This window comes from Nocardioides sp. Z38_18, assembly GCF_058215695.1.
Map to the genome: position 1 here is coordinate 1 of NZ_JBZAJE010000002.1, position 112,361 is coordinate 112,361.

At 71.1% G+C, this 112,361-nt stretch carries 107 protein-coding genes (1 of these 107 running past the window's edge); 40 read left to right on the plus strand and 67 right to left on the minus strand.

The features are described from left to right. Positions 1-374: 374 nt before the first annotated feature. The 10 genes from AC4BGC_RS11085 to AC4BGC_RS11130 all read right to left on the minus strand — a co-directional run bounded on the left by AC4BGC_RS11085 (position 375) and on the right by AC4BGC_RS11130 (position 8,380). Positions 375-827, minus strand: coding sequence for a pilus assembly protein TadG-related protein (locus AC4BGC_RS11085; protein ID WP_490555761.1), 453 nt, complete (start codon positions 825-827; stop codon positions 375-377). Then, positions 824-1,267, minus strand: coding sequence for a hypothetical protein (locus AC4BGC_RS11090; RefSeq protein ID WP_490555763.1), 444 nt, complete (start codon positions 1,265-1,267; stop codon positions 824-826). The genes AC4BGC_RS11085 and AC4BGC_RS11090 overlap by 4 nt, the downstream gene beginning before the upstream one ends. After that, the gene (locus AC4BGC_RS11095) at positions 1,264-1,677 is read right to left on the minus strand and encodes a TadE/TadG family type IV pilus assembly protein (RefSeq protein ID WP_490548427.1); all 414 of its coding nucleotides are present in this window, start codon (positions 1,675-1,677) and stop codon (positions 1,264-1,266) included. Before AC4BGC_RS11095 ends, AC4BGC_RS11090 begins: the two co-directional genes overlap by 4 nt. Further along, on the minus strand, positions 1,649-1,813 hold the full coding sequence (locus AC4BGC_RS11100) for a hypothetical protein (RefSeq protein WP_490548426.1): 165 nt from the start codon (positions 1,811-1,813) through the stop codon (positions 1,649-1,651). Before AC4BGC_RS11100 ends, AC4BGC_RS11095 begins: the two co-directional genes overlap by 29 nt. Positions 1,814-1,838: 25 nt before the next feature. Further along, positions 1,839-2,765, minus strand: a complete 927-nt coding sequence (locus AC4BGC_RS11105; protein ID WP_490555764.1) for a type II secretion system F family protein — start codon at positions 2,763-2,765, stop codon at positions 1,839-1,841. Beyond that, entirely contained in the window at positions 2,762-3,616 is an 855-nt protein-coding gene (locus tag AC4BGC_RS11110) for a type II secretion system F family protein (RefSeq protein ID WP_490555765.1), read from the minus strand. Before AC4BGC_RS11110 ends, AC4BGC_RS11105 begins: the two co-directional genes overlap by 4 nt. Then, positions 3,616-4,872: a TadA family conjugal transfer-associated ATPase gene (locus AC4BGC_RS11115; protein WP_490555767.1), complete on the minus strand. Its 1,257-nt coding sequence runs from the start codon at positions 4,870-4,872 to the stop codon at positions 3,616-3,618. Before AC4BGC_RS11115 ends, AC4BGC_RS11110 begins: the two co-directional genes overlap by 1 nt. A 167-nt stretch (positions 4,873-5,039) precedes the next feature. Continuing rightward, the gene (locus AC4BGC_RS11120) at positions 5,040-5,714 is read right to left on the minus strand and encodes a GAP family protein (protein WP_490548422.1); all 675 of its coding nucleotides are present in this window, start codon (positions 5,712-5,714) and stop codon (positions 5,040-5,042) included. A 114-nt stretch (positions 5,715-5,828) separates the two neighbouring features. Continuing rightward, entirely contained in the window at positions 5,829-6,800 is a 972-nt protein-coding gene (locus AC4BGC_RS11125; protein ID WP_490555768.1) for an FKBP-type peptidyl-prolyl cis-trans isomerase, read from the minus strand. A gap of 113 nt (positions 6,801-6,913) precedes the next feature. After that, entirely contained in the window at positions 6,914-8,380 is a 1,467-nt protein-coding gene (locus tag AC4BGC_RS11130; protein ID WP_490555770.1) for an FAD-dependent monooxygenase, read from the minus strand. An 81-nt stretch (positions 8,381-8,461) separates the two neighbouring features. Between AC4BGC_RS11130 and AC4BGC_RS11135 the strand changes: the two genes are divergently transcribed. Next, positions 8,462-9,091, plus strand: a complete 630-nt coding sequence (locus AC4BGC_RS11135) for a TetR/AcrR family transcriptional regulator (RefSeq protein WP_490555771.1) — start codon at positions 8,462-8,464, stop codon at positions 9,089-9,091. A 66-nt stretch (positions 9,092-9,157) separates the two neighbouring features. Here the strand turns inward: AC4BGC_RS11135 and AC4BGC_RS11140 are convergent, their stop codons facing one another. The 6 genes from AC4BGC_RS11140 to ligD (AC4BGC_RS11165) form a co-directional block, all read right to left on the minus strand. Further along, positions 9,158-12,025: a DUF2804 family protein gene (locus AC4BGC_RS11140; protein ID WP_490555773.1), complete on the minus strand. Its 2,868-nt coding sequence runs from the start codon at positions 12,023-12,025 to the stop codon at positions 9,158-9,160. Further along, complete coding sequence (locus AC4BGC_RS11145; RefSeq protein WP_490555776.1) at positions 12,022-13,317, minus strand: MFS transporter; 1,296 nt, start codon at positions 13,315-13,317, stop codon at positions 12,022-12,024. Before AC4BGC_RS11145 ends, AC4BGC_RS11140 begins: the two co-directional genes overlap by 4 nt. Positions 13,318-13,391: 74 nt before the next feature. Further along, complete coding sequence (locus tag AC4BGC_RS11150) at positions 13,392-13,658, minus strand: hypothetical protein (RefSeq protein WP_490555777.1); 267 nt, start codon at positions 13,656-13,658, stop codon at positions 13,392-13,394. A gap of 176 nt (positions 13,659-13,834) precedes the next feature. Beyond that, positions 13,835-15,349 (minus strand): flavin monoamine oxidase family protein, encoded by a 1,515-nt coding sequence (locus AC4BGC_RS11155; protein WP_490555778.1) that lies wholly within the window; start codon positions 15,347-15,349, stop codon positions 13,835-13,837. Positions 15,350-15,571: 222 nt separating this feature from the next. After that, the gene (gene ligD / locus AC4BGC_RS11160) at positions 15,572-16,489 is read right to left on the minus strand and encodes a non-homologous end-joining DNA ligase (protein ID WP_490548414.1); all 918 of its coding nucleotides are present in this window, start codon (positions 16,487-16,489) and stop codon (positions 15,572-15,574) included. After that, positions 16,489-17,466: a non-homologous end-joining DNA ligase gene (gene ligD / locus AC4BGC_RS11165; protein WP_490557176.1), complete on the minus strand. Its 978-nt coding sequence runs from the start codon at positions 17,464-17,466 to the stop codon at positions 16,489-16,491. Before ligD (AC4BGC_RS11165) ends, ligD (AC4BGC_RS11160) begins: the two co-directional genes overlap by 1 nt. Before the next feature lie 68 nt (positions 17,467-17,534). Here ligD (AC4BGC_RS11165) and AC4BGC_RS11170 point away from each other — a divergent pair, with 68 nt between their 5' ends. From AC4BGC_RS11170 to AC4BGC_RS11195, 6 genes are all read left to right on the plus strand, one after another. Then, the gene (locus tag AC4BGC_RS11170) at positions 17,535-18,875 is read left to right on the plus strand and encodes a flavin-containing monooxygenase (RefSeq protein WP_490555780.1); all 1,341 of its coding nucleotides are present in this window, start codon (positions 17,535-17,537) and stop codon (positions 18,873-18,875) included. Then, on the plus strand, positions 18,872-19,825 hold the full coding sequence (locus tag AC4BGC_RS11175; RefSeq protein WP_490555782.1) for a bile acid:sodium symporter family protein: 954 nt from the start codon (positions 18,872-18,874) through the stop codon (positions 19,823-19,825). The genes AC4BGC_RS11170 and AC4BGC_RS11175 overlap by 4 nt, the downstream gene beginning before the upstream one ends. After that, entirely contained in the window at positions 19,822-20,790 is a 969-nt protein-coding gene (locus AC4BGC_RS11180; protein ID WP_490555783.1) for an SDR family oxidoreductase, read from the plus strand. Before AC4BGC_RS11175 ends, AC4BGC_RS11180 begins: the two co-directional genes overlap by 4 nt. 84 nt (positions 20,791-20,874) lie before the next feature. Continuing rightward, positions 20,875-21,873, plus strand: a complete 999-nt coding sequence (gene ku, locus AC4BGC_RS11185; protein WP_490555784.1) for a non-homologous end joining protein Ku — start codon at positions 20,875-20,877, stop codon at positions 21,871-21,873. 150 nt (positions 21,874-22,023) lie between these two features. Then, complete coding sequence (locus AC4BGC_RS11190; protein WP_490555785.1) at positions 22,024-23,295, plus strand: hypothetical protein; 1,272 nt, start codon at positions 22,024-22,026, stop codon at positions 23,293-23,295. A 34-nt stretch (positions 23,296-23,329) separates the two neighbouring features. Beyond that, positions 23,330-23,941 (plus strand): class F sortase, encoded by a 612-nt coding sequence (locus tag AC4BGC_RS11195; RefSeq protein ID WP_490555786.1) that lies wholly within the window; start codon positions 23,330-23,332, stop codon positions 23,939-23,941. Here AC4BGC_RS11195 and AC4BGC_RS11200 read toward each other — a convergent pair. From AC4BGC_RS11200 to AC4BGC_RS11210, 3 genes are all read right to left on the minus strand, one after another. Next, positions 23,938-25,200 carry a DUF222 domain-containing protein gene (locus AC4BGC_RS11200; RefSeq protein WP_490555787.1) on the minus strand — a complete coding sequence of 421 codons (1,263 nt, stop codon included), beginning with the start codon at positions 25,198-25,200 and terminating at the stop codon, positions 23,938-23,940. The two genes, AC4BGC_RS11195 and AC4BGC_RS11200, sit on opposite strands and share 4 nt — an antisense overlap. Before the next feature lie 246 nt (positions 25,201-25,446). Next, positions 25,447-26,373, minus strand: a complete 927-nt coding sequence (locus AC4BGC_RS11205) for an esterase/lipase family protein (RefSeq protein WP_490555789.1) — start codon at positions 26,371-26,373, stop codon at positions 25,447-25,449. Positions 26,374-26,441: 68 nt separating this feature from the next. After that, positions 26,442-27,371 (minus strand): SDR family NAD(P)-dependent oxidoreductase, encoded by a 930-nt coding sequence (locus AC4BGC_RS11210; RefSeq protein WP_490555790.1) that lies wholly within the window; start codon positions 27,369-27,371, stop codon positions 26,442-26,444. Positions 27,372-27,413: 42 nt separating this feature from the next. Here AC4BGC_RS11210 and AC4BGC_RS11215 point away from each other — a divergent pair, with 42 nt between their 5' ends. Then, positions 27,414-27,566: a hypothetical protein gene (locus AC4BGC_RS11215; protein ID WP_490555792.1), complete on the plus strand. Its 153-nt coding sequence runs from the start codon at positions 27,414-27,416 to the stop codon at positions 27,564-27,566. Between the two features lie 9 nt (positions 27,567-27,575). On the opposite strand, the gene AC4BGC_RS11220 is transcribed toward AC4BGC_RS11215, so the two are convergent. Together AC4BGC_RS11220 and AC4BGC_RS11225 are read right to left on the minus strand one after the other, a co-directional pair. Beyond that, positions 27,576-32,441: an NAD-glutamate dehydrogenase gene (locus tag AC4BGC_RS11220; RefSeq protein WP_490555793.1), complete on the minus strand. Its 4,866-nt coding sequence runs from the start codon at positions 32,439-32,441 to the stop codon at positions 27,576-27,578. Positions 32,442-32,524: 83 nt separating this feature from the next. Next, complete coding sequence (locus AC4BGC_RS11225) at positions 32,525-33,352, minus strand: tryptophan 2,3-dioxygenase family protein (protein ID WP_490555795.1); 828 nt, start codon at positions 33,350-33,352, stop codon at positions 32,525-32,527. A gap of 59 nt (positions 33,353-33,411) precedes the next feature. On the opposite strand from AC4BGC_RS11225, the gene AC4BGC_RS11230 reads away from it, so the two are divergent. Further along, positions 33,412-33,897, plus strand: coding sequence for a DUF2505 domain-containing protein (locus AC4BGC_RS11230; RefSeq protein ID WP_490548401.1), 486 nt, complete (start codon positions 33,412-33,414; stop codon positions 33,895-33,897). Further along, entirely contained in the window at positions 33,894-34,379 is a 486-nt protein-coding gene (locus tag AC4BGC_RS11235; RefSeq protein ID WP_490555796.1) for a DUF2505 domain-containing protein, read from the plus strand. The genes AC4BGC_RS11230 and AC4BGC_RS11235 overlap by 4 nt, the downstream gene beginning before the upstream one ends. Positions 34,380-34,458: 79 nt before the next feature. Here the strand turns inward: AC4BGC_RS11235 and AC4BGC_RS11240 are convergent, their stop codons facing one another. From AC4BGC_RS11240 to AC4BGC_RS11260, 5 genes are all read right to left on the minus strand, one after another. Beyond that, complete coding sequence (locus AC4BGC_RS11240; protein WP_490555797.1) at positions 34,459-34,998, minus strand: DinB family protein; 540 nt, start codon at positions 34,996-34,998, stop codon at positions 34,459-34,461. A gap of 79 nt (positions 34,999-35,077) precedes the next feature. After that, positions 35,078-35,329, minus strand: coding sequence for a hypothetical protein (locus AC4BGC_RS11245; protein ID WP_490555798.1), 252 nt, complete (start codon positions 35,327-35,329; stop codon positions 35,078-35,080). A gap of 3 nt (positions 35,330-35,332) precedes the next feature. Continuing rightward, positions 35,333-36,961 (minus strand): L-glutamate gamma-semialdehyde dehydrogenase, encoded by a 1,629-nt coding sequence (gene pruA, locus AC4BGC_RS11250; RefSeq protein ID WP_490548397.1) that lies wholly within the window; start codon positions 36,959-36,961, stop codon positions 35,333-35,335. Positions 36,962-37,051: 90 nt separating this feature from the next. After that, complete coding sequence (locus tag AC4BGC_RS11255) at positions 37,052-37,480, minus strand: DUF6912 family protein (protein WP_490555800.1); 429 nt, start codon at positions 37,478-37,480, stop codon at positions 37,052-37,054. After that, complete coding sequence (locus AC4BGC_RS11260; protein WP_490548395.1) at positions 37,477-38,916, minus strand: WS/DGAT/MGAT family O-acyltransferase; 1,440 nt, start codon at positions 38,914-38,916, stop codon at positions 37,477-37,479. The genes AC4BGC_RS11255 and AC4BGC_RS11260 overlap by 4 nt, the downstream gene beginning before the upstream one ends. Positions 38,917-39,053: 137 nt before the next feature. Between AC4BGC_RS11260 and AC4BGC_RS11265 the strand changes: the two genes are divergently transcribed. Both AC4BGC_RS11265 and AC4BGC_RS11270 read left to right on the plus strand, forming a co-directional pair. After that, positions 39,054-39,497 carry a hypothetical protein gene (locus AC4BGC_RS11265; protein WP_490555801.1) on the plus strand — a complete coding sequence of 148 codons (444 nt, stop codon included), beginning with the start codon at positions 39,054-39,056 and terminating at the stop codon, positions 39,495-39,497. Positions 39,498-39,502: 5 nt separating this feature from the next. Further along, a complete protein-coding gene (locus tag AC4BGC_RS11270; RefSeq protein ID WP_490555803.1) occupies positions 39,503-40,864 on the plus strand; it encodes a hypothetical protein in 1,362 nt (453 codons plus the stop codon). Here the strand turns inward: AC4BGC_RS11270 and AC4BGC_RS11275 are convergent. Continuing rightward, a complete protein-coding gene (locus AC4BGC_RS11275; protein ID WP_490555804.1) occupies positions 40,840-42,033 on the minus strand; it encodes a CpaE/TadZ family protein in 1,194 nt (397 codons plus the stop codon). The two genes, AC4BGC_RS11270 and AC4BGC_RS11275, sit on opposite strands and share 25 nt — an antisense overlap. Positions 42,034-42,037: 4 nt before the next feature. Continuing rightward, positions 42,038-42,703, minus strand: coding sequence for a hypothetical protein (locus AC4BGC_RS11280; RefSeq protein WP_490555806.1), 666 nt, complete (start codon positions 42,701-42,703; stop codon positions 42,038-42,040). A gap of 89 nt (positions 42,704-42,792) precedes the next feature. Here AC4BGC_RS11280 and AC4BGC_RS11285 point away from each other — a divergent pair, with 89 nt between their 5' ends. Then, on the plus strand, positions 42,793-43,035 hold the full coding sequence (locus AC4BGC_RS11285; RefSeq protein ID WP_490555807.1) for a helix-turn-helix domain-containing protein: 243 nt from the start codon (positions 42,793-42,795) through the stop codon (positions 43,033-43,035). A gap of 7 nt (positions 43,036-43,042) precedes the next feature. Here the strand turns inward: AC4BGC_RS11285 and AC4BGC_RS11290 are convergent, their stop codons facing one another. Continuing rightward, positions 43,043-43,588 carry a hypothetical protein gene (locus tag AC4BGC_RS11290; RefSeq protein ID WP_490548389.1) on the minus strand — a complete coding sequence of 182 codons (546 nt, stop codon included), beginning with the start codon at positions 43,586-43,588 and terminating at the stop codon, positions 43,043-43,045. 113 nt (positions 43,589-43,701) lie between these two features. On the opposite strand from AC4BGC_RS11290, the gene AC4BGC_RS11295 reads away from it, so the two are divergent. Both AC4BGC_RS11295 and AC4BGC_RS11300 read left to right on the plus strand, forming a co-directional pair. After that, a complete protein-coding gene (locus AC4BGC_RS11295; protein ID WP_490555808.1) occupies positions 43,702-44,298 on the plus strand; it encodes a LysM peptidoglycan-binding domain-containing protein in 597 nt (198 codons plus the stop codon). A gap of 2 nt (positions 44,299-44,300) precedes the next feature. After that, positions 44,301-44,771 (plus strand): Rv3235 family protein, encoded by a 471-nt coding sequence (locus tag AC4BGC_RS11300; protein WP_490548387.1) that lies wholly within the window; start codon positions 44,301-44,303, stop codon positions 44,769-44,771. Positions 44,772-44,801: 30 nt separating this feature from the next. On the opposite strand, the gene AC4BGC_RS11305 is transcribed toward AC4BGC_RS11300, so the two are convergent. The 12 genes from AC4BGC_RS11305 to ahcY all read right to left on the minus strand — a co-directional run bounded on the left by AC4BGC_RS11305 (position 44,802) and on the right by ahcY (position 58,473). Then, entirely contained in the window at positions 44,802-45,152 is a 351-nt protein-coding gene (locus AC4BGC_RS11305) for a hypothetical protein (protein ID WP_490555810.1), read from the minus strand. A gap of 40 nt (positions 45,153-45,192) precedes the next feature. Continuing rightward, positions 45,193-45,648: an NUDIX domain-containing protein gene (locus AC4BGC_RS11310; RefSeq protein WP_490555812.1), complete on the minus strand. Its 456-nt coding sequence runs from the start codon at positions 45,646-45,648 to the stop codon at positions 45,193-45,195. 25 nt (positions 45,649-45,673) lie between these two features. Then, the gene (gene secA / locus AC4BGC_RS11315; protein ID WP_490555813.1) at positions 45,674-48,517 is read right to left on the minus strand and encodes a preprotein translocase subunit SecA; all 2,844 of its coding nucleotides are present in this window, start codon (positions 48,515-48,517) and stop codon (positions 45,674-45,676) included. A gap of 127 nt (positions 48,518-48,644) precedes the next feature. Beyond that, a complete protein-coding gene (locus tag AC4BGC_RS11320; RefSeq protein WP_490555815.1) occupies positions 48,645-49,271 on the minus strand; it encodes a class I SAM-dependent methyltransferase in 627 nt (208 codons plus the stop codon). 37 nt (positions 49,272-49,308) lie between these two features. After that, positions 49,309-50,559: a winged helix-turn-helix domain-containing protein gene (locus AC4BGC_RS11325; protein ID WP_490555818.1), complete on the minus strand. Its 1,251-nt coding sequence runs from the start codon at positions 50,557-50,559 to the stop codon at positions 49,309-49,311. Positions 50,560-50,605: 46 nt separating this feature from the next. After that, on the minus strand, positions 50,606-51,289 hold the full coding sequence (locus AC4BGC_RS11330; protein WP_490548381.1) for a response regulator: 684 nt from the start codon (positions 51,287-51,289) through the stop codon (positions 50,606-50,608). A gap of 115 nt (positions 51,290-51,404) precedes the next feature. After that, positions 51,405-52,016 (minus strand): ribosome hibernation-promoting factor, HPF/YfiA family, encoded by a 612-nt coding sequence (hpf, locus tag AC4BGC_RS11335; RefSeq protein ID WP_490555819.1) that lies wholly within the window; start codon positions 52,014-52,016, stop codon positions 51,405-51,407. A 133-nt stretch (positions 52,017-52,149) separates the two neighbouring features. Further along, positions 52,150-52,842, minus strand: coding sequence for a ComF family protein (locus AC4BGC_RS11340; protein WP_490555821.1), 693 nt, complete (start codon positions 52,840-52,842; stop codon positions 52,150-52,152). A gap of 94 nt (positions 52,843-52,936) precedes the next feature. Then, positions 52,937-54,697, minus strand: coding sequence for an LpqB family beta-propeller domain-containing protein (locus AC4BGC_RS11345; RefSeq protein WP_490548378.1), 1,761 nt, complete (start codon positions 54,695-54,697; stop codon positions 52,937-52,939). Beyond that, a complete protein-coding gene (gene mtrB, locus AC4BGC_RS11350) occupies positions 54,694-56,334 on the minus strand; it encodes an MtrAB system histidine kinase MtrB (protein ID WP_490555822.1) in 1,641 nt (546 codons plus the stop codon). The genes AC4BGC_RS11345 and mtrB overlap by 4 nt, the downstream gene beginning before the upstream one ends. Then, on the minus strand, positions 56,315-57,031 hold the full coding sequence (gene mtrA / locus AC4BGC_RS11355) for an MtrAB system response regulator MtrA (protein WP_490548376.1): 717 nt from the start codon (positions 57,029-57,031) through the stop codon (positions 56,315-56,317). The genes mtrB and mtrA overlap by 20 nt, the downstream gene beginning before the upstream one ends. Positions 57,032-57,042: 11 nt before the next feature. Then, positions 57,043-58,473: an adenosylhomocysteinase gene (gene ahcY, locus AC4BGC_RS11360; protein ID WP_490555825.1), complete on the minus strand. Its 1,431-nt coding sequence runs from the start codon at positions 58,471-58,473 to the stop codon at positions 57,043-57,045. A 162-nt stretch (positions 58,474-58,635) separates the two neighbouring features. Between ahcY and AC4BGC_RS11365 the strand changes: the two genes are divergently transcribed. Further along, entirely contained in the window at positions 58,636-59,580 is a 945-nt protein-coding gene (locus AC4BGC_RS11365) for a DUF808 domain-containing protein (protein WP_490555826.1), read from the plus strand. Between the two features lie 4 nt (positions 59,581-59,584). Here the strand turns inward: AC4BGC_RS11365 and AC4BGC_RS11370 are convergent, their stop codons facing one another. The 4 genes from AC4BGC_RS11370 to AC4BGC_RS11385 are packed head-to-tail and all read right to left on the minus strand — an operon-like array spanning position 59,585 to position 62,538. Then, complete coding sequence (locus AC4BGC_RS11370; RefSeq protein ID WP_490548373.1) at positions 59,585-60,604, minus strand: SIS domain-containing protein; 1,020 nt, start codon at positions 60,602-60,604, stop codon at positions 59,585-59,587. Further along, positions 60,601-60,771 carry a Trm112 family protein gene (locus tag AC4BGC_RS11375; RefSeq protein WP_490548372.1) on the minus strand — a complete coding sequence of 57 codons (171 nt, stop codon included), beginning with the start codon at positions 60,769-60,771 and terminating at the stop codon, positions 60,601-60,603. The genes AC4BGC_RS11370 and AC4BGC_RS11375 overlap by 4 nt, the downstream gene beginning before the upstream one ends. After that, complete coding sequence (locus AC4BGC_RS11380; protein ID WP_490555828.1) at positions 60,771-62,138, minus strand: phosphomannomutase/phosphoglucomutase; 1,368 nt, start codon at positions 62,136-62,138, stop codon at positions 60,771-60,773. The genes AC4BGC_RS11375 and AC4BGC_RS11380 overlap by 1 nt, the downstream gene beginning before the upstream one ends. Positions 62,139-62,181: 43 nt before the next feature. Beyond that, the gene (locus AC4BGC_RS11385) at positions 62,182-62,538 is read right to left on the minus strand and encodes a DUF3499 domain-containing protein (protein WP_490548370.1); all 357 of its coding nucleotides are present in this window, start codon (positions 62,536-62,538) and stop codon (positions 62,182-62,184) included. Positions 62,539-62,587: 49 nt separating this feature from the next. Between AC4BGC_RS11385 and AC4BGC_RS11390 the strand changes: the two genes are divergently transcribed. After that, positions 62,588-63,070 (plus strand): metallopeptidase family protein, encoded by a 483-nt coding sequence (locus AC4BGC_RS11390; protein WP_490548369.1) that lies wholly within the window; start codon positions 62,588-62,590, stop codon positions 63,068-63,070. Positions 63,071-63,127: 57 nt separating this feature from the next. On the opposite strand, the gene AC4BGC_RS11395 is transcribed toward AC4BGC_RS11390, so the two are convergent. Further along, positions 63,128-63,382: a WhiB family transcriptional regulator gene (locus tag AC4BGC_RS11395; protein ID WP_490548368.1), complete on the minus strand. Its 255-nt coding sequence runs from the start codon at positions 63,380-63,382 to the stop codon at positions 63,128-63,130. Between the two features lie 134 nt (positions 63,383-63,516). On the opposite strand from AC4BGC_RS11395, the gene cofD reads away from it, so the two are divergent. The 3 genes from cofD to AC4BGC_RS11410 are packed head-to-tail and all read left to right on the plus strand — an operon-like array spanning position 63,517 to position 66,366. Next, positions 63,517-64,623: a 2-phospho-L-lactate transferase gene (cofD, locus tag AC4BGC_RS11400; protein WP_490555829.1), complete on the plus strand. Its 1,107-nt coding sequence runs from the start codon at positions 63,517-63,519 to the stop codon at positions 64,621-64,623. Next, positions 64,624-65,604 (plus strand): coenzyme F420-0:L-glutamate ligase, encoded by a 981-nt coding sequence (gene cofE, locus AC4BGC_RS11405; RefSeq protein WP_490555830.1) that lies wholly within the window; start codon positions 64,624-64,626, stop codon positions 65,602-65,604. A 39-nt stretch (positions 65,605-65,643) separates the two neighbouring features. After that, positions 65,644-66,366: a DUF3105 domain-containing protein gene (locus AC4BGC_RS11410; protein WP_490548365.1), complete on the plus strand. Its 723-nt coding sequence runs from the start codon at positions 65,644-65,646 to the stop codon at positions 66,364-66,366. Positions 66,367-66,406: 40 nt separating this feature from the next. Here AC4BGC_RS11410 and AC4BGC_RS11415 read toward each other — a convergent pair whose 3' ends face one another. After that, a complete protein-coding gene (locus AC4BGC_RS11415) occupies positions 66,407-67,486 on the minus strand; it encodes a mannose-1-phosphate guanylyltransferase (protein ID WP_490555831.1) in 1,080 nt (359 codons plus the stop codon). A gap of 67 nt (positions 67,487-67,553) precedes the next feature. Between AC4BGC_RS11415 and AC4BGC_RS11420 the strand changes: the two genes are divergently transcribed. Next, positions 67,554-68,285, plus strand: coding sequence for a TIGR03089 family protein (locus AC4BGC_RS11420; protein WP_490548363.1), 732 nt, complete (start codon positions 67,554-67,556; stop codon positions 68,283-68,285). 19 nt (positions 68,286-68,304) lie between these two features. On the opposite strand, the gene AC4BGC_RS11425 is transcribed toward AC4BGC_RS11420, so the two are convergent. From AC4BGC_RS11425 to AC4BGC_RS11460, 8 genes are all read right to left on the minus strand, one after another. Continuing rightward, positions 68,305-70,371, minus strand: a complete 2,067-nt coding sequence (locus AC4BGC_RS11425; RefSeq protein WP_490555833.1) for an N-acetylmuramoyl-L-alanine amidase — start codon at positions 70,369-70,371, stop codon at positions 68,305-68,307. Between the two features lie 169 nt (positions 70,372-70,540). Continuing rightward, positions 70,541-71,323 (minus strand): ABC transporter ATP-binding protein, encoded by a 783-nt coding sequence (locus tag AC4BGC_RS11430; protein WP_490548361.1) that lies wholly within the window; start codon positions 71,321-71,323, stop codon positions 70,541-70,543. Then, the gene (locus tag AC4BGC_RS11435) at positions 71,323-72,351 is read right to left on the minus strand and encodes an ABC transporter permease (protein WP_490555834.1); all 1,029 of its coding nucleotides are present in this window, start codon (positions 72,349-72,351) and stop codon (positions 71,323-71,325) included. Before AC4BGC_RS11435 ends, AC4BGC_RS11430 begins: the two co-directional genes overlap by 1 nt. Then, positions 72,348-74,384, minus strand: coding sequence for a glycosyltransferase (locus AC4BGC_RS11440; protein ID WP_490555835.1), 2,037 nt, complete (start codon positions 74,382-74,384; stop codon positions 72,348-72,350). The genes AC4BGC_RS11435 and AC4BGC_RS11440 overlap by 4 nt, the downstream gene beginning before the upstream one ends. Beyond that, positions 74,381-75,577, minus strand: a complete 1,197-nt coding sequence (gene glf, locus AC4BGC_RS11445) for a UDP-galactopyranose mutase (protein WP_490555836.1) — start codon at positions 75,575-75,577, stop codon at positions 74,381-74,383. The genes AC4BGC_RS11440 and glf overlap by 4 nt, the downstream gene beginning before the upstream one ends. A 77-nt stretch (positions 75,578-75,654) precedes the next feature. Then, positions 75,655-77,463 carry a glycosyltransferase gene (locus AC4BGC_RS11450; protein WP_490555839.1) on the minus strand — a complete coding sequence of 603 codons (1,809 nt, stop codon included), beginning with the start codon at positions 77,461-77,463 and terminating at the stop codon, positions 75,655-75,657. Between the two features lie 30 nt (positions 77,464-77,493). Next, positions 77,494-78,951, minus strand: coding sequence for an LCP family protein (locus AC4BGC_RS11455; protein WP_490548354.1), 1,458 nt, complete (start codon positions 78,949-78,951; stop codon positions 77,494-77,496). A 97-nt stretch (positions 78,952-79,048) separates the two neighbouring features. Then, positions 79,049-79,540, minus strand: coding sequence for an acyl-CoA thioesterase (locus AC4BGC_RS11460; RefSeq protein ID WP_490555840.1), 492 nt, complete (start codon positions 79,538-79,540; stop codon positions 79,049-79,051). A 24-nt stretch (positions 79,541-79,564) separates the two neighbouring features. On the opposite strand from AC4BGC_RS11460, the gene AC4BGC_RS11465 reads away from it, so the two are divergent. Beyond that, complete coding sequence (locus AC4BGC_RS11465) at positions 79,565-80,785, plus strand: LCP family protein (RefSeq protein WP_490555842.1); 1,221 nt, start codon at positions 79,565-79,567, stop codon at positions 80,783-80,785. Beyond that, complete coding sequence (locus AC4BGC_RS11470) at positions 80,782-81,660, plus strand: crotonase/enoyl-CoA hydratase family protein (protein WP_490555843.1); 879 nt, start codon at positions 80,782-80,784, stop codon at positions 81,658-81,660. The genes AC4BGC_RS11465 and AC4BGC_RS11470 overlap by 4 nt, the downstream gene beginning before the upstream one ends. Before the next feature lie 14 nt (positions 81,661-81,674). Here AC4BGC_RS11470 and AC4BGC_RS11475 read toward each other — a convergent pair whose 3' ends face one another. From AC4BGC_RS11475 to AC4BGC_RS11485, 3 genes are read right to left on the minus strand one after another with little or no spacing between them, the layout of a single operon-like run. Next, complete coding sequence (locus AC4BGC_RS11475; RefSeq protein ID WP_490555845.1) at positions 81,675-82,262, minus strand: class III extradiol ring-cleavage dioxygenase family protein; 588 nt, start codon at positions 82,260-82,262, stop codon at positions 81,675-81,677. 10 nt (positions 82,263-82,272) lie between these two features. Continuing rightward, on the minus strand, positions 82,273-83,136 hold the full coding sequence (gene folP / locus AC4BGC_RS11480; protein WP_490555847.1) for a dihydropteroate synthase: 864 nt from the start codon (positions 83,134-83,136) through the stop codon (positions 82,273-82,275). Between the two features lie 26 nt (positions 83,137-83,162). Next, a complete protein-coding gene (locus AC4BGC_RS11485; RefSeq protein WP_490555848.1) occupies positions 83,163-84,098 on the minus strand; it encodes a glucosyl-3-phosphoglycerate synthase in 936 nt (311 codons plus the stop codon). A gap of 69 nt (positions 84,099-84,167) precedes the next feature. On the opposite strand from AC4BGC_RS11485, the gene AC4BGC_RS11490 reads away from it, so the two are divergent. Next, the gene (locus tag AC4BGC_RS11490; RefSeq protein ID WP_490555849.1) at positions 84,168-84,761 is read left to right on the plus strand and encodes a rhomboid family intramembrane serine protease; all 594 of its coding nucleotides are present in this window, start codon (positions 84,168-84,170) and stop codon (positions 84,759-84,761) included. Here AC4BGC_RS11490 and npdG read toward each other — a convergent pair. Then, positions 84,758-85,438 (minus strand): NADPH-dependent F420 reductase, encoded by a 681-nt coding sequence (gene npdG, locus AC4BGC_RS11495; RefSeq protein WP_490555851.1) that lies wholly within the window; start codon positions 85,436-85,438, stop codon positions 84,758-84,760. The two genes, AC4BGC_RS11490 and npdG, sit on opposite strands and share 4 nt — an antisense overlap. Positions 85,439-85,563: 125 nt before the next feature. Here npdG and AC4BGC_RS11500 point away from each other — a divergent pair, with 125 nt between their 5' ends. From AC4BGC_RS11500 to AC4BGC_RS11525, 6 genes are all read left to right on the plus strand, one after another. Next, the gene (locus AC4BGC_RS11500; protein ID WP_490555853.1) at positions 85,564-86,430 is read left to right on the plus strand and encodes an SDR family oxidoreductase; all 867 of its coding nucleotides are present in this window, start codon (positions 85,564-85,566) and stop codon (positions 86,428-86,430) included. A 123-nt stretch (positions 86,431-86,553) separates the two neighbouring features. Beyond that, positions 86,554-87,843: an O-acetylhomoserine aminocarboxypropyltransferase/cysteine synthase family protein gene (locus tag AC4BGC_RS11505; RefSeq protein ID WP_490548341.1), complete on the plus strand. Its 1,290-nt coding sequence runs from the start codon at positions 86,554-86,556 to the stop codon at positions 87,841-87,843. Positions 87,844-87,859: 16 nt separating this feature from the next. Continuing rightward, complete coding sequence (metX, locus tag AC4BGC_RS11510) at positions 87,860-88,960, plus strand: homoserine O-acetyltransferase MetX (protein ID WP_490555855.1); 1,101 nt, start codon at positions 87,860-87,862, stop codon at positions 88,958-88,960. Between the two features lie 68 nt (positions 88,961-89,028). Beyond that, positions 89,029-91,293, plus strand: coding sequence for a glycoside hydrolase family 3 C-terminal domain-containing protein (locus AC4BGC_RS11515; protein ID WP_490555857.1), 2,265 nt, complete (start codon positions 89,029-89,031; stop codon positions 91,291-91,293). A 126-nt stretch (positions 91,294-91,419) separates the two neighbouring features. Next, positions 91,420-92,877: a DUF222 domain-containing protein gene (locus tag AC4BGC_RS11520; RefSeq protein ID WP_490555859.1), complete on the plus strand. Its 1,458-nt coding sequence runs from the start codon at positions 91,420-91,422 to the stop codon at positions 92,875-92,877. A 108-nt stretch (positions 92,878-92,985) separates the two neighbouring features. Then, positions 92,986-93,792, plus strand: a complete 807-nt coding sequence (locus tag AC4BGC_RS11525; RefSeq protein ID WP_490555860.1) for a hypothetical protein — start codon at positions 92,986-92,988, stop codon at positions 93,790-93,792. Positions 93,793-93,817: 25 nt separating this feature from the next. Here AC4BGC_RS11525 and AC4BGC_RS11530 read toward each other — a convergent pair whose 3' ends face one another. After that, positions 93,818-94,711 (minus strand): MerR family transcriptional regulator, encoded by an 894-nt coding sequence (locus AC4BGC_RS11530; RefSeq protein ID WP_490555861.1) that lies wholly within the window; start codon positions 94,709-94,711, stop codon positions 93,818-93,820. Positions 94,712-94,769: 58 nt separating this feature from the next. Here AC4BGC_RS11530 and AC4BGC_RS11535 point away from each other — a divergent pair, with 58 nt between their 5' ends. The 4 genes from AC4BGC_RS11535 to ppsA all read left to right on the plus strand — a co-directional run bounded on the left by AC4BGC_RS11535 (position 94,770) and on the right by ppsA (position 99,599). Beyond that, positions 94,770-95,237, plus strand: a complete 468-nt coding sequence (locus tag AC4BGC_RS11535; RefSeq protein WP_490555862.1) for an FHA domain-containing protein — start codon at positions 94,770-94,772, stop codon at positions 95,235-95,237. A 44-nt stretch (positions 95,238-95,281) separates the two neighbouring features. After that, entirely contained in the window at positions 95,282-96,235 is a 954-nt protein-coding gene (locus AC4BGC_RS11540; RefSeq protein WP_490555864.1) for an NAD(P)H-binding protein, read from the plus strand. A 74-nt stretch (positions 96,236-96,309) separates the two neighbouring features. Continuing rightward, on the plus strand, positions 96,310-97,191 hold the full coding sequence (locus AC4BGC_RS11545; protein ID WP_490548329.1) for a pyruvate, water dikinase regulatory protein: 882 nt from the start codon (positions 96,310-96,312) through the stop codon (positions 97,189-97,191). Beyond that, positions 97,188-99,599, plus strand: a complete 2,412-nt coding sequence (gene ppsA, locus AC4BGC_RS11550; protein ID WP_490555865.1) for a phosphoenolpyruvate synthase — start codon at positions 97,188-97,190, stop codon at positions 99,597-99,599. The genes AC4BGC_RS11545 and ppsA overlap by 4 nt, the downstream gene beginning before the upstream one ends. On the opposite strand, the gene AC4BGC_RS11555 is transcribed toward ppsA, so the two are convergent. Then, entirely contained in the window at positions 99,596-100,825 is a 1,230-nt protein-coding gene (locus tag AC4BGC_RS11555; RefSeq protein WP_490555867.1) for an MFS transporter, read from the minus strand. The genes ppsA and AC4BGC_RS11555 overlap by 4 nt on opposite strands. A gap of 44 nt (positions 100,826-100,869) precedes the next feature. After that, positions 100,870-102,414: a hypothetical protein gene (locus AC4BGC_RS11560; RefSeq protein WP_490548325.1), complete on the minus strand. Its 1,545-nt coding sequence runs from the start codon at positions 102,412-102,414 to the stop codon at positions 100,870-100,872. A gap of 259 nt (positions 102,415-102,673) precedes the next feature. On the opposite strand from AC4BGC_RS11560, the gene AC4BGC_RS11565 reads away from it, so the two are divergent. From AC4BGC_RS11565 to AC4BGC_RS11585, 5 genes are all read left to right on the plus strand, one after another. Continuing rightward, complete coding sequence (locus tag AC4BGC_RS11565) at positions 102,674-104,119, plus strand: aldehyde dehydrogenase family protein (RefSeq protein WP_490548324.1); 1,446 nt, start codon at positions 102,674-102,676, stop codon at positions 104,117-104,119. 4 nt (positions 104,120-104,123) lie between these two features. After that, a complete protein-coding gene (locus AC4BGC_RS11570) occupies positions 104,124-105,485 on the plus strand; it encodes an alpha-hydroxy-acid oxidizing protein (protein WP_490555868.1) in 1,362 nt (453 codons plus the stop codon). Between the two features lie 39 nt (positions 105,486-105,524). Continuing rightward, a complete protein-coding gene (locus AC4BGC_RS11575) occupies positions 105,525-106,439 on the plus strand; it encodes an MBL fold metallo-hydrolase (RefSeq protein WP_490555869.1) in 915 nt (304 codons plus the stop codon). Next, positions 106,436-107,239 (plus strand): tyrosine-protein phosphatase, encoded by an 804-nt coding sequence (locus tag AC4BGC_RS11580; RefSeq protein WP_490555870.1) that lies wholly within the window; start codon positions 106,436-106,438, stop codon positions 107,237-107,239. Before AC4BGC_RS11575 ends, AC4BGC_RS11580 begins: the two co-directional genes overlap by 4 nt. A gap of 96 nt (positions 107,240-107,335) precedes the next feature. Continuing rightward, positions 107,336-108,148 (plus strand): TetR/AcrR family transcriptional regulator C-terminal domain-containing protein, encoded by an 813-nt coding sequence (locus AC4BGC_RS11585; RefSeq protein WP_490555871.1) that lies wholly within the window; start codon positions 107,336-107,338, stop codon positions 108,146-108,148. 15 nt (positions 108,149-108,163) lie between these two features. Here the strand turns inward: AC4BGC_RS11585 and AC4BGC_RS11590 are convergent, their stop codons facing one another. Both AC4BGC_RS11590 and AC4BGC_RS11595 read right to left on the minus strand, forming a co-directional pair. Continuing rightward, a complete protein-coding gene (locus AC4BGC_RS11590) occupies positions 108,164-108,805 on the minus strand; it encodes a hypothetical protein (protein WP_490548318.1) in 642 nt (213 codons plus the stop codon). Positions 108,806-108,909: 104 nt separating this feature from the next. Next, a complete protein-coding gene (locus AC4BGC_RS11595) occupies positions 108,910-109,779 on the minus strand; it encodes a DUF2382 domain-containing protein (RefSeq protein WP_490555872.1) in 870 nt (289 codons plus the stop codon). A gap of 246 nt (positions 109,780-110,025) precedes the next feature. Between AC4BGC_RS11595 and AC4BGC_RS11600 the strand changes: the two genes are divergently transcribed. Next, on the plus strand, positions 110,026-110,364 hold the full coding sequence (locus AC4BGC_RS11600; RefSeq protein WP_490555873.1) for a TraR/DksA family transcriptional regulator: 339 nt from the start codon (positions 110,026-110,028) through the stop codon (positions 110,362-110,364). Positions 110,365-110,385: 21 nt separating this feature from the next. Here AC4BGC_RS11600 and AC4BGC_RS11605 read toward each other — a convergent pair whose 3' ends face one another. The 3 genes in view from AC4BGC_RS11605 to AC4BGC_RS11615 are tightly spaced (at most 48 nt apart) and all read right to left on the minus strand, a layout consistent with a single transcriptional unit that may run on beyond the window. Then, a complete protein-coding gene (locus AC4BGC_RS11605; protein WP_490555874.1) occupies positions 110,386-111,105 on the minus strand; it encodes a B3/B4 domain-containing protein in 720 nt (239 codons plus the stop codon). Positions 111,106-111,153: 48 nt separating this feature from the next. After that, positions 111,154-112,323, minus strand: coding sequence for an acyl-CoA dehydrogenase family protein (locus AC4BGC_RS11610; RefSeq protein ID WP_490555876.1), 1,170 nt, complete (start codon positions 112,321-112,323; stop codon positions 111,154-111,156). A 9-nt stretch (positions 112,324-112,332) separates the two neighbouring features. Then, a protein-coding gene (locus AC4BGC_RS11615) for a GNAT family N-acetyltransferase (protein ID WP_490555877.1) crosses the window boundary here: on the minus strand, positions 112,333-112,361 show its final stretch. 367 nt of this gene lie beyond the right edge of the window; only the last 29 of its 396 coding nucleotides appear in the window; its start codon lies off the right edge, out of view — the gene reads right to left on this strand; it ends in the stop codon at positions 112,333-112,335.

Consider the following 112,361-nt stretch of genomic DNA (forward strand, 5'->3'; position numbering starts at 1 on the left):
TTTGGCACACTGTTGAGTTCTCAAGGATCAAGCGCGCACCGCAGTCAGGCCTCTCGGCCGTTCTGGGGGGCAACCTGTTAAAACTTACCGGGTGAAGCAGCCTCAGTCAAATCGACTCCGACTCACTCACCCCCCGCACACACAACACCGACCTCAGTGTCCCGAGGCCGCAGTTGCGCGCACTCGAACCACCTCAGCTGAGGTGAACCATGTGGGGTTTTGGTCCGGATCCGGCCGCTGACCTGACGGTCTTGCGTCCTGCGTCTTGCTCACTCCGGCCCAACAAGAAGAACATTAATGCCCCTCGGGCCAACGTGCAAATCGGGGCGATGTGACGCGCACCTCGTCCCTCAAGTAGCTCCCAGCCCCTCCAGTCACTCGGAAACCACCACCACCGACGCAGCGGCTCCGGTGACCGTCACGTCCGACCCCACCCCGGGGACGCGCAGCGGCAGGTCCATGGGGGCGACCACCCTGACCAGGACGGTGTTGCCCCTCGTCTCCACGGAGTAGCCCAGTCCGGGGAACCTGCGCCGGATCCCGCTGCTCGCGAAGTACTCCGCGACGTAGCGGTGGGCGGTCGCCGGGTCGATCTGCGCAGTGCGGCCCAACCCGCGGGTGTAGACCTCCTCCCCCTGTATCCCGTCTGTTGCAGCCAGCGCCGCCGCGTCAGCGGCGGAGTTGAGCCCCTGGCGGCGCAGGTAGGCGGCCGAGGCGTCGACCACCACCGCGACCAGCAGTGCCACCACGACGGTGAACCCGATGATCAGCGGGGTGACCGAGCCCCGTTCGCTCCTGGGCGCGTGTCCCCTGGCACGGACCTTCACGGCCTGGCCTCCCGGAAGGTGCCGTAGGGCGCCTCGTGCTCGGAGTCGACCCGGATGTGCGGGGTGTTGGACCCCAGGGCCGCCGGCATCAGTGGCAGGTCGACGGCGGAGCGGATCTCGGCGCGCACCACCGAGCCCGGGCTGAGGCAGTTGCCCGGGTCTGGGCGGCAGCTGATCCGGACCTCGGGCACGACGTCGAGCCCCTGGTCGCCGTACGCGAGCCTGACCGCCGCCCGGGCACGGGCATAGCCGGTGGCCTGGTCCGGCGCGGTCACGAACGCCCTTCCCGCCGACCGGGCTGCAGCGGAGGCGGCGTATGCCGAGCGCTGAGTGTCGAACGCCGCCAGGACGATGTAGAGCAGCGGCACCAGCAGCAGGATGGCCAGCCAGACGAACTCGATCAGCGCCGTACCGGACTCGTCGCGCGCCCGCCGGCTCACGGCACTGTCTCCTCGACGCCGTGACCGGTCACCGACAGATGCACTCCCGGCCCCCACAGCCCCAGGGGCGGCACCTCGGCACGCACGGTGACCGCCACGGTCGGTACGCCGCCCGCGGACTCACGGCGAGCACTGATGTCGTGCGCGAAGCGGTCCGCGATGGCGCCACGTACCTGCTCCCGGGTGCGAGCGGCACCGTCGGCAGGCGTGCGGTCGACGTTCGCGCCGTAGCGAGCGCCCTCGGTCGCCGCGGCTGCCAGGGTGTTGCGCACGTGCATCACCAGCCCGACCTGCAGGAGCCCCAGCACCAGCGGCACCAGCACCATGGCGACGAGCACGAAGTCGACCACCGCCGCGCCCCGCTCGTCGCGGACGTGCCGGTCAGCCGGTGACCGACGAGAGCGCTTCACGCAGCATCGCGCCCAGCTGGGATCCGGCGATCGCCCAGAGCCCGGCCACCAGCCCGGCGGTCATCACCGTGATCAGCACCCACCCCGGGACGTCCCCTTGCTCGTCTCGGCGACGATGTCGCCTCAGGTGTCTCATCTCGATCTCCTCTCGGTCGAACACTTCACGGGACGACGAGACGCAGCCCCACCAGTCCCGGCCAGAACGCGAACACCACGACCGTCGGCAGCACCAGGAACACGACCGGGACCATCATCAGGACCTCGCGGCGCGCCCCGGACTCGATCAGTGCGCGGCGTCCGGCCTCACGGACGTCACCGGCCTGCGCGTGCAACACGTCCGAGAGCGGGGTCCCCCGCTCGACCGCGATCGCGATGCCCTCGGCGAAACGGGAGACCACCGCCAGCCCCGACCTGCTCGCCAGGTCGTCGAACGCGCGGGTGATCGGCGTACCGGTGCGCACCTGCGCGAGGACGCGCCCCAGCTCCGCGGACAGCTCGCCCTGACTGCGGCGTACGACGCGGTCCAACGCCGCGACCGGCCCCTCCCCCGCGGCCACCGCGAGAGCCAGCAGCTCGGCCACGGTGGGGAACTCCTGGAGGATCAGCCGCTCGCGCTGCTCGACCTGCGCGGTCAGCCTGTTCTCCCGGAGCAGCACGCCGAGGACGAACGCGATCGCGCAGAAGACCAGCAACGGCACGGAGCGCTCCGGGGACGCAGCGGCGATGAAGGCCGACGGCACCGCCACGGCGGTGAAGGCGACGAGCCCCCAGATCACCTGCTCGACGCGGAACTGGGCGACGTCGGTCTCCAGTCCCGCACGCTCGAGCCGACGACGCACCGAGGCGGCACCACCGAGTACCCGCTCCACCACGCGTCCGGCACCGAAGAGCGCCGGCCCGAAGACACCGACGAAGGCGTTGCCCGGAGCCACGGGGACCGGCAGCGAGGCGGGACGGGGCAGGTCCCGCACGTACGGCAGCACCCGCACCGCCAGCTGGGTACGCCGCGCATCGAGCACCGCCGCGACGACGAGCCAGAGACCGAGGCCGAATGCGGCGCCGAGCGCTCCCCCGGCCAGCGCGGTCATGCCAGGATCCGTCGCTCGGTCGGCAGCCGTCCGATCCGGACCATCGCCCGGTAGGCGACCGCGCACAACACCGCCCCGCCGACCAGGACCGCCACGCCCGCTCCGGTGGAGTAGCGCTGGATCACCTCGGGCTGGAAGCACATCAGCAACAGCACCAGCCACGGAGCGGCGACGGCGAGGCGAGCGCCGTTCACGGTCCAGGCCTGCCGGGCCTGCAGCTCCGAACGGGTGCGCGCGTCGTCGCGCAGGAACCCCGAGAGACTGCGCAGCAACCGGCCGAGGTCACCTCCGCCGACCTCCCGCGCCACCCGCAGGCTCTCCACCACCCGGTCGCCCACCGGGTCGGACAGGCGCTCCTTGAGCCGGTCCAGCGCGTCGGCAAAGCGGCCGCTGACCTGGTAGTCGAGGGCGAAGCCGGCGAAGGCCGCGCGGAGCGGTTCGGGACCGCGCTCGGACAAGGCCCCCAGCGCCTCAGGCAGCGACATGCCGGCCCGGACGGCGGAGGCGAGGTTGTCGACGGCCTCGGGCCACACCTCGGCGAACTCCTGCTGCCGACGCCGGGCGCGCCCGTTGACGACGGCCACCGGCAGATAGCCACCGATCACGCCGAACACCAGCGCCACCGGCACGGTCCTGGACGCCACCAGGACGACGGCGGCGGCCACCGCGGCGCACACGCCACACACCACCACGAAGCCAGCGACACTGACGTCGCCGAGGCCGGCGCTGCTCAGCAGCGGCCGTAGCCGCGATGCCCGTGGCGCTCGTGGCGCGACCGGCACCGGGGTCAGGAAGGCCGACCAGATCAGCAGCAGGCCGACCCCGAAGCCCAGCCCCAGGACCGCACCCATCAGTCGCCTCCCCGCAGGATCCGGTGCACGTCCACCCCGGCCCGCTCGAACGTGTCCACCCGCGTCGGCATCCCGCCGGTGTGCACGAGCTCGCTGTCCTGCCGCACGAAGATTGGCTCGGTCTCGACGATGTCGTGCTCGACCCTTCCGGGCACGGCGACGATCTCGTTGACCCGTCGTACGCCGGCGCCGTCGAGGCCGAGGTGCACGACGAGGTCGACGGAGCTGGCCACGGTGGGCACCACGAACCGGGCGGAGATGTTCTCCCCGGCCAGCAGTGGCAGCGTGCACAGCTTGACCAGTGCCTCGCGGGCACTGTTGGCGTGGATGGTCGCCATCCCGGGCAGCCCGGCGTTGAGCGCGAGCAGCAGGTCGAGGCACTCCGCCGAGCGGACCTCCCCCACGATGATGCGGGTCGGGCGCATCCGCAGGGTCTCCCGGACCAGGTCGCGCAGCGTGACCTCGCCGGTGCCCTCGAGCCCCGCCTGCCGCGTCTGCATCGGGACCCAGTCGGGATGGCTGAACCTGAGCTCGAAAACCTCCTCGGCCGACACGATCCGGTCCCCGCCCGGGATGGCTGCGGCGAGGCAGTTGAGCAGGGTGGTCTTCCCGGCCTGGGTCCCTCCGGCCACCACGATGTTCTGGCCCGCCAGCACCGCTGCCTCGAGGAAGCGCGCGGCAGTCGTAGGCAGGGAGCCAAGCTGGACGAGGTCGCCGAGCCGGGCCGCCTTGAGGACGAACTTGCGGATGTTCACGGCCGCGAACTCGCGGCTGATCCCCTCCAGCACCACGTGCAGTCGGTGCCCGGCCGGCAGCATCGCGTCCACGAACGGCTGGGAGAGATCGATGCGCCGCCCGCTCGACTTCAGCATCCGCTCGACCAGGTCCTGCACCTCCTGCCGGGTCAGGATCACATTGGTCAGCTCATGACGACCGTTGCGCGCGATGAACACCCGGCTCGGCTCGTTGATCCACACCTCCTCGACCTGTGGATCGTCGAGGAACCGCTGCAGCGGACCGAAGCCGGACACCCTGGCCACCAGCTCTCCGACCACACCCGCCGGATCGGGCACCGGAGCCACGACCCCGGTCAGGCTCCGCTCGTCGTGAGCCCGCACCAGGTCCTCGGCCAGCCGGCGCACCCGCCCCGCGTCCAGCTGCGGATCGACCCCCTCACGGCGTACGACGGCACGCAGCTGCTGGTCGAGGTCAGCGACCAGGTCGACCGTCGAGATGCGCGAGAGCCCCACCGGCATGACCCCTTGCTTACTCCCGAAATACGAGACTCGGCCACACAAGTTCTCTGCCTGTGGACAACCCTTGCCCGCGGCCACGCCGGAGCGTCGATGACCACCAAGCCGCTTCGGGTGCTGGGCTACGTGCGCCGCTCGACCGACAAGCAGGCCGTGTCCCCCGAGCCCGACTAGCCGGCGAACGGCACCTCGACGCCGATGATGTGCACGACGCCGCGGCCCACCAGAAAGAGTCCTCCCGCGGCCAGCAGCAGCACCGTCATCAGGCGACCGCGCTTGTCGATGAAGTGGGCCAGAGCCTGCAGGGCGCGTTGCGAGGGGTCGGGCGCCACCAGCGTCATCGCAATCGGGAGCCATGCCGGCAGCGCTGTCACGAGGACCACGACACAGACCACGATCAGGCGGGCGGGTACGTCGAGATCACCGGCGGCGATCTCCTTGGCCACGGGGACCATCACCGCCAACGTGGTGAAGTTCGTCGCCATCGAGAACACGCCGAAGCCCAGCGCCTGGCCCGGGTCGAGCCCGCGATCGCGCGACTTCCTGGGCTTCGGGTCACGCGGCCGGCGGTATCGCAGCACGGCAGCGATGAGTACGAGAAGGACGCCGAGGACGACGTCGAGCGAGTCGCTGAGCCGGGGCTCCTTGGGGAGGGCGATCGAACGGCCGAAGAGCACCAGGACCGACAGGAGCACCAGCAAGGTTCCGCCGACCCCGATGGCGTAGCACCCCGCGACGCGGCGGCCGTCGCGCCCAGCCAGGAGAACGGTCTGCTCCGTGAGCATGACCGGGCTGACAGCTCCCGCGAGAGCCAGCGGGATCACGAGCGCGAGGACACTGACCATTTACCGGAAGCGTAACGATGGCCCGTCTGACGCGCCTCGTGTCGAGGGACCGAAGCCCGAGGCCCTGGCCACCAGCTCCCCGGTCACCCCCGCCCGGGGGCACCGCCGGGCGGGCTACTTCGCCGTCTTGACCACGTCGATCACGAACCACAGGGTCGCGTTGCCGGGAATGGCCGGGGCGCTGCCCTCGGCGCCGTACCCGAAGGCGGGCGGCATCTGCAGCAGCACGCGGCTGCCGACCTTCACACCGGGCAGACCGATGCTCCAGCCGCGGACCAGCTCGCTCAGCGGCTTGGTGTAAGGCTCCTTGGTGAAGCTCTCGTCGAAGGGGCTCTCCCCCTTGTAGGTCATGCCGAAGTAGTTCACCGTGACCGTGTCGGTGGCCTTCACCACCGCGCCCTTGCCCTTCTTCAGCACCACGCGCTGGACCGGGGTGGTCAGGGCCGGCTCCTCGATCCCGGCCCAGTCGAAGCTCACGGGCTTCCCCTTCTCGACCACGACCTTCGGCAGCTCGCTGGCGGGCGCGTCGTGCACCTTGTCGTCCTTGGGGGTCGGCGCGACCGGGGCCTTCTTCACCAGGTCGGCGACGAGCACGATGCCGTCCTTCTCACCGATCCCCAGCTGCGCGCCGGCCGTCGGGGACCCGAACAGGTCGGTCGAGTTGGTCACGGCGACCACCCGGGAGCCGTACGTCGCGTCCTCGAAGATCTGGTCGAACACGGTGCCGAGCTGCCCGGTGTTGGGCAGCGACTCGGGGGCGCCGTTGTCGTAGTAGCTGAAGACTTCCTTCTTGGTGGTGCCGTTGCCGACCCACAGGTAGGTGCTGACGGCATCGCCCTTGGCGATCTTGTCGCCGTCGCCCTTCTCCAGGGTGGTGACCTTGGTCGAGTCCGGAAGGGCGACCTTGGTGTCCCACTTCGCCTTCACGCTCTTCCCCACGTCGCCGGTGAAGGAGACCTCGTCCAGCCCTTGGCTCTTTGCCGAGGACGACTTCTCCTCGGTCGAGGAGCTGCCGCACGCCGCGAGGGGAACGAGCAGGGCGAACGGGATCAGGGAGGCTGCAATGCGGGAGGCGCGACGAGTCAAGAGTTCGACCTTCTGGATGGGGGGCAAGGCCTGCGACGTTAACGGGCGAACCTGAGCGGAGCCTGTGCGGCCCGCCGAACCATCCCGCCCCGACACCCCGCTGGGGCCGTTGGTCAGCCGACCGGCTCGACCTCGTGGACCGGCACCTCGCCGCACAGCGGCGCCAGACCGTCGGCGACGACCGTGGCGAAGATCGCTTCAGCCTCTGCGCTGGTGCTGACCGTCCCGCGCCACACCGGCTTGCCGTCGGGTCGCGTGACCAGGGCCTCCCCCTCGGCCAGGCCGAGCTCGGGGCCGACGTGACCAACGTCGTGCACGGTCGTCGGCCAGGCCTGCGCCGGCGCCGCCTCCCAGGGCGCCGGGTCACCGGCGACCAGCACGGTCAGCCCCGGACCCACCAGGTCCACCGTGGAGGTGTCCGGCGTGAGCCAGCTGTGCGGCAGCCGGCCGTTGAGGTCGCGGGAGAGCCCGATGGCCGGGTCGAGCCGGCTGCCGGTCAGGCTCGCGGAGCGGGTCACGTTCCACTCGCCGACCGGGCGGCGCTCGCGCTCGTACCCGTCCAGGAGGTCCTCCCCCGCCCAGCCGCGCAGGAACCAGCCAAGCCGCCAGCCCAGGTCGTGGCCGTCGTGGATCGCGGTGTTGAGACCCATGCCGCCGCGTGGCGTCATCCGGTGCGCGGCGTCGCCGGCGACGAAGACCCGGTCGGCGCGGTAGCGGTCGGCCAGCAGGGCGGCGAAGGTGAAGTTGCCGATCATCTCGATCCGGGGCTCGAGGTCGGGGTCCCCGGTGTTGCGCCGCAGCGTCGCGATCGCGTCCTCGGGCCGGTCCCTGAGCAGCGGCTTGTCCTTGGCGGCGATGCTGCCGCTGAACCAGCGGTCGCCCACGCCCGAGGGGATCAGCCACCCCTGGACCTCCGGGTCGGTGATGACGTTCAGCCCGTACAGCGGCTCGTCCGGCAACCGCCGCACCGGGGCCCGGAAGTGGACCAGGTCGTAGGTGCCGAGCCCGTCGTCGCCGACCATCGAGATCCCGGCCCGCTGGCGGACCACGCTGTGCGCGCCGTCGGCCGCGACGACGTACTGCGCGACGATCTCGTCCTCGACCCCGGTGCGGGGGTCCCGCAGCACGACGCGGACACCGTCGGCGCCGGGGTGCAGGTCGACCACCTCGCAGTGGTAGCGGACGTCGACGTACGGCGAGCCCATCAGGTGGTCGCGCAGCACCGGCTCCACGTGGTCCTGGGGGATCCACCGGATCTGGCAGGGGCTGGCCACCGCCGAGTCGGCGTCAGCGGGGAAGCCGACCGGCACGATCTCCTCCGGGTCGGTGAGCAGCGAGGCCGCCTTGCGGCCGAACGGCACCACCGGGACCGAGCCGGCCACCATCTTCTCCTCGAGCCCGTAGCCCCGGAAGATCTCCATCGACCGGACGGTGACCGCCGTGGCGCGCGGCAGGGTCGACTCGCCGCTGCGCCGGTCCACCAGGGTGACCTCGACACCGGTGGCCGCGATCTGCGCCGCCGTGAGGAGTCCGGCCGGCCCGGACCCGACGACCAGGACGGGAGTGTGCTGCTCGGGCATGGGGCTCCTCGGATCTGAATGGATTTGGCTAGACAGTATGTCCATTGAAGTTCGATCCTGGCAAGTGCGAGGATCGGTGCGATGTCCACGCGCCCCTACCACCAGACCCGGCGCGCCGAGTCGGCCGACGTGACCCGCACGAACGTCCTCGCCGCGCTGCACCGCACCATGCGCGAGGCGCCGTCGAAGGCGGCCAGTATCGACCAGATCGCCACCGAGGCCGGTGTCTCCCGGTCCTCGATCTACCTGATCTTCGGGTCCCGGGCCGGGCTGCTCGAGGAGTTCGGCAACCACCTGTTCGAGCAGGCCGGCTGGGCTCAGCTCGTCGAGGCCGTCCGCAACCCCGACGCCCTGGTCCACCTGCGCGGCGCGATCGCCGCCTGGACCGACGTCTTCGCGGCCGAGCGCGACATCTTCGCGGTGATGTTCGCGCCGGTCGGCGCGGACCCGGGCGCGCTGGAGGCGACCCGCTCACGCATCGATGAGGCTCGCACGCGCGGCCTGCACCGCCTGGTCGCCGACCTGCGCAGCCAGGGCCACCTGCGCGCCGACGTCACGGATGAGGAAGCAGTGAACACGCTGTGGATGCTCACCTCGTTCGGCACCTTCGACGCGCTCTACTCCGGCCGCGGTCTCGACGCTGCCGCGATCGCGGCCGTGCTGCTCACCAGCGCCGAGCGCACCCTGCTCCGGTCCGAGCCGGTGGCCTGAGCGCAGCCAGCTCGCCCGCACGGCAGGAGGGGTCACCAGCGAGACCGGGTCACCAGCGAAACCGGGTCACCAACGGTTGTGCACGTCCTCGGCCCAGCCGACGACGTCCTCGACGCGGACCCACTCCCCCGTGTCGTCGCGCACCCGGCCGGCCCAGTGCCCGAAGCACTGGTGGGTCTTGGAGGCGAACACCTTGAAGTCGGTGACCGAGTCCTTGAGGTGGAACGGCGTGAAGGTGAGGTCGACGCCCTCGCCGGTGATCCGCCACGGTGCCATCCAGTCGCCCGGGTCGTAGTCCCAGACGAGCTCCTCGCTGATCTTGGACAGGTGCCCGTCGACGAGCAGCGAGTTCTCCACCGAGCCGGTGCCGTCGGTCCACTTGCCGCCGACCTGGATGCCGATGACGTGGCCGTCGGTGCGCCCGGAGCCCGCGCCCCAGTTCCAGCGCACGTCGTAGGGCCACCGGCCGCGCCCGTGGTCCAGGGTTGCCCACGACTCGCCCTCGGGTACGTCGGCCGCGACCCCGTCGACCCACACGGTGCCGGTGGCCGGCCGGGCGACGTCCTTGACGGTGTACTGGAACAGCCGGTCGGTCCACGGCACCACCACGCCGAGGCACTCGTGGCCCTCCGGACGGTGCGCGACCACGTCGATCCGCACCCGCTCGCCGTGCGCGCGCAGCCGGGTGCCGCCGTCGACCTCCTCGATGTCGATGTGCACCTGCTTGGTGCGTGACCTCGCCGGGCCGGCGCCGAGCGTGCCGGGCAGGGTCGCACTGCGGCCGAGGACGCCGATCGCGTCGTGGGCGATCGCCTCGCCGGTGGTCCGGTCGAGCAGCCAGATTCCGTGCACGGCCGCGTAGTCGATGTCGGAGAGCACCAGCGCGACGACGTGCGTCGGGGTGGTCACCGCCCAGTACTCCCAGCGCTTGTTGCGCCCGCGCCCGAACCAGCCCCGGCCGATGCCGTCGGTGGTGATCAGCGGCGTCCTGGTCCAGCCGACCGCGTCGGGGTTGAGCCGTCCGTCGGGCAGTGTCAGCGAGACCGGCTCGGTGAGCTCCCGCTCCCGGACCGGCACCGGGAGCGCTGGTGCGGCTGAGTCTGCTGCCCCGGCTGCCCCGGCCGCGTGGTCGTGGCGCTGGCGCAGCCGCCGGTTGGAGGTGCGCACCGCCTCGGCGTCCACCTTGAGCTCTCGTCGGTCGTAGGTCATCAGTCCGTTGGTCTCCTCTTCGACGTCGGCGAGCTGGGTGTAGACGAAACCGGCGAGCCCTTCGTCGACGGCCGGCCCGACCTGGGTGTGCTGCAGCCGCAGGAACGCGCGCTCGAAGGACCCGCGGTCGGCGTACTTGCGGTAGCCGAACTCCTTCTCGCTCCACGCGTGCCCGGGCACCCGGTGGGAGTAGCCGCCGTACTCCGAGAGCACCGCCGCGCGGGCGTCCGCGGCGTCCCGGCGCGAGAGCCGGTAGCGCCGGAAGTAGAGGTGACGACTGACCAGGTCCCCGCCACCCTGGTCGTGCCAGCCGCTGGCGTGGTCCACGACCCGGGTCGGGTCCAGGTCCTTGACGCGCTCGGCGACCGCGCGGGCGTCGAACTGTCCCCAGCCCTCGTTGAACGGCACCCACACGGCGATGCTCGGCACCGAGCCCAGCAGCTCGATCGTGTCCTCGAGCTCGCCGAGGAACTCGGCCCTGCCCTCCGCGTCCTGGCGGCCGAACAGCCGGTACCGCGAGTCCGGCAGCCGCACCGGCGTGAGCACCGGCGCGGTGACCACGGCATGGTGATAGCTGCGGCCGCCGTTGACCAGGTCCTGCCACACGAGCATGCCGAGCCGGTCGCAGTGGTGGTACCAGCGCAGCGGCTCGACCTTGATGTGCTTGCGCAGCATCGTGAAGCCGAGCTCCTTGGCGACCCGGATGTCGTGGACCAGCGCCTCGTCGGACGGCGCCGTGTAGAGACCATCGGGCCAGTACCCCTGGTCGAGCAGTCCCGCGTGCAGGTAGGGCCGGCCGTTGAGCAGCAGCCGGGTGCGCCCGCGCTCGTCGGGGCCGATTCCGAAGGAGCGCATCGCCACGTAGCTGGTGACCCGGTCCTCGGCCAACCCTTCCCCCGGCCCTCCACCCAGGCGCACCTCGACGTCGTGGAGGAACGGGTCCTCCGGTGACCACAGCCGGACGTCCTCACCGAGAGCGAGTCGCGTCGGTACGCCGGCCGCGACCCGGGCGGAGACGAGCTCGCGCTCCCCCGCCCGCACCGTGACCAGCGCATCCCCGGCCGGGCCGGCCGCACCACCGGTCACAGGACCGGCCACCACGGTCACCTCGACCTCGCCGGTCGCCAGGTCCGGGGTGAGCACCAGCCGGTCCACCCACTGCTGCGGCACCGACTCCAGCCACACGGTCTGCCAGATCCCCGACTGCGGGGTGTACCAGATGCCGCCGGGCTCGAGCTTCTGCTTGCCCCGACTGCGCCACGAGGTGTCGGTGACGTCGCGGACCCGCACGACCAGCTCGTGCTCGTCGACGTGCTCATCACCGGCGAGCGCGTCGGTGACGTCGAGGGTGAACGGGAGATAGCCGCCGCGGTGCCCACCGACGCTGGTGTCGTCGACCCAGACCTCGCAGTCCTGGTCCACCGCGCCGAAGTGCAGCAGCACCCGCGCACGCGCGAACCCGTCGGGGATCGTGAAGCTGCGCCGGTACCACAACGCCTCGTCGGGCTGCAGCGTCCGGCCCACGCCCGACAGCGGGGCCTCCGGGGAGAACGGCACCACGATCTCGCCGTCCCACCGGCCCGGCCGCTCGGTCCTCTCCGCGCTCGTGAATGCGTGCTCCCACCGCCCGTTGAGGTTCAGGTGGGACTCACGCACCAGCTGCGGGCGCGGGTACTCCCCCAGCACGTCGTCGGGGTCGAGGGCCTCGCCCCACGTGGTGATCACGAGGAGACCCCGACAGCTTCGCGCTCGCGGGCACGCAGCAGCCGCACGGGTACGACGATCAGCGCCACCACGAGCGCGGCCGCCAGGAAGATCCACGGGGTCGGCACCTGCTTGGTCACGCCCAGCTCGACGAACGTCTCGTCGGCACCGGTGATCACCGCGGCGCCGATGAACGGCCCGACCACCATCGGAATGAGGATCGCGAACACCATCCGCAGGCCCTGCACCTGGCCGGCACGGTCGGGCGGGGTGAGGTTGCGGACGGTCGCGGAGATCGCGGCGACACCGAGCATGAAGCCCGACATCATCACGATGCCCGCGCCGATGACCGGCACCATCCCGCGAGCGAGGAACATCAGCACCAGCCCGGCGGCGTACACCCCGGCGACGGGCAGGATCGCCCGCGACGGACCCACCCGGTCCAGCACCCGCCCACCGAGGATGCTCACCACGGCCGCGCCCAGCAGCACCGAGGCGAGCACGATCGCGTAGCCGTCGATGTCGAGGTAGCGCTGCACGTAGGTGATCAGGAACGGCAGGAACACCTGCGTGCTGGTGCCGAGCACCGCCCAGGCCGCCAGGGTCAGGTAGAGCCGCGGGTTGGCTCGCGCGGTGCTCGGTCGAAGGCCGTGGACCACCGAGGCCAGGTAGCCACCGCCCGGCCGCGGTTGCCGAGACTCCCGCAGCCCGAACCACGCGACCAGCCCGACCAGGGCGGTGCTGCCACCGACGACGGAGAAGAACAGCTGCCAGTGCCCGCCCTTGGTCAGCGGGTCCAGGGCGCCGAAGACCACCAGCATGGCCAGCAGCGGCATCGTCGCGAGCACGCCGTCGACGCGGCCGCGGTTGCCCTCGTGGGTGGAGTCGGTGACCCAGGCGTTGAAGGCGGCGTCGTTCGCGGTGGCACCCAGGACGCTCATCACGCAGTCGAGCGCGATCACAGCGACCAGGGCGAGCATCACGGCGTCCGCCGCGGGGACCAGTGCGGCCGCGGTCTCGACGTCGACCAGCCCGAACGCGGCGGTGCACGCACCCCACAGCACGTAGCCGACCGCGATGAACTCGCGCCGCCGCCCACGGCGGTCCGAGGCGGCACCGGCGAGCAGCGTGGCGACGGTCGCCGCGAGAGCGCTGCTCGCGACCAGCACCGCCAGGGCCGTCGGGGAGTCGGTGATCGTGTCGTAGACGAACACGTTGAGGTACATGTTCTCGACCGTCCACGCCAGCTGGCCGGCGAAGCCCAGCAGGACCACCCAGCCCCACAGGCTCCGGTCCACTCGGCTCTCACGCATGGCCGCACCCTAGAGGAGCCACGGCAGGGCTGTTCTGTCCGCGACCGGGCGGCGGCATTCTGCCCGCGAGAGGGTCAGCGCGTCCGTGGCTCGGTGAGCAACGACTCCAGCTCGCGCAGGTTGCCCGAGGAGGCGGCGTACACGTTCTTCCACCACCCGGCGTCACGCGGCACGGCGGTGCGGAACCACGCCAGGTCTGCCTGCACGTGGTCCACCATCGAGCTCAGCGAGGGCCTCGGCGGGGTCGGTGTCGCCGGCACCGCAGCCACCTGCACGTAGCCGAACCCGACCGCGCCGGCCGCAGCCAGCGCGAGGATCCGACGTGCCCAGGTGTGTGGCAACCGAGTCCCCCGATGGTGCTTTCGATGGTGCCTGAAATGGTGCCCGAAAATGGTGCTTGGACGAGTGCCGCGGCGCCGACCGGGCGGTCGTTCCGAGCCTCTGGTGAGCTGTCCGGCGAGCCTAGGGTCGTGCGCCGCATACGTCACGAACAGGACGGTTCGCGGCAGGTAGCGCTCTAGACCAGCAGGCGCAGCACTTCCCCGGCTGCGCGTTCACCTGCGCGAACGGCTCCGTCCATGTAGCCGTTCCAGTAGGTCGCGGTCTCCGTGCCGGCCCAGTGGGTGCGCAGGTGCGGGGTGCGCAGCTGCGCGCCGTACGCCGTCATCGTGCCGGGCTTCATGATCGCGACGGGCCCTCCCCTGGTCCAGCGCTCCTTGGTCCAGTCGTGCTCGACGTACTCGATCGGGTGCAGCGCCTTCTCGCCGAACATCTCCGCGAACCCCGCGAGCACCGCCGAGCGCCGGGCGGCGAGCGAGCTGAGGCCGTGCTGCTTCCAGGTGGACCCGCCGACGAACGCCAGCAGCACGCCCGGGCTCCCGTCCGGCGGGGAGTTGTCGAAGGCCACCCGGACGGCGCCGTGGTCGCTGATCCCGAACCCGTTGAGCCCGGCCTTGCGCCAGAACGGCTCTGAGTAGACCGCGTCGCACTTCATCAGGTCGCCCATGTCCATCCGCTCCAGCAGGCCGGCCTTCGAGGCGGGCAGCGCCGGACCCCACTGGATCGTGCGGGCGAGCTCCGGCGGCACGGCGAGGATGACGCGCTTGCAGGAGACGGACCCGCGCGTTGTCCGTACGACGGCACGGCTGCTGGTCTGGTCGATCCTCGTGACGGCCGCCCCCAGGGCCACCCGGTCGCCGAGCTGGGCGGCCAGGCGCAGCGGGATCAGCTGCGAGCCGCCGACGAAGCGCTGCTCCTGCGCGCCGTTGAGGGTGTCGGAGTTGCGCTCGAAGGTGCCCGTGGTGGTCTCGTTGCCCGAGCAGGCGATGTAGTGCAGCACGAACAGCAGCGAGATCTGGTCCGGGTCGGCGCCGAACCCGGGCTGGGTCCAGCACCGCATCAGGTTGGAGACGCCCTCGACGTTCAGCGAGCGCTGCCGGATGTGGTCACCGAGGGTGATCGAGTCCCACTCCCGGGCACGCGGGTGCGTCCACGGCTGGGCCACGTCCACCTGGGCAGCCCACCGGTTCAGCCGGGTCTGCAGCAGCGCGGCGTCGGGGAGCACGAACGGGTCCGGCGGCACGGTGCCCTGGTAGGTGAGCCGGCCGAGCAGGCCCGAGGAGTTGTAGACGCTCTTGCCCTCGGCGTACTCGTCGAACCGGGCGACCTTCAGCTCGTCGGCCAGCGCGATGATCCGGTCCTGGGTGGGTCCCACGAACGCGCCACCGGACTCGATCACCTCACCGGAGCTCAGTCGGTGGTTCAGCACCCGGCCGCCGACCCGGTCCCTGGCCTCGACCACGAGCACGGACCGTCCGGAGCGGGCGACCTGACGCGCCGCCACGAGCCCGGAGATGCCGGCGCCCACCACGACCACGTCCACGCTCGCCGGCAGGCTGCCCTGGAGCGTGGCCGCCTCCGCGGCGCCGTCCAGCATCCCGGTCGTGAGGGTGCCGGTCGTGAGCGCGCCGGTCGTGACTGCGCCGACTCCGGCGGCACCGCGTACGAGGGTGCGCCTGGTGATCTGGGCCATGGTGTCCGTCCTCACCGAGCCGTTCGGCTCGTCCGGCCTCTCAACGAGCGAGAGGCCGATCGGCGACGGGTGAGGTCAGCCAGTTGGGATTCGGGCGGTTTAGCGTTCTGAAATCGGGGCAAAGGTACCGTGTCTCGCGGCACTGCCACGGGACACCACAGGGGAGACATCGGGTTCTGCACCCCGTCCGCCGAATCTCGGGGTCGGCGGACGTGTCAGGGGCTACGCCTCCGCGATCGAGAACAGGTCACCGTCCTCCTGGACGCGCTCGAGCACCTCCTCGAACCGGAGGTGCTCGAGCGCGAGTGGGTCGTCCGCACCGGCCTCGACCTCCGCCCACGTGCGCGGGGCAGCCACCGTCGGCAGGTCGCGTCCGCGCAGTGAGTACGGCGAGATGGTGGTCTTCGCGCCGGTGTTCTGCGACCAGTCGAGGAAGACCTTGCCGCCCCGCCGGGCCTTGGTCATCTGCGAGACCACCAGCGAGGAGTGGCTCTTCTCGAGCTCCTCGGCGATCTCCTTGGCCCAGTCCCGGACCTCCGCGTGGGTGCGCTTGCGGTCCAGCCCGGCGTACAGGTGCAGGCCCTTGGAGCCGCTGGTGACCGGCACGCAGTCCAGGCCCTCGGCGGCGAGCCGCTCCCGGACGAGCAGCGCCACCTGGGCGCACTCCCCCAGCCCGGCCGGCTCGCCGGGGTCGAGGTCGATCACGAGGCGGTTGGGGTTCTGCACCCGACCGCGCTTGGTCACGGTCCACTGGTGGACGTGCAGCTCCAGCGAGGCCAGGTTGACCAGCCAGGTGAGGGTGGCCAGCGAGTCGATCACCGGGAACTGCAGCTCCCCCTCCTCCTGGCTCTGCGTGCGCGAGCCCGACGTCGGGACCGTCACGGTGCGCACCCAGGAGGGAGCGCCGCTGGGCACGTTCTTCTCGAAGAACGACTTGTCGCCGGTCCCGTGGGGCCACCTGATCCGGGTCACGGCCCGGTCGGCGAGGTGCGGGAGCATCACCGGCGCGACCTGGGCGTAGTAGTTGAGCACCTCGGCCTTGGTGGTCCCGGTCCGCGGGTACATCACCTTCTCGAGGTTGACCAGCGTGAGGCGGTGCCCGTCGACCTCGACGGGCGTCTCGGTGCGCTTGGCGGCCATCAGGCCCCTTCCTCGTCAGGGTCGGTCAGGTCTGCGGGGGTCAGGTCCTCGGGCGTGAGGTCGGTGCGCACGCCGCGGTAGGCCGGCTGGCGCAGGCGCCCGTCGGTGGTCAGCCGGAGGTACTGCACGTCGACCACCAGGCTCGGCTGCACCCACACGGTCCCGACCCGGTCCAGCCGGGGCAGCGTCTCGGTGAAGGGCGAGTCCTCGACCACCAGCGGGGTGAGCAGCTCGGTGAGCAGGACACCGGCCTTGCCGGCGATGCCGCTGCCGACGCGGCCGCGGAACTGCAGCCCGGCCGGCGTGGGCACCCCCACCAGCACGGCCCCCATCCGGTGGGTGCTGTCGGTCTCGTGGCGGAAGCCGCCGACGACGAAGGAGCCGGTCGGGCGGATCGGGAACTTCAGCCAGTCCTTGCTGCGCACGCCGGGCCGGTACGGCGAGGAGAGCCGCTTGCTCACCACTCCCTCGAGGCCCTGCTCGGTCGCCGCGTCGAGCAGCATCTGCCCGTCGTCGTACGCCGCGGGGACGTGCCAGGCGCCCATCCGCCCGGGGACCGTGTCGAGGCCGAGCTCCTCGAGGTGCTCGCGACGCTCGGAGAGCGGCAGGCCGGTGAGGTCGCGACCGTCGAGCCGCAGGACGTCGAAGACGACCAGCGTGACCGGGTTCGTCTCGGCGAGGCGGCGCGCCCGGTTGGCGTCCTTGACGTGCATCCGGTCCGCCAGCGCACCGAACGACGGCACCCCGTCCCCCAGGGCGACGACCTCTCCGTCGAGGAGGAGGTCGTCGGTGACCTCGCCGACGGCCTCACCGATGGCGACCAGCTCGGGAAAGGAGACGGTGACGTCGTTCTCGTTGCGCGACCAGATCCGGGTGCGGCCGGCGGAGACGTCCACCAGGACACGCATGCCGTCCCACTTGACCTCGTGGGACCAGCCGGCACCCGTCGGGACCCGGTCGCCCTTGGTCGCGAGCATCGGCAGCACGCGGTCATTGTGGCAGGAACACTCGCACGCAGCTTCACAACGTGGTGCAGACTGCGCACGTGGAAAGTGCACTGAGCTACGCCATTATCGGGGCCGGACCCTCCGGACTGGCTGCTGCGCGCAACCTGCAGCGCTTCGGGATCCCCTGGGTCGGCTACGAGCTTGCGGACGATGTCGGCGGGCTGTGGGACATCAACGGGCCGCGCAGCACCGTCTACGAGTCGGCGCACCTGATCTCGTCGCGGACCACGACCCAGTTCGCGGAGTTCCCGATGAAGGAGTCGGTGGCCGACTACCCCAGCCACCGGGAGCTGCTGGAGTACTTCCACGACTTCGCCGACCACTTCGGCCTGCGCGAGGGGTTCTGCTTCGGCACCGAGGTCGAGCGGGTCGAGCCCGTCGCCGGCGAGGCCGGGGGCAGGTGGGCGGTCACCGTGAACGGTCCCGAGGGCCGACGTACGACGCAGCACGCGGGCGTCCTGGTCGCCAACGGCACCCTCAGCGAGCCGAACGTGCCGGAATTCGAGGGGAAGTTCGACGGCGAGGTGCTGCACACCAGCGCCTACAAGAGCGCACAGGTCTTCGCCGGGAAGCGCGTCCTGGTGGTCGGGGCCGGCAACTCCGGCTGCGACATCGCCGTGGACGCCGTGCACCACGCGGCCTCGGTCGACCTGAGCGTGCGCCGCGGCTACCACTTCGTGCCGAAGTACCTGTTCGGCAAGCCCTCCGACACCCTCAACCAGGGCAAGCCGCTGCCGGCGCGGGTCAAGCAGGCGATCGACAGCCGGGTGCTGAAGCTGTTCACCGGCGACCCCACCCGGTTCGGCTTCCCGGCGCCCGACCACAAGATCTATGAGTCGCATCCGATCGTGAACACGCTGGTGCTGCACCACGCCGGGCACGGCGACCTGCAGGTCCGCAAGGACATCGACCGGCTCGACGGGAGCGGGGTCGTGTTCGTCGACGGGTCACGCAGCGACTACGACCTGATCGTGCTGGCCACCGGCTACCGGCTGCACTACCCCTTTGTGGACCACGCGCTGCTCGACTGGACCGGCCCGAACACCGGGAGGGCACCCGACCTCTACCTCAACGTGTTCAGCCGCCGGGACCCGAACCTGTTCGTGCTCGGCATGATCGAGGCCTCCGGCATCGGTTGGCAGGGCCGCTACGAGCAGGCCGAGCTGGTCGCCAGCGTGATCAGCGCGCGGCAGGCAGGCGGGTCGGGGGCGAGGTCGGACAGCCTCGCCGGGTTCGAGGAGCGGCTGCACGGCCCCGCGCCGGACCTCTCCGGTGGCTACTCCTACCTCGGCCTGGAGCGGATGGCCTACTACGTCAACAAGGACGCCTACCGGGGCGCCGTACGCCGAGAGATCGAGCGCCTGGAGGTGCACCCATGAGTCCGCTGCTGACCATGCTCGCGACCGATGTCGACGACATCAAGATCATCTTCAACGAGTCCTCGCTGACCACCCTGAAGATCGTGATCGGCCTGATCCTGTTCGGGATCGCGCTGGACACCGACGTGGAGGACTTCAAGGCCGCCGCCCGCAGGCCCGGGACGATCACGATCGGCGTGCTCGCACAGTTCCTGCTCCTGCCCGCGATCACCTTCCTGCTCACCCTGGCCCTCGACCTGCGCGGCTCGGTCGCACTCGGCCTGATCCTGGTCGCGTGCTGCCCGCCCGGGAACGTCTCCAACATCCTCACCCACCGTGCCGGGGGCGACGTGGCGCTGTCGGTGTCGATGACCGCGGTCAGCAACGTGCTGGCGATCTTCCTGATGCCGTTGAACATGGCGTTCTGGGGCGGTCTGCACCCGACCGGCAGCAAGCTGCTCGAGCGGATCGAGCTCAGTCCCGTCGACATGCTCGCCGAGATCGCGCTCGTGATCGGGATCCCGTTCGTCCTGGGCGTCGCCCTGGCCAAGCTGGTCCCCAACTTCGCTGCGGCAGCGCACAAGGTCGTGGGTCCGATCTCCTTCATCGGGCTCGGGGCGATCATCGTGATCGGTGTCGCCAAGAACTGGGGCATCTTCGTCGACTACATCGGCGTCGTGCTGATCGCGGTCTTCCTGCACGACGCGCTCGCGCTGCTGCTCGGCTACACCATCGGACGCGGCACCCGGCTGCCCGCGACGAGCACCAAGGCGATGACCTTCGAGGTCGGCATCCGCAACGCGGGCCTGGGGCTGCTGCTGGTGTTCACCTACTACGACGGCCTCGGCGGGATGGCGCTCGTCGCCGCCTGGTGGGGCATCTGGGACATCATCGCCGGCCTGGCCGTGGCCATCGTCTGGCGCCGACGCTCGGCGAACCGGTCCCTGCCACGTGAGGCGGCGCCAGCATGACGGATGTTGGCATGAGGGTGCTGGTCACCGGTGGCAGCGGCTTCCTGGGCACCTCGGTGGTGCGCGGGCTGGCCGACGCCGGGCACGAGGTCACCAGCGCGGACCTGCGGGTGCCGCAGATCCCCACCGCGGGCGTGCGCCACGTCGTGATGGACGTCCGTGACCCTGCGGTGGTCGACGAGGTCATCGGTGAGAGCCGCCCCGAGGTGGTGGTGCACCTCGCCTCGATCGTCACCCCCGGCAAGGACTCCTCCCGCGAGCTGGAGCGCGCGGTCGACGTCGACGGCACCCGGCACGTCCTGGACGCCTGCCTGGCCCACGGCGTACGCCGGATCGTGGTGTCCTCCAGCGGCGCGGCGTACGGCTATCACCCGGACAGCCCGGAGTGGATCACCGAGGACCAGCCCGTGCGCGGCAACCCGGAGTTCGCCTACTCCGACCACAAGCGCCTCGTGGAGGAGATGCTCGCCGGGCTGCGAGCAACGCACCCCGAGCTGGAGCAGGTCGTGCTGCGGATCGGGACGATCCTCGGGGAGCGCGTGGACAACCAGATCACCGCGCTGTTCATGCGCCCGCGGCTGCTGAAGATCCGCGGGTCGAAGTCGCCGTTCGTGTTCATCTGGGACACCGACGTGGCCGCGATCATCCAGCGAGCCGTGACCGGCCCGGTGACCGGCATCTTCAACGTCGCCGGCGACGGTGCGCTCACCGTGGACGAGATCGCCGCCGCCCTCGGCAAGCGCACGCTGACGCTCCCGGAGCCGCTGCTGCGCGCCGCGCTCGCGATCGGCAAGCGGCTCGGGTTGACGGCGTACGGGCCCGAGCAGACGAAGTTCCTCCAGTTCCGACCGGTGCTCGACAACACCCGCCTGCGTGAGGTGCTCGGCCACGTGCCGACCCGCACCAGCCGGGAGGCGTTCGAGGCCTGGCGGGCCACGCACCCCGAGGCGATGGCTCCCCACTGATCGCTGCGCTCAGGCGGCACTGATTGTTAGGTGCCGCCGGCTGTGCTGATTGTCCCGCTCCGCGGATCAGGGCATCCTGATCACATGCGTGCAATCTGGAAGGGCGCCGTCTCGTTCGGCCTGGTCAGTGTCCCGGTGAAGCTGTACTCCGCGACCGAGAGCAAGGACATCTCGTTCCGGCAGGTCCACGCCAAGGACGGTGGCCGGATCAAGTACCAGCGCACCTGCAGCCTCGACGGCGAGGAGGTCGAGTACGCCGACATCGCCAAGGGCTACGAGACCGAGGACGGCGAGATGGTCATCCTCACCGACGAGGACATGGCCGCCCTGCCCGCGAACAGCAGCCGCGAGATCAGCGTGGAGAAGTTCGTGCCCAGCGAGCAGATCGACCCGATGCTGTTCGAGAAGTCCTACTACCTCGAGCCGGAGAAGTCCGGCGCCAAGCCCTACGCGCTGCTGCGTGAGGCGCTGGAGGCCGCGGACCGGATGGCACTGGTGACGGTGTCACTGCGCAACCGCACCTCGCTGGCGGTGCTGCGCGTGCGCGACGACGTGATCGTGATGCAGACGATGATGTGGCCCGACGAGATCCGCGAGGCCGACTTCGGCTCGGTCGACACCAGCGAGGCCAAGCCCGCCGAGGTGAAGATGGCCAAGATGCTCGTCGAGACCCTGGCCGGCGACTTCGATCCTTCGGAGTTCGAGGACGACTACCGCGAGGCGGTCGAGGAGATGGTCAAGAACAAGATCGAGGGCGGCGAGGTCAAGAGCACCCCCGCGACGAAGAAGTCCTCCGGCGAGGTCGTCGACCTGCTGGCGGCACTGCAGCGCAGCGTGGACGCCGCCAAGTCCGCCCGCGGCGAGAAGCCCGCGCAGGCCGAGGCCGCGGAAGAGGACGAGTCCGAAGAGGACGAGGAGACCGGGGACGAGACCGGGTCGTCGGCCAAGGGCGGGGCGAAGAAGACCGCCGCCAAGAAGACCAGCAAGACCAGCACCAGCAAGAGCACTGCGAAGAAGGCTGCCAAGAAGACCCCGGCGAAGAAGACCACGGCGAAGAAGGCCACGGCGAAGAAGGCGAGCTGACCCTCACTCCCTGAGACGCGCACCAGACGAGATGCGCGAATTCTCCTACCCTGTGCGCGTAACCAACGGGCTCGCGGACCGTTAACCGGGTCATCGAACATCGCTCGAGCCTGCACCGTGCCGGCCCGAGCCTTCCTGGGGAGGAACCAAGTGCGCTCACACCTGCGCCTCGCATCCATCGTCGGAGCCCTCGCGCTCGGCACGGTCGCCGCCACGCCCGCAGTCGCGGCAGCTCCGGTCTCGCAGGCAGGTGCGAACGCGGTCACGATCTCGATCGCCGGCAACGGTCAGGGCACGGGCAACACCGAAGCGACCCATGACGGCACGAGCGAGAAGAAGACCGGCGACGCCTCCCCTCCGCTCTCCGTGCTGAAGAACCAGCAGCTGCTCAACGCCGGTGTCCTCGCCCAGGAGGCCACGGCCACCGTCAAGGACGGCAAGGGGCAGTCGGCCGCCTGTGCCGGTGTCACCGGCAACGGTGGCTCGGTGGTCGCGATCGGCGACTCCAGCTGCATCCAGCCCGGTGACCCGATCGGGTTGTCGCTGAGCAACCTCGACCTCAGCAAGCTGATCGCGATCGACCCGGCCGGCCCGCTCGGCCCGCTGGCAGAGGTCAACGCCCCGCTCCAGCTGATCCTCAGCGAGATCACCGGCCCGCTGCGCGAGGCCATCGCCCAGACACCTCTCGGCACCACCGGCATCACCGGCTCGCTCGGTGTGATCGAGGCCAGCTGCAAGGCAGGCGTCGGCACTGCTTCGGGTGACGCGACGATCGCGAACAGCAAGCTGGTCCTGGACATCGCTGGAACCAAGCTCACCCTGGTGGACCTGCCCGCCAACCCCGCCCCGAACACCGAGGTCGTCGTCGATCTCGACAAGGCCACCAAGGTCATCACCGACGCTGTTGCGACCCAGCTGCGGAGCATGCTGGCTGCCCCGGGCACCACCGGTCCGCTCGCCCCGCTGGCGGCCCTGCTCCCCACGCTCCAGAGGCAGGTCATCGACACCCTGGTCGCTGCGATCCGGACCGCGGTGCTCCAGCCGCTCAGCGACAACCTGATCAAGCTGACCCTGAACAAGCAGACCCGCAGCGGGAACGACTCGATCAAGGTCCGCGCCCTCGAGCTCGAGGTGCTGCCCATCGCCAAGGAGGCGGTTGGCGCCTCGCTCCTGAACCTCCAGATCGGCAACGTCGCCTGTGGTCCCAACGGTCGCGTCGCCCCGGCTGCCCAGGTCGCCGCCCCCGAGGTCGCCGGCCCGCCGGCCGCGATCCCCACGGCCGTCTCCGCCGGCACCGCCACCACGGCCGGTGCCCACGCCGGCCAGGGTGACGGGTCCACGAACGCCATCGTGCTGGGCGCCTTCGCGGTGCTCATGGCCAGCGCGGCCGGGTTCGTCACCTTCCGCCGCCTGCGGGCGTGACGCCGAACGACGCGAACCCGACGGACGTGGCCTCGTGAACGCCTCGGCCTGGGACGCCCGCATCGCCACCTGGCAGACCGTGATGCTGGTGGTCTCCGGAGTGCTCGTTGTCTCCGGCCTCGTGCTCCCCTCACCGAAGGTGGAGGCGAAGGCCGCACCCGGCTACACAGCGATGGCGGCCCCCGCGAAGCCGGTGCGGCTGGTGGTGCCGTCGCTGAAGATCCGGGCGCCGATCCTGCCGATCGAGGTCTCCCCCGACGCGGTCCTCGACCCTCCCCGGAACCCGCGCGACATCGGCTGGTGGCAGCGCAGCGCCCAGCCGGGCGCACCCCAGGGACAGACCGTGCTGACCGGGCACACCGTGCACACCGGCGGTGGCGTGATGGACAACATCGGCCGGATGCGCAAGGGACAGGTGGTCAAGGTGGTCACCCCCAAGGGGACGATGGAGTACAGCGCCACCCGGGTGGTCACCTGGTCGAAGGCCAAGCTCGCCGAGCGAGCCGTGAGCATCTTCTCCCAGGACCGCGGCGGCCGGCGGCTGGTGCTGATCACCTGCACCGACTGGAACGGCAAGTCCTACGACAGCAACATCGTCGTCTTCGCCAAGCCCCTCGGCGTCCGCGAGAAGGTCGACAAGACCTAGCACCGTCTGCTGAACCGCACGTCCCCGTTGGGTAGTCGGCTGGCGTCGTAGCCGTCGTCGTGGGCGCGGTGGTGGTGCCAGGAGCAGAGCAGCACGCCGTCCTTGAGGTCGGTGCGGCCGCCCTTGGCCCAGGCTCTGCCCCAGTGATGGGCCTCGCACCACGCGGCGGGGATGGTGCAGCCCTCCGCCCGGCACTCCTTGTCCCGGATGATCATCGCCTTGCGCTGTGCGGGCTTGAACAGCCGCGAGGACCGGCCGAGGTCGAGCACCTCGGACTTGGTGCCGAGCACTGCCGGGACGACCTTCGCGGTGCACGCCAGCCGCCGGACCGCCCCAGCGGTGAGCCGGTCGGTCGGCCCGAGCTCGCCGACGCCGAGGTCACGGCGCAGGTCCGCGAGCGGGATCGTGACGATCACCGTGGTGGCATCCCCACCGTGGACCGGCAGCCGCTTCGGGTCGACGGCCTCCAGGAGCGAGCAGAACGCCTGGCCGCGGCGTACGTCGACCGGCGCCCGCTCACCAACGCCCGCACTGACTCCTTCGCTCGTGTCCTGGTGCCGCGGCGAGGTGAACGCCTCCAGGTAGGTGTGCAACCGGAGGGCAACCCCGTCGGGGACGTGGATGGTGATCCTCGTGGACCCGTCCCCGAGGCGCTTGCTGACCAGGCTGGTGCGTCGACGTGCGCGGCGTTCCTCGCCGGCCAGCTCCTTGGCCTCCTGCTCCTCGGCGACCTCGGGCGCGACGTGGTCCAGGATCCGCCGACCCAGCACCCGCAGCTCACGGGGACCGAAGTGCGCCGCCTCCGCGACCATGTGCGTCTCCGCGGCCGCCATGATCTCCGCACCGAGCTCGGCGGCCGGCAGGACGTCGAGCGCGCGGGAGATCACCAGCGCCTGGGCCACGTTGACCTCACCGGCACCGAGCGCGGAGCCCAGGTGCTGCCAGCGCCGGTCCAGCGCCACCCCCAACGCCAGGTCGCGTCGGTTGGTCCCGGCATCCGACCGCGTGTGATGGGTGACCAGCGCCGCTGCGTCTCGAGCCCCCTCCTCAACCGCGACGTCGTCGGAGGCGGCGAGCACCCGCAGCTTCAGCGAGGCCAGCTGCGCCTCCACCCGGACCAGCTGCACCAACGCAGCCTTCTTCTGGCCCGGCGTCATGAACTCCACCGCCACATCGGCCGCGGACTTCAGCGCCTCTTCGAGGGTGTCCGCGCACGCCAGCACCGGGTGCAGCGAAGGGCGGTCGAACGTCGAGCTCACCTGACACCTCCTGCACCGACTCGTGACCATGACTGACTGGTCTCACACGTCGATGCAGCACGCCCGTGAGCAGGCGGACCCCCGACTCACGGCGGTCCGGGCCGATCCCTCAGCATCACTATTGGATCGAACCTGTGTTCGATTCTACAGGCGAAGGAATGGATCCGCAAGAGGGCGGATCCAACTGGCTGTGGCAGGCGAACCCATGTGAGGGACCTGGGCCGAACTCCCCCGGAGGCGAGCGGGTCAGGTCCCGGGAAGCGTTCCGAGGCCGGTCACCGCGCGACACCTGACAGGCCGAGCGCCGGCCGGATCGAGAGTGTTCAACACGATGCGTGCGGCATTGGGCGACGCCGCCAGCTGACCGTGCTCGGAGCCGTCCTGCGGACAGACGTCCTGCAGCACGATGTTTCTCATTCCCGGCTCGAGGCCTGACGAGTACGGCACCACCAGTTCGTCGTAGACGGTGACGATGTTGGTGTAGCGGACCCCACTGGCCTTGACGCCGCCCGCACGCATCTTCGTGATGAAGTCGGTTCCGGGCGGGAACTGGCCGCACGCTTGGCACAACGGCGTCGCGTCCTCACGACCGTAGAGCGCCGCGAAGACCTTCGCGGGCTGCGCCACGTTCGTGCCGTGCCACAGCGGTGCAAGCGAGATGTAGTGGTGCACCGAAGACGCCCCACCGAGGAACTTCACGTAGTAGTTCGGCATCAACGTGCCTTGCGAGTGGCCGATCAGATCGACCTTCTCGGCACCAGTCGCCCGCTTGACGCGACCGACGAAGTCTTTCAGCTGCGCTGCGCCGTCCTCCATCGGCCGCAAGCCACCTATGTAGTCGCCGCCGGGGTAGGCAGCGTTGGAGCCGTAGTCCAACGCGAAGACGCAATAGCCCTCGTTCGCAAGAAGCGGCGCGTAGGTCTGCCAGTTCTCGTTGCTGTTCGCGAAGGTGCCGTGGACCAGCACCACCGGCCGTGGATGCCGCTTCGTCGGCGAGCAGGACCAGTCGTTGGCCCCCGGCAGATCACGGGTGATGCCACCCTGGAGGGCGGAGACCAGGAAGTCGTACGGCACGGGGTGGTCGTCCTGCGCCGCCTGGGCCGGGGACGTGAACGGGATGAGGACACTGATCGCGGCCACCAGCGCGAGCCCAAGGGTCGCAACACGTCGCATGGGTGATCTCCTAGGTCGCAGGACCTGACCAACGAGGTGGTCCGCTGCGGGTTACGGCCGCACCCCCTCTACAACGCCACGCTCCCCTGCTCCACGTGCGCCCGGGCCGCGGCCGAGTCCGGCATCCGCGCGGCCATCGTGGCCATCACGGCGTCCATCGCGCGCGGCGCCAGCAGGTTGAGCACCTCGCCGATGCGGCCGACCGCGGTGGAGACGGTGAGCGGCCGGTCCTCCAGCGCGCGTACGACGAGCAGCGCGGCCTCCTCCGGGGTCTTCGCCGGAGCCTTCCGGTAGGCATCGGTCGCCTCGATCATGTCGGTGCGCACCAGGTCAAGCCGCAGGTTGGTGAACGTGACGTTGTCGAAGAAGGTCTCCCGGCCCGCGATCCGGGCGAAGGTGTCCAGCGCCGACTTCGAGGCGATGTAGGCCGAGAACTTCGGTGCCTTCAGCTGGACGCCCCAGGTCACGATGTTGACGACGTGTCCGAACCGACGCTCCCGCATCGTCGGCAGCAGCCCCAGGGTCAGGCGGACCGGTCCGAAGTAGTTGATTGCCATCGTGCGCTCGAAGTCGTGCATCCGGTCGTAGGAGAACTCCAGCGACCGCCGGATCGAGCGGCCGGCGTTGTTCACCAGCATGTCCACGTGCCCGTGCCGGTCGAGCACGTCACGCACCAGGGCGTCGGTGGCCTCGGCGTCGGTGAGGTCGCAGACGTGGCCGTACGCCGCCCCGCCGGCCTCCTCGATCTCCCGGACCACCCGGTCCAGCTCGCCCTGCCGACGGGCCACGCACAGCACCACCGCCCCACGAGCCGCGACCGCCTTCGCCGTGGCCTCCCCGATCCCCGAGGAGGCACCGGTGACCAGCACGACGCGACCGGTCATTGGACTCGGCAGCGGCGCACCGGCCAGCCGCGCGGCGGGTGCCACCAGGTGCCGGCGCACGAGCGCCACCGGCGTGGTGAGCAGGGTGATCGCGGCGTCCACGGGGCCAGTCATGGGCGCAGGCTATCTGCGTGTGCCCGGCGCACCCGGCGCCAGGTGCTGCTCCCGCGCTCACGATCCGGACACCTCGGCGAGGACGTGCGGCAGTCGATCGCCCGGATCAAGGCCTCGCCGTTCATCCCGAAGAAGGACTCCGTGCGCGGGTTCGTCTTCGACGTGGGCACCGGGCTGCTCGACGAGGTCGACTGACCCGGCGCACTACAGCAGTCCCCGCACCACCCGCAGCGCCACGGAGAGCCGCGCGAGGTCGGTGTCCTCCTCCGAGCAGATCTCCTGCAGCGTCCGCACGGCCCGCTCGGTGTCCTTCTCCGGCGGGACGTGGCCGGCGAGCTCCTGGGCGACGAGCTGGGCGTGCACGGCGTGCAAGTCGTCGCGCAGCGCCGCGCGGGCCATCGTCTGCCAGCGGTCCTGGCGCGGAAGGGCGAGGATGCGCGAGACCAGCAGCGGCAGGCCGAGCCGCTCGCCGACCTCGAAGTGCACCCGCGCGACCTCCATCGGGTCGAGGTCGTCGCGCGTGGCGGTCTCCACCACGCTCAGCAGCATGTACGCCGGCTGGCACACCGCCACGTGCACGGCCAGCTCCAACGGCACTCCACGCGCCACGAGGTCGTCGCGCCTGGACTCGAACGCCTCGAGCTCGCGCCCTGTCATCAGCAGCGGCAGCTCGGCCATCACCTTCTCCACCACGACCTCGAACGCGTCCACCAGCGACTCGGCGTCGCCGGAGGCGCGGCGGCTGTTCAGCAGCCAGCGCGAGGCCCGCTCGACCAGCGTGCGGATCTCCAGCCGCATCCGCGTCTGCACCGACGCGTCGAGCCGGTTGTCGAAGGAGGCCACCTGGCGCTGCAGGCGCGCGGCCCCGAAGATCTCCCGCGCCGCGAAGAACGCCCGGGTCAGCTCGGCAGTCGTCGAGGACGTCTCCCCGGAGAGCCGGTGGAAGTAGGTGATCCCGGCGTTGTTGACCAGCTGGTTGACCACCTGCGTGGCCACGACCTCGCGGCGCAGCGGGTGCTTCTCCATCGGGCCGCGGTAGCCCTGCCGCATCTTCGCCGGGAAGTAGGAGAACAGCTCCCCCCGGAAGAACGGGTCGTCGGGGAGGTCGCTGTCGATCAGGTCCTCGGCGAGCACGATCTTGGTGTAGGCGAGCAGCACGGCGAGCTCGGGTGCGGTCAGTCCCTCCTTGGCCTCGAGCCGGCGGGCCACCTCGCTGCGGGTCGGCAGCGCCTCGAGCTCGCGGTTGAGCAGGTTGGCGCGCTCGAGCGTGCGCATCCAGTCCTCGTGCACGTGCAGCAGGGCCGGCGCCTGCGAGGACGCGTTGGCCAGTGCCAGGTTCTGCTGGTAGTTGTCGGCCAGCACGAGGTCGGCCACCTCGTGGGTCATCGAGGCCAGCAGCTCGTTGCGCTGCTTGCGGGTCAGGTCACCGTCGGTGACCACCCGGTCGAGCAGGATCTTGATGTTGACCTCGTGGTCGGAGGTGTCCACACCGGCCGAGTTGTCGATGAAGTCGGTGTTGATCCGGCCACCGCGGGCGGCGTACTCGATCCGGCCGCGCTGGGTGAACCCGAGGTTGCCGCCCTCCCCCACGCACCGGGCGCGCAGGTCGCCGCCGTCGACGCGGATCGCGTCGTTTGACTTGTCGCCGGCCTCCGCATGGCTCTCGCGGGCGCTCTTCACGTAGGTCCCGATGCCGCCGTTCCACAGCAGGTCCACCGGTGCCACCAGGATCGCGCGCATCAGCTCCGCCGGGGTGAGCTTGCGGGCCTCGACCCCCAGCGCTGCCTGCACCTCGGCGCTGAGCGGGATCGACTTGGCGCTGCGCGACCACACGCCGCCTCCCTCGGAGATCAGCGAGCGGTCGTAGTCCTGCCACGAGGAGCGCGGCAGGTCGAAGAGCCGCTTGCGTTCGGCGTACGACGTGGCCGCGTCCGGGTTCGGGTCCAGGAAGATGTCGCGGTGGTCGAAGGCTGCCACCAGGCGAGTCCGCTCGGAGCACAGCATCCCGTTGCCGAACACGTCACCGCTCATGTCACCGATGCCCGCGGCGGTGAAGTCCTCGTTCTGGCAGTCGATGCCCATCTCGCGGAAGTGCCGTCGCACCGAGACCCAGGCGCCCCGGGCGGTGATCCCCATCGCCTTGTGGTCGTAGCCGACCGAGCCCCCGGAGGCGAACGCGTCCCCGAGCCAGAACCCGTAGTCGGTCGCGATCTGGTTGGCGATGTCGCTGAAGGTCGCGGTGCCCTTGTCGGCCGCGACCACCAGGTAGGGGTCGTCGCCGTCGTGGCGGACCACGCGCGCCGGCGGGACGACCACGCTGCCCTGCGGCCCGTCGACACGGTTGTCGGTGAGGTCGAGCAGGCCGGAGATGAACGAGGTGTAGCAAGCGACCCCCTCGCGCATCCAGGCGTCGCGGTCGGACGGGTCGGGCAGCTGCTTGCAGAAGAAGCCGCCCTTGGCCCCCACCGGCACGATCACGGTGTTCTTCACCATCTGCGCCTTGACCAGCCCGAGCACCTCGGTCCGGAAGTCGTCGCGTCGGTCCGACCAGCGCAGCCCACCACGGGCCACCGCCCCGAAGCGCAGGTGCACCCCCTCCACCCGGGGCGAACAGACGAAGATCTCGAACCGGGGACGCGGCTCGGGGAGCTCGGGCATGGCGGCCGGGTCGAACTTCAGCGCGAGCCGGTCCAGGGGCCGGCCGTCCGCGTCGGTCTGGAAGAAGTTGGTGCGCAGCGTGGCCTTGATGCTGGTCAGGTAGGACCGCAGGATCCGGTCCTGGTCCAGGCTGGTCACGTCGTCGAGCGCGCGCAGCACCCGCGACTCGAGGTCCGCGCACATCGCCGTACGGCTCTCGCTGTCGGCCCTCAGCTGGCCGTTGGCGTCCCCGTTCGCGTCCCCGGTCCCGCCCCGGCCCCGGTCCGCAGCCGGCGACCCGGGGTCGAAGCGCGCCTCGAAGAGCCGGACCAGGTAGCGGGTGATCGCGACGTTGTTGCGCAGGGCGTCCTCGATGTAGTCCTGCGCGAACGGGGTGCCGCCCTGGCGCATGTACTTCGCGTAGGCCCGCAGCACGCTCGCCTGCCGCCAGGTGAGCCCGGCAGCCAGGACCAGGGCGTTGAACCCGTCGCTCTCGTTCGCGCCGTCCCACACCGCGGTCACGGTGTCCTGGAACAGCTCGCGCGCGTGGTCGGGCAACGCCTCCGGGTAGCGCAGCCCGAAGTCGTAGATGTAGGACTCCCGGTCCAGGCCCTCGAGCTGGTAGGGCCGTTCGTCGACCACCTCGACGCCGGTGGTGGACAGGATCGGCAGCACCTCGGAGAGCGAGAGCGCGGGACCGATCCGGTAGACCTTCAACCGCGCCTGTCCGGGCGCGGCGCTGACGTCCTCGTAGAGCGAGAGCGCGAACCCCACCTCGCCCTCGATCTCCTCGAGGCGGCCGAGGTCGACGGCACCGCTCTGCGGCGGGTAGTCCTCCTTGTAGGCCTCCGGGAACGAGGTGGCGTAGTTCCGGGCGAGCCGGCTGCCCTGCTCCTCGCCGTACTCCGTGACCACGGCGCTGGTGAAGTCGTCGCGCCAGGACCGGGCCGCCTCCGCGAGCCGCCGCTCGAGGTCGGGCACGTCGGCGTCACCGATCTGCTCACCGACCGGTGGGCGTACGACGAAGTGCAGCCGCGCGGCGAAGGACTCCCCGACGTGCGCGGTGTACTCGACGTTCTCCCCGCCGAGCTGCTGCTTGAGGATCGCAGCGATGCGCTCGCGGACGCTGGTGTTGTAGCGGTCCTTGGGCAGGTAGACCAGGCAGGACAGGAAGCGGTCGTAGATGTCGCGGCGCACGAACAGCTTCAGCTGGCGGCGCTCGCGGGTGTACATCACCTGCGACGCGATCGGCACCAGGTCCTCGACCGGGGTCTGGAAGAGCTCGTCGCGGGGGTAGGTCTCCAGCACGTCCATCAAGGACTTGCCTGCGTGGGACATCGGGTCGAGGCCGAGGGTCTCGATGACCGCCTCGGCCTTCTCGCGCAGCACCGGGATCCGGGACACGGACTCGGTGTAGGCCGCCGAGGAGAACAGCCCCAGGAACCGGCGCTCCCCGATCACCTCGCCGTCGCTGTCGAACTTCTTCACCCCGACGTAGTCGAGGTAGGCGGGCCGGTGCACGGTCGCCTTGGAGTTGGCCTTGGCCAGGACCAGCAGCTGCTTGTCCCGTGCGCGCGCGGCCACCGCCTCGGGCAGCAGCCTCGGCGCCGAGGGGTCGGCACGCAGGATGCCGAAGCCGGTGCCCGGGACCGCGACCAGCCGCTCCCCCGCCCCGTCGCCGGGCTCCGCGGTCGCCTCCAGCGCGTACTCGCGGTAGCCCAGGAAGGTGAAGTGGTCGTCACCGAGCCAGCGCAGCAGCTCGATGCCCAGTTCGATCTCCTCGGCCGGGAGCGGGGGCGGGTCCTGCTCGAGCTGGTCGACGATCTTGTCCACCTGGGCGTGCATCCGCTGCCAGTCCTCGACGGCATCGCGCACGTCGCCCAGCACCTTGGTCAGCTTCTCGGTGATCGGGCCGGTCTGCTCGTCGGGGATGCGGTCGATCTCCAGGTGCATCCACGACTCGCGGCCCACGTCGTGCGCATCGGTCGCGGCGTGCTCGTCGAGCACCTCGTGGAGCCGGCCGGTCACGTCTCGGCGTACGACGAACTGGGGGTGGATGACCAGGTGGATCGCGAGCTGCTCGGCGTTCAGCGCCATCGAGACCGAGTCGACCAGGAACGGCATGTCGTCGGTGACCACCTGCACGACGGTGTGCCCGCGGGCCGACCAGCCGTTGACCGCGGGGCTGGGGGTGAACACCCGCACGCTCGCCGTGCCCTGCGGCCGATCCTCGGCCAGGCGCAGCTGCGCCATCACCGCGCCGTAGAGGTCACCCGGTGCGCGTTCCACCAGGTCCTCGGGGGCCACGTGGCGGTAGAACGCACGGAGCACGCCGGGCAGGTCGTCAGCCACCTCGGGGGTGGCCGGCCTCGAGTCCGCGTAGGCACACAGGCTCGAGAGCAGCTCGGACTTGCCTTCTTCAAGCGCCGTCACCTCCTCGACGTTATGCCCGCGGAGGTCGCGCGACAACGTGGCTCGCTCGGGCGAGCCCTGAGAATCGCTCGCGAGCCCGTCGTTCACAGCACCGAGCGCAGCTCCCACAGCAGGGGGTAGTACTTCAGGTCCAGCCGGCTGCGCAGGTACGTCGAGCCGCTCGACCCGCCCGTGCCGGTCTTGGAGCCGATCATCCGCTCCACCATCACCACGTGCCGGGCGCGCCACGCGGCCGCCAGCTCGTCGTGCTGGAGCAGCGCCTCGGCCAGTCCCCAGATGTCGGAGTACGCCGACCGCTGCCGCGCGACCTCGCGCAGGGACGAGGTGATCGCCTCGTCGCTGGAGATGTCGAGCCCGGCCTCCCCGAGCACGTGCACCAGGCCGTCCCACAGGGTCGGCTCCTCGAGTCTCCGGGCGAGCCGGTCCTGCTCTGCCTCGGTGAGACCGCGGAACCGGTCGACGTACCCCTCGTCCTTGGCGCCGGAGAGGAACTCCAGCTCGCGGAACTGCACCGACTGGAACCCGCTCGCCGGGGCCAGCTGCTGGCGGAACGCGAGGAAGTCCTGCGGTGTCATCGTCTCCAGCACGTCGACCTGCTGCACCAGCACCCGCTCGATCACGTGCATGCGGCCCAGGAGGTGCCGGGCGAACCACAGGTCGCGGCCCTCGCTCACGGCATCGGTGGAGACGAGCGCGTCCCGCACGGTCTCCGCCTCGTGCAGGAGCTGCTTGAACCACAGCTCGTAGACCTGGTGGATCGTGATGAACAGCAGCTCGTCGTGCGCCGGCGGATCCGACTCGAGGTGCTGCGCGTCCAGCAGCTGCGGCAGCCGGAGGTAGCTGCCGTAGGTCAGCTGGCGTGACTCCCGGGCCGCCTCCTCGCCGAAGGACACGAAGTTCTCTTCTTCCATGGGGCCAACCTATGCGCGCCCCCGACGCCTCGGCCCGCCGGATGCACCATGATGCGGGCATGCACCTTCGACACGAGATCGCCTACGACGCGCCCCTGGCCGACGTCTTCGCGATGCTCTCCGACCCTGCCTTCCGCCAGGCCTCCGCGGACGCCATGGGCGTGCTCTCCGCCGACGTCACGATCACGCCCAGCGGCGAGGGGATGCTGGTGGTCGTCGACCAGGTGCAGCCCACCGAGGGCGTGCCCGGGTTCGCGAAGAAGTTCGCCGGCGCCACCACCCGCGCCGTACAGACCGAGCAGTGGGACTCCCCCGCCGGTGGCACGATCACGATCGAGACCCCCGGCAAGCCGACCTCGATCTCCGGCACGCTCAGCCTCACCGAGTCCGGTGGCCGCACCACCGAGGTCCTCGACGTCGAGGTCAAGGTGAAGGTGCCGCTGCTCGGCGGCAAGCTCGAGGCGTTGATGGGCGACCTGGTCGCGAACGGCATGGACAAGGAGCACGCGGCCGGAGTCGCGTGGCTTGAGAGGACACAGGCATGAAGAAGGTCTCCGAGGAGCTCAGGTACGACGGCGCCAGCCTCGAGCAGGTGCACCGGATGCTCGCCGACCCCGCCTTCCGCGAGGAGGTCTGCGACCGCCAGCACGTGCTGCGGCACACGGTCCAGATCGAGAGCGACGGCAAGGGCATGACCGTCAAGATCGACCAGGTCCAGGCCGCCGACGGGATTCCGAGCTTCGCCAGGAAGTTCGTCGGCGACGAGATCAACATCGTCCAGACCGAGGACTGGACCGCCCCGGCCAAGGGCAACATCCACGTCTCCATCCCCGGCAAGCCCGGCGAGATGAGCGGCACCGCGATGCTCACCGAGGACCCCGCCGGCACCACCGAGACGGTCAATCTCACCGTGAAGGTGAACATCCCCCTGATCGGCGGCAAGATCGAGGGTCTGGTCGCGGGCCTCCTGAGCCGCGCGCTCCGCGCCGAGCACGAGGTCGGCGTCGACTGGCTGTCCCGCCCCTAGCCCGCCGACCGGGCAAGAACGTCACGCTGTAGTTCGCTGACCGGGCACAAACGTCACGCTCAATCGCGCCGAGCGGGCACTAAGCGCCCACCTTGCCGTCGACGGACTCCCGCAGGAGGTCGGCGTGGCCGTTGTGCCGCGCGTACTCCTCGATCATGTGCACCAGGACCCAGCGCAGGCTGTACCGCTGGTTTCGCCGGCTGCGGCTGGTCCGCACCGAGAGTGCGTCGAGCCCATCGGGCCCGGCCAGCGCCTCTCCCAGGATCGTCTCTGAGACAACGATCGACTCGTCCAGCAGCGCACGCAGCTCGTCCGGGGTGTGGTCGGTCGCCGTGTGCCAGTCCCAATCCGGGTCGGCCTTCCAGTCCGCCGACGCCCAGGGCTCCGGCTCGGGGTTCCCGGCGAAGACCTGGTTGAGCCACCAGTCCTCGACGTAGGCCATGTGCTTGAGCAGACCGCCGAGGGTCATCGCCGACGGGGCCAGGCGCTGGTCGAGCTGGTCCGCGTCGAGACCGTCGGTCTTCCATCGCAGGGTGTCCCGGTGGTGGTCGAGGAAGCCCCTGAGTACCTCGGCCTCGCCGCCCGCCAGTGGCGCCTGGGCGCGTCGCATCTGGGTCATGGGCCGACCCTAGTCAGAAGGCGCGACACATCTGCCCGCTCGGCGAGCTACAGCGCGACGTTTGTGCCCGCTCGGCGAGCTACAGCGTGCCGTTTGTGCCCGGTCGGCGGGTCTGGTCGTCGCCAGCCTCCGACGTGCCAGCCTCCGACGTGCCAGTCCCCTCCGCCTCGGCCGCGCGTTCGCGGGCGTCGCGGCGGCGACTGAGCCAGATGGTCAGGCCGAGGAGCAGGAAGGGGCCGAAGGCGAGGGCCAGGGTCAGGGCCTGCTCGACAGGGTGCAGCGGACCCAGGTGCTGCGGTAGGGAGTACAGGGCCGTCTCGAGTGGTGTCACGGATCAGCCCATGTGTGGGTAACGGTGGTCCTTGGGCGGCGCGAACGTCTCCTTGATCGAGCGCGCCGAGACCCACCTCGTCAGGTTGCCGGGAGCCCCGGCCTTGTCGTTGGTCCCCGAGGCGCGGGCACCACCGAAGGGCTGCTGGCCGACCACGGCCCCGGTGGGCTTGTCGTTGATGTAGAAGTTGCCGGCCGCGAACCGCAGCCGGTTCATCGTCCACGCGATCGCCTCGCGGTCCTGGGCGATGACCGCACCGGTCAGTGCGTACGGCGCGAACGACTCCATCTGGTCGACCACCGTCTCGAAGCGGTCGTCGTCGTAGACGTGCACGGCGAGGATCGGGCCGAAGTACTCCTCGCTGAAGACCGCGTCCGTCGGGTCGCTCGACTCCACGATCGTGGGCCGCACGAAGTAGCCCACCGAGTCGTCGACCTGCCCGCCGGCGAGGATGTCCAGCTTCTGGGAGCGCTTGGCTCGCGCAATCGCCTTCTTGTGCTTGGCGAACGCCCGGTCGTCGATCACCGCGCCCATGAAGTTGGACAGGTCGGTGACGTTGCCCATCGTGAGGTTCTCGGTCTCCGCGACCAGCTGGTCCTTGAGCTTCTTCCACACCGACCGCGGCACGTAGGCACGCGAGGCGGCCGAGCACTTCTGCCCCTGGTACTCGAACGCGCCGCGGATCATCGCCACCCGGAGCACGTCCACGTCGGCCGAGGGGTGCGCGACGATGAAGTCCTTGCCGCCGGTCTCGCCCACGATCCGCGGGTAGGCGCGGTAGCCGGTCAGGTTCTCCCCCACCGTCGCCCACAGCTTCTGGAACGTGGGCGTGGACCCGGTGAAGTGGATGCCGGCGAGGTCACGGTGGTTGAGCACCACCTCGGAGACCTCGAGACCGTCCCCGGGGAGCATGTTGATCACGCCCGGCGGCAGCCCGGCCTCCTCGAGCAGCTCCATGGTCAGGTGCGCGGCGAGCTGCTGGGTCGGTGAGGGCTTCCAGATGACCGTGTTGCCCATCAGCGCCGGGGCCGTGGGCAGGTTGCCGGCGATCGCGGTGAAGTTGAACGGCGTGATCGCGTAGACGAACCCCTCCAGCGGCCGGTGGTCGGTGCGGTTCCACACCCCGGGGCTGTTCGCGATCGGCTGCTCGGCCAGGATTCCGCGGGCGTAGTGGACGTTGAACCGCCAGAAGTCGATCAGCTCGCAGGCCGCGTCGATCTCGGCCTGCCACACCGTCTTGGACTGCCCGAGCATGGTGGCGGCGTTGAGCCGCGCCCGCCACGGGCCGGCCAGCAGGTCGGCGGCCTTGAGGATGATCGCGGCCCGGTCGTCGAAGGACATCGCCTGCCAGGCGGGGGCTGCCTCGCTGGCGGCCCTCACCGCGGCCTGGGCGTCACGCTTCGTGGAGTTCTTCAGTACGCCGAGCACGCTCGCGTGGTCGTGCGGCTGGACGACCTGGATCTCCGCGCCGCCGCCCAGCTGCTTGCGACCGCCGATGGTCGCGGTGAGGTCGACCGGGCTGGCGGCCAGGTGCGCGAGCTCCGCCTCGACGGCGACCCGCTCGGGGCTCCCGGGGGCGTAGTTCAGGTTCGCCTCGTTGACCGGAGCGGGGGGCGTGGTGATCGCATCCATGCTCGCGATGTTCTCAGACACCGCCGAGCGCGACCAACCCGAGCGCCGGGACCGTCCACACCGTGGCAGGCCGGCCCGTGGCACCCGGGCCTACTCGATCAGCTCGGGGATCTCCTGAACGCCGAACCAGCCGAGGTCGCCGAGCTCGTCGCCGGCGGTGGGGTCGATGTCCTCGGTGTCGGCGTGCACGGCCGCCACCACCCGCAGGGAGATGGCCGAGTCGGCCGTGACCGCCGTGGACTCGGGGTCCTCCACGACGCCGGGGACCTCGGCGACGAGCACGACCCGGCGCGGCCGCTCCTCCTCGTCCTCACCGGCGGCAGCAAGCGCGGCGGCCGCGTCGTCGGCGGCGGCCATCAGGGCGGCGTACGCCAGCTCCTCCTCGTCCGCCTCGGGCCACTCGGCGCGCAGCCACTGCGTCACGGCGTGGGCGTGCACCGGCGAGGGTCCGATCCCGCCGTGCTCACTGATCCGCTCGAGGGTGCGCAGGGTCGCGGGCACGTAGATGCGAACACTCACGGCTTGCCGGGATTCTTGCGCCCGCGCGGGGCGCGGACGCGGCTCTCGCTGGCGCTGTCGACCAGCTCGTCGAGGGCCTCGCGCACGCACAGCCCCAGCACGTCGACGTCCGGGAGGGCGTCGCGGTCGGCGCTGATCCCGTAGTAGACGGCGCCGTCGTAGGAGGTCACTCCCACCGAGAGCGAGAACCCCGGGAACAGCGGCGGCACCGGGTAGGTCTCCACCATCTCGGCACCGGCGAGGAACATCGGGAACTGGGGGCCGGGGACGTTGGTGATCACCAGGTTCACGCTCCCGCGGGCCTCCTTGAAGGCCACCCGCGAACCCAGCGAGTGGAACGTGGTGGGCGCGAACCCGGCGACGCCGGCGATCCGGTCGGCCGCGACGGCCCGACCGGTCTCGCTGTGGGCGCGCAGCGCGTAGGAGACCTGGTGCAGGCGTACGACGGGCGAGCCCTCGCCGATCGGCAGGTCGACGAGGTGCCCGACGACCTGGGACCCCAGCGACGTCGGCTCGAGCTCCTCGTCGATCACGCTCATCGGCACCAGCGCCCGGAGCCTGCGCCCCGCAGGGACCGACTCGGACCTGGTCATCAGCCACGCCCGGACGGCCCCGGACAGTGTTGCCAGGATCACGTCGTTGACGGTGCCGCCGTGGACCCGGCGGATCTTGCGGTAGTCCTTGAGCGAGGTGCGCACGCACACCAGCCGGCGCTGGGCGGACGGCTCGATGTTGAACAGCGAGTCGATCGCGGGCCGCCGACGTGACAGCGACCCCGCCACCGAGCCGGCCCTGGCGGCGACACCAGAGAACGTGCGGCCCACTGCCTCGGCGTTGCTGCGCATCGTGGCCACGGCGACGAGCGGGTCGCGCGCCGACTCGACCAGGGCGCTGAGCGCCAGGCTGGTGGGAGTGGGCTCGTCCTCGGGCCGCCAGTCGTCGAGGACCAGCTGTCGTGGCCCCGGGTCGACGTCGAGCAGCACCTGGCCGAGGTCGACGGTCGAGATGCCGTCGACGAGGATCTGGTGGGACTTGGAGAGCAGCGCGACCCGGCCGCCCTCGAGCCCCTCGATGAAGTACATCTCCCACAGCGGGCGGTCCGGGTCCAGGCGACGCGACATGATCCGCGCGGTGAGCTCGCGCAGCTGGTCCAGCGTGCCCGGGCGCGGCAGCGCGGAGCGCCGTACGTGGTAGGCGAGGTCGAAGTCCTCGTCGTCGACCCAGACGGGGTTGGCGAGGCGCCCGGGGACCCGGCGGATGCGCTGGCGGTAGCGCGGGACGAACGCGATCCGGTCGTCGATGTGGGTCAGCAGGGCCGAGTAGTCGAAGCCCGAGTCACCCGGGTCGAAGATCTCCAGGGTGGCGTTGTGCATCGGCGTGTGCGGAGTCTCCTCCGCCAGCAGGGCGAGATCGCTCGCGCGGAGCCGCTCGCGCATTCACCCACCTCCATCCGGAGAACCTGTGACAGTGCTCATGATCACGCGACCCCGTACCCCGGAACCGTTGGGCCACATGGGATTCTGGCAGAGCGCAGGACCGGACCGAACGCCCGTACCACCAGATGGAGGAATATATGCCACTCCCATTTCGCACCGGCGCGGTCGCGGTGACCGCAGTCCTCGGGCTCCTGGTAGCCGGATGCGGGAGCGACGATTCGGGTTCGGCCGAGCAGCCGAAGTCCTCCGAGGCGCCGACCAGCGCGCCGAGCGAGACCCCCACCGCCACGGAGCCCACCCAGGAGCCCGCGAAGCCGAAGGGCACCACGATCGACATCACCTTCAAGGGTGGGAAGGTCACCCCTGACGGAGTCGTGAAGAAGGTGGAGGCAGGCAAGCCGTTCACCCTGCACGTGGTGGCTGACGAGGCCGGCGAGCTGCACGTGCACAGCTCCCCGGAGCAGGAGATCGCCTACCCCGCGGGCACCTCCGACCACGAGCTCACCATCGACAAGCCCGGAGTGGTCGAGGTGGAGTCCCACGACCTCCACCAGCTGGTCGTGCAGCTCCAGGTGCGCTGAGCCCCGTGACCGGCGAGGTGGTCGGCCTGGTGCCGGCCGTTATCCCGATGCACGGGCTGGGGGGCGCCAAGGACCTGCCCCTCCCCCTCGACCTGGCCGTCGCCGCAGCGATCGCCGCGCTGGTCGTCTCCTTCTGCGTCCTCGCCCTGGCCTGGCGCAAGCCCCGCTACGAGGACACCCGCCGCGGCCGCCCCACCCCGGCGGCGCTCGCCGGCGTGGTCGACAGCGCCTGGTTCGCCTGGACGCTCCGGGTCCTCGGCCTGGCGTTCTTCGGCTACGTCGCCTGGGCCTTGGTCTGGGGTCCCGACCTGGTCAACAACCCCGCGCTGGGCACCTTCTACGTGCTGGTGTGGGTGGGGCTGGTCCCCGCCTCGCTCCTCCTGGGCCCGGTGGTCCGCGCGTTCAGCCCGGTGCGCACCCTCAACCTGCTGCTCGCCAAGGTCACCGGAGGCGACCCCCGCGTCGGCCTGGTGACCTATCCGGCGAAGCTGGGCTACTGGCCCGCCGCGGCCGGCCTGTTCGCGTTCGTGTGGCAGGAGCTGGTCAACCCGCAGAGCGCCTACCTGGGCACGGTCCGGGTCTGGCTGGCCGGCTACCTCGCCCTGATGCTCATCGGTGCGGCCGTGTTCGGCGAGGAGTGGTTCGAGCGCGCCGATCCCTTCGAGGTCTACTCCAACCTGGTCGCGAAGCTCTCGGTGTGGGGCCGCGAGGACGGCCGGCTCGTCGTGCGCAGCCCCCTGGCCAACCTCGCGACGGTCGTCCCCCGCCCCGGCCTCGTCGCCGTGGTCGCGGTGCTGTTCGGCTCCACCGCCTTCGACAGCTACAAGGACACGATCCAGTGGCAGCGGTTCGTCCGCGACGTCGGGCTCGACTCGACGCTGGTCAACTCGGTCGCGATGCTGGTGTTCTGCCTGGTGGTCGCGCTCACGTTCTGCGTGGCGGCGATGTCCACCGGCGTCGACCGCACCGGCCCGCGCGCCGTAGGCCGCCGCGAGCTGCCCGGCCGGCTGGCGCACTCGGTGATCCCGATCATCGTGGGCTACATGACCGCGCACTACCTGACCTACCTGCTCGAGCAGGGCCAGGTCACCCTGATCCAGCTCAGCGACCCGCTCGTGCGCGGCGACAACCTGCTCGGCACGGCGGACCTGTCGGTGAACTACTGGCTCTCGTTCCACCCCACGTTGCTCGCCGTGATCAAGGTGCTCGCGGTGATCACGGGCCACGTGGTCGGCGTGATCGCCGCCCACGACAGGGCGATCGCGCTGCTCCCCGCGCGGCACCAGGTCACCGGGCAGATCGGCATGCTGATGGTGATGGTCTTCTACACCGCCACCGGGCTCTACCTGCTGATGGGCGGCTTGTGACCCGCCAGCACCGAGTCGTGCACCTTGGTCACGGCGCGACGCAGCGCTGAGTCACCCAGCTCGGTGAGGGCGCGACCGGCCACCAGCGCCCGGTCGGTCGTGGCGCGGTCCTCGGGCAGGAAGTGCACCCCCGCCGGGCGCACGTAGCCCTCGACCATGCCGGTGATGTCGCGCCGGCTCCACCCCAGCGAGTCCCGCATCCGGTTGACCACCACCGTGACCGGCGCATCGGTGCTGTCGCGCAGCTCCACCAGGGTGCGCGCCAGTCGGGCCAGCCCGGTGGGCTCGGCGGTGCCGACCGCCACCACGTGGTCCGCGGCGCCGACGGCGTCCAGGGTGAGCTGGTTGCGCGACACGTGACGCCCCAGGTCGGCCTCGTCCTCGAGGCTGAACCCGGTGTCGACCACCACGTCGCCGACCTCGCGCGCACTCTCCAGGACGGCGTCGAGCACCCCCGGTCGTGCCTCCACCCAGCGGTCGGGACGGGGCAGGCCGGTGAGCACCTCGAAGTGGTCACCCACCCGGCGCCGGCAGCGCGCGAAGGCAACGGCGTCCAGGGACCCGGCGTTGACCAGTCGGGCCGCCGCGAGCAGGCCCGAGACCTCGTCGAGGACCCCGAGGTGCTGCGCCACCGCCCCGCCGTGCGGATCCGCGTCCACCAGCACGGTGGGGTCGCCGCGGTGGGCGTGCTCAGCAGCCAGGCCGATCGCGAGCGTGGTGCGCCCCGGGGCGCCTGCAGGACCGTGTACGGCGACCAGCCGGCCGGACGCCTCGATGGGTTCCAGCCGGCCGTCGGCGGCCGGCTCGGGGTCGATCACCAGCTCGCGGGAGCCTGCCGTGGCCACCGCGTCGGGCAGCTGATCGAGGTCGGCCCGGGGAACCACTGCCACCACCCCGATCCGGCCGAGCCCGTCCGCGTCCCCACCGACGGCGACGCAGCGCACGTCGTCGCGCAGCAGGCGCATCACCGCGTCCGCGTCGAGACCGCCCAGGTCCCCGGAGACCACCGCGACGTCGGCCTCCCCCGTCGCGGCGCTGGCGAGGAGGTCGGTCAGGTCCACGCACCGCTTGAGCACCACGCTCGCGTCGTCGTCGCCGAGCAGGCCCAGCGCCGAGGCCTCCCAGGGCTCGCCCGCGGCGGCGAGGAGGACGGTGACCCGCTCGGCCACCGGTTCAGCCCTTCCGGGCGATGACGACGCGTCCTTCGGACATGCTTCCCAGCGCGGACCCGAGGGCCGAGCTGCGGGAGTCGGGAACACCGACGATCACCTGGCGCGTCGTCTGGGGCGCCAGGGACTCGGAGCTGCGGGGCACCGCCACCACGACCACGTCGGTGAGCACCGGGGTGGCCCGGGGCCGCTCCTCCCCGGCGGCCGGAGCCTTGGGCGCGACCCAGACGTCGATCACCGAGCCCTGCCTGACCGTCGCTGGGAGGTCGTCGGCGACGACGCTGATCGGCACCTCGACCAGGCCCGCGTCATCGGTCGCGGCGTACGCCGAGCGCGGCAGCAGCTCCCCGGCGGAGACCGGACGGTTCAGGGTCGTGCCCACGGGGACGTCGTCGTCACTGGAGAGGTAGCCGTCCGCGGTGGCCTCGTCCGGGAAGCGCACCTCGCGCCGCTCCAGGTCGCCCGCCTCCACGGCGGCTCCCGCGGGGAGGCTGCGGCTCAGCGCCCACACCCCGACGGTGTCGTCGGCTGCCGCGAGCAGCCGCGCACCCAGCACGACCGAGCCGGTGACGAGCACGATCCCGAGGACGAGCCGGGGGCTTCGCCAGCCCGGTGGACGGGGCCGCACCGCGCGTGGTGCCCCGGTCTCCTGCTGCGCCACCGTCGTCATCGCGTGTGCCCCTTCCTCGGTGGAGCCATCCACAGGCAACGTGTGTCGTCCGCTCGCAACCGCACGTGAACACTGGCACAGTGGGACACATGAGCGCGACCCCGAGGTTCTTGCAGCTTGCCGACGTGGCGGAGATCCTAAACACCTCGAGCGCACAGGTCTACGCACTCGTCCGCCGCAAGGAGCTGCGCGCCCTCAAGATCGGGGGGCGGGGTCAGTGGCGGGTCGAGGCCAGCGAGCTCGAGGCCTACATCGAGCGGGCGTACGCCGACGCCGACCGGTTCGTGGACGAGCACCCGTTCGTCGAGGGGTCAGCGCCCGCCAAGGACTGAGGTCCGCTCATTCGGTGCGCCCCTGGAGCGCAGCGACGGCCATCACCGGCACGACCTGCACGCTACGGCTCTCCCCCTCGCCCACGTGCAGCTCGAAGAAGTCCCTGCCCACGCGCCCGACCCGGCCCTGGGAGTGATGGGCGTCGGCGAAGTGCACCTGGCAGCTCTCGTTCACGCTCGACATCCGTCGGAGCACCGCGCGCAGGCTGAGCCGGTCCATCACGGTCCAGGTCTCCTCGCTGTCGGCTCGTGAGGACAGGCCGGAGAGGGTGGCGACCCCGTCGCGGCGCACGATCCACTCGGCGCTGTGGTCGACCAGGAGCAGCCAGTCCTCGCCGACCCTGGCCAGCCGCCCGGCCACCTGGGCACCGCCCACCAGGCGCATCCGCAGGTGCATCCCGACGGAGGCGTGCAGCCGGGCAGCCAGGGTGATCCGTGAGTACTCCGCGACGCTGAGGTCCGCGACCTCCGCGTCACGCTCCGCGAGCTGCAGGCCCGTGGCCTGCTGTTCGAGGTCCTCGAACACCGCGAACATCGACTCTTCCCAACCCATGCCACCTGTGGTGCCCCTTCCCCGTCGGAGCAAACCGGCTGTGGACAAGCGATTGACACTGGTCTACCGCAGGCCTTGACTGATGCAAACGCAAGCAAACGGAAGCATCGAGCATGAAACAGATCCTCTTGCCGCGAACCAGGGCTGCCGGGCTGCTCCTGCTGAGCCTCGTCGCGGTGCGGGGTGTGGCGGCGCTGACCGAGTCGCTGCGCCACGCCGCCCCCGACGGGTTCGACCACCTGCTGGCCGCTGGCGCCGCCTGGATGCTGTTCGGGGCAGCTGCGTGGGGTGCGCTGCTGTGCGCGGCCGCCACAGTCGAGGCTGCCTCCGCGGGCCGGTTGCGCGCCACCGCATGGGTGGCCTGTCCGCCGTCGTTGCGCCGGGCGCTGCTGGCCGGAGTAGGGATTGCGCTGGTCGCCGCCCCCGGGTCACCGGCTGCCGGCGCCGACCTGCGGCCCCCCGCCCGGCCCACGGGTGGCATCACGGAAGTCCGCGAGTGGGTGCTGGTCCGGCCGGGCGACGCGCTGTGGCGGATCGCGGAGCGTCGCCTCCCGGCTGACGCCCGTACGGCGGAGGTCGCCGCCCTCGTGGAGCGGGTCCACCACCGCAGCCGACACGTCATCGGACCCGACCCGGACCTGATCCGGCCAGGACAGCGACTGGTCGTCCCCGCAACCGCCCACGAGTCCAGCCGTCACCACCAGGAGTAGCCATGACCATGCCCGCCCACCGCTCCTCAGGCCCCCACCCCGTCCCGCTCGCCAGCGTGCAGGGCACCCTCGCGCTCGCCTACGACACCCCGGTTCGGCCCACCCGCGCCGCCGGCCTGCGGGTGCTCCCGGGGCAGCGTGCCGAGCTCGAGGCCTTCGCGCACCGGTTCGCGAGCGCGGTCGTGGAGGTCGTCGGCGGCGACCGGGGTCCGAGCCAACTGCTGCGGTGGACCACCGAGAGCGTCTACGCCGACCTGCAGCGGCGGGCGGCGCTGCTCGCCCGGACCACGCCCGGGGACCGGCGGATGCGCCGGCTGCGCAGCCAGGTGCGCAGCGTGCGCGTGTTCTGCCCGTCCGCCGGTGCCGCGGAGATCAGCATCCACGTCCGGCACGGCGAGCGCTCACGTGCCATCGCTGCCCGCATCGAGCACCTCGGCGGTCGCTGGTGCTGCACCGCGCTGGAGTTCGGGTGACTCGGGCTGACGATCCCGCAGCCGGGGACGTCAGCTGCGCTCGATCTCCCCGGCGGCGACCCACCGCTCCACGGTCGCCCAGCCGCCTGCCTCGCCCAGCCAGTTCACGCTGATCACGCGGCCCTCCCACTGCGTCGCGCCGCGTCGCCACTCCACCAGCAGGCTCGGTTCACCGTGCACGTGGCAGTGCCGGGCGGGACTCGGGGGACGCCCCGGGGAACGCTCAGCGGGACGCTCAGGCTCCGGCGGCACCGCCGCCGGAGCGGGGCGCAGGGTCCGGTTGCGGTCCGCGAGCGTGCCGTGGTCACTGGTGCCGTAGCCGCCGCGCATGGTCTTCCTGCCTCCATCGGTCGCGACCCCGGCTCCGAGCATACGGCGCACCGCGACGTGACCGTGACTCAGCCGCCGGTGCCGAGCAGGCTCAGTCGCCGGTGCGCAGCAGCGCGTGCAGCCAGGGCCAGTCCTCGGCCAGCACGGGGTGCAGCCGCAGGCCGGAGACCGCGTCCAGGTCGACCCAGGTGGTCCGGTCGGCCTCCCAGCTCGAGCCACCCGGCAGCTCCGGGTCCTCGGGCCGCGGCGTCTGCGCCAGGACGTAGGTGTAGCGCCACTCCGGGTGCTGGAGACCGGGCACGTCTCGCAGCACCGTGACGCCGCTCGCGTCGAGGCGGCTCTCCTCGTGGGCCTCGCGGAGGGCAGCCGTCGCCGGGTCCTCGCCGCGCTCGATCGCGCCGCCCATGAACGCCCAGGTGTTGCCCTGGTGGACCCGCGCCGAGCGGTGCTGCAGCACCACCCCGGTGCGACCGGGGTCGGTCAGCAGCAGCCCCGCCGCCCCGTAGCGTCCCCAGTGCTGACGACCGCAGGAACAACTGACGTACACCGCAGCGCCGTGCCTCTCCCCCGGCTCAGCCGGCCGGACGCGCGGTCAGGCCGGTCGGCCCGCCCGGAGCGCCGTGGCACTTCTTGTACTTCTTGCCCGACCCGCAGGGGCACTCCGCGTTGCGGCTGACCCCGGCGTAGGGGTTGTCCGCGTTCGTGACCGTGCCGGGCTCGGTGAAGACCTCGGCGTCGCCGTCCTCGCTCGGTGCCGTGTAGGTCAGGTTCTGCGGCGCCTTGGGCGTCTGCAGCCCCTTGGCCCTGATGCTCGGCACGTGGGCGTGGTCGTCGTGGACGTGGACGTGCTGCGCGGCCTCGAGGGTGTCGGTGACGGCGTTGGCCGCCACCAGCTCCTCCTCGTCCTCGTCGTCGTCCTCGTCGTCGTCGACCTGGACCTCGAGGTTGAACAGGAAGCCGACGGTCTCCTCGCGGATGCCTTCCTTCATGGCGTTGAACATGTCGAAGCCCTCGCGCTGGTACTCCACGAGCGGGTCCCGCTGGGAGTACGCCCGCAGGCCGATGCCCTCGCGCAGGTAGTCCATCTCGTAGAGGTGCTCGCGCCACTTGCGGTCCAGCACGGAGAGCATCACCTGGCGCTCGAGCTCGCGCATCACCTCCGAGCCCACCTCGGCCTCGCGGGCCTGGTAGGCCTTCTGCGCGTCGGCCTGCAGGTCGGCGACCAGGGTCTCGCGGTCCATGCCGTCGCGACCGCCGGCCTCACGCTCGAGGTCCTGGTAGCGCAGCGAGATCGGGTAGATGGACTTCATCGCCTCCCACAGCGCGTCGAGGTCCCACTCCTCGGGGAAGCTCTCGGTGGCCGCGGTGACGTAGGTGGCGATGGTGTCGTCGATCATCGTGACGACCTGGTCGTGCAGGTCGGCACCCTCGAGCACGGCCCGGCGCTCGCCGTAGATGACCTCGCGCTGACGGCTCATCACGTCGTCGTACTTGAGGACGTTCTTGCGGGAGTCGAAGTTCATCGCCTCGACCTGCGACTGCGCGGACTGGATCGACTTGGTCACCGACTTGTTCTCGATCGGGACGTCGTCGGGGACCTTGAGAGCGAGCAGCACGCGCTCGACCCAGTCGGACTTGAACAGCCGCATCAGGTCGTCGCCCAGCGAGAGGTAGAACCGGGACTCACCCGGGTCACCCTGACGCCCGGACCGTCCACGCAGCTGGTTGTCGATGCGGCGCGACTCGTGCCGCTCGGTGCCCAGCACGTAGAGCCCACCGGCCTCGGTGACCGCGTCGTGCTCGGCCTTCACCTGCGCGGTGATGCGCTCGAGGGTCTCGGGCCACGCCGCGTTGTACTCCTCGGCGTTCTCGACCGGGTCGAGCCCGCGGTCGCGCAGCTCCTGGTCGGCGAGGAACTCCGTCGAGCCACCCAGCATGATGTCGGTGCCTCGACCGGCCATGTTGGTGGCGACCGTGACGGCGCCCCGGTGACCGGCCATCGCGACGACCTTCGCCTCGTCGGCGTGCATCTTGGCGTTCAGCACCGAGTGCGGGACGCCCTTGCGCTTGAGCAGGCCGGAGAGGCGCTCGGACTTCTCCACCGAGGTGGTGCCCACCAGGACCGGCTGGCCCTTCTTGTGACGCTCGGCGATGTCCTCGACGACCGCGTCGAACTTCGCCTCCTCGGTCCGGTAGATCAGGTCCTTCTGGTCGATCCGGGCCATCGGCCTGTTGGTCGGGATCGGGACCACGCCGAGCTTGTAGATCTTGTCGAACTCCGAGGCCTCGGTCATCGCCGTACCGGTCATGCCGGAGAGCTTCTCGTAGAGGCGGAAGTAGTTCTGCAGGGTGATCGTGGCGAGGGTCTGGTACTCCTCGCGGACGGTCACGCCCTCCTTGGCCTCGATCGCCTGGTGGAGGCCGTCGTTGTAGCGGCGACCCGACAGGATGCGGCCGGTGTGCTCGTCGACGATGAGGACCTCGTCGTCGATGACGACGTACTCCTTGTCGTTTCGGAACAGCTCCTTGGCCTTGATCGAGTTGTTCAGGAACGAGATCAGCATGGTGTTCGCGGACTCGTAGAGGTTCTCGATGCCGAGGTAGTCCTCGACCTTGGTGATGCCCGGCTCGAGGATGGAGACGGTCCGCTTCTTCTCGTCGACCTCGTAGTCGACGTCCTTGGTCAGCTTGGTCGCGACCTTCGCGAACTCGGCGTACCACTCCACCTCGTCCTGGGTCGGGCCCGAGATGATCAGCGGCGTGCGCGCCTCGTCGATCAGGATCGAGTCGACCTCGTCGACGATGGCGAAGAACGGCGCGCGCTGGACACAGTCCTCCAGCGAGTTGGCCATGTTGTCGCGCAGGTAGTCGAACCCGAGCTCGTTGTTGGTGGCGTAGGTGATGTCGGCGTTGTAGGCGACGCGACGCTCAGCCGGACGCATGTCGGGCAGGATCACGTCGACGGTCAGGCCGAGGAACTGGTGCACCCGGCCCATCCACTCCGCGTGGTACTTGGCGAGGTAGTCGTTGACCGTGACCACGTGGACGCCCTTGCCGGCGAGCGCGTTCAGGTACGCCGGAAGGGTCGAGACCAGGGTCTTGCCCTCACCGGTCTTCATCTCGGCGATGTTGCCGAGGTGGAGCGCCGCGCCACCCATGATCTGCACGTCGAAGTGCCGCTGGCCGAGCACGCGCTTGGCGGCCTCGCGGACGGTGGCGAACGCCTCGGGCATGATGTCGTCGAGGGTCTCCCCCTTGGCGAGCCGGTCCTTGAACTCGTCGGTCATCGCGCGGAGCTCTTCGTCGGACATGGCCACGAAGTCGTCCTCGATGGCGTTGACCGCCTTGGCGATGGCCTCGAGCTGGCGCAGGATCTTGCCCTCGCCGATGCGCAGGACCTTGTCGATCAGCGACACGCGGATAACTCCTGGGGAACTTGGGGGTGGGACCTTCACTGGGGTCGTGGCCGGGCGCGACTGAGCGTCACGGCTGGGCCCTTCAAGTATCGTAACGCTCCGGGGTGGAGCATTGTTTCAATCCGACTCACCCAGCGGGTACGGCGCTTCCGGCGATCACCCACGACGAGGGACCGCGCACCCCGTCGGGGAAGTGGAACCGGTCGATCTCCGTGATCGCGAATCCCGCCCGGCTGATCGCCGACTCGGTGTCCCGGGACAGGCGGCACCCGCCACCGAGCAGCGGCCACACCGTCGAGTCCAGGACCCGCTGCAGCCGGCGGATGCGCGGCTCCTCGGCACGGACGTGCTCGAGGAACTGCAGCTGGCCACCGGGCCGCAGCACCCGCCGGGCCTCGGCGAGGGCCGCCGGCTGGTCCACCGAGCAGAGCACGAGGCTGAACACGACCGCGTCCGCGGTGCCGTCACCCAGGGGCAGGTCGCTGGCCACCGCGTCGTGGAGCTCGACGCGCTCCTCCGTGCGGGCCGCCGCCTTCGCCCGCAGGTAGGGCTCGGGCTCGACGGCCACGATCCGCTGGACCTCCGCGGGATAGAACCCGAAGTTCGCCCCGTCGCCGGCTCCGACCTCCACCACCGTCCCGCTCAGGCCCGCCAGCACCCGCCGGCGGAGGGCGTCACCGCCCTGCTTGGCGATGCCGGGCGCGATCACCCGGCTGTAGAGACGGGCGAAGAAGGGGTGCCGGACCACGCTCATCACCCCACCCTGCACCATCCGCGCACCGGCGCGCTGCTCACGCAGGCCCGGTGGACGGCCCGGTGGACGACCCGGTGGAAAGCTCGGCGGCCAGCGCGGGAGCGAGGTCGCCCCGGGGGTCGACGCAGACGTCCTCGAGCCCGAGCCAGCGCTGCAGCTCGCGCAGCTCCTCGGCCAGCTCGGCCGCGGTCTCGGCCGGCGCACCGGGCTCGGCGTACGCCGCTTTGACCAGCAGCCGGCCGGTGCGGCGGTCGGCCTTGAGGTCGACCCGGCCCACGATCCGGTCGCCGAGCAGGAACGGCAGCACGTAGTAGCCGTAGCGGCGCTGGGCCTCGGGCACGTAGATCTCGATGCGGTAGTGGAAGTCGAAGAGCCGCTCGGTGCGCTCGCGCTCCCACACCACCGGGTCGAAGGGGCTCAGCACCGCGCGCGCGTCCACCCGCCGGGGCAGGGCCGCGTCGCGGTGGAGGTACGCCGGTCGCTGCCAGCCCTCGACCTGCACCGGCAGCAGCTCGCCGTCCTCGACGAGCTCGTCGACCGCGAGCCTGGCCGCCTTCTGGCCGGCCCCAGGCTGCATCTGGAGCCGGTAGTAGTCGGTCAGGCACCGCAGCGTGCCCACGCCGTGGCTGCGGGCAGCGCGGCGCACCAGCTCCTTGGTGGCGGCGAAGGCGTCCAGTGCCGGGGCCTCGAGGTGCTCGCGAGGGATCACCCGCTCGGCCAGGTCGTAGACGGGCTCGAAGGACGGGGTGCGCCGGGCGATCGCCAGGTCGCCGGTGAGGTAGAGGAAGTCCAGGGCCTTGCGGGCCTCCGACCAGTTCCATCCCCAGTGCAGCTTGGGCCCCCGCGGCTCGTCGTCGAGGTCGCGGGCGGTGGTGGCCCCCCGGTCGCGGACCTGCTCCAGCACGCCCTCGGCGAGTCCGGGGTTGGTCTGCAGCCAGCCGCCCCAGCGCGGGCTGTCGCGGAAGCTGTCCATCCGGTGACGCATCACCGGCCACAGGTCGACGGGCATGAACGCCTGCACGTGCGCCCAGTACTCCACCATCCGGCGAGGGTGCTTCTCCGAGGCGCGGGTGAGCAGCGCGGGGTCGTAGACGCCCATCCGGGAGAACAGCGGCATGTAGTGGGCCCGCTGGAGCACGTTGACCGAGTCGACCTGGAGCACCCCGGTGCGGGTCAGGGTGCGCGCGAAGGTGCGCATCGTCGGCACGGTGTGCCGGGGGTCCCGGAACCCCTGCGCGACCAGGGCGATCCGCCGCGCCTGCGCGAGGGAGAGCTGGTCGGTCGCCACGGGGCCGAGTATGCCCGGCAGCGCCGACAACGTGACGGCTGCCGGATCAGGGGATGTCGAGGAGCTTCTCGCGCACGGCGTACATGACCGCCTCCATGCGCGAGTGCAGCTGGAGCTTCTCCAAGATGTTGCGCACGTGGTTCTTCACGGTGTTCTCGCTGATGAACAGCTCGCGGGCGGCATCGCGGTTGTTCATCCCGGTCGCGACGAGTCGCAGCACCTCGAGCTCGCGATCGGTCAGCTTCGGGATGATCACCTGCTCGCGGTCGGTGCGGGCCATCTCCTTGAACTCGTCGATCAGCTTGACCGCCATCGACGGGCTGATCAGCGACTGCCCCTCGGCGACGACGCGGACCGCCTGCGCGACCTCGTCGATGGAGGAGTCCTTGAGCAGGTAGCCCGACGCGCCGTTCTTCACCGACTCGTAGAGGTCACCCTCCTCGTCGCTGACCGTGAGCATGATGATCTTGACGCTCGGCACGAGCTCCTTGATCTGGATGCAGGCCTGCAGCCCGGAGCGCTTGGGCATGCGTACGTCGAGCAGCACCACGTCGGGCACCGTGGCCACGATCAGGTCGGTGGCGCTGATGCCGTCGCCCGCCTCACCGACCACCTCGATGTCGGGTTCGACGCCGAGCAGCATCGTCAGTCCACGGCGGAAGAGCTCCTGGTCGTCGACGACGACCACACGCACTGGCTCGTCATGGGCAGGGGTGGCATCGGCGACCATTCGGTCACTATGGCAGAGGTTGGCCCGAATGGGTACGGGATGGACTATCCCGGCGTGGTCCTTTCGGACCACGCCGGGAGTAGTCACCGAGGTTCAGGTGGGGCTGGTGGGGCGGTCAGCTGACGTCGAGGGTGATCACGCCGTAGTCATAACCGCGTCGGCGGTAGACCACCGAGGGACGCTCGCTCTCCTTGTCCACGAACAGGAAGAAGTCGTGACCGACGAGCTCCATCTCGTAGAGCGCCTGCTCGAGGTTCATCGGGGTCGCGGCGTGGGTCTTCTCCCTGACCACCAGCGGGCCGTCGCCGGTGACCGTCACCGGACCGACCTTGTGCTCGATGGCCGTGTCCTCCTCGGTCTCCTCGGCCGGCACGGCGGTGCGCGCCATCGCCTCACCCAGTGACTCGGGCTTGCGCTGTCCGCGGTGCACCTTGCGCCGGTCCGCGGCCTTGCGCATCTGGGAGGCCATCTTGTCCAGCGCCAGGTCCAGTGCAGCCATCTTGTCCTCGGCACAGGCCTCGGCACGGACGATGGGCCCGCGGGACTTCGCGGTCAGCTCGATCCGTACGGCGCGCTCGGGCTCGCGAGCCCTGGCTTCCTTCTCGACGAGTACATCGACGCGGATGATCCGGTGGTCGTGCTTCTCCAGCCGACTGAGCTTCTCCTCGACGTGCTGGCGGAACCGATCGGACACCTCGCAGTTACGAGTGCTGACCACAACATCCATCGCTGACCTCCTGTAGTTCACACGGCTTGAAACGCTCGATGCCGAACGTCCCGGAACGTCCTGGGGGGTTGACCTGACGGTAGTCGGCGCCTCCTGAAAGCGGTAGGGCGCCCCCCTCCGACGAGACTGGTGCTCACGGTGGGTGCGGGAGCCGCTTGCGTGTCGCGGCCACCGTGGCCACTGCTCGGACCGTGAGGCCCGAGTCCTCCAGGGCGCGCTGCGCCTCCCGCACCGTCGCCCCGGTGGTGAGCACGTCGTCGCAGACCACCAGCGAGACCGGCTCGGGCCGGCGGGCCAGCGCGGACCGGGCGGCCGTCCGGACCCGCATCGAGCCGGCCAGGTTGACCGACCGCTGCCCCGCGCTCAGGCCGGCCTGGTCGCGCACCGGGCCGCACTGCTCCAGGACCAACGCGGTCCGGACGCGCGCCCCGCCAGCCCGCAGGAACCGCGCCGCAGCACGGGTGAGGCGCAGCACCGGGTCGTGGCCGCGTTCACGAACCACGGCGCTGCGGGAGGGCACCGGGACCAGCAGCGTGGCGACGGCCGGCTCCACCGCCAGGGCGGCCGCGCTCGCGAGCACCGTGCCGAGGGGTTCGGCCAGGGAGAACACCGCGTGCTCCTTGTGGGCGAGGACCATGGCGCGCAGCAGGTCGTCGTACTCCCCCGCGGCGAAGCACGCCGCCAGGCCCGGCGGACACGGCGTGGGCCGTACCGGGCGCCCGCCCTGCGGCAGCCGGGAGCGGCAGCGGGCACACAGCGACCGGCCCGGGGCGGCACAGCCCACGCACGCAGCGCCGTGCACCAGGTCGAGCCAGGCGTCGAGCACCCGCCGATCCTGGTCCTCGCCACGTCGCCGCCGCGCTGGGCCGCGGACCCTGTGGAGCCAGGCGTCCCCGGTGAGGGGTGTGGACGCCCTCCGGTCAGGGGGCGTACGCCGCGGCAGCGACCTTCGAGCTGGTCCGGGGCCAGCTGCCGTTCTCGCTGAGCGTGTAGAGCCGCTGGGCGGGCGTGACCAGGCGCAGCGGCACGTTCTCGTCCGGGGAGACCACCATCGCCTGGGCCGCGCCGCGGAAGACGTTGGGCTCGATCAGGTCGCGGTGCGTGGGTGACCCGTCCGTGGACAGGAAGCTCACCTGGCTGGTCTCCGCGCTGGGGCGGCTGAGCACCGCGAGGGTGCCGGGGTCGCGCCAGCCGAGGTCGAGGATGCGGGCGTTCTCGGGGACCTTCGCCGTCAGGGACCGGGTGTCCCCTGCTCCCGAGACGATCCCCTCGTCGGTGCGCAGGATGTCGATCACCCGCACCTGCGGGGCGGGGAGGCCGGCGTACGCCACCGCCATCCGGCTGCCGTCCCGGGCGACGGAGAACGCGGCCACGTCGGCACCCGTGACGCCGGGGACCCTCAGCGGACGGACCCGGCCCTCGCTGACCAGGTACACGCGGGCACCACGGGGGGTCCGGTCGACCAGCCACAGGTCCCCGAACATGTCGAAGGAAGGTCGCAGCACGTCGGTGCCCCGCACCAGCGGGCTCGACACGGCCGACCCCTTCGTCCCGCCCTCGGTGCCCGCCACATAGACGCTGCTGCCGCTGCCGGAGACCGCGGCGATGCGCTGGGGCGGCTCGCTCACCGCGAAGCTGCGCATCGAGAAGCCGGGCCGCCCGAACGGCCCTCCCACGCCGGCACTGCCCTTCGAGTCCGGGGAGAGGTCGACCACTCGGTTGCCCCGCAGCGCCCACAGCTGGGCGCGCGAGGGGCCGGCGGCGTCGTACTCGGGGCCCGAGGTCACCGAGGCGTCGACCCGTCCGCCGGGCAACGGCACGGGAGCACCGTCGACGGTGATCCGGACCCGCTCGATGCCGGGCACCTGGCGCAGCGTCCAGGCGAGCTGGTCCACGGCCCGGGAGAGCTCGGCCGGCGAGGCGCGGAGCAGCTCGCGGGACAGCGGCACCTCCGCGACGCCGCTCTCGGTCACCACGACGGACAGGTCCAGGCCCGTCCGCGACGGCAGCGCGGACCGGCTGATGTCGTCCAGCGCCTCCCCCGGCCCAGCGAGCAGGCCGCGGACGAGGTTGGTGGCCGTCTGCTCCCCCCGTGGGATGAACACCGGGTCCGGCAGCAGCGTCTTCCCGGTCTGGTCGAAGAAGTAGAGGTTGAACCGCGCGAAGCTCCGGTCGAAGAACGAGGTCGGGACGACCAGTGCGTTCACGGGGTTGTCGATCCGCCACTGCCCGTTCTCGGAGACCAGCGAGAGGTCGAGGCTCTCCGATCCCGCCGGCGGACCCGCTCGCCAGGCGCCGCGCGCGTCGAGTCGCTGGGTGTCGGCCAGCCGGACGGTGACGCCGCTGGGCACCGGCTCCACGGAGTAGGCGTCGTAGACGATCGTGCCGCGCTGCGGCTGCCAGGTGGCCTTGGCGCGCTCGGAGAGGAACCCCCGGGCGATGGAGGTGCTCAGCGGGTTGGCCTGCATCGCGACCAGGAAGCCCGAGACGATCGACTCCGGGCTGCCGTCCGCCGAGGGACCCGGCGGGCTGAAGTAGGGCGCGTCCTGGGGTCGGTCCGGGAGGTCGGCGGGGCTGCGGCGCACCTCGCCGGACTCGGGCAGGCTGGCGCAGCCCGCGAGGCTGCCGGCCAGCACCAGCAGGACCACGAGAAGCGTGCGCAGACGTGCGACCGAGCTCATCCGACCCCCTGCCGGATGTCCTTGGGAACGAGCGGGAGCGGGCTGTGCGTCAGCGGGGCGCCGGCCTGCCGGGGCAGCGTCAGCCGGAACTGCGCACCGCCGCCAGGTGTGCCCCAGGCCTGCAGCCAGCCGCCGTGCAGGCGGGCGTCCTCCAGGGCGATCGCGAGCCCGAGGCCGGTGCCTCCGGTGGTGCGGGCGCGTGCCGGGTCGCCACGCCAGAAGCGGTTGAACACCATCGAAGACTGTCCCGGCTGCAGGCCGACGCCGTGGTCGCGGACGGTCAGCGCCGTGGCCTCGTCGTCGCTCGCCAGCCGGATCGTCACGCCGGTCGAGTCGGCATGGTCGATCGCGTTGGTGACCAGGTTGCGCACGATCCGCTCGACCCGGCGTACGTCGGCCTGCGCCATGAACATGCCTTCGTCCGCGATGCTCACCGTCACCCCGCGCTGCAGCGCCATCGGGGCGGTGGCCGCGACGACCCGCTGCGCGACGTCGTAGAGGTTGGTGTCCTCGAGCTCCAGCACGGCGGCACCGGCGTCGAAGCGGCTGATCTCGAGCAGGTCGGCGAGCAGGCTCTCGAAGCGGTCGAGCTCGGTCTGCAGCAGCTCCGCGGCCCGCCTGGTGACGGGGTCGAAGCTGTCCCGCGCGTCGTAGAGGACGTCGCCGGCCATCCGCACCGTGGTCAGCGGGGTGCGCAGCTCGTGCGAGACGTCGGAGACGAAGGTGCGCTGGACGCGGGAGAGCTCCACCAGCTGGCGGATCTGGGACTGCAGGGCCCCGGCCATCTGGTTGAACGACATCGCGAGCCGGGCGATGTCGTCCTCGCCGCGCACGTGCATCCGCTCCTCGAGCTGCCCCGAGGCGATCCGCTCCGCGACCCGCCTGGCCAGCCGCACGGGGGTGATCACCTGCCGGGTGACCAGCAGTGCCACGCCGGCGACGAGCACCAGCAGGAGCAGCCCGGCGGTGAGCAGCACACCACGCAGCAGCACCAGCGTGCGCTGCTCCTGGTCCATCGGGAACAGGTAGTACAGGGCGTAGCTGCCCCCGTTCGAGGGCAGCACCACGGTCGAGCCGACCGCCACCCCCGGCTGCGACCGGCGGGGCACGGCTCCGGAGTCGGCCGGGGTCGTGTAGCCGATGCGCGTGTAGGTCCAGGCCAGCCCGTCCTCGCTGCCCTCGACCCAGCGGCGCAGTGATTCCGGGACGCTGTCGGAGTCCACCGTGGGGGTGGTGCGGACGCCCGCCGCGTCGCTTCCCTCCCCCACCGGGCCCCGCACGACCACATCGAAGCCCTTCACCTCGCCGCGGGCCACCAGGCTCTCCACCAGCAGCCGCAGCTGGGTGTCGGGGTCGAAGTCGTTCCCGCCGGCCGACCCCAGGCGCTCGCGGGCGGTGGCGGTCTCGGTCCTGGCCTCGGCCACGGACGCATCGACGCGGCCCTTGACCAGCCCGTCGGTGATCTGCCGGAGCACCAGCCACCCGACCGAGCCGACCACCACCGCGCAGAGCACGACGATCGCGGTCACCACGCGGGTGCGCAGGGAACGGCGCCAGAAGGAGGCGACGGCGCCGGGGAGGCCTCGTAGTCGCGTCAGCAGCTCGGTCGCGCGTCGGCTAGCGGAGGGACGGCTCATCCGCCGCGCCCGCCTTGTAGCCCACGCCCCGGACCGTCAGCACGATCGTCGGGTTCTCCGGGTCGACCTCGATCTTGGCCCGCAGCCGCTGCACGTGGACGTTGACCAGCCGGGTGTCGGCGGCGTGGCGGTAGCCCCACACCTGCTCGAGCAGGACCTCGCGGGTGAACACCTTGCGTGGGTTCTGCGCCAGGCAGGCCAGCAGGTCGAACTCGAGGGGGGTCAGGGCGATCGGCATGCCGTTGCGGGTCACCGAGTGCCCGGCCACGTCGACCGTGAGGTCCCCGATGTGGAGGTCGTCGGGCGTGGGCACCTCGAAGCGGCGTACCCGCGCGCGGATGCGGGCGATCAGCTCCTTGGGCTTGAACGGCTTGGCCACGTAGTCGTCGGCCCCGGACTCGAGGCCGACGACCACGTCGATGGTGTCGCTGCGCGCGGTGAGCATCACGATGGGTACGCCGGACTCGGCCCGGATCTCACGGCACACGTCGATGCCGTCCTTGCCGGGCAGCATCAGGTCCAGCAGCACCACGTCGGGGCGGAAGGACCGGAAGGCGGCCATGGCCTCGTCGCCACGCGTGACGATCCGGCTCACGAAGCCCTCGTTGCGCAGCACGAGGGTGAGCATCTCGGCCAGGGCCGCGTCGTCGTCGACGACGAGGACCCGTGCCCGATCCACCACCTCCGGCTGCGCCACCCGACTACCCGTCAGTACCGGTAGTGCTCGGACTTGTACGGGCCCTCCTGCGGGATGCCGAGGTAGGCGGCCTGCTCCTCGGTGAGCGTGGTCAGCTTGACCCCCAGCGCGCCGAGGTGGAGCCGGGCGACCTCCTCGTCGAGGTGCTTGGGCAGCACGTAGACGCCGACCGGGTACTCCTCGGTCTTGGTGAAGATCTCGATCTGGGCCAGGACCTGGTTGGTGAACGAGTTCGACATCACGAACGAGGGGTGACCCGTCGCGTTGCCGAGGTTCATCAGCCGGCCCTCGGAGAGGATGATGATCGCCTTGCCGTTGGGGAAGGTCCACAGGTCGACCTGCGGCTTCACGTTCTTGCGCTCGGCGACGCCCGGCGCCTCGAGGCCGGCCATGTCGATCTCGTTGTCGAAGTGACCGATGTTGGCGACGATCGCGTTGTGCTTCATCGACTGCATGTGGTCGATGGTCACGACGTCCTTGTTGCCGGTCGAGGTGATGATGATGTCGGCCTGGGGCAGCACGTTCTCCAGGGTGTCGACCTGGTAGCCGTCCATGGCGGCCTGCAGCGCGCAGATCGGGTCGATCTCGGTGACGATGACCCGGGCGCCCTGGCCGCGCAGCGACTCAGCGCACCCCTTGCCGACGTCGCCGTAGCCGCAGACCACGGCGACCTTGCCGCCGATGAGTACGTCGGTGGCGCGGTTGAGGCCGTCGATGAGCGAGTGGCGGCAGCCGTACTTGTTGTCGAACTTGGACTTCGTGACCGAGTCGTTCACGTTGATCGCCGGGAAGAGCAGCGAGTCCTCGCGCATCATCTCGTAGAGGCGGTGCACCCCGGTGGTGGTCTCCTCGGTGACTCCCTTGACCGAGTTGGCGATCGGGGTCCAGTGGTCCGTGCTCTTCTCGAGCTGGGCGTTGAGCAGCTCGAAGACGATGCGCTGCTCGGTGCTGTGCGCGGTCGCCGGGTCGGGTGCGACCCCGGACTTCTCAGCCTGGACGCCGAGGTGGAGCAGCATCGTGGCGTCGCCGCCGTCGTCGAGGATCATGTTGGGGTGCTCGTCCCCGGGCCAGTCCAGGATCTCCTGGGCGCACTGCCAGTACTCCTCCAGCGTCTCGCCCTTCCAGGCGAAGACCGGGACGCCCTGGGGGTCCTCCGGGGTCCCGTTCGGGCCCACGACCACCGCGGCCGCAGCGTGGTCCTGGGTGGAGAAGATGTTGCAGGAGGCCCAACGGACCTCGGCGCCGAGCGCCACGAGGGTCTCGATCAGCACCGCGGTCTGGGTGGTCATGTGCAGCGAGCCCGCGATCTTGGCGCCGGCGAGCGGCTTGTCCGCACCGTAGCGCTCGCGCATCGCCATCAGGCCGGGCATCTCGTGCTCGGCGAGCTCGATCTCGATGCGGCCGTAGTCGGCCAGCGTGAGGTCGGCAACCTTGTAGTCCATCAGTGAAGTCCTTGTGTGCTGGGGGTCGAGTGGTCAGCGCACCTGGGGGTGCGGCGGCGTCTGGCCACGATCTCGTGCGAAAGGCGCTCGGGGCAGTCTACTCAAGGCGGCGCGCGGCGCCCAGCAGCCGCGAGCAAGGTCCGCGGCGCTAGGCTCGCGGGCGTGAGCGGTGGACTGTTCGGCCTTCTCGACGACGTGGCAGCACTGGCCCGGCTGGCGGCCGCCTCCGTCGACGACGTGGGAGCCGCGGCGGGCCGCGCGAGCGCCAAGGCAGCCGGAGTGGTCGTCGACGACACCGCGGTGACCCCTCAGTACGTCCACGGCGTCGCCGCCGAGCGCGAGCTGCCGCTCATCTGGCGCATCGCCAAGGGGTCCCTGCGCAACAAGCTGCTGTTCATCCTGCCCGCCGCTCTCCTGCTCAGCCAGTTCCTGCCGTGGCTGCTGACCCCGATCCTGATGGTGGGTGGCACCTACCTCTGCTACGAGGGCGCGGAGAAGATCTGGGAGCGGATCGCGCACCGCGGCGCCGTGGCGAAGACCGGCGCGGAGGAGCGGCCCGACGAGGACACCGTGGTGTCCGGTGCGATCCGCACCGACTTCATCCTCTCCGCCGAGATCATGGTGATCTCGCTGAACGAGGTCGCCGACGAGCCGTTCGTGTCCCGGGCCGCCATCCTCGTGGTGGTCGCGATCGCGATCACGATCCTGGTCTACGGCGTGGTCGCGGGCATCGTGAAGATGGACGACCTCGGCCTCTCCCTGGCCGGGCGGAGCTCCGCGGCGGTCCGCAGGATCGGCCTCGGCCTGGTGGCGGGGATGCCCAAGCTGCTGGCGGTCATCTCCGCCGTGGGGATCGTGGCGATGCTGTGGGTCGGCGGGCACATCCTGCTCGTGGGCGTCGACGAGCTCGGCTGGCATGCGCCGTACTCCCTGGTCCACGACCTCGAGCACGCCGCCCACGACTCCTGGCACGCGATGGGCGCGGTCCTGGGCTGGCTGACCAACACCGCCTGCTCGGCAGTGGTCGGCGTCCTGGTGGGCGCCGTGGTCGTCGCGGTGATGCACGTGCTCCCGTTCGGGCCGGGCAAGAAGGCCGGCGCTCACTGACGCCTCAGGCGTCGAGACCGAGCTGCAGGTACGTCGCGGTGTAGGTCCCCGTGGCGAGCATCGCGGCGTAGCGGGCGACGTCTCCCTCGGCCTGCGAGGAGATGGTCTCCACCCTGACGCCGTGGGCCTGGGCGGTCTCCTCGAGGAGGCGCCGCGTCTCGAGGACCGCCGGGTCGACGGCCCCGTCGTCGAGCACCACCAGCGCCGGGCGGCGCTCGAGGCCGCCGTCGGCGAACGGGTCGGCGAAGACGTCGGAGGGAGCGGTCGCCGCGAGGACGGGCAGCAGGTGCTCGGCGTCGGCCGCCAGCGCGGTGCGGCCGGTGGCCCGGCGTACGGACTCCGCGATCCGGCGACCGGCGCGGGCGGCCAGCACGGTCCCGCCCCAGAAGATCGGGTTCGAGTCCGCGATCCCGATCGCGAGGATCTTGGCGGGGTTCACCGCGATGTCGCGGTGCGGGCCGCAGGCGATCGCGATGTCGTCGAGCGCGTTCGCGACCACCTCGGGGTCGGTGCCCGGCCCGAGGTGGACCTGGTCGAGCAGCTCCAGGACCACCACCGCGACGGCCAGCTGGTCCCCCGTCTGGGTCGGCAGCAGCATCACGTCACGCCCCTGGGCATGCTCGCCGACCAGGGATCTCGCCGGCGCTGCCACCACCAGCTGGCAGCCGCGGCGCACGGCCTCGGCCACGGCAGCGGCCGTCGCGGCGTCGGCTCCCTCGGGAGCCAGTACGACGACCAGGTCGAGGCTGCCGGCCCAGCCCGGGAGCCCGGGGCCCGGCCACGCCACGAAGGGGACGGGGCACACCGGTTCCAGCACCGCGCGCAGCAGCCGGGAGTCCGGACCTGCGGCCACCACGGCCCGGGGACGCTCCTCGGCGAGGCGGGCGACGGCCGGGGCGACCGCCTCCTGGGCGGCCAGCGCCTCGCGGCGGACCCGCGCACCTCCCTCGGCCAGGTGGCGCAGCCGCGCGTCCACGCGGGCCAGGGCCCGCTCGTCGTCCAGGAGGCCGTCGTCGAAGCTCATCCCGGCTTGCGGGCCTCGTCGACCAGCAGCACCGGGATGTTGTCGCGCACGGGGTAGGCCAGGCCGCAGCCGACGCAGACCAGCTCCTCGGCGGCCTCGTCGACCGCGAGCGCCTGCCGGCAGGCCGGGCAGACGATCACGTCGAGGAGATGGCTGTCCAGATTCATCACTTGCTCCTTCTGATGATGGCGAGCGCAGCATCGCGAACCTGCGTCATCGTGTCAGCGTCCGTACCCTCCGCGTTGAGTCGCAGCAGGGGTTCGGTATTGGACGCGCGAACATTGAACCACCAGTCCTCATGGGTGACGCTGAGCCCGTCGAGGTGGTCGACCTCCACGTCGTCTCGCCCGCTCCAGGTCTGCTCGAGCTCGTCGAGGACGGCCTGCTGGTCGAGCACCTCGGAGTTGATCTCGCCGCTCGCGACGTGGCGGGCGTAGGGACGCATCACCTCGGACAGGGGGGCGCTGCTCTCGGCCAGCGCGGCCAGGGCGTGCAGGGCCGCGAGCATCCCGGAGTCGGCGCGCCAGAAGTCGCGGAAGTAGAAGTGCCCCGAGTGCTCCCCGCCGAACACGGCACCGGTCTCGGCCATCTGCGCCTTGATGTAGGAGTGGCCGACGCGGGTGCGCACCGGGACCCCGCCGAGCTCGCGCACGATCTCGGGGACCCCACGCGAGGTGATCAGGTTGTGGATGATCGTGGCGCCGGGGTCCTTGAGCAGCTCGCGGGCCGCGATCAGGGCGGTCAGCACGCTGGGGCTGACCAGCTCGCCGCGCTCGTCGACCAGGAAGCACCGGTCGGCGTCCCCGTCGAAGGCCAGACCGATGTCGGCGCCGGTCTCGCGGACCTTGGCCTGCAGGTCGACCAGGTTGGCCGGCTCGATCGGGTTCGCCTCGTGGTTGGGGAAGGTGCCGTCGAGCTCGTAGTACAGCTCCTCGACCTCGAGGTCGACCTCGCCGAGCACGGCAGGGGCGGTGAGACCGGCCATCCCGTTGCCGGCGTCGACGACCACCTTGAGCCGGCGGCCCTTCACCGGCGCCAGGCCGAGGAGGTAGGCCGCGTAGTCGCCCAGCACGTCCTGCTCCACGACGGCGCCCGGCCGCTCGGCCGTGAGCGTCTCGCCCCCCGCAACCCGGTCCCGGATCTCCATCAGCCCGGTCTCCTGGCCGATCGGTGCGGCGAACGCGCGGCACATCTTGATGCCGTTGTACTGCGCGGGGTTGTGGCTCGCTGTGAACATCACGCCGGGCTGCTCCAGCCGTCCGGAGGCGAAGTAGAGCTGGTCGGTCGAGGCGAGGCCGATCAGCGTCACCTCGGCACCGGCCACCGCGGCACCCTCGGCGAAAGCCCGGGACATGCCGGGCGAGGAGGGGCGCATGTCGTGGCCGACCACCACGCTATCGGCGCCGGTCACCGCGACGAAGGCGTTGCCCACCCGACGGGCGAGGTCGTCGTCGATCTGGTCCGGCACCGTGCCGCGAACGTCGTAGGCCTTGAAGATCGCGGCGAGATTGGCGGGGTCGCTGGTCTTCGGCATGCGCAGACCCTACCCAGCGCGCCGCCCGGTGGCAGGTGCCGCCTCAGTCCTCGGAACGCAGCGCGCGCAGGTGTCCGCGGCGGGTGCCCTCAGGCTGCTGGGGCGGGTTGAGCGGGACCTCGACCGGCTTGGGCTGGGCGGCCTCGCGGACCGCGTCGGCCAGCGCGAGCAGGTCGTCGGAGGTGGGCCCCTGGTGGTCGTCGTTGGCCAGCCGGAGCACCTCCCACCCGCGAGGGGCGGAGAGCCGTTCGCTGTGCCGGTCGCACAGGTCGTAGGCGTGTGGCTCCGCGTAGGTGGCCAGCGGGCCCACGACCGCCGTCTGGTCGGCGTAGACGTAGGTCAACGTCGTGATGGCAGGGCGCCCGCAGGCAGTACGCGAACAACGACGAAGGAGACCCACGGCGTGAGGTTACAACTCCCCGGACGGTTGGCCCATTAGGCTCGCGGTCGTGGAGAATCCCTCACCCAGAATCGGGGCGGTCCCCGACGGGGAGCTCGCCGGAGCCCGGCGCGCAGGCTTCCTGCACGACCGGCGTGGTCGTGGGATGCGTGGCCCGGCCTTCGGACCCGGCGCCCCCGGCGGCCCGGTCCCCGCCCAGCGGTCGGCGCGGGAGCGCTTCGACCAGATCGCGGTCGAGGTGATGAACGACGTCGAGTCACGGTGGACCGAGGAGCTCGCCCTGGTCGAGCTCGCGGTCGAGGACATCCCCGTGCTGCCGAGCACCTGGGTGGCCCCGCGGGTCCCGTTGGCCTCGCTGGTGCCGGCGACACCGACGACGCCGGCCAGGCTGGTGCTGTTCAGGCGGCCCCTGGAGCACCGGGCCGAGACCCGCACGGACCTCGAGGCACTGGTGCTGACCGTCGTGGTGGAGCAGCTCGCGGACTACCTCGGGGTACCGGCCGAGGACGTGCACCCCGACTACGAGCCCTGAGCCCCCGAGCCTGGGTCCACGAGCTTGGGCGGGAAGGCCGGAGCCCGCCCGCCGGCCTCAGACGGCTTGCTTCTTCAGCTTGCGGCGCTCCCGCTCCGAGAGCCCGCCCCAGATGCCGAAGCGCTCGTCGTTCTCCAGCGCGTACTCCAGGCAGTCCTGGCGCACCTCGCAGGTCAGGCAGACCTTCTTGGCCTCCCTGGTGGAGCCGCCCTTCTCCGGGAAGAACGCCTCTGGATCGGTCTGAGCGCACAGCCCGCGCTCCTGCCATCCAGCGTCTTCGGAATCGCCCTCGAGCAGATACAGTTCGCGCACGGTGTTTGCCCCTATTCGACCCTTCGATCCTGACGGACCGAGTTACTAATCACACTGGTGTGATTACATGCCTGTCGTACCCCTGAAGTCAAGCGAAAGTCTGGTATTGGACCAACTGGTCCACACTTGAGAACATGTCCGAATCCCCCCTGAGCACCCCCGGCGGCGGCCCTGACCGCCCCTCCTCGCGCCCTGACCAGGGCTCCCGTCCACTGCCCAGCAGTATCACCGTTTTGTCCGGTGGTGTCGGCGGTGCCCGTTTTCTCCAGGGCCTGCTGCGACTGGTGGAGCGCACCGGTTCGGACACCTCGGTGACCGTGATCGCCAACACCGCCGACGACATCTGGGTGCACGGCCTCAAGGTCTGCCCGGACCTGGACACGGTGATGTACACCCTGGGCGACGGTATCGACACCGATCGCGGCTGGGGGCGGCGGGAGGAGACCTGGAACGCCAAGGACGAGCTCGCGGCGTACGGCGTGGAGCCGACCTGGTTCGGTCTCGGCGACCGTGACATCGCCACCCACCTTGTCCGGACCCAGATGCTCGAGGCCGGCTTCCCGCTCAGCGCGGTCACCGCGGCACTGTGCCGCCGCTGGCTGCCCGCCACCGAGGCCGGTGCCCTCACGCTGCTGCCGATGACCGACGACCGTGTCGAGACCCACGTGGTGATCGACGACCCGGACACCGACGAGCGACGCGCGGTGCACTTCCAGGAGTACTGGGTCCGTCACCACGCCGAGGTGCCCGCGTACGGCGTCGTGCCGATCGGGCTCGCCGAGACCCGGCCGGCTCCCGGCGTGGTCGAGGCGATCACGGGCGCGGACCTCGTCCTGGTGCCTCCGTCGAACCCGGTCGTCTCGATCGGCACGATCGTGGGAGTGCCCGGGATCAGGGAGGCCCTCGTGGCGACCTCGGCACCCGTGGTGGGCGTCTCCGGCATCATCGGCTCGGACCACGTCCACGGGATGGCCCGCCAGCTGCTCGGCGTGATCGGCGTCGAGGTCTCCGCGGCCGGCGTCGCGGAGCACTACGGCGCCCGTTCCGGCGGCGGCCTGCTCGACGGCTGGCTGGTGGACACCGTCGACGAGGCGAGCGTGGACCGGGTGCAGGCCAGTGGGATCCGCTGCCGCGCGGTCCCCCTGTGGATGACCGACCACGACGCCACCGCCGACCTGGTCGCGACCGCGATCGAGCTGGCCGCGATCGAACCGGCCGAGACAGAAACAGGCGGTGCCTGATTGGAGGCCTGGGCCGTCAAGGGCATCGGCGAGATCACCGAGGGGACCGATCTCGGGGACCTGCTGCGTGGGCTCTCCGGGCGTGACGCCCTCCAGGACGGCGACATCGTCCTGGTCACGAGCAAGGTCGTCAGCAAGGCCGAGGGCCGGGTCCGCCAGGGTGACCGCGAGGCCGCGATCCGGGACGAGACCGTCCGGGTGGTGGCTCGCCGAGGACCCACCTCCATCGTGGAGAACCACCTGGGCCTGGTGATGGCGGCCGCCGGGGTGGATGCCTCCAACGTCGCCCCGGGGTACGTCGTGCTCCTGCCGGTGAGCCCGGACGACTCTGCCCGCACGCTGCGTGAGCGGGTCCGCGAGGAGGACGGCCCGAACGTGGCCGTGGTGCTCACCGACACCGCGGGCCGTGCGTGGCGACAGGGACAGACCGACATCGCGATCGGCGTCGCGGGCCTCGAGCCCCTCGACGACCACGCCGGGCGCACCGACTCCTACGGCAACCCCCTGGCGGTCACGGCACCTGCGGTCGCCGACGAGCTGGCCTCCGTGGCCGAGCTGGTCACCGGCAAGCTGGGCGCGCGACCCGTCTCGGTGGTGCGCGGCCTCGGCGAGCGGGTGCTCCCCGCCGGCGAGCACGGCCCGGGCGCCGGACCGCTGCTCCGCCCCCGCCAGCAGGACATGTTCGCGCTCGGTGCCCGCGAGGCGGTGGTCGCCGCCGTACGCGGGGTCTCCCCCGACTGCTTCGGCAGCGCGGCCACGTCCGAGGAGGTGCTGGAGGCGCTCGAGTCGTGCGGGCTGCAGGCCTCCACGCGAGGAGTCTCCATCCGGGTCCAGCTGCCGTCCGGGCAGCTGCGGGACGAGGTCGTGGCCGCCGAGCGGGTGCGCCTGGTGGCCCACGCGCACGGATGGCGGCCGCACAGCGACGTCGCCACGCCGGACCTCCACGGGGAGCACGTCATGATCTCACCCGCCGCTCCGTAGACTCTCCGCGCACACCCCCCGATCAAAGGCTGGCCTCGAGTGGCAAAGAAGAACGAACGCGACAATCGGCGAGCGATCGCCGAGCAGCTCCGCAAGGAACAGCAACGCAAGGAACGCAGGCGGAGCCTGCTGATCCTCGGTGCCTGCATCGTGGTCGTGCTCGGCCTGCTGGCCGCCGCTCTGATCCCCTACCTCCAGAACGAGCGCGAGGCGAAGAAGAACGCGGGCACTCCCCTGGCCGAGGTCGGCGCCACGACGTCCGCCGCCCAGTGCGACCCGGTGGTCAAGGAGGAGGCGACGGGGAACAACGACCACGTGAACCCCGGCACCAAGATCTCCTACCCGAAGGCGCCGCCCGCCTCCGGACCGCACTGGGGCAACTTCCTCCAGGGCTCGGAGATCCGCAGCTTCTACACCGTCGGGGACCGGCCCGAGGTCGAGCGCCTCGTGCACAGCCTCGAGCACGGCCACACGGTCCTGTGGTACGACGACAGCGTCAAGCCGGGCACGAAGATCTACCGCGAGGTCAAGGCGATCGCGGCGAAGTTCGACGGTGAGACCGACAAGTTCATCGCCGCCCCGTGGACGTCGAAGGACGGTGGCGCCTTCCCCGAGGGCAAGCACGTCGCGCTGACCCACTGGACCGGCCCGGAGAAGCAGCAGGGCATCAGGCAGTACTGCGCCGAGCCCTCCGGTGCGGTCGTGGAGAAGTTCATGGACGCCTACCCCGCCTCCGACGCACCCGAGCCCAACGCCCCCTGAGGCCGGGAGGAGCGGGCACCCGCTGACACGTCCTCTCGGATCAGGTCAGCTCCTGGTGCCCGCTCCGCTTCAGCTCGTCGACGACCGCCTTCACGTCCTGCGCGTGGGCGTAGGTGGTGACGAGCAGGGCGTCGCCGGTGTCCACCACCACGACGTCCTCGAGCCCGACGACAGCCACCGTGCGGCCCGTGGTGCTCACCACGAGGCCGCTGGCGTCGCGTGAGACGACGTGCGCCTGCTCGCCGACGACCTTGATCCCCCCGGCAGCCTCGGGCGTCATCTCGGCCAGTGCCGCGAAGTCGCCCACGTCCTCCCAGCCGAAGGGACCCGGCACCATCGCGACCCGGCCGGCCGCCGCGGCGGGCTCGGCGACCGCGTGGTCGATCGCGATCCTGGTCAGGCTCGGCCACTGCGTCTCGAGCAGCGACGGGTCCGCCGCGATCGCCCGCAGCCCCGCGGCGAGCTCGGGGTGGTTCTCGGCCAGCAGGTCGAGCAGGGTCGCCGCCCGGACCAGGAACATGCCGCCGTTCCAGCGGTAGTCCCCGCTGCGCACGTAGGCCTCCGCACGCTCGGCGTCCGGCTTCTCCACGAACTCGGTGACCCTGCGCGCCGTGGGGAACCCGGGCAGCGGGTCGCTGCCGCGGATGTAGCCGAACCCGGTGGCGGCGTGGGTGGGCTCGATGCCGATGGTCACCAGCAGCCCCTGCGCGGCGACCTCGGCGGCCTCGCGCACACAGGCGAGGAACGCCTCCTCCCCCGTGATCACGTGGTCGGCGGCGAACGAGCCGATCAGCGCATCGGGGTCCTCGCGCTCGAGCTGGGCGGCGGCGAGGCCGATCGCGGCCATCGAGTCGCGCGGGGACGGCTCTGCGATGACGCGGTCCACCTCCGGCAGCTGGGCGCGTACGGCGTCCTGGTGCACCGCCCCGGTCACGACCACCACCCGCTCCCCCACCAGCGGGGTCAGCCGGTCGACCGTGCCCTGGATCAGGGTGCGCCCGCTCCCGGTGAGGTCGAGCAGGAACTTGGGGCGGTTCGCCCGGGAGACCGGCCACAGCCGGGTGCCGGCACCACCGGCCGGCACCACGGCCCAGAGCCGGTCGAGCACTGAGGAAGTCATGGCGGGCATCTTGTCATCACCGCTGCAGGTGCGACCGCTCCTGCCCACCGGCGACTACGGTTGCGCTGTGATCACCCCTCGTACCTTCCCCGAACTGGTCGTCCAGCGCCTGCGCACCGACCCCGGGCAGCCCCTCGTGACGGCCTACGACGACGCCACGGGCGAGCGCACCGAGCTGTCGGTGACCACCTACGTCAACTGGGTCAGCAAGACCGCCAACCTGCTCACCGACGAGCTCGGCCTGGACTCCGGTGAGACCGTGCTGCTGGACCTGCCCGCCCACTGGCTGGTGCCGGTCTTCCTCGGCGCGGCCTGGAGCGCCGGCCTTGCGGTGACCGACGACCCCCGGGCCCCGCACAGCGTCGTCGTGTGCGGTCCGGACTCGCTGGACCGGCACCGCGACGCCGACGAGGTCGTCGCCTGCTCGCTGCGTCCGTTCGCGGTCCGCTTCCCCGAGCCGCTGCCCGCCGGGGTGCTCGACTACGGGGTCCTGTGGCCGGGCCAGAGCGACGTGTTCATCGGCAGCACCCCGCCCAGCCCGGACACGGTCGCCTGGCTGGACGTGGACAGCGCGCACACCCACGCCGAGCTGCTCGAGACGGCCGCCGTCACCCCCTGCGAGCCGGGGGTCCGGCTGCTCACCGACGAGCACCCCGCGGCCGGCCGGGGTGTCCCGGCCTTCCTCGCACCCCTTCTCGCCGACGGGTCGCTGGTGCTGCTGCGCAACGTCGCCGCGACCCGGTGGCCGACCCTGCGCCAGGACGAGCGCGCGACGTCCGAACTGCGCGCCACGTCCTGACGACGGTGCCGGTGCCTGGCTAGATCCGGCCTGCCCGCAGGGCTGCCCAGGTCTGGTTCGCGACCGTTCCGGTCGACTTGATGCCCACCCTCTTCTGGTAGATCCGGACGACCCGCTTGGTGCGCTTGTTGTAGTTGCCGGTCACGGGCAGCTTGCGGTGCAGCGCCGCGTTCATGGCACGCTGCACCCGCATCACGTCAGTCCCCTTGGACCCGGTCCCCAGCACGCGCCCGCTGCTCCCGGTCGCGTGCAGGCTCACCCAGTCGTTGCGGCTGAACCCGGCTGCCACCGGATGCTTGACGCGCTTCTGGAAGGCCTGGATCGCGGCGAGGGTCTGAGCGTTCCAGCGGCCGGTCACGGCGTAGGGGTAGTGGCCCTGGCCCTTGAGCAGGCACTGCAGCGGCACCAGCAGGCTGGTGTTCTTGGCCGAGCCGACGTAGCCGTAGGCGCGCTTGCTCACCGTGGCGTGCGTGCAGCGGGCGTCGCTGCGCACGGCCCCCGTGTACGCCGGGCCAGCCGGGGTCACCGGCTTGGCGGGCGTGGGGGCCGGGGCCCCTCCCTGGGCTGCGTTCTGCAGCTTCTGGGTCGCCTGCCGGATGGCCGGGAGCTTCGCGTAGAGGTAGCGCCCCGGACACGCGGTCGAGCCCGCGTCCCGGTGCCCGCTGATCGCCTGGAAGTAGCGGTTCTTCACGTAGACCCGGGTGGCGTCGGCACGGATCCCGTAGGCCGACAGCTTCCAGGCGAACAGCCGGGCGTAGGCGTCGGAGACTGCCTGCGGCGAGTTGGCGATGTCGAAGTTGCCGATGGCCGACATCGCGAACGAGACCTCGTTGTAGCCCGACGTGTGGGCGCCGACGACCGCGCTGTTCACGCCGCCCCAACGGCCCTCCCAGATGCGGCCGAACCGGTCGACGAGGAAGTTGTAGCCGATGTCGCGCCAGCCCCGCGACTGCGTGTGGTAGGCGTAGATGCCGCGCAGCAGGGCGGGCACCTGCTCGGCCGTGTAGTTGTTGGCGTTCACCGTGTGGTGGATGAAGCCGGCCTTGATGGTGCCGTAGCCCGGGCTGGTCTGCTCGCGCAGCCGCTCGTTGGCCCCCCACTGTGCGCGGGAGTAGATGTAGGGCTTGGGGGCGACCTTCATGGCGCTGAGCACCGCGTCGCCGGATCCACCCGCGGCGGGAGCGTCCGTCGCCGGGGCAGGTGCCGAGGTCGGGGCCGTTGCCGGGGGGGTCGGTGACGTCGAGGTCGGTGCCAGCGCCGCGGTGTCGATGGCCGGCGCCTGGCGCACCTGCGCGCCCGTTCCGGGGTCCACCACCGCGAGCTTGAGGTCGGGCGGGGTGACGCCGTCGGTGGTGAACGCGCGCATCTGCACCTGGTCCACGTCACCGACCACGAGTGCGTCGGTGCCGGGGCGCTCCCCTGCCACGGCGGCCTCGGCCGCGTCCGGTCCGTGCTCGTCGTGGTAGCCCGCCTCGATCCAGCCCGACCAGGCGCCCTCGCGAGCGGTGCGCACCTCGACCCTGATGGCGTCGTCGGCGTACTCGACCCCGGAACTCCAGGTGATCCCGACCGTGGCGTACCCGCGGACGGTCTGCGGCTCCGAGAGCGCCACCAGCTTCTCCCCATTCGCCGGAGCTGCCGGGGCAGCGGGCTTGGGGGCCGGAGCCTGTGTGGCGGGAGCCTGGGTGGCCGGAGCCTGGGTGGCCGGGGTCTTGGGGGCGACTCGCTGAGCGGCGCCCGGAGTGCCCTTCGCCTGCACGCCGGTCACCTTGATCTCGCGCACCTTGCTCTTCACCGGCGCCTTGTCCACCGGCGCACGGTCAGCGGTCGGCGGGACAGCGCGGACCGGGGCCGACCTGGTCGCGGCCGGCGCGGAGCGTGCGAACGCGCTCGGGCGCGTCGACCCGTCCGGAGGCCCGGTGACCTCGTGAGGGGACGTCGACGCCTGCTCCCCCGCGTGCGGGGCGGGCTGGGGAACGATGTCCAGCGTCTTGACGCCGGCGGCGGAGACGCCGACGGCCAGGACGGCTGCCGTCACCAGGGACTGTTGGCAGAACGTGACGTAACGGGCACGGCTGAAAGGCATTGAGGGCACTCCACGTGATGGGGGAAGCGAGTCACACGAGTACCAAGGTTCACACCCGTCACAGCATTTGGAAAGCGATTTGCCCGAATTACACCGTTGTATTTAATGAATTACAAGGGTGTAATTTAAATGGCTCGCTAATCATTTCCTTGCGCTGTGGCCTCATTTGTCACACGTCCGCGCCGAGCTCCTCGTCGGTGGCTGCGTTCTCGTCGTCGTACTGCAGGTGGTGGATGCCGCCGTCGACCGAGCCGCCCTCGACGGTCTTCGAGTCGTAGGTGAGGCGACCGGACTCCAGGACGAGCACGCGGTCACACATCGCCCGCACCGAGGCCGTGGCGTGGCTGACGTAGAAGATCGTCGTGCCCTGCTGGCGGATCTCCTGCATCTTGGCCATGCACTTCTTCTTGAACGGGCGGTCCCCCACTGCCAGGACCTCGTCGGCGAGGAAGATGTCGGCGTCGACGTGGATGGCGATCGAGAACCCCAGCCGGGCGTACATGCCCGAGGAGTAGTGCGACACCGGGGTGTCCATGAACTTGCCGATGTCGGCGAAGTCGACGATCGCGTCGAACTTGCGCTTGGTCTCCGCCTCGCTCATCCCCATGATCGCGCCGTTGAGGAAGAGGTTCTCCCGACCGGTGAGCTGGGGGTGGAAGCCGGCGCCCTTGGCGATCAGCCCGGCGATGCGGCCCCGGGTCAGGATCTCGCCCTGGTCGGGGCGCATCACCCCGTTGATCACCTTGAGCAGGGTGCTCTTGCCCGAGCCGTTGAGGCCCATCAGGCCCACGGACTCGCCCTGCTCGACGGTGAAGGAGACGTCGTTGACCGCCAGGAACTTCTCCTGCAGGGGCAGCCGCTTCACCGAGGCGACGGCCATCTGCTTCAGCGTGCGGTGGTACTGCATCGTGAACTCCTTGGTCACGTGCTCCACCTTGATCGAGACCGTCATCAGAGCCGCTCCGGGAACTTGTTCTCGACTCGCGAGAAGAACCTCTGGGCCACCCACACCAGGATCAGGCACAGGGCGAGGGTGATGAAGCCGCGCACGTACATGTCCGGCGGGAACGCCTGGCCCATCTTGCTGGTGTCCTCGATCAGGGGGTACCAGAACAACCGCTGCAGCAGCAGCACCGCCTGCGCGACGGGGTTGGCCAGGTAGAGCTGGTAGAGGACCGGGTGGGACTCGTGGGCGTCGTAGATCATCGCGAACGGGTAGATCATCGGGACCAGGAAGTGCATGAACTGCATCACGGTCTGCACGATGTTCTGGAAGTCGCGGAAGAAGACGTTGAGCGCCGAGAAGATCAGCGCCATCGCCATCGCGAAGCTCACCAGGATCGCCATGCCGAGGAGCCCGGCGCCGATCGCGGTCCAGCTGAGGTGCCACCCCGAGGCCAGGCAGGCGAGCACGAGCACCAGCAGCTGCGGCAGTGTGTGGTACGCCGCCACCAGCATCGAGGCCACCGGGAAGATCTCCCGGGGCATCCGCATCTTCTGGACCAGGGACTTGTTCTGCCAGATCGAGCGCGTGCCACCGCCCCAGGTCTCGCCGAAGTAGTGCACCACCACGATCCCGGTGAACAGGTGGATCGCGAAGTAGGGCGTGTCCGCGTGCAGCTTCAGGACGAAGCCCATGATCACGTAGTAGACGGCGAACCGGAGGGCCGGCTGCACGTAGGACCACAGCAGGCCCAGCAGCGACGCGGCGTACATCTGGGCCAGCTGGCGCTGGACGATCAGCTTGAGCAGGTAGGGCTGCTGGAAGACCTCGAAGAGACCACCGCGCGGTGAGGGGGGTGCCAGCTCGGCGTCGACCACGCGGACCTGGCGGGGGCCGCCGTCGGCCTCCACGACCGGCATCGCGTCCGCGTTGTTGCGCAGCATCCTGCGGGCCCGCCGGGCGGCCCGCTTGCGCCGGGTCTCCTCGTCGACCGCCTCGGCCCCACTCCCCTCGGCCCGCTTGTTGGCGGCTCTCATCGAGGGTCCTTGGTGGACGCCGCGAACGTCTTCTCCCACCGCTGGACCGAGGTGATCTCCTCCAGCTGGGCCCGGTAGGCGCGGGAGAGCTGCGGCCACTCGCGGTAGAGCCGCTCGTGGATCTCCACGGTGCGGCGCAGGAGGTCGCGGAACATCTCGGGGTCGCGCCGGTAGAGAGCAGCCGCCGTGCCGTCCGGCATGCTGACCACTGCGGAGTCGAGCGTGGCCAGCCGGAACCAGCTCGCGTCCATGGCGGGCAGGGCCGACTCGGGGTACTCCCGGGAGAGCTTGCGGGTGCCGACGAACTGGCGCACCGACCCCTTGACCGCGGAGAGCAGCTGGGAGGCGCGGCCCGGGATCTCGGAGTCGAGGTCGCGCTTGCGCGGCTTCTCGCGGCGCGGGGGCGGGAAGGCGTCCGGGTCGGTCTTGAGCTGGGCGTCGGTGAACTGCTTGCGCAGCTCGCGCACCTGGCCCAGCTTGACCGGGAGGTCGTCGTGGAGCTGGTCGGGTCCGGCGAGGGCGTCCTCGAGCGCGAGGTGGCGCAGCTCGACGGTGGAGTACTGCATCGCCAGCAGGTGCTTGACCTGGTGGTTGAAGCTCTCCCGGATCATCCGGCCACCGTGCGGGAACGGTGAGTGCAGCAGCGCGGCCACGAACCGGTTGCGCTGGTGGAAGTAGGCCTGCCAGTCCAGCGCGTCGTTCTTGTCGGTCCACGGGACGTGCCACACGGCGACGCCGGGCATGGTGATCGTCGGGAACCCGGCGGCCTGGGCGCGGACGCCGTACTCGGAGTCGTCCCACTTGATGAACAGCGGCAGGCTCAGGCCGATCTCGCGGACGATCTCGGTGGGGATCAGGCACATGAACCAGGGGTTGAAGTCCACGTCGACGCGGCGGTGCAGCCACCGCGAGCTGCGCAGGTTGCGGGCGCCGAAGTCCCAGTCGGTCTCCACCGTGGGCGGCGACATCCACCAGAACCGGTAGCGGTTGATGATCTCGCCGTAGCTGTGCAGCCGGGCCTTGGAGAACAGGCTGAACATGTGCCCGCCCACGATCGAGGGCCGGCGGGCCAGGTCGGCGAAGGCGACGGCGCGCAGGATGCTCTCCGGCTCGGCGACGATGTCGTCGTCGAGGAAGAGGACGTACTTGGAGCGGTCGGCCTTCAGCGTCTCGAACTGCGCCCGGGCGAACCCGCCCGAACCGCCGATGTTGCCTTGCTCGATGACGCGCAGCTTGCCGTCGAGGGACGCCTCGGCGGCCTCGAAGTATTCGCTGCCGGTGACCTTGTCGGTCCCCTGCTCCATCACCAGGACCTCGTCGAGCAGCGCCTTGACCTCGGTGTCGGCCCCGAGCTGGCCGACGAGCTTGGCGCAGAAGTCCGGCCGGTTCATCGTGGTGATGCCGGCGGTGACGGTGCCGGGCGTGACCAGGTCGACGGGTACGTCGGCGACCCAGGTGGCCTCCTCGATGACCACGTCCTCGTCGCCGGCCACCACGTCGAACCAGTACCAGCCGCCGTCGACGAACGGCACCAGGGAGAGGTGGAACTCGAACCGGTTGCGCTCCCCGCCCTCGGTGGTGGCGGCGTCGACGCGCTGGGAGCGGCCGTTGGCCATCGACCGGTAGACGGTGACGGTGGCGCCGGGCCCGCTCACGGTGATGTCGAGCGTGACCTCCTCCACCACGGTCCAGCGCCGCCAGTAGCTGGCGGGGAAGCCGTTGAAGTAGGTGCCCGAGGAGATCCGGTCGCTGTGGTCGACCCGCAGGCGGTGGCGGTCGATGATCGCGTCGGGGTGCAGCGAGGTCCCGGTCGAGATCGACTGGCGCAGCGCGGCCCGGTTCATGTTCTTGGCGACGCTGCTCGAGCCGATCGAGGCCTTGTCTGCGTCCAGGACGGCCGGCTCGGTGTCGACGTACAGCGGGAGCACGTCGAGGTCACGGTCGGCCGGCAGCACGAAGCGCTGCAGCACCCGGCGCCCGGTCGCGACGACCGGGTCCGGTCCCGTGGCGTCGGTGGCAAGGGTCGTCGTCATTCGTCCACTCCTCCGGACTTCAGCTCCGCACCGCCGCGGAAGTGCGGCTTGAGCTTGTTCTCGTACATCGACAGGGCCGAGCCGATGGCCATGTGCATGTCGAGGTACTTGTAGGTGCCGAGACGGCCACCGAAGAGCACCATCGGCTCCTTGCGCGCTAGGTCGCGGTACTTGAGCAGCTTCGCGCGGTCCTCCGCGGTGTTCACCGGGTAGTAGGGCTCGTCACCCTCCTCGGCGAAGCGGGAGTACTCGTGCACGATCACGGTCTTGCCCGGGAGGTGCGTGCGCTCGGGGTGGAAGTGCTTGAACTCGTGGATCCGGGTGTACGGGACTTCCTGGTCGTTGTAGTTCATCACCGAGGTTCCCTGGAAGTCGTCGACGTCGAGGACCTCGGGCTCGAGGTCCACGGTGCGCCACGACAGCCGGCCCTCGGAGTTGCCGAAGTAGGCGTCCACCGGGCCGGTGTAGACGATCGGGACCTTGCCCTTGAACTGCTCGGCGTACCCGTTGGCGGGGTCGAGGAAGTCCGTCTCGAGGCGTACCTCGATGTTGGGGTGGTCCGCCATCCGCGTCAGCCAGGCGGTGTAGCCGTCGACGGGGAGGCCCTCGTACTTGTCGTTGAAGTAGCGGTTGTCGAAGTTGTAGCGGACCGGGAGGCGGCTGATGATGTCGGCCGAGAGCTCCTTGGGGTCGGTCTGCCACTGCTTGGCGGTGTAGCCCTTGACGAACGCCTCGTAGAGCGGGCGGCCGATCAGGCTGATCGCCTTCTCCTCGAGGTTCTGCGCGTCGGCGGTGTCGATCTCGCTGGCCTGCTCGGCGATCAGGGCGCGTGCCTCGTCCGGGGTGTGGCTGCGACCGAAGAACTGGTTGATCAGCCCCAGGTTCATCGGGAAGGAGTAGACCTGCCCCTGGTACTTGGCGAAGACGCGGTGCTGGTAGCCGGTGAACGAGGTGAACCGGTTGACGTACTCCCACACGACCTCGTTGGAGGTGTGGAACAGGTGCGCACCGTAGACGTGCACCTCGATGCCGGTCTCGGGCTCGGGCTCGCTGTAGGCGTTGCCGCCGAGGTGGTGCCGGCGCTCCAGCACGAGGACCTTCAGCCCGAGCTCACTGGCGCAGCGTTCTGCGATGGTGAGGCCGAAAAAACCGGATCCGACGATGACGAGGTCGGGGGTCTGCTCGGCGTTCAACGAAGCTCCTCAGCGGTGGGGTGCGACGACCGGCAGATTCGGGCCGTTCGACCCGCGACAGTCTAGCCGCGCACGCCTCAGGATCGGTTCGCCAACAGGCTGCGGTAGGCGACCTTTCTCACAGCCTCCGGGACCAGCCGGTATCCGCCCCTGATCGCGACGTTGCGCAGGTACTGGCGCCGGGTGGTCAGGCCGAGCCGGCGGAACCTGGACTGGAGCGCGAGCTCGGAGCGCAGCAGGGCGACTCCCCCGCGCCGGGCGTAGGCGCCGTCGCCGACCCGGTAGTGCACCAGCGGCTCCGCGAGGTTGGCCGGCACTGCCCCCATGGTGACCATCCGGGTGAAGAGCAGGTAGTCCTCCATCAGCGCCAGGTCGGTGTATCCGCCGGCGGCGAGGACCGCCGTACGGCGGTAGACGACCGTGGGGTGGTTGAACGGGTCCCGGAACTTGATCACGCGGCGGATCTGGTCGGGGTCGACCGGCGGCGTACGGCGACCCACCACCTCCTCGGGCGACTCCGCGAACTCCCAGAGCCCGGAGCCGACGATGTCCGCACCGGCCTCGACCACCGGGAGCTGCTTCTCGAACCGGTCCGGGGCGCTGACGTCGTCGGCGTCCATCCGGGCCACGATCTCGTGCTCGGAGGCCTGGAGGCCGGCGTCCAGCGCCGGGCCGAGACCGAGGTTCGCCGGCATCTCCACATGGGTGACCGGCACCGGGCTGGTCGCGGCCAGGTGGCGGATCTCGGCCGCGAGCTCCTCGGGGACCGGTCCGTCCTGCACCAGCACGACCTGAGCCGGACGACGCGTCTGGTCCTGGACGGTGGAGACGAACGCCGCCCGGAGGTAGTCGGGGCGGTCACCGCCCCAGGTGCTCATCAGCAACGAGAACGGCTGCCCCGGGTCCAGCTTCGTGCTCCGCCGCTCCGGCGAGATCCACCCCGCCTCGGCGAGCACCGCTGCGCTCGGGCGCGGACCGGACCCGAGACCGGCCCGGACCCCCTTGACCAGGGCGCCGCGCAGGGTGGCGCGGTCCGAGGACTTCGCGAACGTGCCCGCCCAGCGGCGCAGCGTGGAGGCGCCGTAGACGGCCTTCTCGGCCGGGCGCAGCCCGCGGGACCTCGTGAACAGCCACAGCTTGTTGCGGACCTCGAAGAAGAACCGCTCCCCCGGGTCGGCGTCGGTGGAGCCGAACACCCTGGTCTTGTGGACCACGACGCTGCGCGGGCAGTAGAGCCCGACGCCGTCGCGGATCAGCCGGGTGGAGTACTCGAAGTCGTCGTTCCACAAGAAGTAGTCGGCCACCGGCAGCCCCCGGCTGCGGACCGCCTCGGCGTCGCACATGATCGAGACGAACGAGGCCGACCGGATCGGCACCGCCCCCACCGTGGCCGCCGCCGCGCTCTCCGCGCGACCGGCTCCCGGCTTCCTGCGGGGCGTGTTCATCGGGTGGTCGCGACCGTCGGTCCACACCACCTTGCTGGCCACCACCGCCGGCGCACGGCCGTGCCGGGCGCGGTAGTCCTGCCAGGCGCGCACCAGCTCCCGGGCGGCGTCCGGGGTCGGGATGGTGTCGTCGTCGAGCAGCCAGACCAGGTCGGGGGCGTGGGTCATCGCCTGCTCGATCCCCACGGCGAAGCCGCCCGCGCCTCCCGTGTTCTGGGTCAGGCGTACGACGTCAAGCCCCTGCTGCGCATCGAGCAGCTGCGGCGTCTCGTCGGTGGAGGCGTTGTCGACGACCACGATCCCGCCCAGCGGGAGGGTCTGGTCACGCAGCGCCGCGAGCGCCTCGCCGAGCAGCTCGCACCGGTTCCAGGTGACGACCACGGCCCTCACGTCGGGGACGCTGGAGCCCCCGGCCGTACCGGCCCCCGTCGTCTCTGACACGTCCGGCACCTTACGGGAGGGGCCGAACGGTCAGCAGGCCGAGGACAGGTCGGTGGCCTGGTTGGCGGCGTACCCCGCCTTGAGGCTGCCGATCGACCCACCGGTGGTGCCCGTGCTCGGGGCCGGCGCCGGCTTGGAGGCCTTCGTCGGCTTGTCCTTCGACTTCTTGCCCTCGGAGCGGTCGATCGCCTTGTCGACCTCGGCGTGGATCTTGTCGATGTCGGGGTTGCTGGTGGAGATCATCGGGGGCACGAACGAGACCGTGCGGATCGGCTTCTCGCGGGCCTTGAGCGCCAGCTCGGCGAACCGGTCGACCTCGCCCTTGGGCAGGTCGGTGGTGATCAGGGCGGTGCTCGCCTTGGCGATCTTGTCGAAGTTGAGGACCACGGTCTGGGGGCTGAGCTGCTGGAGCATCGCGTTCAGCACGCACTTCTGCCGCGCCATCCTCGAGTAGTCGTCGGCGGCCACGCGGGAGCGCGCGAACCACAGCGTCTCGAAGCCGTTCAGCTTGCGCTTGCCCGGCTTGATGTGGCCGGTCACCGGAGCGCCGATGCCGCCGATCGGGATCGCGTCGCGGACGTTGAGGGTGACCCCGCCGACGGCGTCGACGAGCTTCTCGAAGCCCTGCAGGTTCACCATCGCGAAGTAGTTGATCTTCAGGCCGGTGATGCCCTCGACGCCCTGGACGGTCGCCTCGACCGCCGGGTTCTTCACTCCCTTGAACAGCGCCTTGTGGTCGGCGGCGTACGTCGCGAGGGAGTTGAGCTCGCACTCGGGGCCGCAGTCGTAGCCGTCGGGGAACTGCTCGTCCATGATCGACCCCTTCGGGAAGGGGAAGTTCAGCATGTTGCGGGGCAGGCCGAACAGGACCGTCTCCCCGGTCTCGGCGTCGATGCTGGCCACGGAGAGGCTGTCCGGGCGAAGCCCCCACCGGTCCGAGCCGGAGTCCCCGCCCAGGAGCAGCACGTTGTAGCGCCCGGCGTGCGCACCGGTGGCGACGCCGTCGGTGAACATCGCGCTCATGAAGTCCTTCTGAGCGCTGACCACGCTGGAGGCGAACAGCAGCGATCCGGCGACGCTGAAGCACAGCACCCCGTTGATGCCGACCATCGCCAGGCGCTGCTTCTGCCGCAGCGCGAGCGGGTCACCGAGGCGCCAGGCGTCGACGAACAGGTAGGCCCAGCCGACCGCCATCGCCATCAGCACGATCCGGACGATCCCCAGGACGAAGGTGTTGCTCAGCAGCCAGAACACGAACGAGCCGAAGATCATCCCGAGCAGGAACAGCACCACGACCGTCGCGACCAGGCCCCCCGCGATCCGCAGCGCGACCCGCCCGACCCGCTTGTTCCCTGCGACCAGCTGCGCCGACCCGGGCATCACCAGGGTCATCAGCATCAGCACGAGGGCGCGGCGGAACTGGACTCCGCTGGCCCGGGATCCGCGTACAGCGGGCCGTGCTTCGAGCAGGGGTGGAACAGGGGCCATGAAGGGGGACCTCTCGGGGTCGTGCGCGGGCGGCGAGTCGGTGCCGACAAGTATCACCAGCCACGGCAGTCGCGCCGCGAGAGGCGCGCCGAGTGGTCTAGGCGCGGCCCAGGTCGATCTCGGTCTTGCGTGCGAGCCGGTGGGCGCGGCGGATCTCGGCCTCGCGCATGCGGCGTACCTCCTCGGCGTCGCTGACCTCCAGACCGGGGATCTCACGCGGGTGTCCGTGCTCGTCGATCGCGACGAACACGAGGTACGCCGACGCCACGTGCACCGGCTCGGTGCCCGCCTGGTTCCACGGCTCGGACTCCACGTGCACCCCGACCTCCATCGAGGTGCGGCCGGCCCAGTTGACCTGCGCCGTCGCGCGCAGGATGTCCCCCACGTGCACCGGGGCGAGGAAGGCCATCTCGTCCATCGCCGCGGTCACGGCGGGACCGCCGCTGTGCCGCTGGGCCACCGCGCCGGCCGTCGAGTCGACCAGCCGCATCACCTCGCCACCGTGCACGTTGCCGAGCAGGTTCACGTGTGCCTGACCGGCCAGCAGGGTCAGGCTCACCCGGCTGTACGTGGGTGGCAACGGGTCCATGAACTGCACGGTAGCGTCTGCGCCATGCCTGAGAGCGGTAGCAGCGGCGGAAGCGACGAGGGGCCCGACTACGGCTGGCTCTACGGCGGGAAGTCCGGCGCCTCCCGGGGCGGGGGCCGCGGCCGGGGCTCCGAGGACCCCGAGCCCACCCAGGTCCTGCCCCAGATCGACCGCCCGCGCCAGCAGGGCCGGTCGAGCCGGCCCGTGCAGCCGAACCAGCCCGTGGCGCCCCCCAGGCGACCCCCGACGGACTCCGGCGCCAAGCCCGCCAAGGGGCGGCGCAGGAGGCCCCCGGTGGGCCGGATCCTGCTGCTCCTCGTGGTGGCGTGGCTGGTGTTCCTGGTCGCCGTGCCGTTCTGGGCGGTCAACAACATCGACAAGGTGGACATCGAGCCCGCGGGCGCCCGCCCGGACTCGCAGCCCGGCACGACGTACCTGCTGGTCGGCTCCGACAGCCGCAAGGGACTCTCCAAGGCCGAGAACAAGCGCCTCGGGACCGGCGGCGTCGACGACCGCGGGCAGCGCACCGACACGATCATGCTGCTGCACACCGGCGACGGTCCGAGCGTGCTGATGTCCATCCCCCGCGACTCGATCGTCTCGATCCCGGGTCGTGGCACCTCCAAGATCAACTCCGCCTTCGCCATCGGCGGTCCCAAGCTGCTGGTGGACACGATCGAGAAGAACACCGGCCTGCACATCGACGACTACGTCGAGATCGGCTTCGGCGGCTTCGTGAACTCGGTCGACGCGGTCGGAGGCATAGAGATCTGCCCGACCAGGCGGATGGTGGACCGGCGCGCCAACCTGCGGATCAAGAAGGGCTGCCAGGACGTGGACGGCGTCACGGCCCTGGGCTACGCGCGCTCGCGCCACGTCAGCCCGTACGGCGACATCGACCGTGCCCGGCACCAGCGCGAGGTGGTCAGCGCGATCGGTTCCGAGATCAAGTCGCCGTGGACGTTCGTCAACCCGTTCCGCTACTTCCGGGTCAACGAGGCCGCCACCTCCTCGCTGCGGATCAGCGAGGGCACCGGCCCGATCTCGCTGGCCAAGTTCGGCCTGGCGATGACGCGGGTCAATGGCACCGACGGCCTCACCTGCGGGATCCCCATCGCCGACCAGCAGGTGCACTGGGACAAGGAGCGCGCGCTGGCGCTGCTGAAGTACATCAAGGAGGACCGCACCGGGGACATCCCGAAGCGCCTCTGCACCCCGACCGGACTGCCTGGAGTGAGCAAATGACCGACGACGTGACCTACGAGACGCTGAGCTGGACCCTGGACGAGGACGGTGTGGGCACGCTCACGCTCAACCGGCCGGACGCGCTGAACTCCTTCACGGTGACGATGGCCCGTGAGCTGGAGCACTTCTTCCGCAACGAGGCCATGCGCGACGAGGTCCGCGCGGTCGTGGTCACCGGGGCCGGCCGGGCGTTCTGCGCCGGGATGGACCTCTCCGCGGAGGGCAACGTGTTCGGGCTCGACGACACTCTCTCCCCCACGCCGGCCGACCTGCGCGACCGGCTCGAGGAGCCCGAGATCAACGACGGCGTGCGCGACACCGGCGGCAAGGTCACGCTGGCCATCCACGAGCTGCCCAAGCCGGTGATCGCCGCGATCAACGGCGCAGCCGTGGGCATCGGCGCGACGATGACGCTCGCGATGGACATCCGGATGGCCTCCACCAAGGCCCGGATCGGGTTCGTGTTCGGCCGCCTCGGCATCGTCCCGGAGGCGGCGTCCTCGTGGTTCCTGCCGCGCATCGTGGGTATCCAGCAGGCGCTGGAGTGGGTCTACTCCGCGGAGATCCTCACCGCGGAGCAGGCGTACGCCGGCCGGCTGCTGCGCTCGGTGCACGAGCCCGAGGACCTGCTCGACGCAGCGCAGGAGCTGGCGCGCAGCTTCGTGGTGAACCGCTCCCCGGTCGCCCTGGGGCTGGCCAAGCAGCTGCTCTACCGCAACGGCGCGGTGGACCACCCGCTCGAGGCCCACCGCGCCGACAGCCTGGCGATGTTCCACACCAGCGTCGCCGACGGCAAGGAGGGTGTGGCCGCGTTCCGCGAGAAGCGCGACCCCCAGTTCACCGGGAAGGCCAGCGAGCTCCCCCCGATCTTCTAAAGCCGGTCTTCTGATCAGGTGAGGTCCCAGCGGGCGACCCACCAGGCGACGCCGTAGGGCGCGTCCGCGTAGACCACCTCGGCGAGGACCCGGCGACCCCGGGACACCTCGCCGAGCACGCGCAGCCCGGCGACACCCTCGCACCAGAGCTCGGCTCCCACCTCGAGGTCCAGCGCCGCCAGCGCCTCGGCGTCACCGGAGCGCAGCGCCTCCTCGACGTGATCGTCGAAGGGGATCGCGCCTGGATGCAGGTGTCCCGGCGCCTTCTCGCCGCGACGGGCCGAGCCGTCGGCCATCACCACCAGCGTCGTCGGCTCCGGGCGCTCCGCCAGGGCGGTAGCCGCGCCGGGCGAGGCCAGCACGGCCTCGAACGGGCGGTCCCCCAGGAGGTGGGCGGCGACCCGGTGGCCCAGGGGCTCGGTGATCCCGCGGGCGGCGTTGGCCGGGGTCACGGGCTCGGCGAGCACGACGACCGGCTGGTCCTCGGGGAGCTCGGAGACGGCGAGCGCGCAGGCCTCGCGCAGCTCGGCGACGGGGTCGACGACCGAGCGGGGGGCCAGCAGCGCCGGCGGGCTGGGCAGCACCAGCACGGTCCGGATCACGCCCATCTCCTCACGCCAGGCCCCTGATCGTGCGCGCCGGCGGACGGCGGCCGGCGATGACGTCGACCATGTCCACCACCTGACGGGTCTCGGCGACCTCGTGCACCCGGAAGATCCTCGCTCCGTGCCAGGCGGCGATCGCCGTGGCCGCGAGGGTGCCGGTGAGCCGCTGGTCCACCGGCAGGTCGAGGGACTCGCCCACGAAGTCCTTGTTCGACAGCGACACCAGCACCGGCCAGCCGGTCGCCACCATCGCGTCCAGGCGCCGGGTCAGCTCGAGCGAGTCGTGGGTGGTCTTGCCGAAGTCGTGGGCGGGGTCGATCACGACGCTGCTCGGGTCCACCCCCGCGGCGACCGCCCGCTCGGCGTACGACGTGGTGTCGGCGATCGCGCTGGCCACCACGTCGGCGTACTCGATCCGGTGCGGGCGGGTCCGCGGCACCACCCCGCCGGTGTGCGTGCAGACCAGCCCCACGTCGTACTCGGCGGCCACGTCGACCAGCTCGGGGTCCGCACCGCCCCAGGCGTCGTTGAGCAGGTCGGCGCCCGCGCGGCACACGGCCCGCCCCACGGAGGCCCGCCACGTGTCGACGCTGATCACCACGTCGGGGTGAGCGATGCGCACCCGCTCCACGAACGGCACCGTGCGCCGCATCTCCTCCTCGGCGTCGATCTCCTCGCCGGGCGCGGCCTTGATCCCGCCGATGTCGACGATCTCGGCACCGAGGTCGACCACCTGCCCGACGCGGTCGAAGGCACGGTCCTCCGACCAGGTCGCGCCCTTGTCGTAGAAGGAGTCCGGGGTGCGGTTGACGATCGCCATCATCAGTCGCCGGTCGTCGGCGAAGGACTGCCGGCCGAGACGGAGCGTCATGCCCCGAATCCTCCCACCCGCCCCGATCAGCCCGGCGGCAGGAGGCCTGCCGCCGGTGGGCGCTCCACCAGGGTGACCTCGCGGCGCACGGTGTCGATCTCGTCGCCGGCCTTGCGCGGGTGGACGAAAGGGACCTGCTCCGGCGCCGCCCCGGTCGAGCGACGGCTCGACGCCGCGATGATCTGCACCGCCATGCTGCCGAGGTCGCCCAGCGACTGGTGCCGGTGCGCCCGCCGGCCGAGGTCCACCTGGGCGATCGCGCCGGGCCCGAGCAGGCGGGCGGTGTCGATGAGCGCCGCGAGCTCCACGGCGTACCCCGTGGGGACCTGGAGCTGCGCGAACACCTCGCGGCGCACGGCCCACTCCCCCGCCAGGGGCTGGACCAGCCAGGCGAGCTCGGGCCACTCCAGCGCGATCAGCGGGCGCGCGACCAGCTCGGTGACGCGGCCGCCCTCCAGGGACGCGACGCCGGCGGCGTCGTCGCCCTCGGTGCGCTCGTAGAAGCCCTTCACCAGCGCGACCCCGTCGCCGTCGAGCAGCGGCCCGAGCAGGCCCGGGACGAAGTGGGTGTCCCAGTCGAGCAGGTCGGCGTCCATGAACACGATCAGGTCGCCGCGGGTGACGAACAGCGACTTCCACATCGCCTCGCCCTTGCCGGGGTGGGTGCCGAGGTCGGGCCGGATCTCGCTGGAGCGGTGTACGACGGCACCCGCGTCCGTGGCCACGGCGAACGTGTCGTCGGTGGAGTCGGAGTCGATCACCACGATCTCGTCGAGCAGCGCCGTGGTCTCGAGCAGCGCCTCGCGGACCCGGCCCACCACGGCGCCGACCGTGGCCGCCTCGTTGCGCGCCGGGACCACCAGGCTGACCGTCTGCCCGGACTCCCGCTTGCGCCGCAGCAGCAGGTCGAGGTCCCAGTCCTGCCAGCGGTGGGTGCGGTCGCCGTACGAGGGATGGCTCATCGATGGCCAACCTAGTCTCCGGCGCGAAGCGCCCCGCGACCGCAACCAGGGCCTTGGCACGATGGCCCCATGTCTTACGGTCTGGACCGACGCGAGGAGCGCTGGGCCCACCGGCTCCCCGGGGCCTTCGGGATGGTGGCGGTGACGCTGTTCGTGCTGTGGGCGCTCGAGCTCGTCGACGCCGGCATGGACGGGCGCCTGGACGCCTACGGCATCCGGCCCCGCAGCGTCGAGGGCCTCGAGGGCATCCCGCTCGCGCCGTTCCTGCACGCGGGGTTCGGGCACCTGCTCTCGAACTCGCTGGTGTTCGCGGTGCTCGGGGTGGTCGCCTACGCCTCGGTGACCCTGGGCCGGTTCGTCGCGGTGATCGTGATCACCGCGCTGACCAGCGGCCTCGGCGCCTGGCTCCTGGGCAGCCCGGGAACGGTCGTGATCGGCGCCAGCGGGGTGATCTTCGGCCTGCTGGGGTTCCTGCTCCTGCGCGGCCTGGCCGAGCGCAGCCCCGGCGCGATCACGGTGAGCATCATGATGCTGCTCGTCTACGGCGGCACGATCACCGGTGTCCTGCCCGGACAGCCGTTCGTGTCCTGGCAGGCGCACCTGTTCGGGTTCCTCGGCGGGGCCTGGGCGGCGTTCCTGCTCCGGCGTACGCCGAACCGCTAGATGTCGGTGATCCTGATGCCGGCGTGCGCCTTGTAGCGCCGGTTCACACTGATCAGGTTGGCGGTCAGGGACTCCACCTGGTGGGCGTTGCGCAGCCGGCCGCCGTAGATCCCACGGACGCCCGGGATCGTCCCGGCCAGGTCCTGCACCAGGTCGCAGGCCTCGCGGTCCTCCCCCTCGCCCAGCACCAGGACGTCGGTGTCCACCTCGGTGAGCTCCGGGTCCTCGAGCTTGACCGCGGAGACGTTGTGGAAGGCACCGATCACGGTGGAGTCGGGCAGCAGCGCAGCTGCCTGCTCGGCGGCCGACCCCTCCTCGACCTCGAGCACGTAGGCGCCCCTCTTGTCGAAGCCCAGCGGGTTCACGCAGTCGACCACGATCTTGCCCGCGAGCTCCCCCGCGAGACTGCGCAGCAGGTCGCCGTGCCCGTCCCACGGCACCGCCACCACGACGATGTCGCCGGCCGTCGCGGCACCCGCGTTGTCGGCGCCGGTCACGGTGCCCCCGGTGGCCTCGGCCAGCGTGGCTGCGGCCTCCTCGGCGCGCTCGGCGCTGCGGCTGCCGAGCACCACCGGCAACCCTGCCGCGGCGAAGCGACGGGCCAGGCCGCGCCCCTGCGGGCCGGTGCCGCCCAGCACGGCGACGGTCTTGTCGTTCAGGGACTCGGGCAGGCTCATCTGGGTCTCCTCGGGGTCGCCTCAGGGGTGGCCTGCCATCCAACACCGCGCCCCCAGGGGCGCGGCGAGGGGGTCGGGTCGTGGACGCCTCTCCCACGGCACGATGCCGTGCCTACTCTGGACCGATGAGCGCCGTCCTGCCTCCCCTCGCCGTCACCGGTTCCACCGGCGCGCTCGGCAGCCGGGTGGCCCGCCGCCTGGCCGGGGCCGGCGTCGAGACCCGCCTGCTGGCCCGTGACCCGGCGCGCGTCCCCGACCTCGACGGTGCCGTCGCCGTGGAGTTCGTGGGCTACCGCGACCGGGACAGTTCCGCTGCCGCCCTTGCCGGCGTGGACACCTTGTTCATGGTCTCGGCGTCCGAGAGCGCGGACCGACTCGAGGAGCACCGGACCTTCGTGGACGCGGCCGCCCAGGCCGGCGTACGCCGGATCGTCTACACCTCGTTCTTCGGCGCCGCCGCCGACTGCACGTTCACGCTGGGCCGCGACCACTACGCCACCGAGCAGCACGTCCGGTCGAGCGGGATGGAGTGGACGTTCCTGCGGGACAACTTCTACCTCGACTTCCTGCCCGACATCGTCGGGGAGGACGGCGTGATCCGCGGTCCCGCCGGGGACGGGCTCCTCTCCGCGGTGAGCCGCGACGACGTGGCGGCCTGTGCCGCGGCGGTGCTGCGCGACCCCGGTGCGCACACGGGGGCCACCTACGACCTCACCGGTCCCGAGGCGCTGTCGATGGACTCGGTCGCGCAGGTGCTTTCCGAGGGGCTCGGCCGGGAGGTGCGCTACCACGACGAGACCGTCGAGGAGGCCTACGAGTCGCGCCGGCGCTGGCCCGCTCCCGACTGGCAGTACGACGCGTGGGTGAGCACGTACACCGCGATCGCCGCCGGGGAGGTCGCCGCGCTCAGCGACGACGTCGCGCGGCTCACCGGGCGGCCGCCGCTCTCGCTCCGTGACCTGCTGGGCCCGTCCAGAGTGAGCCCAAAGTGAGCCCGGAGTGAGCCGGAGTGAGCCCGCGTCCCGGGGATGGGACGATCGTCTCGACAGGCGGTCATCCATAGTCTAGTTGTTTGGTGCTTTTATGCTGATCGCGACCCACACCGAGGAGACCCGATGACCTACCGCCCCGAGACCCTGACCGTCCACGCCGGACAGGAGGAGCCCGACTCCGCGACCAACGCGCGAGCGGTGCCGATCTACCAGACGACCTCCTACGTCTTCAACGACACCGAGCACGCCGCGAACCTGTTCGCGCTCGCCGAGCCCGGCAACATCTACACCCGGATCATGAACCCGACGCAGTCGGTCTTCGAGGAGCGGATCACCCAGCTCGAGGGCGGTGTGGGTGCGCTCGCGACCGCCTCCGGCTCCGCCGCCACGACGTACGCCGTGCAGAACCTCACCTACGCCGGCGACAACATCGTCGCGATCTCCACGCTCTACGGCGGCACCTACGCGCTGTTCGCGCACACGCTGCCCCAGTTCGGGATCGAGGTCCGCTTCGTCGACCCGACCAAGCCCGAGGAGCTGGCCCAGCACGTCGACGAGAAGACCAAGCTCGTCTTCGCCGAGACGGTCGGCAACCCGAAGATCAACGTCGTCGACATCCGCGCCTGGGCCGACGCCGCGCACGCCGCGGGCCTGCCCCTGATCGTGGACAACACGGCGCCGACGCCCTTCCTGTGCCGCCCGTTCGACCTCGGTGCCGACGTCGTCGTGCACTCCGCCACCAAGTACATCGGCGGCCACGGCACCTCGGTCGGCGGTGTCATCGTCGACTCCGGCAAGTTCGACTGGGCCGCCCACGCCGACCGCTTCCCCGGCCTGACCCAGCCCGACGCCGCCTACCACGGCGTGGTGTGGACCGAGGCCGCCGCGGAGATGGCCTTCATCATCCGCGCCCGCACCGTCCTCCTGCGCAACACCGGCGCTGCCATCGCCCCGCTGAACTCCTGGCTGTTCCTCCAGGGCCTGGAGACGCTGCACCTGCGGATGGAGCGGCACAGCTCGAACGCGCTCGCCGTCGCCCAGTTCCTCCAGGGCCACGAGCTCGTCTCCTGGGTCAGCTACCCGGGCCTGCCGGACTCCGAGCACAAGGAGGTCGCCGACCGCACCTTCATCGAGGGCCGGGGCTACGGCGGCCTGGTCAGCTTCGGGGTGAAGTCCGGCCGCGACGGCGGCAAGCGGTTCGTGGAGGCGCTGAAGCTGTTCAGCCACCTCGCCAACATCGGTGACGCGAAGTCGCTGGCGATCCACAACGCCACCACCACCCACTCCCAGCTGACCCCCGAGGAGCTCGACAACGCGGGCGTCCCCGAGGACCTGGTGCGGCTCTCCATCGGCATCGAGCACATCGAGGACCTGATCGCCGACCTCGACCAGGCACTGACCGCTGCCAAGTGAGCACCACGGTGAGCAAGTGCCACTCGGCCTGGTGAGCACCCAGCGGGTCGTCCTGTACGACGAGGACGACCCGCTGGTGCTCTCCGACGGTTCCTCCCTGGGCCCGGTCGAGGTGGCCTACGAGACCTACGGGGTCCTGAACGCGGCCCGCGACAACGCCGTGTTCGTGTGCCATGCCCTGACCGGCGACGCCCATGCCGCCGGGCACCACGGGGACCCCGCGCGACCGGGCTGGTGGGACAGCCTGATCGGACCGGGCCGTCCCCTGGACACCGACCGGTTCTTCGTGATCTCCCCCAACCTGCTCGGCGGCTGCCGCGGCACCACCGGGCCGAGCTCGATCGACCCCGCGACCGGCCGGGCCTACGGGATGGACTTCCCGCTGTTCTCGATGTCGGACCTCGTCACCGTGCACCGGCGACTGCTCCGGCACCTCGGCATCGACCACCTGTTCGCCGCGATCGGCGGCTCGCTGGGCGGGATGCAGGTGCTGCAGTGGACGATCGACGCCCCAGGGCAGATCGACCGGGCCGTGCTGGTCGCGGCCTCCTCCCAGCTCTCCGCGCAGAACATCGCCTTCTCGGCCGTGGCGCGGACCGCGATCCTCTCCGACCCCGACTTCCACGGCGGGCAGTACGCCGCCGCCGGGACCCGCCCCGCCGCGGGGCTCTCGGTGGCCCGGATGATGGCGCACATCACCTACGTCTCCGAGCAGCTGCTCGACGAGAAGTTCGGCCGGGAGCGCCGCGACGACGGTCCGCCGCGGATCGGCACCGACTTCCAGGTGGAGTCCTACCTCGACTACCAGGCCCGCGCGTTCCTGGAGCGGTTCGACGCGCTGTCCTACCTCTACCTGAGCCGGGTGATGGACTACTTCGACCCGTTCGCCGACCCGACTGCGGCCGAGCAGGCGGCGGCGTACGGGACCCGGTTCCTGGCGATCTCCTTCGACACCGACTGGCGCTTCCCGACGCACCACTCGGTCCGGCTGCACGAGCAGCTGGCCGCCGCGGGGGCCGAGAGCCGGCACGTCGAGATCGCGTCGGTGTGGGGGCACGACTCGTTCCTGCTGCGCCCGCCCGGCTACCACGAGCAGGTCGCCGACTTCCTCGCCTGAGGTGTCCAGGCCGTGCGGGAGCGGCTAGCGTCGAAGCCAGACGCACTCACCCGCGAACGGAGTCCTTCGTGCCCGGTCTGGACCCTGCAGCCCTCGTCGAGCAGCTGACGCCGGAGGAGAAGGTCGCGCTCACGATGGGCGCCGACTTCTGGCACACCGCGGCGGTCCCACGCCTCGAGGTCCCCCGGGTGATGGTCGCCGACGGGCCGCACGGGCTGCGGATGCAGCCGCGGGAGTCCGACCACGTCGGGATCGGCGGCAGCCTCCCCGCCACCTGCTTCCCCACCGCGAGCGGGCTCGCCAGCTCGTGGAACCGCGACCTGCTCGCCGAGGTCGGTGCCGCACTGGCCCAGGAGGCGCGGGTGCAGGGCGTCTCGGTGATCCTCGGACCGGGGATCAACATCAAGCGCTCACCGCTGTGCGGGCGCAACTTCGAGTACTTCTCCGAGGACCCCCACCTCGCCGGCGAGCTCGCGCTCGCCCTGGTCTCCGCGATCCAGGAGCAGGGCATCGGCACCTCGCTGAAGCACTTCGCGGCCAACAACCAGGAGGACGACCGGCTGCGGGTCAGCGCGGAGGTCGACGAGCGGACCCTGCGCGAGATCTACCTGCCGGCCTTCGAGCGGGTGGTCACCGGTGCCCAGCCCTGGACGGTGATGTGCGCCTACAACAAGGTCAACGGCACCTACGCCTCCGAGCACCACTGGCTGCTCACTGAGGTGCTCCGCGAGGAGTGGGGGTTCGAGGGCCTGGTCGTCTCCGACTGGGGCGCGGTCCACGACCGGGTCACCGCGCTCGCCGCCGGGCTCGACCTCGAGATGCCGCCGGACAAGGGCCGCAGCGACGTCGCGCTGCTGGCCGCCCTGGCCTCCGGCGAGCTGGCCCCGGAGGTCCTCGACCTCGCCGTGCACCGGGTGCTCGGGCTGGTGGAGAAGGCGACCCCGGTCCTGGAGGCGACACCGCCCGAGCCGGCGTACGACGAGCACCACCGGCTCGCCCGCCGTGCCGCCACCGAGTCCGCGGTGCTGCTCCGCAACGACGGCGTGCTCCCGCTGTCGCTGACCGACGGGCAGACCCTCGCCGTGATCGGCGCGTTCGCCACCTCGCCCCGCTACCAGGGCGCCGGCAGCTCCCAGGTGAACCCGACCTCGGTCGACGTGCCGCTCGAGGAGCTCACGGCGCTCCTGGCCACCGGCGTCGAGGTGGTCCACTCCCCCGGCTTCACCTTGGGAGAGGACGACGGGATCGACGCCGCCCTGCTCGAGGAGGCCCGCGACCTCGCCCGTCGAGCCGACGCCGTGGTGCTGTTCCTCGGGCTGCCCGACGCGGCCGAGTCCGAGGGCTTCGACCGCACCCACCTGGAGCTGCCCGGCAACCAGCTCGCCGTGCTGGAGACCGTGGCCCAGGTGAGCCACGAGGTCGCGGTCGTGCTCGCCAACGGGTCCGTCGTACGCACCTCGGCCTGGGAGGACCGGGTCGGGGCCGTCCTGGAGTGCTGGCTCGGCGGCCAGGCCGCGGGCGGCGCCGTCGCCGACCTGCTCACCGGGGCCGCGAACCCGTCCGGCAAGCTCGCCGAGACGATCCCGCAGCGGCTGGAGGACAACCCGTCGTACCTGAACTTCCCCGGTGACTCCCGTCAGGTGCGGTACGGCGAGGGACTCTTCGTCGGCTACCGGTCCTACGACGCCCTCGGGCTCGAGGTCAGCCACCCGTTCGGCTTCGGCCTGTCCTACACCACGTTCGAGGTCGCGCCGCCCGAGGTCGAGGTCACCGGGTCCGTGGAGGACGAGGACCTCAGGGTGCGGCTCACTGTTCGGGTCACCAACACCGGGAAGCGCGCGGGCGCGGAGGTGGTGCAGGTCTACGTCTCCGACGCCGAGTCCAGCGTGCGCCGCCCGGACCGCGAGCTGAAGGGCTTCGCCAAGGTCGGCCTGGAGCCCGGGGAGTCGGACGAGGTCACCATCGAGCTGGACACCCGCGCGTTCTCGTTCTGGTCCACGCTGCTGGGCCGCTGGGTCGTCGAGGCGGGCGAGTTCGGGCTGCACGTCGGCACCTCCTCGCGGGACCTCCCCCACCGCTTCGTGCTGGCGCTGGACGCACCGCGCATCGCCGCACCGCTCGACCGGGACTCCACGCTGCACGAGTGGCTCGACGACGACCGCGGCCGCGCGGTCCTGCTCGACGCGATGGGCGACGGCCCGGCCGGCGACGTCCTCGCCGACCCCGCGATGATCCAGGTCGTCGGCACCATGCCCCTGTCCACCCTCGCCGGCTTCGGCATGGGCGGCCTCGACCACGACCTCCTCGACGACCTGGTCTCCCGCCTGGGCTAGCCCCAAGGTGGTCGAGCAGAAACGACCCAAGGTGGTCGAGCAGCGAACGAAGTGAGCGAACAGCCGAGACCACACGGGGCAACCCAACCGCCGAGAACTGTCAGTGCTCGGTGATGGCATTCACGCATGGCCGAGACCGCGGACCTCTCCCAGCGTGACCTCCTCGACGAGGTGGACACGCTGCGGCTGCGGCAGCGCCGGACCAGCGCGGAGCTGTTGCTGCTCGTCGCTGAGTTCGCGCGCCAGCACGGCGAGGGCACCGTCGACCCGGTCCGGGCGACGCTCCCCGGCCGGGAGCGGGCGGTACGGCTCGGCGGCGAGGGGACTCCGCTGGTGGCGGAGTTCGCTCCGGCGGTGCTGGCCGGGCGGTTGCAGCTCTCCGCCCACGCCGGCTCCCGGATGGTGGCCGACGTCCTCGATCTCGAGCACCGGCTCCCGCTGCACTGGGCCGGGGTGCAGACACTGGCGATCGACGAGCAGCACGCCCGGTTCGTGGCCCGTAAGACACGCACCCTGACCCCGGAGGAGGCGGCCTGCGTCGACGCCCGGGTGGCGCCGTACGCCGACGGGCGGCTGTCGTGGAGCCGGTTCGAGACCCTGGTCGAGGCCGCGATCGTGGCTGCGGATCCCGAGACCGCAGCGGCCCGCGAGCTCGCCGCCGCCCGGGAGAGGTTCGCGCGGACCACCCACTCCACCGAGCACGGGATGCGCGGCTTCTTCGTCCGGGCCGACTTCGCCACCATCGCCCGGATCGACGCCACGGTCGCCTACCTGGCCCAGGCCCTGCTCACCATGGGCGACGACTCGTCCCTGGACGAGCGCCGGGTCAAGGCGGTGCTGATCCTGGCCAACCCGGCCCAGGCGGTCCGGATCCTCGCCGGCTACGCCCGGGTGCGCGACCAGCTCCACGCCCGTGCGGACGCCGCCGCGGACGGGCTGGAACCGGAGCCGTTCGACCCTGCGGTCGTGCCCGCGGACCTCCTCGACGAGCGGCAGCTGCTCCCGGCGGTGTGGCTGTTCGTCCACCTCGCCGCCCAAGGCACCGACACGGCCACCCCGACCGGGCACCTCGGGCCGGTCGCGCGGGTCGAGGGCAGCGACCCGGTCACCGCCGACTGGGTCCGCCGCCACCTCGGCGAACGCTGCCGGTTCAAGGTCACCCCGGTCCTGGACCCGCTCGACCAGGTCCCGGTCGATGCCTGGGAGATCCCGCAGCGACATCGTCAGGCCGTGCATCTGCTGACGCCGGCCGACACCTTCCCCTACGCGAGCAACACCACTCGCGACATGCAGATCGACCACACCATCGCCTGGTCCCGGCAGCGCGCCGCGGACGGCGAGCAGCAGTCACGCGTCGGGAACTACGGCCCCATGATCGGCTTCCACCACCGGATCAAGACCCACGGCGGGTGGAGCGTGCGACAACCCCGCCCCGGCGTCTACGAGTGGCGCGACCCCCACGGAGCCCGCTACCTCGTCGACCACACCGGCACCCACCGCGTGCACCGGCGCACCCCCACCACACCAACCCGATACGACTCACCGCTGGAGGAGCGCCTCACCGCGCTGGCCCTCGCCTCCTGAGCCCGGGCGGCGCCCGACCAGCGCCCGAGCGCGCCGGGAGCACGCTGCACGCCCGGAACGTAGGCTCGGGCGTGCCAGCACCCCTGATCCGTACGGCCAGGAGGCCCCGTGTCCCGCGCAGCAACCCGATTCCGGACGATCCTGCCCAGCTCGGGTCGCGCCGCACTCGGTGCCACCATCGCCGGCGGCCTGGTCTCCGGGCTGGCGTCGGCTCCCGACCGGGTCACCCGGCTCCTGCGGCGCCGCTTCCCCACGGTGGCCGTGACCGGGATGACCGGGGTCGGCAAGACCCAGCTCGCCGACCGGCTCTCGCGGCGCACGGCCGGTGAGGGCACGGCGGAGGTCGGCTCCGCGGTGATGGAGCGCCGTACCCGCCGCTCCCCCAGGCTCCAGGGCTTCCGCTTCCTGGTCGTGCCCGGAGACAACGCGGCGACCCGGCTCAGCGCCCTCGACGAGGTGTTCCACGACGAGCCGGTCGACGGGGTGATCCACGTGGTCGCGAACGGCTACGCCACTCCACGGCGTACGGCGGGCACCACCGGCGCGGCGACCGCGACCCGCGAGCAGCAGCTCGCCGCGGAGCTCGAGGACTGGGCGATCACCGCCCACCGCATCGCCTCGATGGCCGTACGCCGGGACAAGCCCGTGTGGCTGGTCATCGCCGTGACCAAGACCGACCTCTACGCCGACGAGCTCGACGACGTCGTGCGCTACTACTCACCGGGCAGCGGGTCACCGTTCGGCGACAAGGTCGACGAGCTGCGGGCGCTGGCCGGCGGTGCGAAGCTCTCCGTCGACGTGCTCCCGGTGTGCAGCGTCGGCGGCGACCGGAAGTCTGCGGTCCCGTCCAAGCGGGCCAACGCGATGATCGACGCGCTCGCGGCCCGGCTGGACCAGCTCAGCGGCCACGCGTGAGCGCGGGGCGTGAGTCCACGCCCGCTCAGTCACCTGCCCGGTCCACGTAGGCCACCATCCGGTTGAACAGCGCCGTGACCGCGGCGAGGTCGGGCGTGTGCGGGTGGGCGCCCTGCTCGCCCGCGCCCGCGGTGGCGGCGAGCGCTCCCGAGGTCGGGGGTGCGCCGTACTGCTCGGCCACGGAGGCGCACACCCGGGCGGCGTCGTGGACCGCCGCACCGTCCACGGTCCACATGCTCTCGAAGAGCCGGAGCCGGTCGGGGACGTCGTACTGCCCGGGGAGCTCCCAGGCCGTGAGCGCCACGGGGAGGTCCAGCGCGTCGCACACCACCACCCACTCGCGCCGCATCGGCGCGTTCGGCGGCAGGGCGACCTCAGATGGCGCGGCCTCCACCTCCGGGTCGGTGAAGTCGGCGAAGACCGTGACGCCCGCGGAGACGCGTGCCAGCTCGGTCCAGCGAGGCTGCGCCGCGCGGTAGTAGCGCTCCTCCTGGAAGGACCCGTAGATCGCGGCCCGGTCGGCCTTGGCGCAGAACTCGTCCTCGATCGCCGAGGACAACGCGTCCAGCGTGGCCTTCTTCAGCCGGTGCACGCCGAGGTGGGGGTAACGCCGGCGCAGCAGCGCGAACACCGAGGGCGCCACCGGCACCGCGTCCTGCATCGCGTGCGCGATGGCCTGCTCGAGCCGGGTGCCGGCGTCCTGGTGCCGCAGCACGGCCCGGATGGTGGCGACGTCCTCCTCCCGGTACCGGCGGTGACCGCTGGCGAGCCGGCGCGGGACAGGGAACCCGTGCCTGGTCTCCCACATCCGCAGCGTCGCCGGGGCGACCCCGGTGCGCTCGGAGAGCTCCCCGATGGACAGGCTCCCGGCGCCGTCCACGGCTGGGTCGACTTGCGCATCGGTTTGCATCGAGTTCATAGTGTGATGATAAACCTCAACACCTTGTTGAGGTCAATGTCGAGGATTGGAGCCGGCCATGTCCACCGACCGCTGGGTCCCCCGAGCCGGGGCCACCACCACGCACGCCCACGAACGCGCCGGGCGTCCACGACTGATGCTCAAGCTCGAGGACCGCTGGGAAGGTCAGCAGCAACCGGTGTACTGGCTCGACCACCCGATGGTGCTGATCGGCTCCAACGAGATCTGCGACATCGTGCTGCCCGGCATCGAGCACGTGCACACGATGGTCTTCAACGACGACGACGACGAGTACGTGCTCAGCAACTGCGGACCCCTGGTCCGGGTCCACGGCGCCCCCGTCGCGACCTCGGCGATCCTGCGCACCGGCGCCCGCGTCGACATCGGAGAGCACTGTCTCGCCTTCTTCCGCGAGGAGTACGCCGACCACGGCCGTCCCTTCGGAGGCCGCATCGGCGGCGAGTTCGGCCACCAGTACGCCCAGCCCCCGCGCAGCGCCATCCAGGCGAACCAGCGCGACCGGTGAGGTTCCCGACCGGGATCCCACAACCCTGAACGAGGAGTGATCGAATGCGGGTGCTCGTCACCGGCGCCACCGGCTACGTCGGTTCCAGGCTCATCCCCGAGCTGCTGCAGCAGGGCCACGAGGTCCTCGCCGCCGTACGCCGGGAGGGGGCCATCGAGGACTACCCCTGGAGCCCGGAGGTCACGCCGAGGCCCTTCGACATCGAGGACCCGGACCTGATCCGCTCCGCCGTGGAGGGGGTCGACGCAGTCGTCTACCTCGTCCACTCGATGGAGTCCGGGGACTTCGTGACCAAAGACCTGCGCGCAGCCCGCCAGGTCGCCGCCGCCTGCGAGGACTCCGGAGTGGAGCGCATTGTCTACCTCTCCGGCCTCGTGCCCGACGACGGCCTCTCGGACCACCTGCGCTCGCGCCTGCAGGTCGAGGAGGTCTTCCTCGGCTCGGGCGTCCCCACGACCGTGCTCCGCGCCGCCATGGTGGTCGGGGCCGGCTCCACCTCCTTCGAGATCCTGACCCGGCTCGTCGAGCGGGTCCCGTTCACCCCGATCCCGGGCTGGATGCGGACCAGGCTGCAGCCGGTGGCGATCCAGGACGTGGTGCACCTCGTCGGGAGGGCCCTGCAGGGGGAACCCCGCAACCGGCACTACGACGTCGGCGGGGACGCGGTGGTCAGCTACCCCGAGCTGCTGGGCCTCGTCGCGGACGTCGCCGGGCTCCGCCGCCGCCAGTTCACGGTGCCGTGGGCCCCTCGGCTGCTCGTCGGCTGGATCGTCGCCTGGGCCACCGGGATGCCGCGGCCAACGGTGACCTCGCTGGTGCAGAGCCTGGCCCACGACATGGTGTGCGCCGAGGACGACGCGCGTCGCGAGCTGGCAGCGCCGGGACACCAGTTCGTCCCGCTCGTGGAGGCTTTCTCCCGCTCCCTGGAGGACAGTGAGGAGGAGGCCACCAGCCTTTTGGGCGACGTCCAGGCAGCTGCCTCGACCGACCCGGCATAGGCTCTCGTCCGCGCCGACTTGTGGCGCGCGGCCCGGGACGTTTGACTCGTCTTCCGCAGTGTCGAAGGAGCGAGATGAACGACGTACCCCGCCTGGCCGTCAACGAGGCCGCCGTCGAGGACGGTGGAGGTGACGTCGTTCCGGTGTTCTTCCTCTCCGACAGCACCGGGATCAGCGCCGAGACCATGGGCAACGCGCTGCTGATCCAGTTCCCCGACCTGCGCTTCGACCGGACCGTGATCCCGTTCATCTCCTCGGTCGAGGAGGCCCGGGCCGTGGTGGCCCGGATCGACGCGGTCCTCGACGAGAGCGCACGCACGCCACTGGTGTTCACCACCGCCGCCCGCGACGACGTGCGCCAGGCACTGCAGGAGACCCGGTGCCCGGTGATCGACTTCTTCGACCTGCACATGCAGAAGGTCGAGTCGATCCTCGGGACCAAGGGTGTGCGGATGGCCGCCCGGCTGCACGGCGTCGGCGACGTGCAGCGCTACAACAGCCGGATGCAGGCGGTCGAGTACACGATCGAGCACGACGACGGCCAGAGCGTGCGCGGCCTCGAGAAGGCCGACGTGGTCCTGGTGGCGCCCTCCCGGTGCGGCAAGACGCCCACCGCGATGTACCTCGCCCTCCAGCACGGACTGTTCGTGGCGAACTACCCGATCGTCGAGGAGGACCTCGAGTCCTCCGACCTGCCCCGGCCCGTGCGCAACATCCCGGAGAAGTGCTTCGGCCTGATCACCTCCCCGCAGCGCCTCTCGGCGGTGCGCCAGGAACGGCGTCCGAACTCCCAATACGCCTCCCTCGAGCAGTGCACGTTCGAGCTGCGGCAGACTCAGGCCATGTTCAAGCGGCACGGCCTTCCGGTGGTCGACTCGTCCACGAAGTCGGTCGAGGAGCTCGCCACCATGATCCTGCAGCGCCTGAAGACCATGAGAATGAGAACGTCGAAGTGACCGACCCGACCCAGGAGCCCACCGTGGAGCAGCACTCGCCCGTCAACGTCCGACCGTTCGCTGAGATCGGCCTGAGCGACATCGAGGAGGTCGGAGGCAAGAACGCCTCCCTCGGCGAGATGGTCAGCAACCTCTCCGACCTCGGCGTCCGCGTGCCCGACGGCTTCGCGACCACGGCCGAGGCGTTCCGCCGCTTCATCGGCGACACCGGGCTGGCCGAGCGGATCTCCGAGGAGCTCAAGGGCCTCGACACCGACGACACGCGCGCGCTCGCGAAGACCGGCAAGCAGATCCGCGAGGAGGTGGCGAACCAGCCGTTCCCCGAGGACCTCGAGGCCGACATCCGCGCCGCCTACGAGCAGCTCGTCGCCGGGCGTGACGAGGTGTCGTTCGCCGTACGCTCCAGCGCGACCGCCGAGGACCTCCCCGACGCCTCCTTCGCCGGGCAGCAGGAGACCTTCTTGAACATCAAGGGGATCGACGGCGTGCTCCAGGCGATCCGTGAGGTGTTCGCCTCCCTCTACAACGACCGCGCGATCGCCTACCGCGTCCACCACGACTTCGACCACGACGCCGTTGCCCTCTCCGCCGGGGTGCAGCAGATGGTCCGCTCCGACATCGGCGCCTCCGGCGTGATGTTCACGATGGACACCGAGTCCGGCTTCGACGACGCGGTCTTCATCACCTCCTCCTACGGCCTCGGCGAGGCCGTGGTGCAGGGCGCGGTGAACCCCGACGAGTTCTACGTCTACAAGCCCGCGCTGCGCGCCGGGCGCCCCGCCGTGCTCAAGCGCGGCGTCGGGAGCAAGGCCACCAAGATGGTCTACACCGAGGACGCGGCGGTCGGGAAGACCACCGAGTTCGTCGACACCGACGAGGCGGAGCGCCCGCTGCTCAGCCTCACCGACGACGAGGTCGAGACCCTGGCCCGGCACGCGCTCACCATCGAGGAGCACTACCAGCGCCCGATGGACATCGAGTGGGGCAAGGACGGCGTCGACGGCGAGCTCTACGTGCTCCAGGCCCGGCCGGAGACCGTGATGTCGCGCGCCGGGGTGCGCACGCGCTTCCGGATGGACGAGAAGGGCGAGGTCGTCGTGGAGGGCCGCGCGATCGGCCAGAAGATCGGCGCCGGCAAGGTCCGGGTGATGACCTCCATCGAGGAGATGCACGAGTTCAACGAGGGCGAGGTGCTGATCGCCGACATGACCGACCCCGACTGGGAGCCGATCATGAAGCGGGCCGCGGCCATCGTGACCAACCGCGGCGGGCGGACCTGCCACGCGGCGATCATCGCTCGCGAGCTCGGGATCCCGGCCGTGGTCGGGACCGGGGATGCCACCAGGAGCCTGGAGGACGGGCGCGCGGTCACCGTCTCCTGCGCCGAGGGCGACACCGGCTTCGTCTACGAGGGCGAGCTCGACTTCACCGTCGAGGAGACCGAGCTCTCCGCGATGCCGGAGATCGGCACCAAGATCATGATGAACGTCGGTACGCCGGAGCAGGCGTTCACCTTCGCCCAGCTGCCGAACGCCGGTGTGGGCCTGGCCCGGCTCGAGTTCGTGATCAACCGGCAGATCGGGATCCACCCCAAGGCGCTGCTGGAGCACGACAGCCTCGACGAGCCCCTCAAGACCCAGATCAGCGACGCCATCGCGGCCTACTCGAGCCCCCGGGACTTCTTCGTCAAGCGGGTCGCCGAGGGCGTCTCGATGATCGCGGCCGCGTTCGCGCCGGAGCCGGTGATCGTGCGGATGAGTGACTTCAAGTCCAACGAGTACGCCAACCTCGTCGGCGGCGAGCTCTACGAGCCCGACGAGGAGAACCCGATGATCGGCTACCGCGGAGCCTCGCGGTACCTCTCCGCGGAGTTCGTCGACTGCTTCGCGATGGAGGCCGAGGCGCTGAAGTTCGTGCGCGACGAGATGGGCCTGACCAACGTCAAGATCATGATCCCGTTCGTGCGGACCCTCGCGGAGGCCAAGGGCGTGATCGACCTGCTCGGCGAGCACGGTCTGGTCCGGGGCGAGAACGACCTCCAGGTGATCATGATGTGCGAGGTGCCCTCCAACGCGATCCTGGCCGCGGACTTCCTCGAGCACTTCGACGGGTTCTCGATCGGCTCCAACGACATGACCCAGCTGACCCTCGGGCTGGACCGCGACTCCTCCCTGGTCGCCGGGTCCTTCGACGAGCGCGACCCCGCGGTGAAGTTCATGCTCGAGCGCGCGATCACCGCGTGCCGCGAGGCCGGGAAGTACGTCGGGATCTGCGGACAGGGCCCCAGCGACTACCCCGACATGGCCGAGTGGCTGCTCGAGCTGGGCATCGAGTCCATGTCGCTGAACCCCGACACCGTCGTGGACACCTGGATCCGGCTCGGCAAGGCGACCGAGAAGAGCGCCTAGGAGCTCGGTTCGGCGGCGCTGGCCTCACGGGGGCCGGCGCCGCCGGTCCCCGGGGCGTCACCGGTCTCACCGGTGCGGGACTCGCGTGCGCTCGGCACCACCAGCGCCGAGGGGATCAGCACCAGCGCCACCACCAGCAGCGCGTCCAGGGTGCCGACGTGGTCGGCCACGAAGCCCAGCAGCGGCGGGCCGGCGAGGAACGCGCCGTACCCGATGGTGGAGACCACGCTCACCCGGGCGGCCGCCCGGCGGGGGTCGTCGGCGGCCGCGCTCATCCCCACGGGGAAGCCCAGCGAGGCGCCCAGGCCCCACAGCACGATCCCGGCGACGACCAGGACGGGGTGCTGGCCCAGCACGATCAGCAGCACTCCCCCGGCCGCGCCGACCATCGTTCCCCACAGCACCGGGACCCGGCCGAACCGGTCGAGCAGCACCGTGCCGAAGAGGCGTCCGGCGGTCATCGCGCTCACGAAGACCGCGAACCCCGCCACCCCGACCCAGTGCTCCACGTCGTACCCGTCGACCAGGGCCAGGGCCAGCCAGTCGTTGGCCGTGCCCTCGGTCAGTGCCAGCGCCATCACCATCAGGCCGATGAGCAGCGTCCGGGGCTCACGCCAGGCCTGCCAGGCCGAGGGCGACTTCTCGTGGTGCTCGGCCACCGGCTCGTCGGGGAGGTAGTTGCGGGTGGACACGGCCAGCAGCACGAACGAGACGACCGCGAGCACGGGCAGGTGCACCAGGGTCGGCACGTCCAGTGCGACGGCTGCTGCGCCCACCCCCGAGCCGACCACCGTGCCGAGGCTGAACCCGGCGTGGAAGCGCGGCATGATGTTGCGACCCAGGCGACGCTCCACCGCGGCACCCTCGACGTTCATGGACACGTCCCAGACACCGGTGCCGACGCCGTAGACGAACAGCCCCGCCGCGGCCGCCCACACCTGGTCGCCGGCCAGGGCGAAGGACACGACGAGCAGCCCGAGCACGCTGCACGCGCCACCGATGCGGGAGACCGCGACCGTGCCGAGGCGCTCGACGGCGGCCCCAGTGGTGGGCATCGTGCACAGCGAGCCACCCGCGATCGCCAGCAGCAGCAGCCCGAGCTGGCCGTTGTCGAGGCCCAGGGACTCACGCGCCTCCGGGATCCGCGAGACCCAGGTCGCGAAGATCAGTCCGTTGAGGAAGAACACCAGCCCGACGGCGTTGCGGGCAGAGAGAACCGGGGTCACGGGTCCAGCAGACCAGAGAGGGTCACGGCCCCGCCAATCGAGGGCTACTTCCCGCAGACCCCGCGCTTGGCCTTCTTCGGCTCGCAGTAGGTGGTCTTGAGGTACGGCGGCCGGATGATCCCCTTGTCGAGGCGGATCGTGCCCTTGCTGCCGACCCGCGGCACCCGTCCCTTGAGCAGCTTGCGCTGGCCGACCTTGACGGCCGTGACCGTGGACTTCGCGGTCGTGGTGGCACCCGTGACGACCGGGTCCTCGAGCTGGTAGGTCATCTTGATGACGAGATCGACGCCGCTGTTCAGGGTCTCGGTGACCATCCCCTCGTTGCTGATCACGAGCAGGCGGGTCTTGCCCGACCAGAACCCAGCGAGGGTGCTGAAGTCAGGCGCCGCGCGCTTGACCACCAGCAGCTGCTGCTCGGCCGGCTGCGCGACGGTCATCGCCTGTGCCTGCTCCCGCAGGAACGCCGCAGTCGTCGGGGCGGCGAAGATCTGGGACAGGAGCACGGCACGGGGACCGAACGCCCGCACCAGCTTGCCCTGGGAGAAGCAGCCGGCCAGGAGTGCGTCGCTGCCCTTGCCCAGGCTCCTCCTGCACTGCGGCATCGCCAGCAGGGCCTTGACCGTGGCCACGACGTTCGTCGGGCCGGTGTCGAAGGCGGCCAGCCTGAGGGCGGTCGCCCGGACGGTCGCCTGGAGCAGCCGCAGCGACTGGGTCGCCGGGGCTGCGCTGGCCGAGAGCGACAGCGAGGTCAGCGGCTCGAGGTCGGCGTCGTAGGTCGCCGTACCGCCCGGCGGCAGGAAGGTGCTCTCGGTCCCGAGGATCGGCAGCCACGGCGCGAACGCGCGCGAGGCCGCCGGCTCGTCGAGTGCCGGGACCTCGGGGTGGGCGAGCTGCACCGGGCTGAGCCTGCGGTTGGTGACCTTGACGACGCGCTTGCCGTCCTCGAGGCCGAAGCACCACAGCAGCGTCTGGCTCCTGGTGGAGGCGATCGAGTAGCCGCTCTCGCGGGCCTCGGGCTTGGCCTCGCAGTCGGGCTGACGCGTCTTCCGGCTGATCCCGCTGGCCATCCCCTTGCGCACGTCCGCCTGGAAGCTCGCCAGCGCGGCGTCGAGGTTCAGGGTCAGCACCCCGACCTGGTCGAGGCGGTTGGTCGTGTACTCCACGTGGCGCAGGTCGCTGGTGAGCTGGCCGGGCTTGAACGTCCAGGGCTGGTCCGCAGCGGTCCGCGTCGCGACCAGGGTCGGGACGTTGTCGGGCAGCGCGTTGTCGAGCTCGATGATCACCGTGACCGGCTCGACGAGCTGCTCTGCGGGAGCCAGGGTGAACACCGGCGAGACGAAGTCGAGGTCGACGCCGTTCTCGGCCCCTTCCGCCGTCTCGACGACCTCGAGCTCGACGTCCTCGGGAAGGCCGATCACCTCGACGCCGAGGTCCTCCGCGGCGGCGGCCTCCGCGTCCACCGACGCGTTGGCTGCGGGCCGTGGCAGCGGCGGGTCCGCGTCACCCCCACAGGCCGTCGCCGTCAGCACGAGCAGCAGGGCCACGAGGGCGCGCGCCGGCACGGAGCGTGCAGGGCGGGCGTGGAACATGTGTGACCCCTGTTGGCGTCTCGAATGGCGGGCGAGAGGAACGTTACGGGGATTTCAGTCCGTTATGGCCTTTTTGGCAGCACCGGCCCTCATTCGTGTCGAGTGCCGCGGCCAACGCCACGCGTGCCGCTCCTCCACCCCGCCCTTGCGCGGCTGCACTCGCTCCGACAGCCTTGGCACCCCTGGACCCGCGCAGTCCCCGGACGCCCGTGCCAGAAGCAGCCACCGAAGCACCACCCCCGACCCCTGGAGCCCCTTGATGAGTCAGGTCGCCAACCCCTCCCTGAGCACCCCCGCCACCTCGTCGGAGGAGCCCCGGTTCTCCCCCGTGGAGGCCGACCAGCTGCTCGCGCGGCTGCGGGCGACGTACGCGACGGGGCGCACCAAGTCCCTGGAGTGGCGTCACCAGCAGCTCGCCGCGCTCGGCCGGATGCTGGTGGAGTGTGAGGAGGAGCTCGTCGAGGCGCTGCGCAAGGACCTCGGCCGGGCGCCGTTCGAGGCCTGGGCGGCGGACCTGCGCGCCACCGGGCGCGAGATCGAGGACCTGCAGCGGCACCTCGGCCGCTGGGTCGAGCCGGAGCGGCGGCGTGCGCCGGCACTGCTGCAGCCCGGCAAGGCCTCGATCGTGCGCGAGCCGCTGGGCGTGGTGCTGATCATCGCGCCGTGGAACTACCCCGTGCAGCTGCTGGTCTCGCCGTTGGCGGCGGCGCTCGCGGCCGGCAACGCCGTGGTCTGCAAGCCCTCGGAGGTCGCTCCGGCGACCTCGGCCGCGATGGCGAGGTTCCTGCCTCGATACCTCGACCAGAGCGCGGTGGCCGTGGTCGAGGGCGGCATCCCGGAGACCACGCTGCTGCTCGACCAGCGCTGGGACCACATCTTCTACACCGGCAACGGGGCCGTCGGCCGCATCGTGGCCACCGCCGCCGCCAAGCACCTCACGCCGGTCACGCTGGAGCTCGGTGGGAAGTCCCCGGTGATCGTCACCGCCGACGCCAACATCAAGCTCGCGGCCAGCCGGGTCGCCTTCGCGAAGTTCCTCAACGCGGGGCAGACCTGCGTCGCCGCCGACCACGTCTACGTGCACGCGGACGTCGAGGAGGAGTTCCTCGCGGCGATGGGGCGAGAGGTCGCCAAGCGGTACGGGTCGGACCCGCGGGCCAGCAAGGACTTCGGACGGATCATCAACCCGGGGCACGCGCAGCGGGTCAAGAACCTGCTGGACCAGGGCGGCTACGAGGTCGTCTGCGGCGGACAGGTCGACGTGGAGGGTCGCTACATCGCCCCCACCGTGCTGCGTGACGTCACCCGCGAGGCCGGGGTGATGAGCGAGGAGATCTTCGGCCCGGTGCTGCCGGTGCTCAGGTTCGAGGAGCTCAGCGAGGTGACCGACGCGATCAACGCGGGCGACAAGCCCCTCGCGCTCTACCTGTTCACCTCCTCCGACGAAACCGTCGAGCAGGTGCTGGCGAACACCTCGTCGGGCGCGATGTGCGTCAACGACGCGCTCAGCCACCTGCTGATCTCCTCGCTGCCGTTCGGCGGGGTCGGCGGGAGCGGGTACGGCGCGTACCACGGCCAGGCGGGCTTCGAGACGTTCAGCCACCGCCGGGCCGTGTGGAAGCGGCCGTCGTGGCTGGTCGACGCACCGCTGCTGAACGCCCCCTACCCCCGCTGGAAGCGCGCGCTGACCCGTCGGTTCTTCTAGGACCATGACCGACCAGCGACAGGCAGGCTCGCCGACCACCCACCCCGCTGCGACCCAGTCCGCGCCGGCGGACGCGGCGAGACCCGAGATCGGGCCCGGCCGTGAGCGGCAGGGCATCGTCTACCGGGCCGGCGTGCTCGGCCAGGCTCCCTCGGTGCCGGTGGAGGCGGCCCTGCTGGAGGAACGTGCCCGGCAGGCGATGTCGCGCAAGGCCTGGGCCTACGTCGCCGGGGGTGCCGGCGAGGGCGCCACGATGCGGCACAACCGGTCGGCGTTCGCACGGTGGCGGATCGTGCCACGGATGCTGCACGGCACCAGCACCCGCGACCTGGGCACCTCGGTGCTGGGCACTCCCCTGCGCGCACCGATCATGGTCGCGCCGGTGGGGGCCGGAGCGCTGATCCGGCGCGACAGCGACGTGCACATCGCCCGTGGGGCCGCGGCCGCCGGCACGCCGTACGTCTTCTCCTCCCAGGGGTGCAGCCCGATGGAGGCGACCGCGGAGGCGATGGGCGACACCCCGTTCTGGTACCAGCTCTACTGGTCGATCGACGAGCCCCTCGTGGACTCGATGATCCGGCGCGCCGAGGCCGCCGGGGCCAAGGCACTCGTGGTCACCGTGGACACCACGACACTCGGCTGGCGTCCCAAGGACCTCAACCTCGGGTCGCTGCCGTTCGCGCAGGGCGAGGGCATCGCGCAGTACACCTCCGACCCGCGGTTCCTGGAGATCGTGCGTGAGCGCATCGCCGCGTCCGCCTCCCGGCCCGCGGAGAAGGTGAAGGTGACCGCCGACGCCATCCGCAGCCTGCTCTCGATCACCCGCAACCACCCGGGCCGGTTCCTGGACAACCTGCGCTCGAAGGAGCCGCGGGCGTCGGTGGAGACCTTCCTGGACATCTACTCCAACCCCGCGCTGTCCTGGGACCACCTCGCCACCCTGCGCAGCCGTACGACGCTGCCGATCCTGCTCAAGGGCGTCCTGCACCCCGACGACGCGGCCACCGCCCTCGAGGCCGGGGTGGACGGGCTGATCGTGTCCAACCACGGAGGCCGCCAGGTCGACCACAGCATCGCGTCGCTGGACGCGCTCGTCGCGATCCGCGACCGGGTCGGTCCCGAGGCCACGGTCCTGTTCGACAGCGGCATCCGTACCGGCGCGGACGTGTTCCTCGCCCTGGCGCTGGGCGCCGACGCCTGCCTGGTCGGCCGCCCGCACCTCTACGGCCTCGCGCTCGCCGGCGCCGACGGTGTCCGGCAGGTGCTGGAGAACATCATCGCCGAGCTCGACCTGACGATGGGGCTCGTCGGCGCCGCCGCCATCCCCGACATCACCCGCGACCTGCTGGTGGCCGCCGACCGGTGAGGCGCCCGCGTACGCGGCTCCCCCGCTAACGTGCGCACCATGCGCCTCAAGCCCGGTCGGCCCGATCTCGCGACCTACGCCGACCGGTTCGACGTGCCCCCGGCGCGGAGCGGGCTCGGGGTCACCTTCCTCGGCGTCGCGAGCCTGCTGCTCGACGACGGCGAGTCGGCGGTGATGACCGACGGGTTCTTCTCCCGCCCCAGCCTGCTCAGGACGGCGTTCGGGAGGCTCTCCCCCGACCTCGAGCGGATCGACTCCGCCCTGTCGCGTGCCGGGGTCGGCCGGCTCGACGCCCTTCTTCCGGTGCACACCCACTACGACCACGCGCTCGACGCCGCAGTGGTGGCCGAGCGCACCGGCGCCGTGCTGCTCGGCGGTGAGTCGGCGGCCAACATCGGTCGCGGCCACGGTCTCCCCGCCGACCGGATCCGGGTGGCGACGCCGGGCGAGCCCGTCACCTACGGGGCGTTCACGCTGACCCTGGTGGAGTCACGGCACTGTCCACCCGACCGCAGCCCGGGCCGGATCGAGGAGCCGCTCGTCCCGCCGGCCAGGATGTCGGCGTACCGGTGCGGGGAGGCCTGGTCGGTCCTGGTCGAGCACACCAGCGGGAGCACTGCCCTGCTCCAGGGCAGCGCCGGCTACGTCACGGGAGCACTGACCGGTCACGCGGCGCAGGTGGCCTACCTCGGCGTGGGTCAGCTCGGCGTGCAGAGCGAGGACTACATCCGCACCTACTGGGCCGAGACGGTCGAGGCGGTGGGTGCGAGCAGGGTCGTGCTGACCCACTGGGACGACTTCTTCCGCCCGCTCGACCGCGACCTGCGGGCCCTGCCGTACGCCGGCGACGACCTGCACGCGACGATGCGGGTGCTCGACGAGCTCGGCCGCGCCCAGGGGGTCGAGATCAGCTTCCCGACCCTGTGGCAGCGAGAGGACCCGTGGCGCCGATGACCGACCCCCGACCACGCATCACGATCCCCACCGCGCCCAACCTGCGCGACCTCGGCGGCTGGCCCACCGGGGACGGCGCCCGCACCCGCACGGGACTGGTCTACCGCTCCGCCGAGCTCACCGGGCTGACCGAACCCGACCTCGCGGCCCTCGCCGAGCTGGGCATCGGCGCCGTCTACGACCTGCGCACCACCCGCGAGATCGACGCCCGGCCCGATGTCCTTCCCGAGGGCCTGCCGGTGGAGCAGCTCGACGTGCTCGCCGACCGCGACACCTCGCCACCGGCCGAGCTGCGGGAGATGCTCACCCGACCGGAACTGGCCGGCGAGCACCTCGGGAACGGCCGGGCGGAGCGCCACTTCGAGGACGCCTACCGCGGCTTCGTGAGCCTGCCCTCGGCGCGCACGGCCTATGCCCGGCTGTTCACGGCGGTGGCGACCGCCGACGGGCGGGCCGTGCTCTTCCACTGCGCCAGCGGCAAGGACCGCACCGGCTGGGCGAGCGCCGCGCTGCTCCTGCTGCTGGGAGTGAGCGAGGAGGACGTGATGACGGAGTACCTCCAGACCAACACCGACCTGCTGCCGATGACCCAGCCCTGGCTGGACCAGTTCCGCGAGGCCGGCGGTGACCCCGAGCTGCTGCGTCCGGTCGTGGGCGTGCAGGAGAGCTACCTGGAGTCGGCGCTGGACCAGGTGCGGGCGTCGTACGGCGACATCGAGGGCTACTTCGTTCACGGTCTCGGTCTCTCCCTGGACACCGTGAGAACCCTGCGGGCGGTGCTGGTGGCGGGGCGTCCCTGACCGCGTCGGACGCCACCCCACCAACATCCCGGGCTGTCGGATCCGCCGCGACGGCTCTACCTTGGGTTCAACGCAACGAGGCACCCAGGAGATGTGATGGCACGGGAGTCCGACGCCGACGAGGCGGGAGCCCACGATGCCGGCAAGCTGTCCGAGGACGGTGAGCTGAGCGAGCAGAACGAGTCCGCCGCCGTGGGCCTCGACGTCGACAGGGCGGTCATCGAGGGGGACGAGCTCCCCTCGGCCCGGGTCGCCCTGTCCCAGGAGCGGATCGTCTCTGCCGCCCTGGCCTACATCGACGAGTTCGGGGTGGTCGGTCTCTCGATGCGCCGCTTGGGCAGCGTCCTCGGCGTGGAGGCGATGTCGCTGTACCGCTACTTGTCCGGCCGCGAGGCCCTGCTCGACGCCATCGCCGACGCCATGACGGACTCGCTGGCCGACGACGCGGACGTGATCGACCGGCCGAGCGCCGGCTGGCAGGACTTCCTCCAGCGACTCGCCCATGGCGTACGCCGGATGGCGCTGTCCCACCCCAAGGCCTTCCCCCTCGTGGCCTCCCGCCCCGCCGAGGCACCGTGGCTGCGGCCGCCGCTGCGCAGCTTGCACTGGGTCGAGGCATTTCTGCGCGGACTGATCGACGAGGGCTTCAGCCACGACGCCGCCGTGCGTTCCTACCGTAGCTTCAGCAGCTTCCTGCTCGGACACCTGCTGCTCGAGGTGGCCATGCTCGGCGCCGACCTCGGCCCCCTCGACGTGGTCGAGGAGGAGAACGTCGACGAGAGCGCTCCTCGCCATCCCACCGTGCGGGAGCTGCGTGCCGCCCTGACCGAGGACCACGCCGCCGAGGAGTTCGAGGAGTCTCTCGAGGACCTGCTGAACCGGATCGAGCTCATCCGGATGGAGTGCTGAGCCCGATCCGTCGCGTCAGCGGCCCGCCGCGCGGTCGACGCGGTCGTGGTACCGGTGACCGAGCTTGCCACCCAGCACGGCTGCCAGCAGGGTCAGGAGCAGCACGGCGATGCCCGTGATGGCCGCACCCCAGCTGAGTGCGTCCAGGGTGACCGGGATCCGGGGCAGGCTGACCCGGTCGAAGATGTTGTACTTCGAACCGAAGACCGCCCCGACGACGATCGCGGCGATCATCACCAGGAGCCCGATCAGCCATACCGCCACGCCCTGACGGCCACCGTCGAAGCGCGACATGCGACCTGCGACATAACCGCCTGCGTAGTAGGCAACCATCAGGACCACCCCCAGCACCACGGCGGCCGTGATCCCGATCGTCCCGGCCTGCCGTTGGGCGTCGGACTGCGTGAGGTTGCCGTTGTAGCCGACGGCGGCGCCGACCGCACCGACGATGCTCGTCAGCAGGATCGCCATCCCGATGGCGACGATCCAGCCGAAGAACGCGGCGCCGATGTTGAGGCCACCGAATTTCTCCCGGGCATGGTGCTCCTGGTCCCGGCGATCCCGGTGGTCCGGCCGGGACCCTTCGACGCCTCCGGTCTCGGCTCCGAGAGCGGAGGCTCCGGTGTCGCGACGTCCTGTGCCTGAGTCTTGGGACATGACGAGATTCCTTTCATGAGGAGTCCGGGTGGCGGTGAGGTCCGCTGCCGGAGCGAGCAGGCCGGGTGCCGCAGGCCGAGACCCGCGGCACCACGTGCCGTGTCTCAGCGGCGGTCGACGTCTCCCTCGACCTCGATGTTCTCCTTGCGGACTTCCTCGCTGACCGTCTCCTCGTCGGTGACGGTCTCCTTGCCCAGACGCACCCGCTCGACCGGCTCTGCGACCGTCTCGACGTTGACTCGCTCCTCGCTGAGGATGACCTCGTGCTCCTCCTCGGAGATCGCAGGCCCGTCCGTGGCGTCGCCGACGTTCGAGGCATCGACCGGCTCGGTCTCGAGGACGGCGCGCTCCTTGCGGACCGGCACGGAGACCGTCTCGGTCTCGGTCGTGACGTACTTGCGCAGCCGGGCGCGGCCGACATCCTGCTTCGTCTTGTCGACCTTGAGGTGCTCCTCCGACCTGGTCATCGCGTCGTCGGTGGTCGGGCCCGAGGTGTCGTGGCCCGCCCCTGCCACGCCACGGTCGGCCCGGCCCGTCTGGGCCTGTCCCGTCTGGGCCTGTCCCGTCTGGGCCTGTCCCGTCTGGGCCTGTCCCGTCTGGGCCTGTCCCGTCCCGGTCTGGGCTGCCTGGCCCTGAGCCGCCTGGGTCTGGCCGGCGTCACCGTAGCTGCGGCCGTAGTAGTCGTAGAGCCGGCGCTCGTCCGCCTCGTCGAGGTGGCCATCGTCGAGATCGACCTGCGGCGCGTCCTTCACCTTGCTCTTGGCGTGCGGGACGGTGACGTTCTCGCCATCGACCGAGGCTCCCTCTACCGGCACGAACGACTCCTTGTTGCCGAACAGACCGGTGTTGACAGTGAGGAACTCCGGGCGACCGGTCTGGTCGTCGAGGAACACCTGTCCCACCTTGCCGATCTTCTCCCCCTCGTTCGAGTAGGCGGTCCTTCCGATCAGGTCCTGGGCCTGGTTCTCATCCATTATTTCTGATCCTCTCGTAGGCTGCGGGTCTCGCATTCCTCTGGCGGTACCCGCAGCCTTACGTCGTAAACAGACTTCTCGAGCTTCACGTACGTCGTGACGCGCAGGTCCGGTGCGCCACCCGCCTCGGCAGCCGGGTCACCGGGAGGACCCACGAGCGGCTGTCCGGGGGGCGAACTCGACATCGCCCCCCGCCCGGCGTAGGAATGAAAGGCCGTAGCCCCACCTAGGACAGGAACCCCGAACATGGACGTAGCCCGCGCACGCACCCTGCTCGAGACCGAGCGGGCCGAGGTGGAGGCCATGCTCGCCGAGATCACCAGGTCCGGCACCCAGGACCGGGAGAGCGAGCAGGAGCCGGGAGACACCGGGGACTCGGCGCAGCCGCTGGAGTCCGAGGGCGTCGACGACGCGGTCGAGGCGTCCCTGCGGACCCGCCTCGCCGCCATCGAGCGCGCCGAGCAGCGCCTCGCCGACGGCACCTACGGCCTCTCGGTGCGAAGCGGGGAGCCGATCCCCGACGAGCGCCTCGAGGCCGTCCCCACGGCCGAGCTGACCGTCGAGGAGTCCGCGGAGAACCCCTGAGGGGCTCGGCTCACCCCGGCGTCAGCCGGGTGAGAGCAGGCGACGGGCGACCAGCACCTCGGGACCCAGCCCGGTCAGGTGCCCGACGAGGTCCTCGGTGGCGGCCTCGAGCTCGTCGTCGGTCATCGGGTCGAGCGCGTCGAGGATGAACAGCGCGGTGGTCGTCTCGTCACGCAGCTGGGTACGGCGGGCCTGTCGCCAGTTCCAGCGCCGGCAGGTCACCCCCGCGTCGTCGCGCCACACGACCTCACCGACCTCGGGGTGCTCGACCACCTCGGCTCCCCCCGCCACGGTGTCGAACGGCTCGCTGCCGCTGGCACGCACGAGCCGGGGCGGACCGGCGTACCGGGTGAGGTCCTCACCGCCGATGGGCAGCTGGTGGAGCACCGAGACGGCGTTGTAGAGGTCGGTGAGCCCGTTCACCCGTGGCAAGCCGTCGCCCGCTCGGCGCAGCAGCGCCTCGAGGCTGTTGCGAGTCCGTTGCGGCTTGGCCCCGAACGCCCGGTAGGCCTCCCGCCACGCGGCCACGTGCGGGAGCTGGTCGACGGGGTGAGCCTCGAGCGCCGCCACGGCTGCCCGCTCCGCGGCCTCGAGCGCCGCGATGCCGGCCCCGTCGCTCGGCCCGGGGACCAGCCCGTCGACGGCGAGCAGCATCGCCCGGTAGTCGGGCCGCAGCGCGAAGACGTCCGGGTGCACCTGCGCACCGGCGAGGAACCGGTCGAGCTCGGCGAGGTCAGCCATGGATGGACTCCATCTGTGCAGCATAGGCAGGCCCCGCACGGCCCCGTGTCAGAGCTCGGACTGAATCCCGGCCAGCAGCTGCCGTGCCATCACGATCCGCTGCACCTGGTTGGTGCCCTCGTAGATCTGGGTGATCTTGGCGTCGCGCATCATCCGCTCCACCGGGTAGTCGCGGGTGTAGCCGTAGCCGCCGAGCACCTGGACCGCGTTGGTGGTGACCTCCATCGCCACGTCGGAGGCGAAGCACTTGGCTGCCGCACCGAAGAAGGTCAGGTCCTTGTCGCCACGCTCGGAGCGACCGGCGGCGGCGTAGGTGATCTGCCGCGCGGCCTCCACCTTCATCCCCATGTCGGCGAGCATGAACTGCAGGCCCTGGAACTCCGCGATCGCCTTGCCGAACTGCTGGCGCTCCTTGGCGTACTCCAGCGCGTAGTCGAGCGCGCCCTGGGCCACGCCGACCGCCTGGGCGGCGATGGTGACGCGGGTGTGGTCGAGGGTCTTCATCGCGGTCGAGAAGCCGGTGCCCTCGGCCCCGATCATCCGGTCGGCCGGGATCCGCACGTTGTCGAGGTAGACCTCGCGGGTGGGCGAGCCCTTGATGCCGAGCTTGTTCTCCTTGGCGCCGAAGGAGACGCCCTCGTCGGACTTCTCCACCACGAACGCCGAGATCCCCTTGGAGCGCGCCTCGGGGTCGGTCACGGCCATCACGGTGTAGTACTCCGACTCGCCCGCGTTCGTGATCCAGCGCTTCACACCGTTGAGCACCCAGTGGTCGCCGTCGCGGACCGCGCGGCACTTCATGCCGATCGCGTCCGAGCCGGCGTCGGGCTCGGAGAGGCAGTAGGAGAACCCGCCCTCGCCGGCGGCCAGCTTGCCGAGGTACTTCGCCTTCAGCTCCTCCGAGCCGGAGATCTGCACCGGCAGCGAGCCCAGCTTGTTCACGGCCGGGATCAGCGAGGAGCTCACGCAGACCCGGGCGACCTCCTCGATCACGAGCACGGTGGCGAGCGCGTCGGCGCCGGCGCCGCCGTACTCCTCGGGGACGTGGGGTGCGTGGAAGTCCGCGGCCAGCAGCGCCTTCGCCGCCTCCTCGGGGTAGCGCGCGTCCTCGTCGACCTCGGCGGCGAACGGGGCGATCTTCGCCTCGGCGACGGCACGGACGGCCTCACGGATCGCCTGGTGCTCCTCGGACAACGCGAACAGGGGGAAGTCAGTCATGCCCTGATCCTACTGAGCGAGATCCGGCGCCTTCGACG

Excerpts from the sequence above, each read along its gene's own strand:
- AC4BGC_RS11585 (WP_490555871.1), top strand. The coding sequence starts at position 107,336 with ATGGCACGGGAGTCCGACGCCGACGAGGCGGGAGCCCACGATGCCGGC.
- AC4BGC_RS11285 (WP_490555807.1), top strand. The coding sequence starts at position 42,793 with ATGAGCGCGACCCCGAGGTTCTTGCAGCTTGCCGACGTGGCGGAGATC.
- AC4BGC_RS11530 (WP_490555861.1), bottom strand. The coding sequence starts at position 94,711 with ATGAACTCGATGCAAACCGATGCGCAAGTCGACCCAGCCGTGGACGGC.
- AC4BGC_RS11135 (WP_490555771.1), top strand. The coding sequence starts at position 8,462 with ATGTCCACGCGCCCCTACCACCAGACCCGGCGCGCCGAGTCGGCCGAC.
- AC4BGC_RS11440 (WP_490555835.1), bottom strand. The coding sequence starts at position 74,384 with ATGACGACGACCCTTGCCACCGACGCCACGGGACCGGACCCGGTCGTC.
- AC4BGC_RS11235 (WP_490555796.1), top strand. The coding sequence starts at position 33,894 with ATGAAGAAGGTCTCCGAGGAGCTCAGGTACGACGGCGCCAGCCTCGAG.
- AC4BGC_RS11485 (WP_490555848.1), bottom strand. The coding sequence starts at position 84,098 with ATGAGCCATCCCTCGTACGGCGACCGCACCCACCGCTGGCAGGACTGG.
- AC4BGC_RS11180 (WP_490555783.1), top strand. The coding sequence starts at position 19,822 with ATGACGGATGTTGGCATGAGGGTGCTGGTCACCGGTGGCAGCGGCTTC.
- ahcY (WP_490555825.1), bottom strand. The coding sequence starts at position 58,473 with ATGGACTACAAGGTTGCCGACCTCACGCTGGCCGACTACGGCCGCATC.
- AC4BGC_RS11460 (WP_490555840.1), bottom strand. The coding sequence starts at position 79,540 with ATGGACCCGTTGCCACCCACGTACAGCCGGGTGAGCCTGACCCTGCTG.
- AC4BGC_RS11535 (WP_490555862.1), top strand. The coding sequence starts at position 94,770 with ATGTCCACCGACCGCTGGGTCCCCCGAGCCGGGGCCACCACCACGCAC.
- AC4BGC_RS11110 (WP_490555765.1), bottom strand. The coding sequence starts at position 3,616 with ATGGGTGCGGTCCTGGGGCTGGGCTTCGGGGTCGGCCTGCTGCTGATC.
- AC4BGC_RS11375 (WP_490548372.1), bottom strand. The coding sequence starts at position 60,771 with ATGAATCTGGACAGCCATCTCCTCGACGTGATCGTCTGCCCGGCCTGC.
- pruA (WP_490548397.1), bottom strand. The coding sequence starts at position 36,961 with ATGGATGCGATCACCACGCCCCCCGCTCCGGTCAACGAGGCGAACCTG.
- AC4BGC_RS11230 (WP_490548401.1), top strand. The coding sequence starts at position 33,412 with ATGCACCTTCGACACGAGATCGCCTACGACGCGCCCCTGGCCGACGTC.
- AC4BGC_RS11130 (WP_490555770.1), bottom strand. The coding sequence starts at position 8,380 with ATGCCCGAGCAGCACACTCCCGTCCTGGTCGTCGGGTCCGGGCCGGCC.
- AC4BGC_RS11425 (WP_490555833.1), bottom strand. The coding sequence starts at position 70,371 with ATGCCTTTCAGCCGTGCCCGTTACGTCACGTTCTGCCAACAGTCCCTG.
- AC4BGC_RS11545 (WP_490548329.1), top strand. The coding sequence starts at position 96,310 with ATGAACGACGTACCCCGCCTGGCCGTCAACGAGGCCGCCGTCGAGGAC.
- AC4BGC_RS11330 (WP_490548381.1), bottom strand. The coding sequence starts at position 51,289 with ATGGTCGCCGATGCCACCCCTGCCCATGACGAGCCAGTGCGTGTGGTC.
- AC4BGC_RS11565 (WP_490548324.1), top strand. The coding sequence starts at position 102,674 with ATGAGTCAGGTCGCCAACCCCTCCCTGAGCACCCCCGCCACCTCGTCG.
- mtrB (WP_490555822.1), bottom strand. The coding sequence starts at position 56,334 with ATGAGCCGTCCCTCCGCTAGCCGACGCGCGACCGAGCTGCTGACGCGA.
- AC4BGC_RS11100 (WP_490548426.1), bottom strand. The coding sequence starts at position 1,813 with ATGAGACACCTGAGGCGACATCGTCGCCGAGACGAGCAAGGGGACGTC.
- AC4BGC_RS11490 (WP_490555849.1), top strand. The coding sequence starts at position 84,168 with ATGTCTTACGGTCTGGACCGACGCGAGGAGCGCTGGGCCCACCGGCTC.
- AC4BGC_RS11610 (WP_490555876.1), bottom strand. The coding sequence starts at position 112,323 with ATGACTGACTTCCCCCTGTTCGCGTTGTCCGAGGAGCACCAGGCGATC.
- AC4BGC_RS11470 (WP_490555843.1), top strand. The coding sequence starts at position 80,782 with ATGACCGACGACGTGACCTACGAGACGCTGAGCTGGACCCTGGACGAG.
- AC4BGC_RS11465 (WP_490555842.1), top strand. The coding sequence starts at position 79,565 with ATGCCTGAGAGCGGTAGCAGCGGCGGAAGCGACGAGGGGCCCGACTAC.
- AC4BGC_RS11580 (WP_490555870.1), top strand. The coding sequence starts at position 106,436 with ATGACCGACCCCCGACCACGCATCACGATCCCCACCGCGCCCAACCTG.
- AC4BGC_RS11590 (WP_490548318.1), bottom strand. The coding sequence starts at position 108,805 with ATGTCCCAAGACTCAGGCACAGGACGTCGCGACACCGGAGCCTCCGCT.
- AC4BGC_RS11225 (WP_490555795.1), bottom strand. The coding sequence starts at position 33,352 with ATGGAAGAAGAGAACTTCGTGTCCTTCGGCGAGGAGGCGGCCCGGGAG.
- AC4BGC_RS11520 (WP_490555859.1), top strand. The coding sequence starts at position 91,420 with ATGGCCGAGACCGCGGACCTCTCCCAGCGTGACCTCCTCGACGAGGTG.
- AC4BGC_RS11300 (WP_490548387.1), top strand. The coding sequence starts at position 44,301 with ATGACCATGCCCGCCCACCGCTCCTCAGGCCCCCACCCCGTCCCGCTC.
- AC4BGC_RS11430 (WP_490548361.1), bottom strand. The coding sequence starts at position 71,323 with ATGACGGTCTCGATCAAGGTGGAGCACGTGACCAAGGAGTTCACGATG.
- AC4BGC_RS11105 (WP_490555764.1), bottom strand. The coding sequence starts at position 2,765 with ATGACCGCGCTGGCCGGGGGAGCGCTCGGCGCCGCATTCGGCCTCGGT.
- AC4BGC_RS11455 (WP_490548354.1), bottom strand. The coding sequence starts at position 78,951 with ATGGCCCCTGTTCCACCCCTGCTCGAAGCACGGCCCGCTGTACGCGGA.
- AC4BGC_RS11260 (WP_490548395.1), bottom strand. The coding sequence starts at position 38,916 with ATGCGCGAGCGGCTCCGCGCGAGCGATCTCGCCCTGCTGGCGGAGGAG.
- ligD (WP_490557176.1), bottom strand. The coding sequence starts at position 17,466 with ATGCTCGCGACCAAGGGCGACCGGGTCCCGACGGGTGCCGGCTGGTCC.
- AC4BGC_RS11380 (WP_490555828.1), bottom strand. The coding sequence starts at position 62,138 with ATGCCGAAGACCAGCGACCCCGCCAATCTCGCCGCGATCTTCAAGGCC.
- AC4BGC_RS11560 (WP_490548325.1), bottom strand. The coding sequence starts at position 102,414 with ATGTTCCACGCCCGCCCTGCACGCTCCGTGCCGGCGCGCGCCCTCGTG.
- AC4BGC_RS11155 (WP_490555778.1), bottom strand. The coding sequence starts at position 15,349 with ATGGCCCAGATCACCAGGCGCACCCTCGTACGCGGTGCCGCCGGAGTC.
- AC4BGC_RS11505 (WP_490548341.1), top strand. The coding sequence starts at position 86,554 with ATGACCTACCGCCCCGAGACCCTGACCGTCCACGCCGGACAGGAGGAG.
- AC4BGC_RS11595 (WP_490555872.1), bottom strand. The coding sequence starts at position 109,779 with ATGGATGAGAACCAGGCCCAGGACCTGATCGGAAGGACCGCCTACTCG.
- AC4BGC_RS11435 (WP_490555834.1), bottom strand. The coding sequence starts at position 72,351 with ATGAGAGCCGCCAACAAGCGGGCCGAGGGGAGTGGGGCCGAGGCGGTC.
- AC4BGC_RS11175 (WP_490555782.1), top strand. The coding sequence starts at position 18,872 with ATGAGTCCGCTGCTGACCATGCTCGCGACCGATGTCGACGACATCAAG.
- AC4BGC_RS11115 (WP_490555767.1), bottom strand. The coding sequence starts at position 4,872 with ATGCCGGTGGGGCTCTCGCGCATCTCGACGGTCGACCTGGTCGCTGAC.
- AC4BGC_RS11120 (WP_490548422.1), bottom strand. The coding sequence starts at position 5,714 with ATGGTCAGTGTCCTCGCGCTCGTGATCCCGCTGGCTCTCGCGGGAGCT.
- npdG (WP_490555851.1), bottom strand. The coding sequence starts at position 85,438 with ATGAGCCTGCCCGAGTCCCTGAACGACAAGACCGTCGCCGTGCTGGGC.
- AC4BGC_RS11265 (WP_490555801.1), top strand. The coding sequence starts at position 39,054 with ATGCCACTCCCATTTCGCACCGGCGCGGTCGCGGTGACCGCAGTCCTC.
- hpf (WP_490555819.1), bottom strand. The coding sequence starts at position 52,016 with ATGGATGTTGTGGTCAGCACTCGTAACTGCGAGGTGTCCGATCGGTTC.
- ligD (WP_490548414.1), bottom strand. The coding sequence starts at position 16,489 with ATGGCCGCCAAGCGCACCGAGACGCCCGTCGAGGTCGACGGGCACCGC.
- AC4BGC_RS11540 (WP_490555864.1), top strand. The coding sequence starts at position 95,282 with ATGCGGGTGCTCGTCACCGGCGCCACCGGCTACGTCGGTTCCAGGCTC.
- folP (WP_490555847.1), bottom strand. The coding sequence starts at position 83,136 with ATGACGCTCCGTCTCGGCCGGCAGTCCTTCGCCGACGACCGGCGACTG.
- AC4BGC_RS11345 (WP_490548378.1), bottom strand. The coding sequence starts at position 54,697 with ATGAGCTCGGTCGCACGTCTGCGCACGCTTCTCGTGGTCCTGCTGGTG.
- AC4BGC_RS11240 (WP_490555797.1), bottom strand. The coding sequence starts at position 34,998 with ATGACCCAGATGCGACGCGCCCAGGCGCCACTGGCGGGCGGCGAGGCC.
- AC4BGC_RS11145 (WP_490555776.1), bottom strand. The coding sequence starts at position 13,317 with ATGCGTGAGAGCCGAGTGGACCGGAGCCTGTGGGGCTGGGTGGTCCTG.
- AC4BGC_RS11295 (WP_490555808.1), top strand. The coding sequence starts at position 43,702 with ATGAAACAGATCCTCTTGCCGCGAACCAGGGCTGCCGGGCTGCTCCTG.
- AC4BGC_RS11290 (WP_490548389.1), bottom strand. The coding sequence starts at position 43,588 with ATGGGTTGGGAAGAGTCGATGTTCGCGGTGTTCGAGGACCTCGAACAG.
- AC4BGC_RS11320 (WP_490555815.1), bottom strand. The coding sequence starts at position 49,271 with ATGAGCGTGGTCCGGCACCCCTTCTTCGCCCGTCTCTACAGCCGGGTG.
- ku (WP_490555784.1), top strand. The coding sequence starts at position 20,875 with ATGCGTGCAATCTGGAAGGGCGCCGTCTCGTTCGGCCTGGTCAGTGTC.
- AC4BGC_RS11575 (WP_490555869.1), top strand. The coding sequence starts at position 105,525 with ATGCGCCTCAAGCCCGGTCGGCCCGATCTCGCGACCTACGCCGACCGG.
- AC4BGC_RS11600 (WP_490555873.1), top strand. The coding sequence starts at position 110,026 with ATGGACGTAGCCCGCGCACGCACCCTGCTCGAGACCGAGCGGGCCGAG.
- AC4BGC_RS11415 (WP_490555831.1), bottom strand. The coding sequence starts at position 67,486 with ATGACTTCCTCAGTGCTCGACCGGCTCTGGGCCGTGGTGCCGGCCGGT.
- AC4BGC_RS11570 (WP_490555868.1), top strand. The coding sequence starts at position 104,124 with ATGACCGACCAGCGACAGGCAGGCTCGCCGACCACCCACCCCGCTGCG.
- AC4BGC_RS11370 (WP_490548373.1), bottom strand. The coding sequence starts at position 60,604 with ATGAGCTTCGACGACGGCCTCCTGGACGACGAGCGGGCCCTGGCCCGC.
- AC4BGC_RS11280 (WP_490555806.1), bottom strand. The coding sequence starts at position 42,703 with ATGACGACGGTGGCGCAGCAGGAGACCGGGGCACCACGCGCGGTGCGG.
- AC4BGC_RS11210 (WP_490555790.1), bottom strand. The coding sequence starts at position 27,371 with ATGACTGGCCCCGTGGACGCCGCGATCACCCTGCTCACCACGCCGGTG.
- cofD (WP_490555829.1), top strand. The coding sequence starts at position 63,517 with ATGTCCGAATCCCCCCTGAGCACCCCCGGCGGCGGCCCTGACCGCCCC.
- AC4BGC_RS11605 (WP_490555874.1), bottom strand. The coding sequence starts at position 111,105 with ATGGCTGACCTCGCCGAGCTCGACCGGTTCCTCGCCGGTGCGCAGGTG.
- AC4BGC_RS11500 (WP_490555853.1), top strand. The coding sequence starts at position 85,564 with ATGAGCGCCGTCCTGCCTCCCCTCGCCGTCACCGGTTCCACCGGCGCG.
- AC4BGC_RS11205 (WP_490555789.1), bottom strand. The coding sequence starts at position 26,373 with ATGCGACGTGTTGCGACCCTTGGGCTCGCGCTGGTGGCCGCGATCAGT.